We start from the raw sequence: 113795 nt of genomic DNA on the forward strand, positions 1-113795 counted from the left end.
CGGGTCGACGTACGGGGGCCGGACCGAGTCGGGGCCGCCGGTCACCACTTTTCCGGCCTTGGTGGCGTCGTCGATGTGCCGCTTGATGATGTCCAGCTGCCCCGGCATGGTGATGGGCCCGTACTGGTCGCCGGCCTTGATCGTGGACACCCGGTCGGACAACTCGCGCATGAAGCCGTCGTAGACCGCGTCGACCACGTAGACCCGCTCCACGCCCACACAGGTCTGCCCGGCGTTGGACATCGCGCCCCACAGGCAGGCGTCGGCGGCGGCCCGCAGGTCGGCGTCGGCGTCGACGATGAACGCGTCCTTGCCGCCGCACTCGGCCACGATCGGGGTGAGGTTCTCGGCGCAGGCCGCCATCACCCGCTTGGCCGTCGCGGTCGACCCGGTGAACGCCACCTTCTTGACGCGGGGATCGGCGGCGAGCGCCGCGCCCGTCTCGCCGAGTCCGGTCACCGTCTGGAACACCGGCTGCTCCGGCACCGCCTCGCCGAACAGCTCCGCCAGCCGTACGCCGACGCCGGGTGTGAGCTCGGACGGCTTGAACACGATCGCGTTGCCCGCGGCGAGCGCGTAGGCGATCGAGCCCATCGGCGTGAAAACGGGATAGTTCCACGGCCCGATCACACCGACGACGCCCAGCGGCAGGTACTCGAGCGTGGCCGACAGGTTGAGACCGATCATGCCGGTCGACACCTTGCGCCGGCCCAGAACCTTCTGCGCGTTGCGGGCGGCCCAGTCGATGTGCGTGATCGCCAGCACGATCTCGAGCGTGGCGTCGCCCACCGGCTTGCCCGTCTCCTTGTGCACCAGGGCGGCCAGCTCCCTGATGTGCTGGGCGATGATCGCCTTGTAATCGAGCAGCCGCCGCCTGCGCTCGGCCGGGGACAGCCCCGACCACCAGGTGGCGGCCTGCTCGGCCCGCCCGACCGCCTCGTGCACCGCGTCGGCCGTCTGCTTCGGATGGCTGCCGACGATCTCGCCGGTCGCCGGATTGAGTGAGTCGAAGGTCAGCGTCGTCATGGCGTCACGATAGACCTGTAAGCTGACGCTTACTAGGGGGCGGTCTGGTCCTCGAACCACGATCCGTGGAAGCCGGCCGGGACACGGCGCGGCAGCCGTACCGAGGCCACCTCCGAAAGGTCGCTCGCGTCGAGCACCAGCAGCCGGGAGGCGTCGCCGGAGGTGACCACGGACAGCAGCCAGCCGTCGTCCTCGCCCTCGGCCCCGGGCGCCGGCGCGAAGACCGCCTCGCCCGTGTGGCCGCCGGTCGGGTGCGTGAGGCACGCGCCGGAGCGCTGGTCGTACTTGACCACTGCCTGGTCGCTCACCATGTAGAGGTAGCGGCTGGTGCGGCCCAGCAGACCGTCGTTGAACGTGGGGAACTCGACTGGCCGGTCGTCCAGCGACTCGTCCACGACCTTGCCCGTCGCCGGGTCGAGCGTCCATCGGTGCAGCACGCTGTCGAACATGGTGGCCGCCTGCCCGGCGGGGTCCTGCGCGCCGCTGATGCGATCCCACAGTGTGCCGAAGCTCTGGCCGGCGTAGCGGGCGGCGTTCAGCACGATCCGTCCCTCCGCGTCCTCCCACGCGTTGCCGACGTGGAAGACGTAGCACGGGTCGATCTCGAACCAGCGCGTCGGCCCGCCCGCCCTCGGCGTCACGCCGATGCGCGCACCGTAGGACTCCCGCCAGGCGTAGGGCATCGCGCCGCGCTCGAGGTCGAAGACCACGGGCAGGTCCAGCCAGATCAGGTAGTGCTCGGTGACCGCGAAGTCGTGCATCATCGTCGACTCGGCGACCTCGATCTCCCGGCTCTCCACCAGCTCACCGCCGGCGGACACGCGGTGGTAGGTGACGAACGGCGGGAAGAAGCCGTAGCCGAAGAAGTGCAGCTCACCGGTGACCGGATCCTGCTTGGGGTGCGCGGTCATGGCCGTGGTCAGCCGTCCGCCGAAGTCGCACGGGCCCACCGTGGCGAGCTCCGGCGTCACCTCGTACGGCAGGCCGTTCTCGACCAGGGCGAGGATGCGCTCGCCGTGCCTGATGACGTGGGTGTTGGCCGTGACGGCCGCCAGGTCGAGCCCCTGGTCGCCGAGGAACGGGGCGTTGTCGGTGAACTTCTTGGTGCGGATCCAGCGGTTGCGATACCACTCGGCGCGGCCCTCGTTGAGCCGGATCCCGTGGATCATGCCGTGACCGGCGAACCAGTGACCGGGATTCTCGCCCGGCCGTGGGTTGGGCCCGTTGCGGAAGTAGCGTCCGGCCAGCTCGGGCGGTAGCGCGCCGGTGACGGGCAGGTCGTGGGCGTCGGTCTCGTCGGGGACGGGCGCCAGGGTGCCGCTCAGGTAGTAGGGGGTGGTCATGGCAACACTCCAATCGTGATATGTCGAACGTAGAACTTCTACGTAAGACCTGTCAATGTTGGAATATCGGGCATGACCGCGGGAGCGGCCGTACGGACGGGACGTCAGAAGAGCGTGGGGTTCTCCGGCTCGATGCCGCGCAGCGCGGCGTAGTCGAGGGTGACGCAGTCGATGCCGCGGTCGGCGGCCAGCACCCGGGCCTGCGGCTTGATCTCCTGGGCGGCGAACACCCCGCGCACCGGGGAGAGCAGCGGATCGCGATTGAGCAGCTCCAGATAGCGGGTGAGCTGCTCAACGCCGTCGATCTCGCCACGCCGCTTGATCTCGACCGCCACGGTCGCGCCGCCCGCGTCGCGGCACAGGATGTCGACCGGGCCGATCGCCGTCATGAACTCGCGGCGGATCAGGGAGTAGCCGGGACCCAGCGTGGTGATGTGCTCGGCGAGCAGCTCCTGCAGGTGGGCCTCGACGCCGTCCTTGATCAGGCCGGGGTCGACGCCCAGCTCATGGCTGGAGTCGTGCAGGATCTCGTCCATGGTCAGCACGAGCTTCTCGCCCGTCTTGCCATGGGTGACCGTCCAGGTCGCGCCGTCCTCCTTGAGCTTGCACGGAGGATTCATCCAGTTGAGCGGTTTGAAGGCGCGGTCGTCGGCGTGGATCGACACGCTGCCGTCGGCCTTGATGAGGACCAGCCTTGGCGCCATCGGCAGATGTGCCGTGAGCCGTCCGATGTAATCCACGCTGCACCGCGCAATGACCAGCCGCATGACGGTCCACCCTACCGGCTCTGGAAAACTGGACACATGGTGTTTGAAATGGTGGGAGTGGTCGGGCTCGGCACGATGGGCGCCGGCATCGCGGAGGTCTTCGCGCGGGCGGGGTTGCGGGTGATCGGCGTGGAGGCCGATCCTGAGGCGCTGGCCAGAGGGCGCGGTCATCTCGAACGCTCCACCGGCCGCGCGGTCGACCGGGGCAAGCTGACCGGTGGCGAGCGCGACGAGATCCTCGGCCGCATCACGCTCACCACCTCGCGCGACGACCTGCGCGACGCCGACCTCGTGGTGGAGGCGATCCCCGAGATCCTCGACTACAAGGTGTCGCTGCTGGAGGATCTCGACCGCATCTGCAAGCCGGAGACCGTGCTGGCCACCAACACCTCCTCACTGTCGGTCACCGCCGTCGCCGCCGCGACGGGGCGTCCCGGCCGGGTGGTCGGCATGCACTTCTTCAACCCGGCGCCCGTGATGAGGCTGGTCGAGGTCGTGGGCACCGTGGTGACCGAGCCCTCGGTGGTCGCCGGCATCACCGAGCTGTCCGTACGGCTCGGCAAGACCCCCGTGACGGTGGGCGATCGGGCCGGGTTCGTGGTCAACCGGCTGCTCCTGCCCTACCTCAACCACGCCGCCGTGCTGCTCGACCTGGGCCTGGCCGGGCGCGACGAGATCGACACGGCCATGCGACTCGGCGTGGGCCTGCCCATGGGGCCGTTCGCGCTGCTCGACCTGATCGGGCTGGACACCGCCTACGAGATCATGGGCGTGCTGTTCGACGAGACCCGCGACCGTCGCCACGCGCCGGCGCCGGTGCTGCGCGAGCTGGTCACCGCCGGGCTGCTCGGCCGCAAGACCGGCCGCGGCTTCCACGGCTTCCACGGCTTCCCCGGTGACGAGACCGCGCCGCGCGAGCCGGAGCGGGTCGCCGGCGTCACCTTCGGCGTCGCCGGCGACGACACCTCCTCGATCGCCGAGGCGCTGGTCAAGGCGGGGTTCGCCGAGTCGGACGATCCCGACGTGCTGCTCCGGCTCTCCGACCGGCCGGTGGTCGAGCACGCCGTACGCGTGCGCCGCCCCTCCTCGCTGGTGGGTGTCCACCTCGTCGGCGACCAGGTGGCCGAGCTGGCCGCCACGGTGCTCACCTCGCCCGAGGCCGCCCGTGCCGCCGCCGGCCTGATGGCGGCCATCGGACGCACCCCGGTGCCGTGCAAGGACCGGGCCGGGTTCGTCGTCGACGCGCTGCTCTACCCCTATCTGAACGACGCGGTCCGGATGTACGACTCGGGCTACGCCTCGATCGCGGACATCGACGCCGCCATGCGTCTTGGCTGCGGTTACCCGGCGGGGCCGTTCGAGATGATCGAGTCACTGGGCCTGGCCCGGGTCCGCGACGGGCTGCGCGCGCTCTACGCCGAGCATCGCGAGCCCGCCTACGCCCCGGCTCCGCTGCTCGACCAGCTGGTCACCGCCGGCATGACGGCCTTCCCCCGGCCATGAGCCCTCGTCGCGCCCGTCGCAGGGAGTCCTCCCGCCCTGTCGCCTTCCCCCGGAGCGCCGACCAGGTCGAGGAATGGCCGGACGGCGAGTGGAAGGTGCGCATGCTTACGGGCGCGACCTCGGGCAAGAGCTACCGATGTCCCGGCTGCGACCAGGAGATCGCGGCCGGCCAGCCGCATCTGGTCTGCTGGCCCAACTGGACCGGCGGCGACGAGGAGCGCCGCCACTGGCACCGGGCCTGCTGGCGCAAGAGACTTGACCGCGGCCCCGGCCGCAGCCGTTACTGACGACCGAAAGGACCCCCGTGGAGATTCGCGCGGCGACGGTGCTGCCCGCCCATCGCGAGCCGATCGAGCTGCACACCGGCGACGGCCTGACCCTGGTCGGCGAGCTGGCTCGACCCCTCGACCGGCCGCCGGTGGCCACGCTGGTCACCCTGCACCCGCTGCCCACCCACGGCGGCTTCATGGACAGCCACGTCTACAAGAAGGCCGCCAACCGGCTGCCCGCCCTCGCGGACCTGGCGGTGCTCCGCTTCAACACCCGCGGCACGTCGTCCGACCGGGGCACGTCGCAGGGCGAGTTCGACAAGGGGGAGGGCGAGCGCTTCGACGTGGCGGCCGCCCTGGAGTACGCCGAGTTCCATGACCTGCCGCACATCTGGGTGGTGGGCTGGTCCTTCGGCACCGAGCTGGCCCTGAAGTGGGCGCACGACCCGGTGGTGCAGGGCGCCATCCTGCTGTCGCCGCCGTTGCACCGGGCCACCGACGACGACCTCGACGCCTGGGCGCGCTTCGGGCGGCCGCTGGTGGCCCTGGTGCCGGAGCTCGACGACTACCTGCGGCCCGAGGAGGCCCGGCGGCGGTTCGCGCGGGTGCCGCAGGCCGAGGTCATCGGGGTCGACGGGGCCAAGCACCTGTGGGTGGGGGAGCCGTCGGTGCGCGTGGTCCTGAACGAGATCGTCAAGCGGGTCAACCCGGGCGCGTACCCGCTGCCGACCGAGGTCTGATCTTCCGGCGAAGATCTTCTCGCCTCGTATGTGATCACTGGTGTTTTTCTCCAGGATGCTTGGATTTCTGGTGAAATCTGTCATTTGGATATGGACGGATGGCTTTGCCGGAGTCACAATCCGAATGTCAAGTGAAGATCGTGGAGACGCCGGAGTGGCCGCTGAGTCTGGCATCCACGTCTACTGGGGACTTCTCACCATCACGTGGAACGCGGCCGGCCCCTCGCGGGCGGGCCGCTTCGAGCATGCGGGCGCCTTCACCGGCCACCGGCCAGGGACCGTTGACGCCGTCCGCGCCCACGACGGCGTGATCAGCGCCGCGCAGATCTTCCAGCCAGCCGCCCGGTAACCCCCCCTCCACTGATCCGTGAGGTTCGCATGGACGTGCCGACCGATTTAGACCTGCCGGAATCCCACTGGAATCGTTTTCAGGAGCAGCCGCTGCGCAAGTCGCCGTGGCCCCGATGGCTGACCACGCTGCTCGCCGTCGTCGTCGTCCTCCCCCTGGCCCCCGCCGTGCCCGCGAGTGCCGCGCCGGCCGCCGCTCCGGCCGTGCAGAAGGAGACGCCGGTCCGTGGCAAGCCGGTCCCGGTGCTGCCCCGGGAGGCCGATCCGGCCCGGGAACAGGCGTGGAAGGCTCCACCGGGCGTCGGCTGGCCGAAGCCGCGGACGGTCGAGCTCTCGACGAGCGGCGACGCCCGTACCCTGGCGGCCGACTTCCCGGTCCGCGTCGCCGAGGCGAAGGCGTCGGCGAAGAAGCCGGCGGGCGAGTCCGCTGAGGCATCGGCAACCGCTCCCGAGCGGGTCCGCGTCGAGCTGCTCGACGCCGCGCCGACCGGCCGGCTGGGCCTCGCCCTGCGGCTGACCCCCGGCCAGGGAATCACGGCCACCAGCGGCAGGACCCGCGTCCAGATCGACTACTCCGGCTTCCGGCACGCCTTCGGCGGCGACTACGGCGCCCGGCTCCGGCTGGTACGGCTCGACGAGTGCGCCCTGAACGCCGCCGCGGCGGCCCCGGGCACCGCCTGCCCGCTGCCCGTGCCGGTGCCCGGTGAGAACGACGCCAAGGCCGGCACCCTGACCGCCGACGTCGAGTTGCCCGCGCTGTACGCGCTGGCCGCCGCGCCCTCGGGACCGTCGGGCGACCACGCGGCCACCTCGCTCAGCCCCTCCGCCGACTGGAGCGTCGGCACCCAGTCGGGCGACTTCAGCTGGTCGTACGGCCTGCGCTCGCCGCCCGCACTGGGCGACGACGCGCCGGAGATGTCGCTCGCCTACTCCTCCCAGAGCGTGGACGGCCGTACCGCGTCCACCAACAACCAGTCGTCCTGGGCCGGAGAGGGCTTCGAGCTGAGCCCCGGCGGCTACATCGAGCGCCGCTACAAGTCGTGCATGCTCGACGGCAAGAAGACCGGCGACCTGTGCTGGGACCAGGAGAACGCGACCCTGGCCCTCGGCAACTCGTCCGTCGAACTGGTCAAGGACGCCACGACCAAGCAGTGGCGGCCCAAGCGTGACGACGGCACCCGGGTCGAATACCTCAAGGGAGCCGTCAACGGCGACAACGACGGCGAGTACTGGCGGGTCACCGACGAGGAGGGCGTCCAGTACACCTTCGGCCTGGGCCGCCTGCCCGGCTGGGCCACCGGCAAGCCGGAGACCAAGTCGGTCTGGACGGTGCCGGTGTTCGGCAACAACAGCGGTGAGCCCTGCTACAAGAGCGACCGGACCGCCGCCTGGTGCCAGCAGGCCTACCGGTGGAACCTCGATCTCGCGGTCGACACCCACGGCAACGCCACCACCTACTGGTACGCGACCGAGACCAACCACTACGGCCGCGACATGAAGCCCGAGCAGGGCACCGGGTACGTCCGCGGCGGCTACCTGGCCCGGATCGACTACGGCTACCTGCAGGGTGAGCTGTTCACCAGGTCGCCCGCGGCCCGTGTCCTGTTCGACACGGCCGAGCGGTGCGTCCCAAGCGGAGCCGTCACCTGCGCGCCCGACCAGCTCAAGAAGGAGACCGCGAGCCACTGGCCGGACGTCCCCTTCGACCAGATCTGCAACTCCGGGGAGAAGTGCACCGACCGGCTGTCGCCGACGTTCTTCACCCGCAAGCGGCTGGCCAAGGTCACCACCCAGGTGCTCAACGCCTCCGGCCAGCACTACGCGGTGGACTCCTGGACGCTGACGCACTCGTTCCCCGCGACGGGCGACGGGCTCAGCCCCTCGCTGTGGCTGGCGTCCATCCAGCAGACCGGCCACGTGGGCGGCACCATCTCGCTGCCCGCCATCACGTTCGCCGGGGTCCAGCTGCCCAACCGGGTCGACTCGGACGAAGGCCGCGCGCCACTGATCAAGTGGCGGGTCCAGGCGGTGAACAACGAGAGCGGCGGGCAGCTCCGGGTCAACTACGCCCCCGCCGAGTGCCGGCCGGGGCAGCTGCCGGCCGCCGACCGCAACACGCGGCGCTGCTTCCCGCAACGGTGGGCGCCGGCGGACGAGCCCGAGGTCACGGACTGGTTCCACAAGTACGTGGTGGCCCAGACGCTGGAGATCGACCGGGTCGCCGGGTCGCCGACGGTGGTCACCGACTACGAGTATCTCGACGGCGCAGCCTGGCACTACGCCGACAACATCCTGGTCAAGCCCGAGCACCGCACCTGGGCTGACTGGCGCGGCTTCGGCCGGGTACGGGTCCGCGAGGGCGACGGGCAGGACGGCAGGCGCCAGCTCACGGAGTTCAGGTACTTCCGGGGCATGCACGGCGACCGCCTGGCCGACGGCACCAAGCGCAGCGCCCAGGTCGAGGACAGCGAGGGCCGCAAGCTCGACGACCACGACCAGCTGAGCGGCTTCGAACGGGAGGAGATCCTCTACGACGGAGACGGCGGCGCGATCGCGACCGCGACGACCGAGGAGCCGTGGTCGCTCAAGACCGCCGAGTCCACCCAGGGCGGCGTCACCAAGGCCGCGCACATCGTCCAGGCCAAGTCCATGGTCACCCGCACCGCGCTGAACGGCGGCACCTGGCGGCGCACCGGGGAGGAGCGGGCCTTCGACCAGTACGGCCTGCTCACCCAGGTCGACGACAAGGGTGACCTGGCGACCGCCGCCGACGACCAGTGCACGCGCTACACCTACGCCCGCGACGCGGCGAACTGGCTGCTCGACTACACCAGCAGGATCCACAAGGTCGCCGCCGGATGCGGCACCGGCGTGGCCACGCTGGCCGCCGACGACGTGCTCTCCGACGAGCGGGTGCACTACGACGGCCGGGCGTACGGGCAGGCGCCGGTCAAGGGCGACGTCACCACCGTCCAGGAGGTCGTGTCCGGAGACGGCGCGACCGTCAACGACGCCGTCCGCACGTACGACGTGTACGGGCGGATGACCAGCGAGATCGACTCGGTCGGCACCAAGGTCACCACCACCTACACGCCGGTGGCCGGCGCCCCGGTGACCGAGGTCAAGGAGACCAACCCCCTCGGCCACGAGGAGCGCACGTTCATCGAGCCGGCCTGGGGCGAGCCCGTGGCCGAGATCGACGCCAACAACCGGCGCACCGACATGGAGCACGACGCGCTCGGCCGTCTGGTCAAGGTGTGGCAGAGCGACCGCAGCAAGGCGGCCGGTCAGTCGCCCAGCACGGAGTACTCCTATCTGACCCGCGACAACGGCCCCAGCGTCGTCACCACCAAGACCCTGGGGGCGGACGGCCTCTACACGACCAGCCACGAGCTGTACGACGGCCTGCTCCGCTCCCGCCAGACCCAGGAGCCCGCACCCCGCGACGACCTGACGCAGGATCCGGCCTTGCGCGACGGGCGTACGATCACCGACACCTTCTACAACTCCTTCGGCGAGGTGGCCAAGGCCAACAGCGGCTACTTCAGCACCGGCGTGCCGGGCACCGACCTGCTCGGGGTGGCCGACACCGACGTCCCGAGCCAGCTCGCCTCGGTCTACGACGGGACCGGCGAGCTGAGCGCGCAGGTGCTGCTGGCCAAGGGTGTGGAGAAGTGGCGCGCCTCGGCCACCCACAAGGGCGACCGGATCGACGTGACGCCTCCGCCCGGAGGCACGGCCACCACCAGCATCGGCGACGCCGAGGACCGGCTGGTCGAGCTGCGCCAGTACAAGGGGGCCACGCCGACCGGCGAGTACGAGGCGACCAAGTACGCCTACGACGCGGCGGGCCGGCTGGCCAGCGTGACCGACCACGCGGGCAACGTGTGGCGCTACCACTACGACCTGCGCGGCCGGGAGATCAGGACCGAGGACCCGGACAAGGGCGTCACGACCTTCACCTACAACGACGCCGACGAGATCGCCACCACCACCGACGCCCGGGGCAAGACCCTGGCTTACGTCTACGACGAGCTTGGCCGTAAGCGGGAGCTGCGCGAGGGCTCCACGACGGGTCCGCTGCTGGCGGAGTGGAAGTACGACGCGCTGGCCAAGGGACACCAGAACGCCAGCATCCGCTACGTGGACGGCCAGGCGTACAAGGCGGAGATCAACGCGATCGACGTCGAGTACCGCACCCTGCGGCAGACCGTCACCGTGCCGGCGCGCGAGGGCAAGCTGGCCGGCTCGTACGTGCTCAACACCCGCTACACCACCGACGACCAGGTCCAGTCCATCAGCTTCCCGGCCGCGGGCGGGCTGGAGGCGGAGTCGGTCGTCTACTCCTATGACGGGCTCAGCCAGCCGACCAAGGTGACGGGCCTGTCGTCGTACGTCACGGCGACCCGCTACTCCAAGCTGGGCGAGACGCTCCAGCACGAGCTGAGCACCGGCGGCAAGAAGGCCTGGCTCACCTACACCCACGACGAGATCACCCGCAGGCTGACCCGGAGCAGGCTGGACCGCGACGGCGCCGCGTCGAGCGACCTGGATCTCAACTACACCTACGACCCGGTGGGCAACATCAGCAAGATCAGGGACCTGGCCGGCGGGCAGTCCAGGGACACCCAGTGCTTCACCTATGACCATCTGCGCCGCCTGACCTCGGCGTGGACGGCCACCGACGACTGCGCGAGCGGCACGCCGCGGTCGGACAAGATCGGCGGTGTCGCGCCCTACGCGACGAGCTACGCCTACGACTCCACCGGCAACCGGACGAAGGAGACCAAGCACGCGTTCGGCGGCAACGCGGAGTCGGTCCGCTCCTACACCTATCCCGCGGCCGGGGCCAAGCAGCCGCACGCCGTGCGGTCGGCGGGCACCGACACCTTCGCCTACGACGAGGCCGGCAACACCATCAGGCGCAAGGTCGGCAGCACCGACCAGACCCTGGTCTGGGACGCCGAGGGCAACCTCCAGTCGGTGACCGAGGCGGGCAAGGTCACCTCCTTCCTGTACGACGCCGACGGCGACCGGCTGCTCCGCAAGACGCCGACGGACGCCACGCTCTACATCGACGACATGGAGCTGCGCCTCGACCTCGCCAAGAACGTCGTCGAGGGCACCCGCTACTACACCATCGGCGGCCGGCCGGTGGCGGTGCGCACACCGGACAACCAGGTGTACTTCCTGGCCGCCGACCACCAGGGCACCGCGCAGGCGGCGGTCAACGCCGCCAACGGCGAGCCGGCCGTACGCCGGACGACGCCGTTCGGTGAGGACCGGGGCGCGCCACCTCCATGGTGGCCCGGCCAGCGCGGCTTCGTCGGAGGCGGGCAGGACCCGTCGATCGGGCTGGTCCACCTCGGGGCCCGCGAGTACGACGCGAAGAACGGACGGTTCCTGTCCGTCGACCCGGTGATCGACGAGGACGATCCGCAGCAGCTCAACGGCTACGCCTACGCCAACAACAGCCCGGTCACGATGAGCGACGCAGACGGGCAGCTCATCTGGTTCGCCGTCGGCATCGCGGCCAGGATCGCGGCGCAGGTCATCGCCCGGAGGCTCGCCCAGGCCGCGGCCAGGCGCGCCGCCATCGCGCTGGCCAGGAAGCGCGCCGCCGCGCTGGCCAGGAAGAAGGCGGCCGAGCTGGCCAAGAGGAGAGCCGCCGCCGCGGCCAAGAAGAAGGCGAAGGAGAAGGCCAAGAAGAAGGCGGCCGAGCTGGCCAGGCGGAAGAAGGCGAAGGCCGCGAAGGAAGCGGCGGAGGCCAAGCGCAGGAAGGCCGCCGCCGAGGCGGCCAAGCGCCGAGCGGCCAAGACGCGTCGCCAGATCCAGAAGGCCAGCAAGCGGCAGCGGAAGGCCGCCGAGAGATCTCGCAGCAGACGCGCGAGCAGGGCTCCGGAAAGAGTCGCCCGGCAACGGCCGGCCCACCGGCCGACCAGCCATCGGGCGGCTCAGCGGGAGGCGCCGTCGCAGGCCGGTCGCGCGCCCACCAGGCAGGGACAGGTCTACAACATCAACGGCCAACCCCAGCAGACCAGATCCATCACCGTCTACCGCGACGGCCGGATGTATCCCGACGGGCGGCCACCGACCAACCCCAACGGCTCCGTCCAGCTGCAGCGGCAGGACTACAAGCCGTGGCAGCAGGAGCCGGCCCAGACCAGAGCGGGCTCCATCGCCGAAGTGGGGGTCCGCGTCACCCGCTGGATCGACCAGAGCGGGATGGACGACCTCTTCGGGCTCTTCTTCTGACCGCTCGATCTCTGACCGCTCAAGTCTCTGACCGCTCGAGTCTCTGACCGTTCCACCTCCGACCGGCCCGTCGTCTGACGGGCCCCGGCGGACCGGCGCGGGGCCGTGCGCCCCGCGCCGTTCGTCGTGCGCCGTTCGTCGTGCGGGGCATGGCGCCGTCGGCGCGTGACTCCATAGAATCTTGTTCGGTTCTAGCGGAGGAGGCATGGTGGGCGCGTTCGACCTCAGCGGGAAGAAGGCCTTGGTCACCGGGGCGTCGAGGGGGATCGGTCGGGCCATCGCGCTCGCCTACGCCGAGGCGGGAGCCGATGTGGCGCTCGTGTCGCGCTCGGCCGCGACACTGGCCGAGGTGGCCAAGGAGGTCGAGGCCCACGGGCGGGAGGCCGTGGTGATCCCGGCGGACCTCACCGACCGCGACGAGGCCGCCGGCGCCGTCCACGGGGCGATCGACGCGCTGGGCCGGCTCGACATCGTGGTCAACAACGCCGGCGGGTCCAACTTCCTGGTCGAGTTCAAGGACCTGCGCCTGTCGGGGTGGGACAAGCTGATGCGGCTCAACCTCGACTCCGCCATGGCCGTGTGCCACGCGGTCGCCCCGCACCTGCTCGAAAGGGGTTCCGGGTCCGTGATCAACGTCGCTTCGGCGGCGGCGCTGGGCGCGCCGTTCCTGGCCCCCTACGCGGCGGCCAAGGCGGGCGTGGTCGCGCTGACCAAATCGCTGGCCGTGGAGTGGGCGCGGTCCGGTGTCCGGGTCAACGCGCTGTGCCCCGGCTGGACGGCCACCGATCTCAACCGCAACCTCTGGGAGGACGAGACGGCCGGCGCGTCGACCATCGCCGGGGTGCCCATGCACCGGTGGGGCACGGCGGAGGAGATGGCCCATCCGGCCGTCTTCCTGGCCGCGCCCGCGTCGGCGTACATGACCGGGCAGGTGCTCTTCGTCGACGGAGGGATGACGGCCACCGCCCAATGACCTCGGACGGGAGGCGTTCTCCGGAAAACCGGTCGCCGCTATGGGGGTATATCGGCATACGTCGTGGAGTGATTGTCACGAGGATCAGGGCTACCGTGTGGTCGTGCAGCTTTACACGAGATCAGCCGGGACCGGACTCCCGGTCGTACTGCTCCACGCGTTCCCGCTCTCCTCGGCCATGTGGCTGGCGCAACGAGAGGGGCTGGCCGGATCGTGCCGGGTGATCACTCCTGACCTGCGCGGCTTCGGAGGGTCGCGGCTGGGTGACGACGAGCCGTCCGTCGACCTGATGGCGGACGACGTCGCCAGGCTGCTCGATGCCGAGGGCATCGACAGGGCCGTGGTCGGCGGGCTGTCGATGGGCGGCTACGTCACGATGGCGTTCTGCCGCCGCCACCCCGAGCGCCTGCTGGGCGTGATCCTGGCCGACACCAAGGCCGGGCCCGACCCGCAGCCCGCCCGCGACAACCGCGAGCGCATCGCGCGGGCCGTTCTGTCCGACGGCAGCGACGTGCTGCTCGCCGAGGTGCTGCCGGCGCTCATCGGGCCGACCACCAAGGAGCGCCGGGCGATGGTGTTCGGGCGGGTCAAGGGCCTCGTGCAGTCGGCGCCGCCGGGCGCCGTCGCCTGGGCGCAGCGGGCCATGGCGGGCCGCCCCGACTCCTTCGACACGCTGGCCGCGCTGGAGGTGCCGCTGCTGGTCGTCGTGGGCGAGGAGGACGAGCTGGCGACACCGGCCGACGCCGAGGCGATGGCGCGGGCGGCGTCCGACGGCAGGCTGGAGATCATCCCGAAGGCCGGTCACCTGAGCGCGGTCGAGCAGCCCGAGGCGTTCAACGCGGCGGTGGCTGAGTTTCTCAGCACCGGGCTTGCCGAGGAAGCACGATCTCCCGGATGACCAGCGCGATGGCGGCCGCCACCGGGATGGCGACCAGAGCGCCCACGATGCCGAGCAGAGCCCCGCCGAAGAGCGCGGCGATGACCGTCACCGCCGGTGTCACGTCCACCGAGCGCTTCATCACCCGCGGGTAGATCAGGTAGTTCTCGATCTGCTGGTAGACCAGGAAGAAGACCGCACAGGCCACGCCCACCTGCCACGACTCCAGCAACGCCACGCCCGTGACGAGCACGGCCCCGATGGTCGCGCCCACCAGCGGGATCAGATCCGTCAGGGCGACCACCAGGGCCAGCGCCAGCGCGTACTTCACCCCGATGAGCGACAGGAAGATCCAGGCCAGCACGCCCGCGATGACCGAGATGAGCACGCTGCCCGCGACGTAGCCGCCGATGCCGTCGAGCACCTCCTCGGCGATCGCGCCGGTCCGCGCGCGCCGCGAGGCCGGGACCAGCCTGAGCAGATAGTCCTTGATCGTGTGCAGCGAGCCGAGGAAGTACAGCATGAGCACCAGCAGCGTCACCGTGGTGAAGGCGCCGTCGAGCACCACCAGCCCGGCGCCCACGACGCCCGAGGCCAGCGCCGGCCCCAGCGTGTCGGTGACGAACGCGGCCACCTTCGGCAGGATCTGATACTCGGCGTCCAGCCGGCGGAGCGTCGGATGGTTGCTCAGCTCGGTGACGTAGCCGGGCACGGCGGCCACGAACTCAGCCAGCTGCTGGCTCACCGGCGGCACCACGGCCAGCCCGAACAGCACGAACGCCAGAATGACCCCGGCGAACACGATCGAGATCGCGCCGCGCCTGCCCAGCCGGCGCCGCTGCAGCGCCTCCACGGCCGGGTTCAACCCGACGGCCAGGAACATCGCCACCACGACCAGGATGATCACGTGCAGCGAGGCGACGACCATCTGCGCGATCGCGATCGCGGTCAGCACCCCGAGCCCGCCGACCAGCCCGAACAGGAACGGGCCGCGTGCCAGCGGCTTGCCGGGCAGTCCGTACGGCGCGGCGTCGGCGCTGCCACCCAGAGGAACGGCATCGGTGGTGTCACCCGGAGGAGCGGCACCGGTGGTGTCACCCGGAGAGGCGGCGCCCGGCGCCGGAGCCTGCTCCAGCACCGGGGGCCGGTCCTGAGCGGGCACGGGGTCGGCTTCTGCGGACACGGGGACTCCTGATGACTCGGGGGGTGGAAACCGCGGCGGAGCCGCGACGGTAGCCGGAGGCAAGGGCCGAAGTGGGGGCCGGAACCCCGACGAGAACGCCCTGAGCCGCCGCAACAGAAGGAGAGCCTAGCGACCATCAAGGTCACCAGGCTCTCCTCAGCCGTCTGTCAGCCCCCGTGTAGTGGCCTCCTGACTACTCCTGCCACCATTCGGCGTCGTCCTCGGCCTTGGTCTCAGGCTTGGGCGCGGGCGCCGGCGCGATCGGCTTGTCGTTGGCGGGTGCGGCGATCGCCGGCTTCGGCGGGGCCGCGGCCACGGCGGGCTCGGGCTCCATGCCCGGCAGCGCGGCGCCACCGAGCAGCTGACGCAGCTGCGCGAGGTGGCTGGTGATGCTGTCGCGCTGGCGGGTGAGCTCGTCGACCTGGCGCTGCATCGAGGAGCGGGTGCGCTCCGCGTCGTTCTTCGCCTCGGTCACTATGGTCTCGGCGCTCGACTTGGCCTCGGCCACGATCTGCTCGGAGTTCTTGCGTGCGTTGGCGACCAGCTGCTTGGCGTGCAGATCGGCCTCGCGGCGGGTCTGGTCGGCCTGCTGGGTGGCCTTCGTGGCCCGCGACTCGGCGGTCGCGGCGCGCTGCTCGGCCTCGGCGACCAGCTTCTGGGTCGCGGCCTGCGCGCTGGCGTGGCGATCGGCCTCCTGGCGCTCCGCCTCCTCGCGCCGGGACGCCAGCTGGATCTCGAACTCGGCCTCGTCCTGCGCCCGCTTGGCCTCGGACTCCTCCAGCACCCGCTGAGCCTGCGCCCGCATCTCGTCGGCCTGGCGCTTGGCGGTGGTCAGCACCTCGTCGCGCTCGCGCTTGGTCGAGGCCCGCAGCTGGGCGACCTCGCGCTCGGTCGTCGTGCGCAGCTTGGCGATCTCGCGCTCGGCGTCGGCCCGCTTCTCGGCCACCTCGTGGTCGGCGGTGGCGCGGAGCTTGGCCACCTCGCGCTCGGTGGTGTTGGTCAGCTCGTCGGCCTCGCGGCGCGCCGTCGAGCGGATCTCCTCGGCGTCACGCTCGGCGCTGGTGCGCATCTCGTCGCTCTCGCGCGTGGCCTGCGCCCGCTTGTCGGCCGCCTCGGACTCGGCCGCCGCCCGCAGGTCCGCCGCCTCGACCTTGGCCGCGGCCTTGATCTCGTTGGCCTCTGACCTGGCGGCCTGGACGAGCTCGGTGGCCTGCTCCTCGGCGAGCCGCAGCAGTTGCTCGATGCGGGCGCCCAGACCGGAGTAGGTGGGGCGCTCCTGCTCCTGGAGCTGGCGCTGCGAGTCGGACAGGTCGCGCTGCAGGCCGGTGACCTGCTCGCGAGCCGTTCGTAGCTCGCCGTCGAGCTGCTTCAAATGATCATGGACCTGGTGGCGGTCATAACCACGGAGCACCACGTCGAACTCGCGTGCGGGGGCGTCCTCGAAGAAGTTGTTGAGTTGGGCGTCGATGTCGGACTGCATGGAGGCTCGATCCTGGGTTGTCGAGACGGCTACACGGGCCGGACGGGGGGTTCGGGGCATCCGAGCCAGGAGCCTGTGCCTCGCGGCAGGCCCCTTGTCCGGTGGAAAGCCAGCGTACTCCGCCGATGCCGACTCCGAGGCCCCGTCCAACTTTCTGCGTGACTAGTTACATATGAACGATTTTTAGGTTTGTGCGGGCCGGGCCGCCTGGACCAGCTCCGTAAGCATTCCTCCCACGTCCTTGGGGTGCAGAAACGCGATCTCCGACCCCATCGACCCGTGTCGCGGGCGCTCGTCGAGGAGCCTCACGCCCTTTGCCCCGATCTGATCCATCGCCGCGGCGACGTCGGGCACTCCGAAGGCCACGTGGTGCACGCCCTCGCCCCGCTTGGCGAGGAACTTGCCCACCGGGGAGTCCTCCGACAGGGGTTCGAGCAACTGGATGTAGGAGCCGCCGCCCTCGCCGTCGGCGATGTGCAGCATGGCCTCCTTGACGCCCTGCTCCTCGTTCACCTCGCGGGCCACCACGGTCAGATCGAACGTTCCAGAGAACAGTTCGATCTTCTCCTCCAGGTCGTGACAGGCGATTCCGATGTGGTCGATACGCATGAACATGGGTGGCCTACCTCCACTGCTAACGTCCTTTTACACGTAGGTATGGTGTCAAAGAATCCCTCGTGGGCACAGGAGGCCGCCATGTCTGGTTCCGTCATCGTCGCAGGGGCACGCACCCCGATCGGCAAACTGCTCGGCGCCCTGTCCGGGCTGCAGGCCGTCGACCTGGGCGGCATCGCCATCAAGGCGGCCCTGGACCGTGCCGGGGTCGCGCCCGAGGCCGTCGAGTACGTGATCATGGGCCAGGTGCTGCAGGCGGGGGCGGGCCAGATCCCCTCGCGCCAGGCGGCGGTCAAGGCCGGCATCCCGATGACGGTCCCCTCGATCACCATCAACAAGGTGTGCCTGTCCGGTCTCGACGCCATCGCCCTGGCCGACCAGCTCATCCGCGCCGGCGAGTTCGACATCGTGGTGGCCGGCGGCATGGAGTCGATGACCAACGCGCCGCACCTGCTGCCCGGCCTGCGCAAGGGCGTCAAGTACGGCGGCAGCGACGTGGTCGACTCGATGGCCCACGATGGTCTGTTCTGCGCCTTCGACCAGTGCGCGATGGGCGAGTCGACCGAGAGCCACAACGCCCGCCTGGGCATCGGCCGCGAGGAGCAGGACGCCGTGTCGGCCCGCTCCCACCAGCTGGCCGCGGCGGCCATCAAGAACGGCGCCTTCGAGGACGAGATCGTGCCGGTGGAGATCCCGCAGCGGCGCGGCGAGCCGCTGGTCGTCAAGGAGGACGAGGGCGTGCGGGGCGACACCACCGTGGAGACCCTCGCCAGGCTGAGGCCCGCGTTCGCGGCCGACGGCACCATCACGGCCGGGTCCGCCTCGCAGATCTCCGACGGCGCCTGCGCGGTCGTCGTCATGTCCAAGGCCAAGGCCGAGGAGCTGGGCCTGTCCTGGCTGGCGGAGATCGGCAGGCACGGCAACGTCGCCGGCCCCGACGCCTCGCTGCAGTCGCAGCCGGCCAACGCCATCAAGCACGCCCTGGGCAAGCAGGGGCTCGCGGCCGGCGACCTCGACCTGGTCGAGATCAACGAGGCGTTCGCCAGCGTGGTGGTCCAGTCGGCCAAGGAGCTCGGCCTGCCGCTCGACAAGGTGAACGTCAACGGCGGTGGCATCGCGCTCGGCCACCCGATCGGCGCCTCCGGCGCGCGTATCGTCCTCACGTTGGCGTACGAGCTGAAGCGCAGGGGCGGCGGCCTGGGCGCGGCCGCCCTGTGCGGCGGCGGCGGCCAGGGAGACGCCCTGATCATCTCCGTCCCGGCCTGAGCCGACGCCCGCGACCCCGGGCACCCCGGGCAACTCCGGGACCCGGGGACCTCGGGGACCTCGGGGACCTCGGGCGTCAGGGCTCGTCGGTGAACTTCACCGTCACCTTGTCGAACCCGAGCGACTTGAGCAGCCCTTCGAGCATGGCCTTGGTGTTGGCGTCGGCCCTCGCCCGCAGGTCGCTGGCGGCGGCCGCCTCGGCGATCTTCTTCTCCGCCAGCACGTACAGCTCCCGCTGGTCACCGGGGGAGGACGACAGGAAGCCCTCCACCCGGTCGAGCAGCCCGCGCTGCTGGGCGAAGACGTAGGAGCGCCGGTTGTCCAGGTTGGGCTTCTCGAGCTGCGCGCGGGGGAGCCGGACCGTGGCCTCGGTGCGCTCGGCGTTGACCGTCACCGCGCCGGCCGCCAGCGTCGAGAAGTCGACATAGGCGTCCACGCCGCCCGCGCCCACGAAGAGGGTGCGGGTGCCCTTGACCGCGTCGGGCAGGAAGGTGGCGTCCTTCTCCAGGTCCACCACGACCTGGAAGTTGCCGGTGGCCGCCTCGAACCGGCTCAGGTCCTTGATCGACTGCAGGAGCACCGGCTGGCTCCGGTCGACCGTCTCCTCGCCGAAGGGATCGAGCCAGCTCCAGGCCAGGCGTCCGCCCACCACCAGCAGGATCGCCACGACGAGGAACCCGGCCAGATATCGCCACGCACGGCGCCGTCGGGGAGTCTCCGCCGCCGGCTCCGTCTGGAATGTCTTCATGCGGTGTTGACTACCCGAGCATGGATCATCATTGCCAGCCATTTGGTGACATCTGTGGGCCCCAGGCCGGCGAGGGATTGGCGCTGGGGGCGGGATAGACGGGATAGACCGGTGAGGAGCCGACCGCTGACGCGGGCGTGGGCGTCTGGGCCGGACCGCCGCCGAAATGGGTGCTCGACAGCTTGCACGACTGGAAGTCGCTGTAGAACATGCGCAGCCACTCGCGCCTCTGGTGCTCGCTCAGCCCCGAGAACCAGGCGGCGGCGTACTGGTGCTCGGCCAGCGGACCGCCCGGCAGCGGCTCGCCGCGCAGCCAGGCCATCACGATCTCGCGGTAGCCGTCGGCCGGGGTGCCGGGGCAGCGGGTGGCCAGCGACTCGACGTACTCGTAGGACGCCTGGTCGGCGAAGCCGGCCGACAGATCGGGCACGTGGATCGGCGCCAGACCGGCGGACGGCCTGAGGCTCTCCTCCAGGGGCCGCTGCTCCACCCGGGTGAACGCGGCGGGGGTGCCCGCCAGCCGGGAGGCGATCTTGGTGAAGGTGGCGCCCAGCTCGGTGAGGCCGCTGCGCATCCCCGGGTGCAGGCAGACCGTGATCGGCCAGTCCTGGCAGCTGTAGGCGATCTCCTGCGCGGCCGCCGGCTTGGGCTCGCCCAGCAGCCGCGCCACACCCGTGCCCGCCGCCAGCACGGCCAGCAGCGCGCACGCCAGCACCAGCGGCCGCCTGGTCACCAGCGCCGTCCAGCCGAGCAGCAGCGCCGCCGTGACGCCGAGCAGCCAGATCGTCTGGTTGAGGAACGCGGCGCCGCTCAGCCCCTGGAACAGGTCGTACGGCTCACCCGTGCCCGGAGCCAGCCGGTCGGCCCAGCCGCGTCCATCGGCGAACCAGGTGAACAGGGCGTAGCAGCCGAGCCCGGCGAGCGGCGGCGTGACGGCCCGGGGCGCCAGCCAGCCGGCGACCCACCCGATCACCGAGTAGAGCGCCAGCCCCGCCATGCCGACGCCCAGCCCCGACAGGCTGAGCCGGCCCGACTGGTCGGTGAGCACGGTCTTGACGGCCAGCACCAGCACCGTCGCGGCGAACGAGCCGAGCACCACCAGCACGATGGCCAGCGGCGCCTTGAGCGCGCGCCACGCCGTCAGGCAGCGGTCGCCCAGCGCCCTGCGCTTGCGCAGGGCCACCCACGCGGCGAAGGCGGCCGCCACGGGCCCGGTCAGCCGGAGCGATCCGATCACCGCGGCCACGATGTTCTCCCAGGCGTCGACGCCCGGTATCAGGACACTCCACGCCGCGACCAGGCCGAGAGCCAGGAGCACGGCGACCGTGACGGCCGCGCTCTGCTTCAGTTCCTCGCGAGAGACACTCACGTGTTCAGGCACGCGTTACCCCGTTGACGTTCATCAAGCACCCCCGTGCCCTGTTGGTAAAGCGGAAACGATCAGTCCGGGCAGGTCCCCACCGCCGGTGAACTTGGCTTCCGCGTCACCTTTCGATGCGAGAACCATAACTGAGCGTGATGTTTCACGTCCGCATTCTTGGTCAAGCGGCGAATCCGGTCGCGTAGAGTAACCAGTCCAAACGGGACGAGCAGCGCGCTACGGTAGCGCTGTGTCGACGCCGAAGCCTCTCAACCTGCCGTTCGATCCCATCGACCGCGCTGCTCAGACCTGGCGTGCCCGCTTCGGACCCGCTTCCGCGATGGCCGCCGTCACCTCGATCATGAGAGCGCATCAGATCCTGCTGTCGCAACTTGACTCGCTCCTGAAGCCGTACGACTTGACCTTCGCCAGGTACGAGGCTCTCGTGTTGTTGACCTTCAGCAGAACCGGAGCGCTCCCGCTGTCGAAGATCGGGGAGCGGCTCATGGTGCATCCGACGAGCGTCACCAACACGGTCGACCGGCTCGAACGCTCGGGGCTGGTGCGCCGGCTGCCCAATCCGCGCGACGGACGCGGCGTGCTCGCCGAGATCACCGACGCCGGTCGCGACGCCGTACGGCAGGCGACGGACGACCTGATGGCCGCCGATTTCGGGCTCACCATGTACGACGAGGACGAGCTGCGGCGGATGTTCGACCAGTTGCGCACACTACGGGTGGCGGCGGGCGACTTCACGATGCGGCAAGATGAGGAGCATGGCGGACTTCTCTAGGCCCGGATCGCTCTACGGAGCGATCGATCTGGGCGCCCGTAAGCAGGCACTGGAGGCGCAGGCCCGGCGTGAGAGCGGAGGGCCGCAGGCGGCCTCCTCAGCCTTGGTCGTCGACGTGACCGAGGAGACCTTCACGACCGATGTCATCGACCGGTCGATGACCGTGCCCGTCGTGCTCGACCTGTGGTCGCCGCGGGCGCCGGGCAGTGCCCAGCTCAGCCCCGTGCTCGAGAAGGTGCTCGGCGAGACCGGCGGCAGGGCCGTCCTCGCGAAGGTCAACGTCGACGCCAGCCCGCAGATCGCGCAGGCCCTGCGCGTGCAGGCGGTGCCGACCGTGCTGGCGATCTTCCAGGGGCAGGCCGTCACCGGCTTCCAGCAGGTGCTCCCCGAGCAGGAGGTGCGCCGCTGGCTCGACGAGCTGATGGCCGCGGTCGAGCAGTTCTACCAGGCCAACCCCGACGCCAGGCCGGCTCCGCAGGCCGGCGAGGAGGCGCCGCCCGAGGCTCCTCCGGCCGATCCCGACCTGGTGGCCGCCGAGCAGGCGATCGACCAGGGCGACCTCGACGCGGCCCAGGCCGCCTACGAGAGACTGCTGGCCCGGGCGCCGGGCAACGAGGACGCCAAGATGGGCCTCGCGGGCGTCGGCCTGATCAAGCGCACCGCCGACGCCGACCCCGACGACGTGCAGAGGCGCCTCGCCGACCCGGCCGACCTCGACGCCCAGCTGCTCGCGGCCGACCTCGAGATGCTGTCCGGGGCCGTCGACGAGGCGTTCGACCGGATCGTCGCCGTGGTCAAGCGCACCTCGGGTGACGAGCGTGACAAGGCCAGGCGCCATCTGCTCGGCCTGTTCGACGCGCTTCCCGCCGAAGACCCGTCCTTGGCCAGAGCACGTAGAGCTTTGTCGAGCGCGCTGTTCTAACCTGGGAGCATGCGGGTCGTCACGATCTCCGCGACCTACGGCACGGCGGGCAGCCTCATCGGCCCCGCGGTCGCCGAGCGGCTCGGTGTGCCCTTCGTCGACCGGGCCATCCCGAGCGCGGTGGCCGAGGAGCTCGGCTGCTCGCTGGAGGAGGCGCTGGCCCATGACGACCGGGCCGAGCACGGCCTCGGCAGGCTGCTGTCGGGTGCGGTGCGGCTGCCGACGGTCACCTTCGGCGGCATCGACATGTACGTCCCGGGCGTGTTGCCGCACGCGCCCGAGGACTTCGTCCACCGCACCGAGCGCGTCCTCCGCGAGACCGCCCGCGTGCGGGGCGGCGTCTTCCTGGGCCGGGCCGGGGCCATCGTGCTGGCCGGCCATCCCGGCGCGCTGCATGTGAGACTCGACGCACCGCTGAAGCGCCGGGTGCTGCAGACGGCCACCCTGGGAGACCTCGGCGAGCGTGAGGCCCGCCGGCTCATCGAGGACAACGACCGCGCCCGCGCGGCCTACGTGCGCCACTTCTACCGGGCCGACCCGACCGACTCGTGCCTCTATCACCTGGTCATCGACAGCACCTGCATTCCCGTTCCCACGTGCGTCGAGCTCATCACGACGGCGGCGGAGGCGCTGGGCTGACCGGATTCCCCCCTACGATAGGAGGACTTCTTGGTCAGGCCCGAAGGAGCGATTGAACGTGGCGACCGTCCCGAGTGTGTCGTACTCCATCACCGTGCGGCTGGAGGTGTCGGCAGGCGGCAAGGCCGTCAGCCAGCTCACCCACGCCGTAGAGTCGGCAGGCGGCGTGGTGACCGCCCTCGACGTCACCAACGCGGGTCACGAGCGGCTGCGCATCGACGTCACCTGCGCGGCCCGGGACACCGACCACGCTCAGGCGATCGTCGACCAGCTGGAGGGCGTCGACGGCGTCGTCATCCACAAGGTCTCCGACCGCACCTTCCTCATGCACCTCGGCGGCAAGATCGAGATGGTGTCGAAGGTGCCGCTGCGCAACCGCGACGAGCTCTCGATGGCCTACACGCCGGGCGTGGCGCGGGTGTCGATGGCGATCGCCCGCAACAAGGAGGACGCCCGGCGGCTGACCATCAAGCGCAACACGGTCGCCGTCGTCACCGACGGCTCGGCGGTGCTGGGCCTCGGCAACATCGGTCCCGAGGCGGCGCTGCCGGTGATGGAAGGCAAGGCGGCGCTGTTCAAACGCTTCGCGGGCATCGACGCCTGGCCCATCTGCCTCGACTCGCAGGACGTCGACGAGATCGTCCGCACGGTCCAGCTCATCGCGCCCGGCTTCGGCGGCATCAACCTGGAGGACATCTCCGCGCCCCGCTGCTTCGAGGTCGAACGGCGGCTGCGCGAGCTGCTCGACATCCCGGTCTTCCACGACGACCAGCACGGCACCGCCATCTGCGTGGTCGCCGCGCTCACCAACGCGCTGCGGGTGGTCGACAAGTCGCTGGCCGACGTCCGCATCACCATGGCGGGAGCGGGCGCGGCGGGCACGGCGGTGCTGCGGCTGCTGCTCGCGGCCGGCGCGCGCGACGTGATCGTCTGCGACTATCTCGGCGCCGTCCACAAGGGCCGCGACGACCTCGACGACTCGCTGCGGTGGATCGCCGACCACACCAACTCCGAGGGCTACGCCGGTGACCTGCGCGGTGCGGTCAAGGACGCCGACGTGTTCGTGGGCGTCTCGGCGCCGGGCATCCTGACGGGCGACGACATCGCCACGATGGCCCCCGACGCGGTGGTGTTCGCGCTGGCCAACCCGGAGCCCGAGGTGTCTCCCGACGACGCCCGCGAGCACGCCGCCGTCGTGGCCACGGGGCGCTCCGACTACCCCAACCAGATCAACAACGTGCTGGCGTTCCCCGGGGTCTTCCGCGGCCTCCTCGACGCGCAGGCCACGGAGGTCACCTCGGAGATGCTGCTGGCCGCCGCCGGGGCCCTGGCCGCCGTGGTGACGGCCGAGGAGCTCGGCCCCAACTACATCATCCCGAGCGTCTTCCACCCCGACGTGGCCACCGCGGTCGCCGCGGCCGTCCGCGAGTCGGCCGGTGGCCGTGCCCGCGGCTTCACCGAGGCGTGATCCTCGCCCGGTGATCCGCGCTGCCGGGCGGGCACGAGCCGGGCCAGATGGAGCCGTACCACCACAGGATCCCGCCGGTGAGCAGCAGAGCCACCGCGGTCGCGAGCTTGGCGATGAGGGCGAGCGGCGGGCCGGTGTGGGGCAGTGACTGGCGGCGCCACCCCTGCGGACAGTCGTTCTTCGCGCGGGCCGAGCCGATCAGGTCGCGCGAGCCCTCCACCGAGTACGCCCTGATCCGCACGGTGTCGCCTTGGTCGACGGTGATGTCCTGCCGGACGGTGTCGTGGCCGTCGACGGTCCCGCTGATCACGGTCGACGAGCCGGCCCGCAGGTCGAACCTGGCCGGGTGCCGGGTGCGGTTGCGCAGCGCGACCGAGACCCGTCCGCTGCGGCAGCTGATCCGGTCGACCGACATCGTGAGGGGGTCGTCGGAGTCCGGCCACGCCCCCGCCCTGGCGGGCAGCAGGAGCATCGCGGCCAGAGGCAGGACGGCCACGATCAGGACGGCCAGGCTGAGACGGGTTGCGGTGCGCATGAACGGGCTCCACGACGATGCAGGACTTTGCTCCGTATAGTGCCCATTTGACTGCATAGCGTAACGTGTGTGGAGTGGGGGAGCGGGATCGGCGGTTGACCCTTCATGATGGATATATGGCGGAAGCGATCTACGTTGGCGGGTTGTTGGTGGCGACGCCGCTTCTCGACGACCCCAACTTCCGGCGTAGTGTCGTACTGATCCTCGAACACGACCTCGACGGCGGCACCCTCGGGGTGGTGCTCAACCGGCCGAGCGAGATCTCGGTGACCCAGGTGCTGCCGGTGTGGGATCCGCTGGTGACCGGCCCTCCGGTGCTGTTCGAGGGCGGCCCGGTGCAGACCGACAGCGCGCTGGCGCTGGCGGCGGTGCCGAGCGGGGCGGAGCCGCTCGGCTGGCGCCGGCTGCACGCGGGCACGCCTGCCGTCTCGCGGCTCGGCACGGTCGATCTCGACGCGCCGCCCGAGATCCTGCAGGGGGAGATCGCGCAGATGCGCATCTTCGCCGGCTACGCCGGCTGGACCTCCGGGCAGTTGCAGAGCGAGATCGCCGAAGGCGCGTGGTACGTCGTCGACTCCGAGGTGGGTGACACCTTCCACACCGATCCCGGCTCGCTGTGGCGCCACGTGCTGCGGCGGCAGGCCGGAGAGCTGGCCTTCGTGGCGACCTGTCCCGACGACCCGACGCTCAACTAGGCGTCCCTGTGTGAGCCGTCCCGATCCACCGTGTCCCTTTCCGCGGTGTTCGAGTCCGGGGTGTTCGAGTCCGGGGTGTTCGGGTCCGTGGGGTTCCAGTCCGCGGGGTTCAAGTCCGGCCGCATGAGGCCCTCGGCGAGCTCGATGGTCTCCCGCATCCGCCGGACGATCTCGTTCAGGTCGGCGACGTCGTGCAGGGGGCACTCGAAGCCGACGCGCATGGTCGACATGGCGAACGCCACGATGAGGCGGGAGAGCCGGTCCGAGTCGGGATCGACGCCCCTGCGGGCGGCGATCTCGCGGACCAGGGCGTGTTCGGTCTCCGCGACCTTGGCCACCGAGAGCCCCACGAGGCGGGGATTGTCGTCGAAGATCCGGCGCAGCTTCAGGAATCGGGCGGCGTCTTCGGGTGTTGAGTCCTCCATGTCACGAGTCACCGCGCGCAGTGCGTGTGACAGCGACGTGAAGGGAGGCTCGTCCGTGGGACGGCCGCGCAGGGTGTCCATCATGATCTCCACGCCCTGGTCGTGGAACCCGAGCACCAGGTGGTCCTTCCCGGTGAAGTAACGGAAGAACGTGCGGGGGGAGATCTCGACGGACCCCGCTATCTGGTCGACCGTGGTCGAGTCGTACCCTTGTTCGAGGAACAGGTCGAGCGCCGCGTCGAGGATCGCCAGACGCGTCCTGGCCTTCTTGCGCTCCCGGAGCCCCATGGTCGTCACTCCCTCGAAACCTGTCTGTCACAGTGTGCCATAAGTCATGAAACGACGAATAAAATCGAGTTGTAATATGTCACCGACTGACATAGATTACCCGGCGGTTACGTGACTTTTGCCCCACTGTGGGGCGTGTGTGTTGAGGGGGATATTTCATGGCTCACGCGACGGTTGACGCGCCGTCGTCGCCGGGCCCCGGTAGAACGGGGACCGGCGGCAACCCATGGCTGGTGCTGCTCGCGGTCAGCCTCGGCGTCATCATGGTGATGCTCGACGGCACCGTGGTCGGCATCGCCAATCCGGTCATCCAGAAGGATCTGGGCGCCTCCTTGGCCGACCTCCAGTGGGTCACCAGCGGCTATCTGCTGGCCCTGGCGGTGTTCCTGATCACGGCGGGCAAGCTGGGTGACCTGTTCGGCCACAAGCGCGTCTTCCTGATCGGCGTGGCCGGCTTCGCGCTCACCTCGGTCGGCATCGGTTTCAGCGCCGAGCTGGCCGAGATCGTCCCCGGCGTCACGCCGGTGGGCGCGCTGATCGGCCTGCGGGTGCTCCAGGGCCTGTTCGGCGCGCTGCTCCAGCCCGCCGCCCTGGCGTTGCTGCGCGGCGCGTTCCCCGGCGAGAAGCTCAACCAGGCCATGGGCGCGTGGGGGGCCATCATCGGCCTGTCCAGCGCGGCCGGCCCGATCGTCGGCGGCGTGCTGGTCGAGAAGGTGAGCTGGGAGTCCGTCTTCTTCATCAACGCGCCGGTGGGCATCATCGCCCTGGTCATGGGCTTCCTCCTGATCAAGGAGCCCCGTGTGCAGACGCTGGCGCGCATCGACTGGGCGGGCGTGGTCCTGCTGTCCGGCGCGATGTTCGCGCTGGTCTGGTCGATCATCAAGGCGCCGGAGTGGGGCTGGGGCGACAGCACCACGATCGGCTTCCTGGCCGCGTTCGCGGTGCTCATCGGGCTGTTCATCTTCTGGCAGAGCCGGGCCAAGCAGCCGCTGGTGCCGCTCTCGCTGTTCAAGAACGCGTCCATCTCGATCGGCGTCGTGCTGATGACGATGGTGACGTTCGCCATGTTCGGCGCGATGTTCTTCCTCGGCTTCTTCTTCCAGGGCGTCCACGGGCTGAGCCCGCTCGACGCCGGCCTGCGCATGCTGCCGATGAGCGCGGGCATGATCGTCGCCTCGCCGCTGGCCGGCATCCTGCTCGGCCGGCTCGGCCCGAAGATCACGATGACCGCGGGCCTGCTGATCACGGCTGTCTCGATGTTCCTCATGTCGCAGCTCAGCATCGACGCGACCTTCGTGGAGACCTCCATCCCGTTCGTGCTGCTGGCGTTCGGCCTGTCGCCGGTCTTCGTCGGCGCCACCGAGATCATCGTGGGCAACGCCCCGATCGAGCTCAGCGGCGTCGCGGGTGGCGTGCAGCAGTCGGCCATGCAGGTCGGCGGCGCCCTCGGCACCGCGATCCTGGGCGCCGTGATGGCGGCCGAGATCTCCACCAAGCTGCCCGGCTACCTCGGCCCGGCGGCCCAGGCGATCCCGCCGGACCAGATGACGCTGCTGGAGAAGGCCGCCGCCTTCGGCGGGCTCCCCGAGGGCACGCCCGAACAGCTCGTGCAACTGGTCGGCCCGGCGGTCAACAACGCCTTCATGGACGGCATGCACCTGGCGTTCCTGGTGAGCACGGCGGTCGCGCTGCTGACCGCCGGTCTGGCCCTGTTCGTCAAGTCCGGCCGCAAGACGGAGGGCCAGCCGGTCCACCTCGGCTGACCCGCCTTCCCGTACGGCTCTCGCCCTGGTGGCGGGAGCCGTACCCCTGTTCGGGGGAGGGCGCGCCAGCGGGAGCGGTCGCCGGCGGGCATAAAATCGGTGAGGTGAGCACGAAGATCCTCCCTCAGCAGGAGACCACGCCGCAGACGTCTCACGGTGACGGCGACCACGAGCGGTTCTCCCACTACGCCGACAAGCACAAGATCACCGAGAGCATGGTGACCGGCACACCCATCCGCGCCCTGTGCGGCAAGATCTGGGTGCCCAGCCGCGACCCGAAGAAATACCCGGTCTGCCCCGAATGCAAGGAGATCTACGAGGGCCTCCCTCCGGGCGGCGGCGAGGGCGACGACCAGAAGCAGTGAGTGTTGGTGCCTGGCGATCATCCCAGATATGACTACGGTCAGTAATCAGACCTGCTCATATCGTTACGGGGGATCGTATGACCAGGCGCGCGACCGCTGTCTCTCTGGCATGCCTGTTCACGGCCACGCTCACGCCGCCGCTCCGCGCGGACTCACCGGCGTTCGCCGCGTCCGGCTGCGTGACACCGGGCACGGCCCACCGGCATCGTGACGATCCGCGCGGGCCTGAGCCGGGGGCGCCACAGTCCAGCGACGTGGCCGCGGTGCTCACCGAGATCGACACGCGGCTCGGCGGGGCGCCGCCGCCGGCCACGGTGACGGTGCCGCTCTGGGTGCACATCCTCACCGACGGCGTCACCCGGGTCCCCGACCGCTCCATCAAGGCGCAGCTCCAGGCCCTCGCCGCCGCCTACTCCGGGCGCCTGGGCGGAGCCGCCACCGGCGTCGCCTTCCGGCTGGACGGCACAGACGTCACCGAGAACGCCGCCTGGTTCACCGATCCGGTGACCAACGAGACGCAGATGAAAACGGCCCTGCGCAGGGGCGGGCCCGAGACCCTCAACCTCTACATCGTCCAGCTCGACTACCGGGTGCTCGGCTTCTCCACCTACCCCTATTGGTACCCGAGCAGCCCCGTCAGCGACGGCGTGGTCATCGACTGGCGCACGATGCCCGGCGGCCCGCTGACCGACTACAGCCTCGGCTACACCGGAGTCCACGAGATCGGCCACTGGCTGGGCCTGTTCCACACCTTCGAGAACGGCTGCGTCGAACCGGGCGACGGGGTCGACGACACGGCGTCGCAGGCGGGTCCCACCAAGGGCTGCCCGCAGTTCAAGGACACCTGCGAGGGCGGCGGCACCGACCCGATCCACAACTTCATGGACTACGCCCACGACCGGTGCATGCGGGAGTTCACCCGGGGCCAGGCGGTCCGGATGCGCCAGATGTGGACGGTCTACCGCGACCAGGCGGCACGCGCGGCGGTGTGAGCGGGGACCGCGTCTAGGATGTCGGCGTGACAGCAGCGAAGCCAGTCGACACTCCATACAAACCCTCTGGCATCTTCGGCCCCGCGTACCGCACGGCGACACTCGGCATCCTGCTCGTCATGACGCTGGTCGCCTTCGAAGGCATGTCCGTCGGCGTCGTCATGCCGGAGATCTCCGAGCAGCTCGACGCGCTCAACCTGTACGGCGTGAGCTTCTCCGCGTTCCTCATCGCCAGCCTGTTCGCCAACGTGGTGTCGGGCCTCTGGGCCGACCGCCACGGCTACGCGATGCCGTTCCTGATCGGGATGGCGCTCTTCGTGGCCGGCATGGCGCTGGCCGGCGCGGCCACCGGCAGGGAGATGTTCCTGGTGGCGCGGGCCGTCCAGGGGCTGGGGGCCGGATGCACGATCGTGGCGATCTACGTCATGATCGCCCGGGTCTACCCGCCGGACGTCCGGCCCAAGGTCTTCGCGGCGACGTCGGCCGCGTGGGTGGTGCCCGCGATGGTCGGCCCGGCCGTCGCCGGGTTCGTCGCCGATGAGTGGGGCTGGCGCTGGGTGTTCTACGGCATCGTCCCGCTCGTGGTGCCCGCTCTGGTGATGCTGCTCCCGTCGCTCGGGAAGCGGCCGGACGAGGAGGACCGGACCCGCTCGTCGGGCCCGCGTTCCCGGCCGCTGCTGATGACGCTGGCCGCCACCTCGGCCGCCGGGGGAGCGGGCGTGCTGCTCTACGGCGTCGACGAGTTGCGCTTCTCACCCCTGAAGAGCGCCATCATGGTGATCGTGGCCGCGGCCTTCCTCGTGTACGGGCTGATCAGGCTGCTTCCGCCGGGCGCGCTCCGGTTCGGCCGGGGCCTGCCCACCACGATCATGATGCGCGGCCTGTTCTCGGCGGCCTTCTTCGGCGTCAACTCGTTCATCCCGCTGGCCCTGCAGTCGGTCAAGGGGTTCGGCCCCACGGCCGCCGGCATCGCCCTCACCACCGGCGCCCTCGGCTGGTCGACCGGGTCCTACCTGCAGAGCAGGCGTGAGGTGGAGCCGTACAAACGGATGCGACTGGGCGCGGCCTGCGTCGTGGCCGGCGTGCTGCTGACGATCCTGTCCGTGGTGCCCGGGATCACGGGGTGGGTCGCGGTGCCCGCCTGGATCGTGGCGGGCCTGGGGATGGGCCTGGGCATGGCCACGGTCAGCGTCACCGCGCTCAAGCAGTCGCCGGTCAACGAGCAGGGGGCCAACAGCGCGGCGTTGTCCGTGACCGACATGCTCGGGTCGGCGCTGGCGCTCGGCATCGGCGGCGCGCTGATCAACGTGATCGGTCACACCTCGGCGGAGATCGCCGTCGGGTTCGTCGTGATCTGCTGCCTCATGGCCGCGGTGGCCCTGGCGGCCACGCTCCTCGCGTCCCGCGCCCGCTGAGTCCCGCCCCCGCAGGATCCCGCTGCGTCCCGTGCCTCTGAGCCGCTCGTACGCCGAGTCCTCGTACGTCGAGCGTGATTCCGTACCTCCTGTCACAACGATCACGGATTCCCTGATCGCAGCCCCAAGGAGTGATAGGACAGCGGGACAGGGAGGTGTCATGGAGGATGATCGCCGCGTCTGGCCCGTGGGTCCCGGCCCCAGGCGTCGCCGTCCTCCCAAGGCGCCCAACCCGGTGTGGGACGAAGAGGAGCCCGACGCCGACTGGCTGAGCCGCCTCCCGGACGATGACGACGAGGCATGGAACCCTCAGATCAGGCGGACGGCCGCCCTCGGCATCGAGCGCGATGACGCGCGCCCGTCCTGGAAGTCGCTGCCGCCCTCCGCCCGCCTCTACGGAGCGCCCGCCGACCCCGGCCTGCCGAGACGGGCCAGGGGGCGCGTCTGGCGCCGCCGCCTGGCCGCGTTGCTCGCCCTGCTGGCCGCCTCCGCCCTGGTCACCGCAGTGGTCGTGACGGTCCAGCGGCTCGCCGAGCCCCGGCCCGAGACCGGGCGGCTGCTGCACGACTCGCTGGCCGGGGTGTCGATCCCGCTGCCTGCCGGATGGCGCCAGGACGCGGTGCCCCCGGTGACGGGGTTCACCTCGGTCGCCAGGGACGAGGCCGGCTCCCTGGTGATGGCCAGGCCGGTGGCCCTCGACGACGCCCGGCAGGACACGGTGGAGGCCGCCGAGCTCTACTCACGCCTGCTGCTCAAGGGCGACCGGGTCAGCGTCGTGGAGGACAGGGAACTCTCCCAGGGGCACACCCGGGCGCTGCGCGCCGAGTATCAGGATGTGGTCAACCGGCCGGCGTACCTCCGGGTGATCCTGCTCACGCGCGGCGAGCGGGCGGTGCTGCTGGTCGGCCTGCTCCAGCCCGAGGAAAGCGCCCGCAGGCAGGTGCTCGACGGCCTGATGGCGAGCGTGCGATGAGCCATGTACGGTCATTAGCACGCGACGGTGACATTGGCCAGGATTCGCGGTGCACGGCACGTCTTGTCGGTGGCCCCGATTACTCTTGGGTCACTGTGAGAAAGCGAAGCACACCAACCCCAGAGGTGATGCGGTGAGCACCTTCGCCGCGTCCCACCTGTCGCCTTCCTATCCCGACCGTGCCGCGTGGGGCACCGCCCCCAAGTTGCGGGCCTGGCAGCAGGAGGCGTTCGACCTCTACTTCAGCCGTGAGCCGCGTGACTTCCTCACCGTGGCGACGCCCGGCGCGGGCAAGACCACCTACGCGCTGCGCATCGCGAGCGAGCTGATCGCCAATGGGGTGATCCGGGCGATCACCATCGTCACCCCGACCGAGCACCTCAAGCGTCAGTGGGCCGACGCGGCGGGCAAGGTCGGCATCAGCATCGATCCCGAGTTCAAGAACAGTCAGGGGGCCACCTCCCGCGACTACATCGGGGTCGCGGTGACCTATGCCCAGGTCGCCATGCACCCCGCCCTCCACCGGGCGCGCACCGAGGCGCGCAAGACGCTGGTCATCTTCGACGAGATCCACCACGCGGGCGACGCCAAGTCGTGGGGCGACGGCATCCGCGAGGCGTTCGAGCCCGCCGCCCGCCGGCTCCAGCTCACCGGCACGCCGTTCAGGTCCGACGACAACCCGATCCCGTTCGTCGGCTACGAGGAGGACGTCGAGGGCCTCAAACGCAGCGTCGCCGACTACTCCTACGGCTACGGCCCGGCGCTCGACGACGGCGTGGTCCGGCCGGTCATCTTCCTGGCCTACTCCGGTGAGATGCGGTGGCGCACCCGCGCCGGCGACGAGATCGCCGCCACGCTCGGCACCCCGCTCACCAAGGACCAGCTCTCCCAGGCCTGGCGCGCCGCGCTCGACCCCAAGGGCGACTGGATCCGCCAGGTCATGCAGGCGGCCGACCGGCGGCTCACCGAGGTCCGGCGAGGGGTGCCCGACGCGGGCGGCCTGGTCATCGCGACCGACCACGAGACGGCCCGCGCCTACGCCCGCCACCTGCGGGCCATCAGCGGCGAGGGCGCCACGGTGGTCCTGTCGGACGACCCGGGGGCGTCCAAGAAGATCAAGGGTTTCGCGGCGTCCCAGGATCGCTGGCTGGTGGCCGTCCGCATGGTGTCGGAGGGCGTCGACATCCCACGCCTGTGCGTCGGGGTCTACGCCACCTCGACCTCCACCCCGCTGTTCTTCGCCCAGGCCGTCGGCCGCTTCGTCCGGGCACGCAAGCGGGGCGAGATGGCCTCGGTCTTCCTGCCCTCGGTGCCGACCCTGATGGGGCTGGCCAACGAGATGGAGGTCGAGCGCGACCACGTCCTCAACCGCAGGCCGCCCGAGGACGGGCTCGACGACAGCCTGCTGGAGCAGGCCAACCGCAAGCAGGACAACCCCGATGTCCTGGGCGACGAGCTGCCGTTCGAGACCATGGAGACGTCGGCGACGTTCGACCGGGTGCTGTTCGACGGCGGCGAGTTCGGCACCGGGGCCGAGGTGGGCTCGGCCGAGGAGGAGGACTTCCTCGGGCTGCCGGGCCTGCTGGAGCCCGACCAGGTGGCGACCCTGCTCCGCAAGCGCCAGTCCGATCAGCAGGCGGCCAAGCGCAGGCAGCCGGAGGCCCCGGCCACCACGCTGGCGCCGCACGAGCAGATCGCCGAGCTGCGGCGCGAGCTCAACGGCCTGGTCGGCGCGTGGAACCATCGCACCGGCCAGCCACACGGCGTCATCCACTCGGAGCTCCGGCGGGCGTGCGGCGGCCCGCCGATCGCCCAGGCCACCGCCGAGCAGATCCAGGAACGGATCGACAAGATCCGCCAGTGGGCCACCCAGCGGCGCTGACGATCGCACCGGCCGCGGGGGACGGCGGCGGGCACGCCGTCCCCCGATCTCGCGGCGGTTCATACGCGTTCGGTCACACCATCGTGACGATTTGATTGGGACGGGCGGGAAGCGGTAACAACCACTTTGGCTGTTGCTGAGCGGAAGGGCGTTGCCTATGTCGATTGGGGCCACGGGCAAACCGACGTTAGTCGTCACCTCCGGTCTCGTCCCCAACGCATCGGTCCTCCGTCTCGAAGGCGAGCTCGACGTGTACGTGCTGCCGCTGCTGCGCGAGCACCTGCGCCGGATCTGGGAGCTCCCCGCGACCCCGTTCATGATCGTCGACCTGGGCGAGGTCGGCTTCTGCGACTCCATGGGGGTCAACGCGCTGGTCGAGGCGATGCAGGAGTGCGAGGCCCGGGGCACCCGGCTGCTGCTGGGCGGGGTGCGCGGGGTCATGGCGCGGGTGCTGTCGATCACCGGTCTGCGCAACGCGTTCGAGGTGTACGACGACGTCGACGAGGCGCTGGGCCTGGCGATGACGAGCTAGCGACCCGGCCCGGGCCCCTGACGGACGGCTGCCGAGGACGTCTCGTGACGGGCCGCGACGCCAGGGATGCGCCGCCCGGTGCGGCCGTCGACCGGCACGTACCGGCCCCGGTCGTCGAGCGGCACCAGCAGTGTGGCGGCGCCGCGCTCGACGCGTACGGGCAGTGTGCGGGGCCGGTCGGCCGGCAGGGGCGTCCCGCGGCCGATGTTGTGCTCTCTGCGGCGCTCGCCCTCCTCGGGGCCCTCGCGCACCCAGACGCGCAGCTTCCTGCCCTCGGGACGCACCACGACCCTGGCCGTCGCGCACTCACCAGGGGCGGCGGCCCAGGACAGGGTCAGGCCGTCGTGCCGGCCGTTCAGGCGGGCGGTCTCGGGCACCGGCCGGCGCTCCGCGCACACCACGCGTTCGGGCACGTGGGGCATGTCGTGCGCCACGACCTCCAGCGGCGAGGGGGTGTTGACCGCGATCGTCGCGGCCTCCAGCGCCGCCACCGTCAGGAGAGCGCCGAGCCGGGCCGCATGGCGGCCCCGGACGAGAATCCAGAGGCTGAGCGGGCCGAGCACCAGCCAGGCCAGACCGAGGGAGGCCAGGCCGAGGGAGTAGGCGGGCATGACACCTCACACGAGGACGAGGACAGGTGAGTCTCCGTCCTACTCCGGCGGCGTGGCGGCCCGGCGACTCCTTGGTCATCATCTGACCGCGCGCCCGCCAGGCGTTTACGCGTCAGCCGACGATGGGCGCCCCGTGCAACGTGACACCGGCGGCGTCGAACTCGGCCACGGCCGCGTCCGTGGTCGCCCGTGACACCCCGGCCGTGAGGTCGAGCAGCACGCGCACGGCCAGCCCGTTCTTGACGGCGTCGAGCGCGGTGGCCCTGACGCAGTGGTCGGTGGCGATGCCGACCACGTCGACCTCGTGCACCTTGCGCTCGTAGAGCCAGATGCCGAGGCTCACCCCCTCACCGGAGGATCCCTCGAAGCCGCTGTAGGCCGCCGAGTGGGCGCCCTTGCTGAACACCTCATCCACCGCGCCGAGGTCGAGCGCCGGGTGGAAGTCGGCGCCCGGGGTGCCGACGACGCAGTGCGGGGGCCAGCTGGCCACGTAGTCGGGCCGGTCGGAGAAGTGGTGGCCGGGATCGACGTGGTAGTCGCGGGTCGCCACCACGTGGTCGTAGCCGTGCGCCGCCACGTGCCGGGTGATCGCGGCCGCCACCTCCGATCCGCCCGTCACCGCGAGGCTGCCGCCCTCGCAGAAGTCGTTCTGAACGTCGACGATGATCAGCGCGGTGCCCATAGGCAGCACGATACGTCAGGCGAACTCGGTCGGGATCGCCGCGTAGCCGCGCGCGAGGTGCAACGCCTCAAGGGGGAGCAGCGCGACCGCTTCGGCGTGACGCTCGCGGGCGGCGGAGAGCGGCTCCGCGCCGACGGTGCGGCCGTCGCGCACCAGCTCGCGCAGCAGCGGGACACCGCCTTCCGGCACCACGTCCGAGGTGGTGATCAGCTCGGTCTCGGCCCGTCCGTGCTCGTCGAACAGCCGGTACGCGCGCTTGCGTCCGCCGCGCGACGGCTTGCCGACCGAGCGCTTGGCGACGGGCTCCATCCGGCCCCCGGCGGTCTCGCGGGCCACCATCTTGTAGACCAGCGCCGCCGTGGGCACGCCCGACCCGGTCACCAGCGAGGTGCCCACGCCGTAGCCGTCGACGGGGGCCGCGGCCAGGGCCGCGATGGCGTACTCGTCGAGGTCGGAGGTGACCAGGATGCGGGTGTCGAAGGCGCCGACCGCGTCGAGCTGCTCGCGCACCTCCTGGGCGGCGGCGCCGAGGTCGCCCGAGTCGATGCGGACCGCGCCCAGCTTGGCGCCGACCAGCTCGACCGCCGTGCGGACCGCCTCGGCCACGTCGTAGGTGTCGACCAGCAGCGTGGTGCCGGGCCCGAGCGAGGCGACCTGGGCCTCGAACGCGGCCTTCTCGGAGTCGTGCAGCAGCGTGAACGCGTGCGCCGCCGTACCGGCCGTGGGGATGCCGTAGAGGTGGCCGGCCATCAGGTTGGACGTGGAGGCGAAACCGGCGAGGTGGGCGGCGCGGGCGGCGGCGACGGCGGCGCGCTCGTGGGTGCGGCGCGAGCCCATCTCGATGAGGGGGCGTCCGCCCGCCGCGTTGCGCATCCGGGAGGCGGCCGAGGCGATCGCGCAGTCGTGGTTGAGGATCGACAGGATCAACGTCTCCAGCAGCACGGACTCGGCGAACGTGCCCTCCACCACCATGATCGGGGAGGCGGGGAAGTAGAGATCGCCTTCGGCGTAGCCGTGGATGTCGCCGGAGAACCGGTAGTCGGCGAGGTAGGCCAGGGTGGATTCGTCGACCACCTGGTGGTCCCGTAGAAAAGTAAGCTCTTCGTCACCAAAACGGAATCGTTCCAGCTCGTCGAGCACCCGCCCGGTGCCGGACACGACGCCGTACCGCCTGCCACCGGGCAGATGCCGGGCGAACACCTCGAAGACCGCGCGCCTGGAGGCGGCGCCGCTGCGCAGCGCGGCCTGCAACATTGTCAGCTCATAGTGATCTGTCAGCAACGCGGTGCTCATGGTCGTCGTCACGACTCGAAGACTACGGCCGAGGTAGGGCAGGATGGTGGATGTGGGTAGCACCGCTCCAATCGCCGTCGAGCGTCCGTCAACGGACGTCCGGCCCGATCTGCCATGGGTGACGATCGTCTGGAACGACCCGGTCAACCTCATGTCCTACGTGACCTATGTCTTCCAGACCGTCTTCGGCTACACCCGCGAGAAGGCCGAGAAGCTGATGATGGACGTCCACCAGAAGGGCAAGGCCGTGGTGTCCAGCGGCACTCGTGAAGAGATGGAACGCGATGTGCAGATTCTTCACTCCTACGGCCTGTGGGCGACGCTCCAGCCGGATTCGGTCAAGTGAGGCGGCACGCGTGAGCTCCGGATTCTCTTCAGGTCGCGGCGGGGCCGTCGTCGCCGACTTCGAGGCGGCGGAGGTCTCGATCCTGCGCTCGCTCGTCACGCAGGTGCTCGGGCTCGTGGCACCGGGCGAGACGGGTGACGATCCGCTCGAGCGCGCGCTCGGCATCGGCGCCGCGGGCGGCAAGGCGCCCGACGACCCGGTGCTGGCGCGGTTGTTCCCCTCGGCCTACCAGGACGCCGACGAGTCGGCGGAGTTCCGCCGCTACACCGAGGCGACGCTGCGAGACGGCAAGCGCGCCGACGCGCAGACCATGCTCGACACCGCCCGGCCGGGGCGCAGCGAGCTCACGCCGGAGCAGGCCCAGGCGTGGCTGCGCTCCCTCAACGACGTGCGGCTGGCGCTCGGCACCAAGCTGGAGGTGACCGAGGAGATCCACGACGAGATCGCGATGATGTCCGAGGACGACCCCCGCTACCCGGCCTACGTGACCTACGACTGGCTGACCTACCTCCAGGACACCCTGGTCCGGGCCCTCTGGTAGCTTCCGGGGCATGCTGACGATCCCGCAGGAACTCGTGGACAAGATCGTTGCCCATGCGCGGGCCGACCACCCCGATGAGGCGTGTGGCGTGATCGCCGGACGAGACGGTGTCCCGGAGCGGTTCATCCCGATGGCCAACGCCGAGCGGTCGCCCACCTTCTACCGCTTCGACTCGATGGAGCAGTTCCACGTCTGGCGCGAGATGGACGAGCGCGACGAGGAGCCCGTGGTGATCTATCACTCCCACACGGCCACCGAGGCCTACCCCTCGCGCACCGACGTGACCTACGCCTCCGAGCCGAACGCCCACTACGTGCTCGTCTCGACTCGTGACGAGGACCAGGTGGAGTTCCGCTCCTACCGGATCCTGGACGGCGAGATCACCGAGGAAGAGGTAAGGTTTGTCCCATGATGGTCCGGCCTGTGCAGAGTTATCGTTTCGCGCACACTCCGGCTGTCGTCCTCTACGACTGTCGTTGAGCTGGAATTTCGCACCCAGCCATCGGTGTTGCCGCCGATGAACGACGACCTGATCCGAGGAGACTGACCGCGATGGCCATCGAGGTTCGCATTCCGACCATCCTCCGTAACTACACCGACGGCGCCAAGGCCGTCGACGCCGAGGGCGCCACCCTCGACGAGCTCATCAGCAACCTGGAGTCCCGCCACCCGGGTCTCAAGGAGCGGCTCGTCGAGCAGGGCAACCTGCGCCGTTTCGTCAACGTCTACGTCAACGACGAGGACGTCCGGTTCCTCGGCGGGCTCGGCACGCCGGTGTCCGACGGCGACACGGTGACCGTGCTGCCGGCCGTCGCCGGCGGCTGACATGCGTTTCGACTCACTGATCGACTCCGTCGGGCGCACGCCGCTGGTCGGTCTTCCCCGGCTCTCGCCCTCCGCCGACGTGCGAGTCTGGGCCAAGCTGGAGGACCGCAACCCGACCGGATCGGTCAAGGACCGGCCCGCGCTGTGGATGATCGAGGCGGCCGAGAAGGACGGGCTGCTCACGCCCGGCTGCACGATCCTCGAACCGACCAGCGGCAACACCGGCATCTCACTGGCCATGTCGGCCAAGCTCAAGGGCTACCGGCTCATCTGCGTGATGCCGGAGAACACCTCCGAGGAGCGGCGCCAGCTGCTGCGCATGTGGGGCGCCGAGATCATCTCCTCGCCCGCCGCCGGCGGCTCCAACGAGGCCGTCCGGGTGGCCAAGGGGCTCGCCGCCGAGAATCCGTCCTGGGTGATGCTCTACCAGTACGGCAACCCGGCCAACTGGCGCTCCCACTATGAGACGACCGGGCCGGAGATCCTTGAGGATCTGCCGGGCGTGACCCATTTCGTCGCCGGTCTCGGCACGACGGGCACCCTCATGGGCGTCGGGAGGTTCCTGCGCGAGCGGGTGCCCGGCGTGCGGATCGTGGCCGCCGAGCCGCGCTACGGAGAGCTCGTGTACGGCCTGCGCAACGTGGACGAGGGCTTCATCCCCGAGCTCTACGACGAGTCCGTGCTGACCACGCGCTTCTCGGTCGGCTCCGTCGACGCGCTGCGCCGCACCCGTGAGCTGCTGTCGGCCGAGGGCATCTTCGCGGGCGTCTCCACCGGGGCCGCGCTGCACGCCGCCCTGGGCGAGGCCCGCAAGGCGGTCAAGGCGGGGGAGCGGGCCGACATCGTCTTCGTCGTGGCCGACGGCGGGTGGAAGTACCTGTCCACCGGGGCCTACGAGGGCACCCTGGACGAGGCCGAGGAACGGCTCGAAGGCCAGCTCTGGGCTTAGGGCGGCCGGTGGGAGACCGGCCGCCCTTCACGTGTCAGGGCTTCAGTTGAACAGCACCCGCAGGGAGAACGTGCCCTCGGTGTCGGTCTGCTTGCCGCTGAGGCCGATGGCGCGCAGGACCTGGGCGTTGGCCTTGTCGTCGCCCTTCATGCTCTCCAGGTAGTACTTCTCCACCTTGTCCAGGTCGACGAACAGGGCGAAGGTCGCCGCGTCGGCGTCGGGGACGGCCGTGGTGAAGGTCTCGTTCTCGCCCAGCTCGCCCTCGGCGGACAACTGCTTGGCGTACTCCTCGGACGTGGCCAGGGTGAACGTGCCGTCGCCCGCGACCTTGGCGATCTGCGGCGCGGCCTGGCCGCTGGAGGTCATCGCCTGCTGGACCTTGTCGAAGACGGCCTGGGCCTTGGCCGGGTCGGTGACGATGCGCACGCCGCCCTTGACCTGGTCGCTGTCCAGGCCCTCGCTGTCGACCGCGACCGTCAGGTTCTTGCCCAGGAAGGTGGCCAGGTCGTCGGGCAGCTGCAGGCCGTACGCCTGCTTGGCCTGGTCCACGAACTGCTTGAACTCGGTTCCGCCGGCGGCGGTGGCCGACTGCTCGATCTCCGCCCACCGCTTGGTGATGATCTGGTCGAGGCCCGAGATGGACAGCGCGCCCGCGGTGCTGGCCGGCAGCGTGCTCAGGTTGGCGCTCTGCGGGTCGCCGTCGGTGAAGCCCTCCAGACCGCGGACCGCGCCGGCCAGCTCGACGTACGCGCTGTCGAAGCGGAGCGCGCCCGCGAACCGGGCGTTCTTCGCCTGGCCCAGCAGCTTGGTCTGCTCCGCCGTCATCTCGCCCTTGGCCAGCTCGGCGAGCTTGCCCAGGTGACCCCAGAAGGACAGGACACCCTGTTCGCCGAGAGCGTCCAGGTCGTCGCTGAAGTCGCCGTTGGCGGCGAGGCTGCCCTCGGCGGTGGCGTACTTGTCGGCCTCCGCCTGGGTGGCGGCGAGCAGCGCGTAGTCGTCGCGGAAGGCGACCCCGATCTTCTCTCCGTTCATCAGCTTGGCGATGCCCGCCTTGGCCAGCGCCTCGTCCTTGACCTGGACGGCGACGGCGACGCCCGGTTCCTTGGCGCCCGCCGCCGGCGGTAGCACGGCCATACCGATCCTGCTGCCCAGCCAGGGGTCGACGTCCTTGGCGAAGTCGAGGCCGGCGACGCTCTTGTCGCTCTTCTTGATCGCGTCGAACAGCGCCTGGCGCGGGTCCTCACCGGAGAAGGAGTCCTTGGTGACGGTGAACTTCCTGGCCAGCTGGAACAACGCCACCTTCTGGTTGGCCGCGGGGTCCAGGTCGAACCGGACGTAGGCCACGGCGGCGGCGGGCAGCACCTCGTGCGGCTGCGTGCCCCCACCGCCGATCGCGCCCACGGCCCACACGGCGCCGCCACCGAGCACCACCACGGCCAAGGCGGCCGCGACGGCCATGATCCAGCCCTTGCGGCCCTTCTTCGGCGGGTCGGCGGGGCCGAAGCCCTCCGGGCCCTGCTGCTGCCAACCGGCCTGCGCGTACGGATCCTGCTGGCCGTACTGCGGCTGCTGCCCGTAGTGCGCCTGCTGTGTGTACGGGGCCTGCTGCGCGTAGGGGTCCCGCCGGGTGGGCGGCTGCTGGCCGTAGCCCTGCTGCTGCGCGTAACCCTGCTGCTGGCCGTAGCCCTGCTGGCCGTGGCCCTGCTGCTCGTGCGGCTGCTGGCCGTAGCCCTGCTGACCATGTGAGTGCTGACCGTGCGACTGCTGGCCGTAGGGCTGCTGGTTGTAGCCGGCCTGCTGCTGGAAGGCGGCCTGCCCGTGGTCGGGCTGGCCGTAGGACGCCTGCTGCCCGTACGGGTCCTGCTGGCCCGAGGACGCCTGCCGCCCGTACTGGGACTGCTGGCCATAGGACTGCGGTGGGTATGGCTGGCCCGGTGAAAGCGGAGGGTTCGCGGGCTCCTGCTCGGGATTCCAACGGTATGCCGTGGTCCGGTCGGGATCCTGGCCACTAGGGGGATTATTCGCAGACATCACTCAACTCACAATGTGGACTTATGACCACAGTGAAGGTAGCTGATGTTGCTAGACGGGCGCTTGCAATGTGCTGAAGTCAAGATTCATGCCCAAGTGACCTCTTTACGCCCTGTGTTGAGGTGGGCCTCGCCCTCGTAGTCCTCCACCGCCGACCACGGCACGACTGCGCGTCCCGCGCACCACTTGCCATGCTCGAACTGTCCCATTCGAGGGCGTTTTCCCAGGTCGGCGCTTTGATGGACGAATGCCGTAGAGTATGGGGCTACTAGAATAAAGTTCGGATTCAAAGGCAGGGCTGATGACCAAGTTCGACGAGGCCACGCAGGCGATCCGGGTGGACGAGAGCACCTATGACGTCTGCCTCGATCCCGGATACGCGATCGGCGGCCCGCTCAACGGTGGATACCTGATGGCCGTCGTCCTCCGCGCGGTGGTGGACTCCTCGCCGTTCGATCACCCCGTCAGCACGACCTCGCAGTTTCACCGGTCGCCCGCCGCCGGCCCCGCGCGGGTCGTGGTCGAGCAGCTCAAGGCGGGCCGGACCGTGGCCTTCAGCAGGGCGACGCTCGTCCAGGACGGCGTGACGCAGATCGAGAGCCTGGTCACCACGGCCACCCTCGGCGACGCCGAGCCCGCGTACGCCGACAAAGCGGGATATGTCATGCCGCCCCCCGAGGAGTGCCTGAAACTGCCGGACCCCAAGCCCGAGTCCAACATGACGCTCAACGCCCGCATGGAGATGCGCTTCGACCCGCCCACCGTCGGCTGGTTGAACGGCGAGCCGACGGGCCGCCCCGAGTCGCGCGCCTACTTCAGGATGGCCGAGCCCCAGGACCCCGACCCCTACGTGCTGGCCCTCGCGGTCGACGCGCTGCCGCCCGTGGTGTTCTCGGCGGGCGCCCGTGGCTGGGCGCCGACCGTCGACCTGACCTGGCACCTGCGGGCGCTGCCGGCCCCCGGCTGGCTCACGCTGATCGGCGGCGGCCGGCTCATCTCCGACGGCTGGTTCGACGAGGACGTCGAGGTCTGGGACTCGGCGGGGCGGCTCGTCGCGCAGTCACGCCAGCTGGCTCGCGTGGGACGCGGGTGACACGAACGAGCACTGTGAGCATTCTTACGCAGAGAGAATCCCGCAGGTCGCCTACCCTCTGAAGGGTGCCGGACGCGAGCATTGGGATCTTCGACAGCGGGGTGGGCGGTCTGACGGTCGCCAGAGCGATCATCGATCAGCTGCCTCATGAGTCCATCACCTACGTGGCTGACACCGCCCGTCAGCCCTACGGCCCGAGGCGCCTCGCCGAGGTGCGCACCTACGCGCTGGAGGTGATGGACCACCTCGTCGAGCACGACGTCAAGATGCTGGTGATCGCGTGCAACAGCGCCAGCGCCGCCGTGCTGCGCGACGCCCGCGAGCGTTACGACGTGCCGGTCGTCGAGGTGATCCAGCCGGCCACCCGGCGCGCGGTGCGCGCCACCCGCACCGGCAGGGTCGGCGTGATCGCCACCCGGGCCACCATCCAGTCGATGGCCTACCACGACGCCTTCACCGCCGCTCCCGACGTCCGGCTCACCGGCGTGGCCGCCCCACGCCTGGTGGAGTACGTCGAACGAGGGGAGACGGCGAGCGAGGAGCTCATCGAGGTCGTACGCGAATACCTCCGGCCCGTCCAGGAGGCCGAGTGCGACACCCTCATCCTCGGCTGCACCCACTACCCGCTGCTCACCGGCGCCATCTCCTACGTCGCCGGCGACGGGGTCACGCTGGTCTCCAGCGCCGACGAGACGGCCAAGGACGTCTATCGGATCCTGCACGACCGTGACCTGGCGGCGGGAAGTGAGGCCACCCCCCGGCACCGCTTCCGCGCCACCGGCGATTCCACCCTGTTCGGCCAGCTCGGACGCCGCTTCCTGGGCCCGGAGATCGACGCGGTCGAAGTCACACCGGTGGGGGGTACTACCTCTAACGGAGGCCCACATGAAGGTGACCATCATCGGCTGCTCGGGGAGCTTCCCCGGTCCTGACAGCCCCGCGTCCTGCTACCTGCTGGAGGCCGAGGGCTTCCGGCTGCTGCTGGATCTCGGCATGGGAGCGCTGGGCGCGCTCCAACGGCACATCAGCCTCTACGACGTCGACGCCATCTGCCTGTCCCACCTGCACGCCGACCACTGCCTCGACCTGTGCGGCTATCACGTGGTGCGCACGTACGGGCCGGGCGCGCCGTACCCGCGGGTGCCGGTGCACGCGCCGGTCGACGCGCCGCGCCGGCTGGCCGCCGCCTACGGCATGCCGGACGAGCCGGGCCTGGAGACCGCCTTCGACTTCACCCGGCTGGAGCCGGGGACGTTCGGGATCGGGCCGTTCACCGTGACCGCCGGGCTGGTCAACCATCCGGTCGAGGCGTACGGGTTCCGCGTCTCCCACGGCGGCAGGAGCGTCGCCTACTCCGGCGACACGGGCGAGTCGGCCGAGCTGGTGAAGCTGGCCGGGGACACCGACCTGTTCCTGTGCGAGGCGTCGTTCGTCGACCAGCCGGACCTGCCCGCCGGCCTGCACCTGACGGGCCGCCAGGCCGCCGAGCACGCCGCCAAGGCCGGCGCCGGCCGGCTCGTGCTCACGCACCTGGTGCCCTGGAACGACCAGTCCCGGGTTCTCGACGAGGCCTGCTGCGGCTCCTACGGCGGCCCGATCGAGCTGGCCAGGAGCGGCGCCGTCTACGACTTGGCCTGAAGCTGCGCGAAGTCGCGCAACCGAGGCAACGGCGAGAACAGCAACGGGACGAACGAGATCAACCGGCCGCCCATGAACACCCAGAGCGCCTGCCGCACCCCGATCTGCTGGGCCACCACCCCACCGAGCAGCGCCCCCAGCGGCATCGTGCTCCAGACGACGAACCTCACCGTCGCGTTGACCCTGCCGAGCATGTGCTCCGGGGCGACCGTCTGCCGGTAGGTCAGTTGCCCCACGTTGTAGAGGATCGCGCCCCAGGACAGCGCGATCGAGGTGATGCTGAAGAACGACATCCGCCAGTCGGCCTGCGTCATCGGCAACAGCAAGCCGAAGGGCGACGTCACGGAGATGGCCAGCCAGGTCACCCGGGCCGTGCCGTACCTCTTGAACAGCCATCCTCCGGTGAGACCGCCCAGCAGGCCGCCCACCGCGCCCGACATGAGCAGCACGCCGATCAACCCGGGCGGTAATCGCACCACCTCGGCCAGGAACAGCACCGACAGCCCGAGCACGGCGCTGAGGCACAGATTGGTGCCGGCGGTCGTGACGGTGATCGCGCGTAACAGCCGGTCCTCCCAGACGAACGCCAGCCCCTCACGGATGCCGCTCCACATGCCCGGACGTTCCTCGGCGCGTGGCGCCAGGCGGTCGGGCGTCCTGATCGAGCCGAGCAGGAGGGCCGAGCCGAGCGAGGTCAGCGCCGTGGCCAGGACGGTGACGGGCGCGCCGAGCAACTGCACCAGCGCGCCACCCGCGCTGGGACCGGCCAGGGAGCCGCCCGCCCGGACGAACTCCAGCTTGGAGTTGCCGCTGCCCAGGTCGTCCTTGCTCACCAGCTCGGGCAGGTAGGTCTGGTCGGCGACGTCGTTGAAGACCTGGGCCGCACCCACCAGCAGCGCCACCGCGAACATCACCCAGATCGACAGCAGCCCCAGCGTGTACGCCAGCGGGATGCTCGCCAGCAGCAGCCCTCGCACCAGGTCGGCGGCCACCATCACGCGCCGCCTGCGCATCCGGTCGACCCAGACGCCGGCGGGCAGGCCGATCACCAGGAAGGCCACCGTCTGCAGAGCGGACAGCAGGCCCACCTCCAGCGCGCCGGCGTGCAGGACCAGCACGGCCACCAGAGGAAGCGCCACACGTGAGATGTTGCCCCCGAGTTCGTTGGCCACGTGCGAGCCGAGAAATCTGCGGAAATCAGGGCTCCGCAACACCCCCGTTGTCATTGCGTAAGGATCCATGTGTCGGACTCGATCGGTCAAGAGTGTGGTGATGCGGAGATAGGGTGATCTGCATGTCTCGACAGGATGGCCGTGGCCCCGGCCAGCTCCGCCCGATCACCATCACCAGGCAGTGGCTCACCCATGCGGAGGGCTCGGTTCTGGTGGAGTTCGGCGGCACCAGGGTGCTCTGTGCCGCCTCCGTCCAGGACAGCGTGCCGCGCTGGCGCAGGGGCAGCGGCCAGGGCTGGGTGACGGCCGAGTACGCGATGCTGCCGCGCGCCACCAACACGCGCAACGACCGTGAGTCGGTCCGCGGCAAGATCGGCGGCCGTACGCACGAGATCTCCCGGCTCATCGGCCGCTCGCTGCGGGCCTGCGTCGACTACAAGGCCCTGGGCGAAAACTCCGTTCTGCTCGACTGCGACGTCCTGCAGGCCGACGGCGGCACCCGGACCGCCGCCATCACCGGCGCCTATGTCGCCCTGGCCGACGCCATCGGGTGGATGCGCGAGCGCAGGATGTGCCCGGGCGACCCGCTCGTCGGCTCCGTGGCGGCCGTGTCCGTCGGCGTGGTCGGCGCGGTGCCGATGCTCGACCTCTGCTACACCGAGGACGTCGCGGCCGAGACCGACATGAACGTCGTCATGACCGGCACGGGCAGCTTCGTCGAGGTGCAGGGCACCGCCGAGGGCGCGCCGTTCGACCGGGGCGCGCTCGACCAACTGCTCGACCTCGCCGTGGCCGGCTGCGAGGAGCTGACGCTGATCCAGCAGGAGGCACTGGGCCGGTGAAGATCGTGCTGGCGACCCGCAACCCGGGCAAGATCGCTGAGCTGCGGCGCATCCTGTCGGAGTTCGCCGACCTCCAGGTCGTCGGCCTCGACGCGTTCCCCGCCATCGGTGACGTCGCCGAGACCGGCGTCACCTTCGAGGCCAACGCCCTGCTCAAGGCGCGCGCCGTGGCCCAGCAGTCGGGGCTGCCCGCGGTCGCCGACGACTCCGGCCTCTGCGTCGACGTGCTCAACGGAATGCCGGGGGTGTTCTCGGCCCGCTGGTCGGGGCGCCACGGTGACGACCGGGCCAACCTGGAGCTGCTGCTCCGACAGGTCTCCGACGTGCCCGCCGAGCTGCTGACCGCCCGCTTCACCTGCGCCGCCGCGCTCGCGCTGCCCTCGGGTGAGTCGCGGGTGGTCGAAGGCGTCCTGCCGGGGCACCTCGTCACCACGCCGCGTGGCGGCAACGGGTTCGGCTACGACCCGATCTTCGTGCCCGAGGGCGAGACCCGCACCACGGCCGAGTTCGCGCCCGAGGAGAAGGACGCGATCAGCCACCGTGGCCGCGCCTTCCGGGCGATGGCGCCGATCGTCCGCGACCTTCTGGCTCCCTCGTAACCACCGCGTAAGAACCCCTTCGCCCACACGGGCGTAGCGTCGGACATGTGCAGAGGAAACACGTGGTGCCCGGCTGGGCCGGCGCGCTCGCGGGGCTGGTCGCCGGGTGCGTCGCCCTCGGGGTGGCCCAGCTCGTCGCGGGGATCGTGGGGCCCGGGACGTTCCCGGTCGTGGCCGTCGGCGATGTCGCGGTCGACCTGGCGCCGCCGCCCGTCAAGGACTTCGCGATCGAGACCTTCGGCGAGAACGACAAGGCCGTCCTCATCGGCGGAGTGCTCGTGGTGCTCGCCCTGGTGGCCACCGCGATCGGGATCCTGGCTCGTCGCCGGCTCGTCCTCGGATACGCGGGGCTGGCCGCGTTCGGGGTGGTGGGCGTGCTGGCCGTGCTCACCCGGCCCGGTAGCCGCCCGCTCGACGTGCTGCCGACCGTGGTGGGCGTGCTCGCCGGCGCCTGGGCCCTTCGGTGGCTGATCCGCCGCATCACCACCCCGTCGGGTCAGCCCGTCCCGGGCGGGACGGCGGGGGAGCGGGAGGAGCCGCCGCAGGGGGCGGCGGGGGTGGAACGGCCGGCGGTGATGCGGGCCGGGGGCGAGCCGTACGCCTTCGACCGGCGTCGGCTGCTGACCGGCGCGGCGGGTGGCGTGGTGATCGCGGGGGCCGCCGCGGTGCTCGGCCGGGAGCTGACGGGACGGGCGATGGTCGACTCCGCCCGGGTCGCGGTGAAACTGCCCGCCCCCGCCGTGCCGGCCCGTCCGTTGCCTCCGGGAGTGGACTTCGGGATCAACGGCCTGTCACCGTTCGTCACGGCGAATCAGGGCTTCTACCGGGTCGACACCGCGCTCGTCGTCCCCCAGGTCGATCCCGAGACCTGGACGCTGCGCATCCACGGCATGGTCGACCGCCCGATCGAGCTCACCTACGCCGACCTGCTCAGGCGGCCGCTCACCGAGGCCGACGTCACGCTGGCGTGCGTGTCCAACGAGGTGGGCGGTCCGTACGTGGGCAACGCCCGCTGGCTCGGCGTCCGGATGGCCGACCTGCTGCGCGAGGCCGGGATCCAGTCGGGGGCCGACATGCTGCTGTCCACCTCCCACGACGGCTTCACCTGCGGCACCCCGGTCGACGTGGTGACCGACGGTCGCGACGCGCTCTTCGCCATCGCGATGAACGGCGAGGTCCTCCCGGTGGACCACGGCTTCCCGGTGCGCCAGGTGGTGCCCGGACTGTACGGGTACGTCTCGGCCACCAAGTGGGTCGTGGACGTCAAGGTGACCCGGTTCGACCGGGACGAGGCGTACTGGACGCCGCGCGGCTGGGCGGCCCAGGCTCCGATCAAGACCCAGTCGCGCATCGACCTGCCCGGGTCGGGGGCGTCGTTGGAGCCTGGCCGCACCACGATCGCCGGGGTCGCCTGGGCGCAGCACACCGGGATCGACGCCGTGGAGGTGCGGGTCGATCGTGGCGCGTGGCAGCGGGCCCGGCTGGCCCAGGTGCCCGGCCCCGACACGTGGCGGCAGTGGGCGCTCGACTGGGACGCGCCCGCGGGCCGGCACACCATCGAGGTGCGCGCCACCGACGCCGCAGGGCGCACCCAGACCGAGCGGCAGGCTCCTCCGGCACCCGACGGAGCCACTGGCTGGCACACCATCACCGTCAAGGTGGGCTGACGGCCGCCGTCCCGCCGGATGTCATTGTTCTCGGTGTTTGTGCTGGTACGGGGGATAGTTCGGCCCGGGGAACTTCCCTGACTGCCCCTCCTGGGCGGGGGCGGGGGCCCTACGATCGGTCGTCGAGCATGACAGGAGGCAGGCCGTGTTCCGCGACCGCAAGCCGAACGTCCGATGGGCCCTTCCCGAGGGCCACTACGATCCCGTGGTCGGCGACGGGCTGCGCTGGCGCGACTACGAACGCGCCGCCGAACCGGACCCCGACGATCCGCCCGGTCCGAACGGGCCGGACGGGCCGGGTGCTCCGAACTCGGACGCTCCTAACGGTCCGGTCGCTTCGAACGGTCCGGTCGCTTCGAACGGCGCCGAAGATCTGAACGGTCCGGTCTCTTCGAATGGTTTCGGAGATCTGAACGGTCCGGTCGCTTCGAAGAGTGCCGAAGATCTGATCGGTCCAGTCTCTCCGAATGGTGCCGGAGATCCAGACAGGCCGGTCCCCCCGAACGGTGTTGGAAATCCGGACGGTGCTGGAAGTCCGAACCGTTCTGGAAGTCCGAACGGTTCTGGAGGTTCCGGCGAGTCGGAGGTTCCCGGCGGTTCGGGTGGGTCCGGTTCGGGAGGTCTCGGCGGTTCCGAGGGTTCCTGGGGCGGCGGGGGCTCGGGTGGCTCGGGGGGCCCGGGCCGTTTGGACAAGCCCGGAAGGACCGGGAGCTCTTCCGCCGGTCCAGACCAAGCGGCCGGGGAGAGGGCGACGTCCGGGGCCGAGGTGCCCGCCGTCGCGGCTCCGGTGCTGAGTGACTGGTTCGACCGGCCGGATCGGCCGCCGCCGCTGGCGACGTGCCGGCCGTACGGTGTGCCAGGAGGGCTGGCGCAGCCGGACCCGCAGGTGGAGCAGGACCTCGTCCTCGCGGTGCCGCCAGGGGTGAGGTTTCCCGATCCGCGCGGCACCTGGGTCAGGCTGATCAACGGCGGAGGGCCGGCCGACGACCCGTTCCGGGCCTCCAACGCGGCCGACTGCGCGCTGGCCGTGCTGTCCACCTGGCACGGTGAGCCGGTCGCCGCCGCGCCCAGGCGGCCCGAGTACGACCGGATCGGCAGGCCGCTGGTCACCGGCGAGAGCGGCGGGACGGCGCGGATCGAGCGGTGGGTCGGGCATCGGTTCACCTACGCCGGCCAGGGGCGGCGCGCGTACCCCACGGTGGCGAGACGGCTGGTGGAGGCCGGGCACGGCGCCTCGGCCGTCATCGTGGTGCGCTGGCCCGGAGGCGGCTCGCACGCGTGGAACGCGGTCAACTCCGGTGGCGAGGTGATCTGGATCGACGCGCAGCGCGGTCACATGTCGGTCGAACCTCCGTACACCACGGTGACCGGCGTCTTCTGCGTCATCGTCGACAGGCAGGGCCGGCCACGATGAACCACGACCAGGCCAGGGCACTGGCGGAGGAGTACTTCAACGGCGCGCGACCCGTGGAGGATCCGGTTCCGGTGGGGATCTACGGGTTCGACGAGGGGTACGTCGCCTGGGTGCGCGAGCCCGATCCGGACGATCCGACGACCCTGCCGAGCACGGCCGGCAGCGGCTGCATCGTGATCGACAAGGTCACGGGCGAGGTGGCGATCAGGCCGCTGCTAGATCCCGAGACGGTCGCCGAGCTGTGGCCCGGCCGCACCCCGCGCTGAACGGACCCGGCTCAGGACCGGGCGCCGCCCCCATGGGACGCCCGGCCCTGCCTGTGCGGGCCATAAGGATGCAACTCGCCGTGGCCCGCACGTCTTCTAGCCCCTATATCGGGCTTTATGCCTAAATCGCCGAACATAGTCGATTCATCCGGTTGTCAGAGATTCGACGATCGACGCCCGGGCCGCGCGGCGCGCGGGCAGCACCGCGGCCAGGACGCCCGCCAGTCCTGAGAGCGCCACGAAGAGCGCGATCTGCCCCAGCGGCGCCGAGAACACGGCGCCGTCTAGCATCGCCCGGATGGCCGCCCAGCCGAACACGCCACCGAGTGCCACCCCGACCAGCGCGCCGATCAGGCCGAGCACCAGTGCCTCGACCGAGAGCATCCGCCGCAACTGCGCCCCGGTCAGCCCGAGGGCTCGCAGCAAGGCCGACTCCCGGGTGCGTTCGTGGACGGACAGGGACAACGTGTTGGCGATGCCGAGCAGTGAGATGAGGATCGCCAGGCCCAGCAGCCCGGTGATGATCAAAAGCATCATATCCAGGGTTTCGTCGAACTGGCCGCGTACCTCGGTCGAGCTCGACACCTTGATCGTCGGATGGCCGGCGACAGCCGCGTCCACCACGCCGCGCGCCCGATCGGCCGGCACGCCGTCGGCGGCGTTGATCAACACCCGCGAGTCGGGCACCGCCCCGAAGTAGCGGTCGAACTCCGGCTCGGCCACCGTGAGCGCCGGCAGTGGCGACTCTCCGCCGAAGAGGGCCACCACCTCCAGCGACACCGTGCCGGCCGCCTTCGTCCGCACGGCCACGGTGTCACCGGCCCGTACGCCGAGCCGCTGAGCCGTCGGAGCGGCGATCGCGACCTGGCCGGGCCCGAGGTCGCCCATCGCGCCGGCCGTGACATCCGGGCTGATCGGACCGCTGAACGTGCCGACCTCGACCCGGTGGCCGCCCACTCCGGCCCTGGTGTCGCGGATCTGCACCACCGAGGTCAGCTCCGGCCGTCCGCGCAGGCTCTCGCCCACCGAGCGGGGGATGCTCGCGTCGCGTTCCTGCGTGACCAGCAGGTAGTCGATGGGGAACTGCTCGTCGAGCTTGTCGGCCACCGTCACCCGCGTGGAGGCGGTGACCACCGAGATCAGCGTCATCAGCGTCACCCCGATGGTCAGCGCCACCGTCGTGGTCGCGGCGCGGCGCGGATTACGGCCCGCGTTGTCCACGGCCAGCCGTCCCGGCACGCCGAACAGTTTGCGCGGGATCCAGCCCACCAGGGCGCTGAGCGGCTTGACCAGCACCGGCCCGATGATCAGCACCCCCAGGAAGGTCAGCACGCCCCCGCCCATGACGACGACCAGCGAGACCTGCTGGCCGGGTGGCATGACCAGCGCGCCGACGGCGGCAGTGCCGAGACCCGCGAGGAGGAAGAGCGCGGCGGACAGCACCCGGAGCAGACCGGCGCGGAACGTCCGTTGCTCGGCCTGCGTGCGCAGCGCCGCGATCGGCGCGACGTGCGTGGCCGTCCGCGCGGGCAGCAGCGCCGCGCCCACGGTGACCAGCAGGCCGATGGTCAGCCCCGCCACGATCGCCGGCGCGGACAGCGTCACGGGCGCGTCGGTCGGCAGCGGCGCCTCCAGGGCGGTCAGGACCCTCAGTGTCACCGCCCCCAGCCCGTAGCCGGCCAGCAGGCCGAGGACGGCCGAGACCAGCCCGACGACGACCGACTCGATCAGGATCGAGCCGAACACCTGCCCGCGCGTGGCGCCGATGCAGCGCAGCAGGGCCAGCTCCCTGGTGCGCTGCGCCACCAGGATGTTGAACGTGTTGTAGATGACCAGCGCGGCCACCAGCATCGCCACCAGGCCGAACATCAGCAGCGCGACGGTCAGCGCCTCCATCTGGACCCCGGCCCGGCTGGCCAGGTCGGCGGCCAGCTCCTCACCGGTCAGCACCTCGACGCCCGGCCCCGCCACCGCGGCCACGGCCTGCTTGAGCCGTGCCGGGTCGGCGCCGGCGACGTCGATCTCGTGGAAGCCCTTCTCGCCGGTCATCCGCTGGGCCGTGGCCGTGGTGAAACCGAGCGCGCCGGTGTAGGCGAGCTCCTGGTCGACGCCCGGATCGAGCAGGCCGACCAGCCTGAACCGGTGTTCGCGCCGGCCGGAGTCGAGCACGGTGATGGTGTCGCCGACCCGGAAACCGTGCGTCCTGGCGGTGTTCTTGTCGAGCACCGCCGTCCGGTCGTCGGATCCCGGGCCGGTGCCGCTGACGATGGTGGCGCGGTCCAGCGGGCCCGGGACGATCGAGATGGCCGTGGTGGCCAGGTCACCCACCGCCCGGCCGTCCTTGCCCAGCAGCGGAGCCTTCCCACGTACCAGGCCCTGCGCGTCGAGCACGCCCGGCACGGCGCGCACCCGCTCCAGCAGCCGTACGGGCAGCGAGGAGCGCTCGCCCTTGGGCAGGACGGCGACGCCGACCTTGTCCGCCTCGGCCGTGACCCGCTGTGAGAACCCCGCCCGGACGGTGTCGGTGAGCACGAACGTGCCCGCGATGAAGCCCACGCCCAGCGTGATCGCCAGTGAGGTGAGCAGCAGCCTGAGCCGGTACGCGCGCAGCCCGGCCAGTGTCGTTCTCAGCACGTCAGCCCTCCAGCCTCATCAGCGTGTCGAGCACCGACTGCGGCGTGGGCGCGGCCAGGTCGCTGACCAGCTCGCCGTCACGCAGGAACACCACCCGGTCGGCGTACGCGGCCGCCACCGGGTCGTGCGTCACCATGACAATGGTCTGTCCCAGTTCGCGCACCGAGGCGCGCAGGAAGGACAGCACCTCCGCGCCGCTGCGCGAGTCGAGGTTGCCGGTGGGCTCGTCGGCGAAGATCACCTGGGGTTTGCTGATCAGCGCCCTGGCCACGGCCACGCGCTGCTGCTGCCCTCCGGACAGCTCGGCGGGCCGGTGGCCGAGCCGGTCCGCCAGCCCGACCGTCTCGATGACCCGGTCGAACAGCACCTGGTCCGCCTGCCGGGCGGCGATCTCCAGCGGCAGCCGGATGTTCTGCTCGGCGGTCAGCGTCGGCAGCAGGTTGAACGCCTGGAAGACGAACCCGATCCGCTCCCGGCGCAGCAACGTCAGCCGCTTGTCGCTCAGCCCGGTCAGCTCCACGTCGCCGACGTGCACGGTGCCGGAGGTGGCCGTGTCGAGACCGGCCAGGCAGTGCATCAGTGTGGACTTGCCCGAGCCGGACGGACCCATGATCGCGGTGAACGCGCCCGTGGCGAAGGCCACGTCCACCCCGCGCAGGGCGTGGACCCGGGCGTCGCCCTGGCCGTAGATCTTGGTCAGGGCGCGGGCCACCACGGCGGGAGGGGCCTGGCGCCGGGTCTCGGTGAGGGTCACGTGCACTCCTTCGGACTTCATCCGGAACTGGGCTTCGTCCCGGGGATTCGATCCACGCTAGGGGCGGGAGAACCGGGTTCCATGGGCCCTGAGGAGGGACTTCGGGTAGGCCGTGCGATGACCCGGGTCAGCCTTTCGGCCGAGACGAGGGCACGATCAGCCCGGCCTCGTACACGTAGACCACGGCCTGCGCCCGGTCCCGCAGACCCAGCTTGGCCAGCACCCGGCCCAGATGCGTCTTGACCGTGGCCTCGGCCACCTCCAGCCGGGCGGCGATCTCCAGGTTGGACAGCCCGCGCCCCACCATCAGCAGCACCTCGCGCTCGCGGGGCGTCAACTCGGCCACGTCGCCCGGCTCCCCGGAGGGCAGCACGGCGGCGAACCGGGTGAGCATCCGCCGCAGCGTGCTCGGCGCCACCACCGAGTCGCCGTCGTGCACGGTCCTGATCGCGGTCACCAGGTCGCCGGGCGGCACGTCCTTCAGCAGGAAGCCCGACGCTCCCGCCTTCACCGCCGCGAACGCGTACTCGTCCAGGTCGAACGTGGTCAGGATGAGCACCTTCGGGCCCTCGATGCGCCTGGTCGCCTCGACGCCGTCCATCCTCGGCATGCGCACGTCCATGAGCACCACGTCCACCTCGACGGCGCGCAGCACCTCCAGCGCCTCGGCGCCGTCGGCCGCCTCGGCCACCACCTCGATGTCCGGCTGCGCGCCCAGCACCATCCGGAACCCGGCCCGCAGCAGCTCCTGGTCGTCGACCAGCATCACCCTGATCACTAGGCAGCCCTCGTCACCGGCACCGGCAGCCTGGCCAGCACCTCGAAGCCGCCGCCCGGCCGCGGTTCGGCCGACACCGTCCCGCCGTACATGCTCGCCCTCTCGCGCATCCCGATCAGGCCGTGCCCGTCGGGGCTGCGGGGCGCCGCCGCGCCCCTGCCGTCGTCGGTCACCCGCACGACCAGCTCGGATCCGGTGTAGCCGAGCTCGACCAGCGCGCGGGCGCCGGGGCCGCCGTGCTTGAGCGTGTTGGTCAGCGCCTCCTGCACGATGCGGTAGACCGCGAGCTGATGCCCCTCCGGCAGCTCCACCGGCCCGCCGCCGACGTCCAGCCGCGCGGGCACGCCCGCCTCGCGCACCAGCTCCGCCAGCTGCGCCAGGCCCGGCTGCGGCGTGTAGTCGGTGCGGTCCGTCTCGTCCTGGCGGAGCACGCCGACCAGCCTGCGCATCTCCGCGAGCGCCTCACGCCCGGTCCTGGAGATGTTCCGTACGGCCAGCCGGGCCTGCTCGGGGTCGCCGTCGATGGCGTAGCCGGCGCCGTCGGCCTGGACGACCATCACGCTGACGTTGTGCGCCACCACGTCGTGCAGCTCCCTGGCGATGCGGGCGCGCTCGGCCGCCGCGGCCATCCTGGCCTGCTGGTCGCGTTCGCGCTCGGCCCGCTCGGCGCGTTCCTCCAGGCCCTCCAGGTAGCGCCTGCGCGTGCTCGCGTACAGGCCGGTGAGCCAGATCGTCACGATGAAGATGGAGCCGCTGAAGAACATGCTGAACGAGACCGTGTCCCAGCTCACGAGCACCAGGAACACCCCCAGCTCGCAGATCAGCCCCGCCGCGAGCGCCCACGGGAACGAGCACGAGGAGGCCACCGCCCAGAGCGCCGCCAGCACTGCGAGGTTGGCAGGCAGCGGGTCGATCCCCGCCAGCCACTGCCCGAAGCTGACCAGGGCGACGACCGAGAACGCCGTTGTCGGGTGCCTGCGCAGCCACAGCAGCGGCGCCAGCAGCGCCGCCGAGAGGGCCAGGTAGCCGGCGCGGTTCTGCACCGCGGGTGACCACATGGTTACCAGGGCCAGCACGACCAGCGGCGCCACCCGGAGGGCGTCCATCGCCTTGCCGTGGCGCGTCGACCACGCGCGTACCCTCCCGAACACCTCTTCACGATATGTAGGCATTGCCGGGCCTTGGTCAGCCTTGAGGCTGAAGTTCGTGTACGACTCAGGTCTTACGCGGGGCTTACGGTGGTTGCGGCAATCTTGTACCTGGGAGCGCCTGTTGTGGGCGAGTAAAGGGAGATCGTGATGGCGGATCATGATCGCGCTGGTGGGTCGCGTGGCGGAGAAGAAGCGCCGCGCGACCCGGCAGACGTTCCATCCACGGATGTTCCGGACCCGCGCGATCGTCCCGGTGACGATCCAGCCGCGGATGTCCCCTTAGCGAACGTTCCGCCGCCGGCCGCCGCGTCGGGAGACCCGGCCTCCGGCGAGCCCGCGACCGCTACCGGACCGGCCGCTCCAGGTCCGGCGCCGACGACCACAGGCCCGACAGTCGCAGGTCCGGCCGCTCCAGGCCCGGCCGGCCCTGGGCCTGGTGCCACCAGTCATGAGTACGGTTTCGCCGGCGGTGGTCACACCGGCCCGGGTGCGGGTCCCGGGGCCGGGGCTCGGCCGCCAGGCTGGAGACCACCGCCACCGGGTGGGTTCCGCGACTTCGTACGGCAGAAGCCCGCGCAGATCATCGGCGCCGGGCTCATCGGGCTGATCGTGGGCGGACTGCTGGGGGGCGGTGCCGTGGCCGTGATCAGCGGCGTCACCGCCCGCGACGACCGTCACGTCCACTGGCGGCACCCGGGCTGGGGCGACCGCGGCGGGCCCGGCCACCAGGGCGGCGGGCCCGGCTACCAGGAGTGCTGGCGCGTCCCGGGCGGGATGTACTGCGGTCACGGCGGGCCGTACCCCTATCCGGCGTATCCCGCGCCGACGATGATGCCGCGCATCCCGCCCACGCCCGTCCCCACGACGTCGATGATGCCGACGCCGGTGCCCGCGACCCCGGTCCCGACGGGATAGAAGGGGCTTCGCGAGCAGTTACCCGGGGCAGGGGCTGTGAACGACTCATCTCCGGCATGCGGAGGCCGACGGAATCAGGTGACGACATTCGCCGGCCGATGTCGGCGAATGTGCGGGCGGGGGGATTCGAACCCCCACAGTGTCTCCACCAACAGAACCTAAATCTGCCGCGTATGCCATTTCGCCACGCCCGCGAGGCCCGGTCAAGGCGGGCCCGAGATAGTTTAGCGCCCCAGCGGTCTCGCCGCCGCACCATAGCGGGCCCCTTGGCGAAGGGGCCCGCGAGAGCGTCAGGCGAGGCCGAGCTTCTTCTTCAGGCTCGCCACGTGACCGGTGGCCTTCACGTTGTAGAGGGCCTGCTCGATCTTGCCGTCGGCGTCGATGACGAAGGTCGAGCGGATCACGCCCACGACCTCCTTGCCGTAGAGCTTCTTGGTGCCATGGGCGCCGTAGGCCTGGTGAACGTCAAGAGCGGGATCTGACAGCAGGGGGAAGGTGAGCGCGTCGCGTTCGGCGAACTTGGCGAGCCTCGCGGGCTTGTCCTTCGACACGCCGAGCACCACGAAACCCTCGGTGGTCAACTGGCCGAGGCTGTCGCGGAAATCGCAGGCCTGCTTGGTGCAGCCGGGCGTCATCGCGGCAGGGTAGAAATAGAGGATCACCCGCTTGCCGCGGAGGTCTTCCAGGGAGACCGACTTTCCGTCGGCTGTGGGTAGCGTGAACTCGGGCGCGGCGTCGCCGGGCGCGAGCTTGGTTTCGGTCATGAGCCCTCCTGAGTTCCTGTGGCAAACCTACCGGCCTGCCCGCCGTGCCGTACGGCGTGCTGACCTGACAGACTGATCACGACCGGAGCGGATGCGACTCGTTCGGCACGCGGAGCGGGCATGGGCGCGGTCGAAAGGAGAGTCATGGTTGACACCGATCCCGATGAGCTGGAGCGGCGGATCGCGCAGACGCGCGCGGAGCTGGCGCACACGGTCGACGCCATCGCCGACCGCGTGAGTCCCAAGCGGGTGGCCGAGCGCACGGTCACCGACGTCAAGACGAGGGCGGGACATCTCGTCTCGTCCGTCGGCGACGCGCTGGGCATGTCGTCACGGCCGGTGGAGTTCGGCGACGACCCCGACCGGCTGTGGGAGGAGGAGCGGCCCAATCCGGGGCCGGTGCTCATCGCGGTGGGCGCGGCACTGGTGATCGGCGCCGCGTTCGTGCTCTGGCGCCGCCGTCGCCGCTGACGCGGCCGGCGCTGAGGAACGGTCCCAGAAGAACGTTCCTCAGCGGAACGGATTCGAGAGAAACGGTTTTCAACGGTCCTCAGAGGAACGTTCTGCCCTCGCCCCGATACGTGGGCACCGTCTCGACGATGGTGTCGCCTTCGACGAGGTGGAGCGCGGCGAACCGTTCGCACAGCTCGCCCGCCTTGGCGTGCCTGAACCACGCCCGGTCGCCCACCCGCAGATCCTGCGCCGCCTGACCGATCAGCGGGGTCTGCACCTCACCGGCGCCCTCGTCGGCCGAGTAGCGCAGCCCCGCCGGGAGGTACGGCTGGGGCAGGCGGCTCCGGTCGGCGGGCCCCGAGGCGAGGTAGCCCCCGCCGAGCACCGTGACCGTGTCGAGCGCGGGGCGGCGGACGACCGGGAGGGCGAAGAGCGCGGCCGGGCGGCCGGTGAAGCCGCGGTAGAAGTCGAACAGGCGCGGGTGGAAGAACCCCGACCCCGCGGCGACCTCGGTGACGGCCTTCTCGCGCACGGTCCGCTCGATGGAGCCGGTGCCGCCGCCGTTGACGAACTCCAGGTCGCAGATCTGGCGGACGGCGTTCACGATGCGGCCGCGGCGCAGGACGAGGTCGCGGGCGGAGCGGCCCTGCATGAACCTGATCGCGCGGGTGTACATCGCGTTGCCCGGCGGGTCGTCGCCGACGCCGGCGATCTGGGCCTCGTAGGCCATCAGGCCGACCAGGTGGTAGCCGTGCCGCTTGGCGATCTCGGCGGCCAGGTCGGCGGCCTGTTCGGGCTCGCGGATGGCAGAGCGCAGCGCCCCCGCCCGGAACTTGCCGCCAAGAGCGACATATCCGGTGTCGATGTCCATAGATATCCGGATTTCGTGGCGGGGCTGCACCCCCTTCAGCACGTCGTCGAGGTGGTCCAGGTGCTCGGCCGAGTCCACGGTCAGCGTGATCTCCCTGGCCGCCCGCGCGTCACCGGCCAGCGCGGCGAGCGCCTGCCGGTCGGCCGTCGGGTAGGCCACCAGGACGTCGGTGAACCCCTCGGCCACCAGCCAGAGCGCCTCCGGCAGGGTGAACGCCATCAGCCCGCGGAAGCCGTCCAGGTCGAGGATCCGGCGCAGCACGGGCCGCGAACGGATCGACTTGGTGGCCACCCTGATCGGTTTGCCTCCGGCGCGCCGCGCCATGTCCGCCGCGTTGGCGCGCATGGCGGCGAGGTCGAGGATCGCGAACGGGGGGTCGAGCGCCGCGGTGGCCCGGTCGTATCGCTGGCGGTCGTTCATACCAGGAGCGTAACGGCATACCGGGCAAAAGAATATGAGGGGAATTCACGTTACCTGTTTCGCCAGTAATGATCCCGCAAACGGGCGGCGAGGGCATGGTCGGTGCGATGCCCGCTCCGTGTACCTCTGATCGGTGTGATGACCACGCTCCAGCAGATACTGCCCGGTGCCGCCGTCGCCGCACCGGAGAGCCCGCTGCGCAGATCGCGCCGGGCGCTCAGACCCGCGCGCACCCCGGCGGGGGTCACGGTGGCCCTCGCGCTGACCGTGGCGCTGGCACTCACCGCCGCGGAGGTGGCGACCGCGCTGGTGGGCCGGCCGCTCGGCCTGCTGCCGGTGGACCGCCTGATCGAGCTGGCCGGCCGGTCCTCGTGGCGCGACCTGTCACTCGGCGCGCTCGGTCTCGCGGCCGCCGGCCTGGTGCTGCTGCTCCTCGCGGCCGTGCCCGGCCGCTGCACGCTGGTGCCGGTCGAGGCCTCCGACCCCAACATCGTCATCGGCATCACCCGGTCGGGGCTGCGCCGCACCCTCCGCAACGTCGCCCAGGAGGTCGAGGGCGTCAACAAGGCGAAGGTACGGCTACGCAGGCGGACGATCGAGGTCACCGTGAGAACCGGCCCGGAGAGCACGGGCTCGATGCTCCGCCACGTCGGCAACGCCGTGGGCGACCGGTTGGCCGGCCTGGGCACCCTTTCCACGGGCGAGGTCGTGGTCCGGCTGCGCAGGAGGGGAATCTGATGCGGCAGTACACGGGCAACCGGATCGGCCTGGCCGTGGTCGGGGCGCTGATGCTGGTCATCGGCGGCTACGCCTGGGCGCGCGGCCAGGACAGGCTGCCGGGCCTGCCGTCACGGGCCAAGGTGCTGCCGGAGCGCGTCGCCGAGTTGATCGCCGAGCGGCCGTGGGCGCTGTGGCTGCTGGCGTTGACGCTGGTGCTGCTGGCCCTGGTCACGCTCCGCTGGCTGCTGATCAGCCTGGGCTGGGGCCGCCTCGGCGCCCGCTCCGGCACGGGGACCGCCATGCTCTGCGTCGGCCTCAAGGACATCGAGGGGCTCACCCGGGCGGGGGTGCGCGTCATGGGCAACGGCGCACGCCTGCGCGTCTCGGTCACCTGCCCGGCCGCGGCCGACGTGGGGGCCATGGTCGGCAAGCTCGACCGGGAGATCGTGGGCCGCATCCGCCGCGAGGTCCAGGACGACGAGCTCGACACCCTCGTCCGCCTCCACGTCCGCCGCTGACTCAGCCGCCCGGCCGGCTTCCCCGCCGGGGTCAGAGAGTGGAGGTGAGCCCCTCCGCGATCTTCTTCAGCTCGGCGTTGACGGCCCCGTCGCCGGCGAACTCCTTCGCGTAGATGGGGCTGAACGAGATCTCGGCCCACTGCCGGTCGCTCATTCTGAGGAAGAGCGTCGGGGTGCCCTTCCCGCCGTCCTCGCCGACGTTCTGCACGACCAGGTAGCCGGTGCGGTCGCCGATGGTCACCTCCGCACCGTCCCCCTCGTCGCGATACTCCTGGATCCGGTCGCCGGTCTCCTGGACGGTCGCCTCCTCGTGCATGAAGATCTGGACGCAGTAGAAGTCCTGCTTGTCGCCCGTGTAGTTGTACGAGGTCGAGTAGCTGTCGCCGAAGTTCACCGACCAGTTGGACCACCGCAGGCGCTCGGGCAGGTAGCCCACCTTGACGTGCCCGAACTCTTTCCCGTCGCCCAGGTCCCCGAGGTTCGGCGGGTCGGACCGCAGGGGCGGGGTGTCGTCGATGGGTGGTTCCGGCGTCACGGAGACCGTGGCCTGATCGCCGGCCGTGGCCACTGAGCCGGCGGTCAGGAAGGCGACGGGCGCGGCGACGACGACGGCCACGGACGCGGCCACCGCGGCGGCCCAGGCCCTTCTCCTCTTGTGCCGGGAGGAGCGCAACACCCGCTCCGCCAGGTCGGGCGCGGCGTACAGGCTCGCGGTCTCGTCCGCCATGAGCTGGCGGATCTCTTCCTCAAGCGTGGGCATTCCTGATCACTCCTTCCACTGTTTCCCGGCCGAGCGCCGAGCGGAGCTTGGCCAGGGCCTTCGACGCCTGGCTCTTGACCGTGCCGACCGCGCATCCGAGCACCTCGGCGGTCTGTGTCTCGCTGAGGTCCTCCCAGTACCGCAGGACGACCACCGCGCGCTGCCGGGGCGGCAGGGCGCGCAGCGCCTCCATGAGCACATGACGCAGGTCGGCGTCGGTCGCGCGGGCCGACGTCTCCGGCGGGCTGTGCATCGGGATGACGCTGAGGATCGCCCGGCGGCGGGCGCGGCTGATGGCGGTGTTGACGATGACGCGGCGCACGTAGGGCTCAAGGCTTTCGTGGCGGACCCGGTGCAGGTTCCGGTACGTACGCTCCAGCGCCGTCTGCAACACGTCCTCGGCCTCCGCCCTGTCGCCACAGGCGAGATAGGCGACCCGCAGCAGGCTCGTGCCACGTGCGGCCACGAAAGCGCTGAAATCATGTTCCACGGCGCTCATGGTTGTCTGTCCGGTTTCACGCCTCCTAATACGCCTCGGCCTTCGCGATCGTTGCCCGCCGACGAGGAACAGTTCGCGGGCAACCGTTGGCCGGGACCCAGGCGTATGGACAGTTGTGACTTCGCACCCATGGAGGAAACTTATGAAGTTCGCAACCGCGTCGGCCCGGCGGCTGATCAGCCTCGGTGTGGGCCTGGCCGTGGGAGCGGCCGTCCTGGGCGTGCCGGCCGCCGCGGCCGCTCCCCCGGAGGGCGCCTACTGGCACACCAGGACCCTGACGACGACCACCCACCCCTGGCGGTTCGGCACCAAGTCGCACCCCTACTCGCTGCTCCAGCAGGAGATCACGGAGAGGTGGACCGCGCCCGACGGCAGGTCGTGGTCCGGGTACCGGGAGCTGGGGTCGCTGCCGAAGAGCGCGGCGGACAAGAAGGCGTGGCAGCGCGACGGCTCGCCCGCCAAGTGGACCGAATCGATCGACGGCAAGACCGTGAAGTTGTCCACCCAGCCCGCCAAGGGCCGCGTGGACCAGGCGCCGCCGCCGAACTCGTTCTTCTTCGCGGAGCAGTGGCTGACGTACGACGAGGTCCAGCGACTGCCCGCCGACCCGGACCGCCTGAAGGCCTGGGTCGCGGAGGCGGGCCGGGTCGGCCGCGAGAACTCCATCGGCGGCAACTGGCTCTCGGCCCTGCCTGAGATCCTGTACGACCTTCCCGCTCCGAAGGAGGTCCGCGTCGCGGCCTACCAGGCGCTGCTGACGATGCCGGGCGTGCGCGCTGAGGGCAACGCGAAGGACAAACTGGGCAGATCCGGCACGGTCCTCCTGATCGACAGGCCGGGCGGGAAGGGCACGGTCCCCATCAAGATGAGACTGATCGTGGACACCGGCAGGATGGCGCTGCTGTCACAGGACGACACGGTCACGTACCCGAAAGAGCAGCTCGTGATCAAGACCAGCAAGCTGGTCGAGTCCGGCTGGACCGACTCCCCGCCGGCCGTGCCGGCCCTGCCCTGACGGGTGCCACGACAGCTCGAACCGGTGACCGGGCCGTCAGCACTCGATGACGTTGACGGCCAGGCCGCCGCGGGACGTCTCCTTGTACTTGTCGAGCATGTCGCGCCCGGTGTCGCGCATCGTCTTGATGGCCTTGTCGAGGGCGACGAAGTGACGTCCGTCGCCGCGCAGCGCGATGCGGGCCGCGGTGATGGCCTTGATGGAGGCGACCGCGTTGCGCTCGATGCACGGGATCTGGACGAGGCCGCCGATGGGGTCGCAGGTCAGGCCGAGGTTGTGCTCGATGCCGATCTCGGCGGCGTTCTCCACCTGTTCGGGCGTGCCGCCGAGCACCTCCGTCAGGCCGGCCGACGCCATCGAGCAGGCCGAGCCGACCTCGCCCTGGCAGCCGACCTCGGCCCCCGAGATGGAGGCGTTCTCCTTGAACAGCACGCCGATCGCCGCCGCCGTGAGCAGGAAGCGGACCACGCCCTCGTCGTCGGCCGACGGGACGAAGCGGGAGTAGTAGGTCAGCACGGCCGGGATGATGCCGGCGGCGCCGTTGGTGGGAGCGGTGACGATGCGGCCGCCGGCGGCGTTCTCCTCGTTGACGGCCAGCGCGAACAGCGACACCCAGTCGAGCGCGCGCAGCGGGTCGGTCTCCGACGCCTCGGTCTGCAGGCGGCGGTGCAGCTGGTTGGCGCGCCGCTTGACCTTGAGGCCGCCCGGCAGCACGCCCTCCTTGGAGATGCCGCGCCGCACGCACTCGGACATGACCTGCCACAGCCGCAGGATCTCGGCGCGGATCTCGTCCTCGGTGCGGCCGAACGCCTTCTCGTTCTCCATCATCAGGGCGGAGATCGACAGGCCGGTGGCGGTGCAGTGCTTGAGCAGCTCCTCGCCGGTCGTGAACGGGTAGGGCAGCACGGTGTCGTCCGGCTTGATCCGGTCGGCGCCGGTGGCGTTCTCGTCCACCACGAAGCCGCCGCCGACCGAGAAGTAGACCTTCTCGCGCAGCGGCTCGCCGGAGTCGGTGTAGGCGGTGAAGCGCATGCCGTTGGGGTGCTCGGGCAGCGAGATCTTCCGCTCGAAGACCAGGTTCTCGCCGACGACGAACGGGATCTCCCGCGTGCCGTACAGCTTGACCGTGCCGGAGTCGCGCATCTCCGCGAGCCGGGCGTCGATGCCGTCGACGTCCACCAGCTCGGGCTTCTCGCCCGACAGGCCCAGCAGGACGGCCTTGTCGCTGCCGTGGCCCTTGCCGGTCAGGCCGAGGGAGCCGTACAGGATGGCGTCGACGCGAGACGTCCGCGGCAGCAGGCCGTCGTCGTGCAGGCCGCGGGCGAACCTGTGCGCGGCGGCCATCGGGCCGCCCGTGTGGGAGCTCGACGGGCCGATGCCGATCTTGAAGAGGTCGAAGACGCTGATCGCCATGGAGATGCGCCCTTCAGCAGGGCCGGGGCCCGGCAGGGCCCCGGCGGACGGTCAGGACTCGCCTGAGGTGAGCGCTGTGTATTCCGCGGCGGACAGCAGGTCCTCGGGGTCGCCCTCGATGCGCACCCGGAACATCCAGCCCTCGCCATAGGGGTCACTGTTGGCCAGCGACGGGTCGTCCACGATGGCCTGGTTGACCTCGACGATCTCGCCGCCGACGGGGGCGTAGATCTCACTCACGGACTTGGTCGACTCCACCTCGCCGACGGAGTCACCGGCCGCGACGCTGGAGCCCGCCTCCGGCAGCTGCACGTAGACGACGTCACCAAGGGCCTCAGCCGCGTACGCGGTGATGCCGACCGTCACCGTGATGCCGTCGTCCAGCCCGGCCACCCACTCGTGTTCCTTGGTGTAGCTCAGCTCGTCAGGGATGTTGCTCACTTGTTCCTCCTGTAGAAGGGCAGCTCCACCAGGTCCACTGGTTCCTGGCTGCCCCGGATGTCCACGGCCAGACCTGCTTCGGCCCCGGTGTCGACGTAGGCCAGCGCGATGGGCTTGCCCAGGGTCTGGGAAGGCGCCCCGCTGGTGACCTCGCCGACGACGGCACCGTCCTTGGTGACCGGGTACCCGTGGCGGGGGACCCGGCGGCCACGCGCGACCAGGCCGACGAGCCGGCGCCGGGGCGGGGTGTCCTTGACCGCCTCCAGTGCCGACCTGCCGACGAAGTCGCCCGGCTTGTCGAATTTCACCACTCTGCCCAGTCCCGCGTCGAACGGGGTGAGCTCCGGGCCCAGTTCGTTGCCGTAGAGCGGCATCCCGGCCTCCAGCCGGAGCGTGTCGCGGCTGGACAGACCCGCGGGCAGCAGTCCGTACGGCTCACCCGCCACGGTCAGGGCCTGCCAGAGCGGCACCGCGTCCTGGGCGGCCACGAACAGCTCGAAGCCGTCCTCGCCGGTGTAGCCGGTGCGGGCGATCAGCGCCTCCCGGCCGTCGACCAGGCCGGGCAGGCCCGCGTAGTACTTGAGCCCGGCGAGGTCGGCGTCGGTGAGCGTGGCGAGGATCTCCTGGGCGCGCGGCCCCTGCACGGCGATCAGCGCGTACCGCTCCGAACGGTCCTCCACCGCCGCGTCGTACGGCTTGGCGCGGTCGGTCAGCTCCGCCGCGACCTTCTCGTAGTTGGAGGCGTTGGCCACCACCATGAACTCCTCGTCACCCAGCCGGTAGACGATGAGGTCGTCGAGCACCCCGCCCCGCTCGTTGACGATCATGGTGTAGCGGGCCCGGCCGGGCGTGAGCGCCGACAGCTGTCCGACCAGCGCGTAGTCGAGCGCCTCGGCCGCCTGGGGGCCGGTCACGAAGATCTCGCCCATGTGCGACAGATCGAACAGCCCGGCCGCCTGCCGGACGGCGTTGTGCTCGGCGGACTCGCTGCCGTAGCGGAGCGGCATGAGCCAGCCGGCGAAGTCGGTCAGGGTCGCGCCGAGACTCTCGTGAACGTCTCGCAGCGGTGTCGGTCGGGACATAGGTCGCACCTCAGGGCAGGGTCGGATGCCAGGATCCTCCCCCTCTGTCATCGATGCCTGAGAGCTTCGCCCAGGATTTGCCCGGACTTTCACCTTCGGCGAGGCCGCGCGGGACCTGCTTTCCAGAGGTCACCTCGTCCGTGCGGTCCTTTGCCTTGAGAGGTTCGCGGGGAGGGCTTGCTCCTTCAGGGGCCCTGGATGGCGGTCAGGGCGCTCTCCCGCACGGTTTTGTCGGTGATGTCCGCAAGCCTAGTGCCGGGGCGGGGGTGTTGTCGCGTCCTGGCCCCGTTGGGTCCGCGCGGGCGGGCGAGGCCCGCCCGCTCGTCAGCAGGCCGCGACCAGGGCCTCGAACAGGACGCGGTCCGTGGCCGCCTCCGGATGCCACTGGACGGCCACGGCGAAGTCGTGCGTGTCGAGCTCCACCGCCTCGATGGTGCCGTCGCCGGCCGTGGCCGTGACGGTGAGCTTCGGGGCGAGGCGGTCGATGGCCTGGTGGTGATAGTGGGGGACGTCGACGGGGCCGTCACCCAGGGCCTTGGCCAGCCGGGTGCCGGGGACGGGGCGCACCGGGAGCTCGCCGAACCGGCCGGGCGAGGGGGAGTGCCCGGTGTGGCCGACCACGTCGGGGAGATGCTGGTGGAGGGTGCCGCCGAGCGCCACGTTCAGCACCTGGAGGCCCCGGCAGATGCCCAGGAACGGCAGCCGGGCTTCCAGGGCCGCCTCCATCACCGCAAACTCGGCCTCGTCCCGAAATTTCCGGATGTAGCCGGTGGTTGGCTGCTCGGCCTGGCCGTACCGCGCGGGGTCGATGTCGCCCCCGCCGGCCAGGATGAGCCCGTCGAGCCGGCCCACCAGCGAGGCGGGCTCACCGGCAGGCGGCAGCAGCACCGGCTGGCCGCCCGCGGCGGTCACCTGCTCCACGTACATGTACGGCAGCAGCGCGACCGGCAGATCCCACACGGTGTAGCGCGCCGGCTCGACATAGGTCGTGATCCCGATGACCGGACGCCGCGTGATCCCTCCCACTACAGCGGCGTGACGTACGCGCTGGAGATGCCGCCGTCGACCAGGAACTCCGAGCCCGTGATGAACGACGCGTCGTCGCTGGCCAGGAACGCCACCGCCGCCGCGATCTCGGCCGCCTCGGCGAAGCGGCCGACGGGCACGTGCACCAGGCGGCGCTGCGCCCGCTCCGGGTCCTTGGCGAACAGCTCCCGCAGCAGCGGCGTGTTGACCGGACCGGGGCACAGAGCGTTGACCCGGATGCCCTCGCGGGCGAACTGCACGCCCAGCTCGCGCGACATCGCCAGCACCCCGCCCTTGGAGGCGGTGTAGGAGATCTGCGACGTCGCCGACCCCATGACCGCCACGAACGACGCCGTGTTGATGATCGAGCCCTTGCCCTGCCGGCGCATGTAGGGGATCACGTGCTTGCAGCACAGGTAGACGCTGGTCAGGTTGACCTCCTGCACCCGCCGCCAGGCGTCGATCCCGGTCTCCAGGATCGAGTCGTCGTCGGGCGGCGAGATGCCGGCGTTGTTGAACGCGATGTCCACGGAGCCGTAGGTGTCGAACGCCGTCTGGTACATCCGCGCCACGTCGTCGTCGCTGGTCACGTCCGCTCGTACGAACAGCCCGCCGACCTCGGTCGCGGCCTTGGCGCCCGCCTCGGCGTCGACGTCGGCGCAGACCACCCTGGCGCCCTCCTCGGCGAACCGGTGGGCGGTGGCCAGCCCGATGCCGCTGCCCGCGCCGGTGATGACGGCGACGCGGTCCCGCAAACGCTGCATAGAAGTCACTCCGTTGAGGTGGATCGCCCGCTGGTCGAGGCGGGCCGATGTCAGTCCGTTGAGATGAAGACGTTCTTGGTCTCGGTGAACGCGGTGAGGGCGTCCGGGCCGAGCTCCCGGCCGAGACCGGACTCCTTGAAGCCGCCGAACGGTGTCCAGTAGCGCACCGAGGAGTTGGAGTTGACCGACAACGCGCCGGCCTCGACGGCGCGCGCGACGCGCAGCGCCCGCCCGACGTCGCGGGTCCAGATGGAGCCGCTCAGGCCGTAGCGGGTGTCGTTGGCGATCCGTACGGCCTCCGCCTCGTCGGCGAACGGCACCACCGACACGACCGGGCCGAAGATCTCCTCGGTGAAGGCGCGGTCGGTGAGCCGTGAGGTGAGCACGGTCGGCGGGAACCAGTAGCCCTTGCCGGACGGGCACGAGCCCTGCAGGTAGGGCGTGCCGTCGACGAAGCCACGCACCCGGGCCAGGTGCTCGGCGCTGACCAGCGGCCCCATCTCGGTGCTCTCGTCGAGCGGGTCCCCGACTCTGATGCCGGTCACGGCCGCGCTGAGCCGCTGGAGGAAGTCGTCGTAGACCTCGGCCTGGACGAGCAGCCGGGACCGGGCACAGCAGTCCTGTCCGGAGTTGTCGAAGACGGCGTAGGGAGCGGCCTTGGCCGCCTTCTCCAGGTCTGAGTCGGCGAAAACGATGTTCGCCGACTTGCCGCCCAGCTCCAGCGTGACCCGTTTGACCTGGGCAGCGGCCTTCGCCGCGATCTCCTTGCCCACCTCGGTGGAGCCGGTGAACACGATCTTGGCCACGTCGGGGTGCTCGACCAGGCGGGCTCCCGCCACCTCCCCTGCTCCAGGCAGGACCTGGAGCACCCCCTCGGGGAGGCCCGCCGCCAAGGCCAGCTCGGCCAGCCTCAGCGCGGTCAGCGGAGTCCATTCGGCGGGCTTCACGATCACCGTGTTGCCCGCCGCCAGCGCCGGGGCGACGCCCCAGCTCATGATCAGCATGGGGAAGTTCCACGGCACGATCACGCCGACCACGCCCAGGGGCTCCTGGAACGTGACATCGACGCCGCCGGGCACCGGAATCTGCCTGCCGTGGTTGCGCTCGGGCGCCCCGGCGTAGAAGTGCAGTACGTCACGGACGGCGCCGGCCTCCCAGCGGGCGTTGCCGATCGGGTGGCCCGCGTTGGCGACCTCCAGCAGGGCCAGCTCCTCGCGGTGCGCGTCGACCAGGCCGGCGAACGCGCGCAGCAGCCGGGCCCGGTCACCGGGCGACACCTCGCGCCAGGTCGCGCAGGCCCGCCGGGCCACCGCCACCGCCCGGTCGACCTCGGCCGCGCCGGCCATCTCCACCTCGGCGACGACCTCTTCCGTCGCCGGATTGATGATCTTCATGCCCCCGTCACATTCTCTCGAATCCGCGGAACAGCTCCCAGTCGGTCACCGCCGCGTCGTACGCGGCCAGCTCCACCCGGGCGTTGTTCGCATAGTGCTCCACCACATCTTCGCCGAACGTCTCGCGGGCCAGCTTCGACCCCTCCCACAAGGCCAGCGCGTCGCGCAGCGTCGTCGGCACCGTCTCGGCTCCCGAGGCGTAGGCGTTGCCCTCGAAGGCGTCCTCCAGCGCGAGCCGCTCGTCGATGCCGCGCAGCCCGGCCGCGACGAGCGCCGCGACCGCGAGGTACGGGTTGACGTCGCCGCCGGGCACCCGGTTCTCCACCCGTAGCGACGGCCCGTGGCCCACCAGGCGAAGCGCGCAGGTGCGGTTGTCCACGCCCCATTTGACCGCGGTCGGGGCGAAACTGCCGGGCACGAAACGCTTGTAGGAGTTGATGTTCGGCGCGTACAGGAGAGTGAGCTCGCGCAGACAGGCCAGCTGGCCGGCGATGAACCGGGCGCCCAGCTCGGACAGCCCGTGCGGGCCCGGGCCCGCCATGACCGGCTCGCCGTCCTCGGCGCGCAGTGAGATGTGGATGTGGCAGGAGTTGCCCTCGCGCTGGTCGGGCTTGGCCATGAAGGTGATCGACCTGCCCTCCTGGGCGGCGATCTCCTTGGCGCCGTTCTTGTAGATCGAGTGGTTGTCGCAGGTGCGCAGCGCCTCGTCGAAGCGGAAGGCGATCTCGTGCTGGCCCAGGTTGCACTCGCCCTTGGCCGACTCGACGTACAGGCCCGCGCCCTCCATGCCGAGCCTGATCCGGCGCAGCAGCGGCTCGACGCGGGAGGTGCCGAGCAGGGAGTAGTCGACGTTGTAGAGGTTGGCCGGGGTCAGATCGCGGTAGCCGCGCCGCCAGGCGTCCTCGTAGCTGTCGTCGTAGACGACGAACTCCAGCTCGGTGCCGACGTAGGCGGCCATCCCCCGGTCGGCCAGCCGGGCGAGCTGCCCGCGCAGGATCTGGCGCGGCGAGGCGGACACGTCCTCGCCGCTCTCCCAGGCCAGGTCGGCCATCAGCAGGGCGGTGCCCTCCAGCCACGGCACGCGGCGCAGCGTCGACAGGTCGGGCCTCATCACGAAGTCGCCGTAGCCGCGCTCCCAGGACGACATCGCGTAGCCGGCGACCGTGTTCATGTCGACGTCCACGGCGAGCAGGTAGTTGCACCCCTCCGCGCCGTGGTGCAGCACCTCCTCCAGGAAGTAGCGCGCGGACAGGCGCTTGCCCTGCAGCCTGCCCTGCATGTCGGCGAGCGCGAGCAGAACGGTGTCGATCCGCCCGGCCGTGACCTCGTCGCGCAGCTCGTCGACGGTGAGGAATCCGGGACTGACTCGTTCGCTCACGTATCGTGGCTCCGATCCGGTCTAAGGCGCTTTCCCGTTGATTGGGCTAGTGTCAGACCATTGATGTGCATCGTGGGATCGCTTGTCAAGACCTGAGGACACCTTGGACGATTCGGCGCGTTTGATGACAGTGTTGCGCCCGGTCAGGGCGGGCAACGCCTTCGAGGAGACCGTGGAACGCCTCCTCCAGGCGATCAAACTGGGCGTGGTCGGGCCGGGCGAGAAACTGCCCCCGGAGCGCGAGCTCGCCGTCCAGCTCGGCATCAGCCGCGTCACCCTGCGCGAGGCCATCCGCGCCCTCCAGGAGGCCGACTACCTCGACGTACGGCGAGGCCGCTACGGCGGCGCGTTCGTCACCTATGTCCCGCCCCGGCCCGACACCGGTGACCTGCGCCGGGTCGTCGCCGACATGGGCACGGACGACCTGGCCGACGCGCTGACCTTCCGGATGGCCGTGGAGTGCGGCGCCGCCGCGGTGCTCGCCGCGGGCCCGCTCACCGGCGACCAGCGCGACCTGCTGTGCCGCCGGCTCGCGGACGTCAACGAGGCCGGCGTCGAGGACTACCGGCGGCTCGACACCGCCTTCCACCTGTCCGTCGCCGAGCTCACGGGCTCGTCGCTGCTGGCCACCGCCTGCGCCGACGCCCGCCTGCGGGTCAGCGACCTGCTCAACGCCATCCCGATGCTCCAGGTGAACCTCGACCACTCCGCCACCCAGCACGAGGCCATCGTGGCCGCCATCCTCGCGGGCGACTCCGAGGCCGCCCGCCGCGCGGTGTCCGAGCATCTGGAGGGAACCGCCGCCCTCCTGCGCGGGTTCCTGTCCTGACTAGACGGCTTCTGACCGGACGGCTTCTGACCGGACGGCTTCTGACTGGACGGCTTCTGACCGCGGCGTGAAGATCCGCCCTCAGGTGCGAGGCGGGGCGGCCGACCTCGTAGCATCGAGAGCAAGGTCATGGGGGATTGGTTCCAGCACAGCATCATTTCGACAGGACGGCTGCCGCTGTTCTGTTTCTTCGTCGCGCTGATCGTCGCCTTCATCGCCACCCGCGTCAACGTCCGGCTGATCCGGGCCAAGGTCGGCTGGTTCCGCGACGTCAGCGTCGGCGAGATGCACATCCACCATGTGGTGTTCGGCGTCGTGCTCATGCTGGGCGGCGGCGTCGCCGGGCTCGTCCTCTCGTCCGCCTCACAGGCCGGCTACGCCATCGCGGCGTCGGTGTTCGGCGTCGGGGCGGCGCTCGTGCTCGACGAGTTCGCGCTGATCCTGCACCTGCACGACGTCTACTGGGAGGAGGACGGCCGCGCCTCCGTCGACGCGGTGTTCATCGCGGTCGCCGTCACCGGGTTGCTGCTCATCGGCCTCCGGCCGCTCATCTGGGACTACGGCTCCTGGCTCAACCCCGCGGTGCTGATCGTGGCCAACCTGCTGCTGGCCGTCGTCACGCTGCTCAAGGGCAAGATCTGGACGGGGATGGTCGGGCTGTTCCTGCCGGTCCTGCTGATCGTCGGAGCGGTACGCCTGGCGCGGCCCGGGTCGCCGTGGGCCTACTGGTTCTTCGCGAAGGGCTCACCGCGCAAGATGGCGACGGCCGTGCACCGGGAGGAGCGGTGGCGGCGACCGGCCATCAGGGCGAAGATCGCTTTCCAGGAGTTCCTCTCGGGGCGCCATGATCTGCCGTCCAGCAGGCGGCGAGATCGGCATACTTAGGACATGTCGCTTCCTTTGCGAGGGGACGGGAGCGAGCAGTCGCTGCCCGAGCCGATCGGCCTCGACGAGGCGGTGGGCCTCAGGATGCGCGCCCTGCACGAGAGGGGCCTCGCCCAGGACTTCATCGACGTCGCCGCCGTGGCCCACCACTATTCCTTCCGCGACCTCGAACGTCTGGCCCGCTCGCACAACGAGCTGTTCTCCCCGCGGGAGCTCGTCATGCGACTGGAGTTCGTCGACTCCATCGCCGACGAGGAGTTCGAGGCGTACGGGCTGGACGAGGACCGCATCCGGGAGGTCCGGAGTTTCGCCGCCGCGTGGGCCGAGGACATCAAGCTGCGGCGGGCCGAGGAGGGCGACATCGACTACGACGATCCCGACCTGCCCGACATCGACTGAAGCTCATCGTGCCTCTTCGGCTGGCGGGCACGGTCAGAGGGAGGCCACGGAGCGGAGGGCGAGGCCGGCGCCCAGAAGGATCACCATTGCGGCCGTGCCCAGGGGGGCGAGCCCCGACAGGCGCATCGCCAGGCCGCGCCCGGCCGCGGCCCCGCGTTCCAGCCGGTCGACCAGTTTGACCAGCAGCAGGCCCGTGACGGTGAGCGTCGCCGCCATGCCGACGCCGTACGCGGTGACGAGTGCGACCCCGAACCAGGTACGGCCCAGTGCGATCGCCCCCAGCAGCACGATCAGCGCCGACGGGCTGGGCACCAGCCCGCCCGCGACCCCGAGCCCGACCAGCCCACCTCGCCCACGCTCGTGCCTGTCACCAACCCCGAAGACATGCCCGTGCCCATGCCCGTGCCCATGTCCGTGGCCGTGGCCGTGGCCGTGCCCATGTCCGTGTCCGTGCCCATGTCCGTGGCCGTGTCCGTGGGCGGGGGTGCCGTTGCGGGCGGACTTGAGGAGGCGGAGGCCGATGACGGCGATCAGCAGGCCGCTCGCCACCCCCAGCCAGGCCAGCACCGACTCGCCGGCCAGCGCCGTGAACGCGCTGAGCAGCAACCCCACCACCAGCACCCCGGCCGTGTGGGTGGCCGTCACCGTGGCGCCCACCACGACCGCGTCACGAGGCCGGCCCCGCCGCCCGGCCAGGTAGGCGGCCATGATGGTCTTGCCGTGCCCGGGGATCAGCGCGTGGCCGGCGCCGAGCACCACCGCGAGGCCCAGGGCCAGCAGTCCGAGCGGCGCGGTGAGCCGGTCGGAGCCGATCAGCGCGGTGAACGTCCGGTCCAGGGCCGCCAGGGCGTCGCCGATCGGGCCGCCCACCGAGATCTCGCCACTGATCCCCCCGCTGGTGCCGCCGCCGGGCGCGTCCGGAGCGTCCGAGCCACTCGGGTCACCCTGGGACGAACCGGGGGACGAACCGGGGGAGGCGACGGTCAGCGTGGCGGCCCGCTGGTCGAGCGGGTCGGCCAGCAGGTCGTCGGGATAGCGGCGCAGCTCGTCGCTCACGCTGGCCGAGGGCACCGACGAGCGCGCCAGCCGGACGCCGTCGCCGACGGCGGTGATCTCCCGCCAGCCGATCCGGTCCTGTTCGAAGGCGTCGGCGAACTCCACGGTCCCGGCCGGCCGGACATCGGCGATGAGCTCGCAGGTCAACCGGCTGGTCTCCAGGCCACCCTGGCCGGGCGCGTAGACGTGGGCCGAGCGGGCCACCCGCCATGGCGCCGCCGTGCCGTCGACCGTGAGGCGCTGGGCGGCGGCCAGCGCGGCGCACCTGCGGGCCGCGTACGAGCCGTCCACCTCGGGCTTGGCCTGCAGCGTCGGCAGCTCCGCCGCGTCCACCACGGCGGTGTTCCGCACCTCGGTGGCACGCAGGCGCAGCCCGTTGTAGTGGTTGACGGTGAAGTTGCCCAGCGGATGGGCCAGGCGCCCGCCCTCGGTGGCCCCGACGCCGGTCTCCCGCAGCGTGGCGGATCCGGAGTCCGCCCGCGCCGCCGCGACGAACACGACCGCCGCCGACAGCGACAGCACCAGACCCGCGAGGACGGCGAGCAGGCCCAGCCGGATCAGTCTCATCGGATCGCCTTCGCTGGAGATTTCGGGCCGCGGCCCTGGGAGGGAAGTCACGAGGACCTCGCCAGGGCGGGCAGGGACGGGTCGAAGCCCGGATCGACGCGCGCGGGCAGCCCCAGCGCCCGCTCGATCCGCGCCCGGTGGTAGGTGAGCAGCGGGTGGTGCCAGCCGGTCGCGGTGGCCTCCTTCGCGTACCGCAGCGCGGCGCGCGGCTGTCCGTCCTGGAACAGGGCCCAGGCGAGGACGTCGGCGGCGACCAGGTTGGGGTTGCGGGCGTACTCCGCCCTGGCATGCCGTACGGCCAGCACCGGGTCGCCGTGGTCGGCCTCGAACTCGGCCCAGGTGAGGTCGTCGCGCACGCCGGCCTCCCGCAGCAGCTCGCGCTGGGCCCGCAGCAGTGTCCAGTCGGCCGTCAGGCCCGCCTTGATCCTGGTCTCGCCCTGCTCGATCAGGTACTGGGGCAGGGGCAGCCGCTGGACGACCTGGTCGTAGAGGGTGAGGGCCTCGGTCAGCCGCCCGCCGAGCGCCGCGACCTTCGCCTGGCCGGCGAGGGCGGGGGTGTAGGCCGGGTACGCCCGCAGGGCCTGGCCGTACCAGTCGCCGGCCGCGCGCAGGTCGCCGGAGTGCAGGGCCAGTTCGCCCAGGTAGTGGCGGGCGAAGGCGCGGTCGGCGGGCAGGAAGGCGTCGGCTTCGGCGTCCAGCAGGAGCCGGCGGGCCGCGTCCCGGTCGCCGCGCAGTTCGGCCGCGTAGGACGCGCGGGCGAACGCGGGCACGCCGGGGCGCAGGCTCAGCATCCTGTTCACGGCCTTCTCGGCTCCGCTCAGGTCGCCGAGTTGCGTCTTCGCGTCGGCGAGCACGCCGTGCGCGGTCGCGCTGTAGGGGTTGACGTGGAGGGCGCGGTTCGCGAGCCGGGCGGCGTCGGCGAACTCGTGGCGGCCGGCGGCGAGCACCGCCTGGCCGGTCAGCACGGTGTCGTCCTCGGGAGCCAGCCGGGCGGCGGTGGCCAGAGCGCCCTCGGCCTTGGCGTAGAAGGAGGGGTCGCCGGTGATCCTGGTCTGGTCGACGTACTCCATGCCGAGCCGGGCCCAGCCGCGGTAGTCGCCGGGCAGGCGCTTGAGGCGGGTCTGCAGCGTTTCGGTGAAGGGCGCCGCCTGCTGCTCCTGGCGCTGCTCGGGCGCGGACACCGCGACGACGGTGAAGGCCAGCGCGCCGGCCAGGACCACGCCGCAGGCGAGGACGAGCGATCGCATCGAGGGCTCCGAACGGTCCGAGGGTCGAAGAGGCCGGCCGGCCGCTACGGGGTGCACGGCCGGCCGGTGAGGCGGCGGGAAAGGGGGGAGACCGGACCCGCCGCGGGGGAGACCGGCCGGCCAGGAGAGGGAGCCGGCCGGTCACGGGGTCAGCGCTGGTTGACCGCGACGTTGCCGGGGAGCGGGATGTACGGGAACGTCGCCAGGAAGGGCTTGTCGTTCCTGTCCACCTTGTCCGTCAGCCCGGGGACGAGCTTGCCGGACTGCGCGGCCCCGGCCAGGGCCTGGAGCTCGATGTCCACCACGTCGTCCGACAGGCGTCGGCCGTTCGGGAAGCCCTGCAGGTCGCCGGCCAGCACGCCGAGCCTGTTGGGGTCCTTGGTGGGCGGGATCGACATGTTGAGCCGCAGCATCTCGGCGGGACGCAGCTTGCCGGCGTCCTTGTTGAGGGTCTGCGAGTTGAGGTCCGCCATGATCGGCCCGTTGCCCTTGGCGATGCCGGTCAGGAAGATCTCGAACAGGTCGTTACGGGGCGTGGCGGGCGCCTTGATCCCGTAGATGGACTCCAGCAGTCTGGCCACCTCGGGGTCGGTGACCCGCTTGACCAGGGCCGGCACGTCGGCGTCCTTGGCGGGCGGTAGCGCGTTGAACGCGTCCTTCAGGCCGGCGGGCGCCACGACCTCGTTGACCAGGGGGTTGCCCAGGCGGGAGACCTGGACGAAGCCCTTGGGGCCCTGCTTGTCGGTGGTCGACCAGACGCCGATCACCGGGTTGCGCTTGGGGTCGCCCTTGAGCGCGAGGTCGGAGGCGGGCACCTGGACGGCCAGGGTGTTGACGTTGTAGCCCCTGGTGGTGTCCTGGCCGACCTCGGACAGGTCTCCGCCGTACAGCAGGTCGAACACGCGCAGGTCGAGGAAGAACGCCTCGTCGGACTGTCCGGCGAGCGTCTTGCCGCCGCCGGGCAGATCGGTGATGGCCTGCTTCCTGAGCGTGCCGTAGTCGGGCATGGAGGCGGGGCCCACGTTGCTCGGCGCCACGATGCCGTTGGAGACCAGGGTCTTGCTGCCGCCCGGAGTGATCCTCTTCAGGGTGTAGCGCTGGCGGTAGAGCAGGTTCTGGTCGTCGAGCGAGGTGACGGGGCCGTTGTTGTAGAGGAACGTGGTGGTGCCGCGCCGGTCCTCGTCGCGGAAGGTCCACTGGTAGGTGATGTCGGGCTTGGCGTCGCCGTCGTTGTCGATCTTGATGTTGTAGCGCGACCTGGTGGCGAACGGGTAGAAGTTCGGGCCGCCGTTGGGTTCCTGGAACGGGATCCAGTTGGCCAGCAGCGTCACCGTGTCGGCCTTGTCGGGGCTGACGAACGCGTACACGTCGGTGTTGTCGTTGAGCGGGTCGGCCAGGATCGCCGGAGCCTCGCGGTGCGAGGAGGCGGCGCCGGTGTCGGTGCGGAGCACGGCGAACGAGGAGGCGGTCAGTGCCGCCGCGACGCCGAGTCCGACCAGAGCGCGCCGGTTGATCCGGAGCTCCATGTTCGGTCCTTTCGAAGGGCTGATCGGTTTCGAGAGGTCCCGGCCGGGTTCCTCGACGCCCTATTCGTCGCGGCGGGCCCGGCGGATGTCGGTCTCCTCCGCGAGGATGAGAGGTCAACCGAAGTTGACATACTCAGGTCGTCAATCTAGGTTGACCGGTGCGGATCGGTACCCGCCGATCGTTGGGGGTTTCGGGGATTCGCCGTGAGAGGGGAAACAGTGATCAAGGAGCTGCTCGCCCACATCCGTCCGCATCGCAGGATTCTGCTGATCGGCGGGCTGCTGGGCCTGATCGGGTCGGCGGCCGGGTTATCCATGCCGCTGCTGGCCAAGTACGTCGTGGACGCCTTCGGCCAGGACGCGTCGATGGCCGGGCCCCTCATCGGGCTGACCGTCGCCGTGCTCGTCGGAGCGGTGGTCTCGGCCGGAGGCAACTACCTGATGGAACGCACGGGCGAGGGCATCGTGCTCGGCGCCCGGCGCCGGCTCGTCGACCGGATGCTCAGGCTCAGGGTGGCCGACGTGGACCGGCTCAAGCCCGGCGACCTGCTGTCGCGGGTGACCGGTGACACGACGCTGCTGCGGGCCGTGCTGACCGACGGGATCGTGGGCTCGATCGGCTCGGTGTTCATGCTGGTCGGCGCGATCGTGCTGATGGCGGCCATGGACGGCGTGCTGCTGCTGGTCACGCTGCTCGTGGTGATGGTGATCGGCGGGTTGGTCGGCCTGATCATGCCCAGGATCCAGCGGGCGCAGAAGGAGGCCCAGGAGGCCGTGGGCGAGATGGGCGCGGTGCTCGACCGGGCCCTGCAGTCCTATCGCACGGTCAAGGCCAGCGGGGCCGAGGCGCGTGAGATCGGCGTGGTCGGCGAGGCCGCCGTGCGCGCCCGCGACCGCGGCCTGCAGGTGGCCGGATGGACCTCGCTGGCCGGAGTGGCGACCTGGATGGCGGTGCAGATCGCGTTCCTGTGCGTGCTCGCCGTGGGCGGCGCGCGGGTCGCCTCGGGCGCGCTCGAGGTGTCGTCGCTGATCGCGTTCCTGCTCTACCTGTTCTACCTGGTCGCGCCGATCGGCCAACTGGTCGAGGGCGCGGTGCAGCTGCAGCAGGGCCTGGCGGCGATGACGCGGATCAGGGAGATCGAGAACCTGCCCGGCGAGACCGTCGAGGTGCCGCCTCCCGCCTCGGCCGAGCCCGTGGGCGTGCGGTTCGAGAACGTGGTCTTCAGGTACGGCGACGACCGGCCGCTCGTGCACGACGGAGTCGGCTTCGAGGTGCCGCCCGGCGGGCTGACGGCGCTCGTCGGGCCGTCAGGCGCGGGCAAGTCCACCGTGTTCGCCCTGCTCGAACGCTTCTACGAGCACCAGGAGGGCACGATCACGGTCGGCGGGCGCGACATCCGCGACTGGCCCCTCGGCGAGCTGCGCGGCGCTCTGGGCTACGTCGAGCAGGACGCCCCGGTGCTCGCGGGCACCCTCAGGGAGAACCTCCTCTTCGCCGCCCGGCACGCCACCGACGAGGAGCTGCGCCGCGCGCTCACCCGCACCCGCCTCGACGACCTGGTGGCCAGGCTGCCCGAGGGGCTCGACACCGCCGTCGGTCACCGCGGCGTGCTGCTGTCGGGCGGCGAGCGGCAGCGGGTCGCGATCGCCCGGGCGCTGCTGCGCAAGCCCCGGCTGCTCCTGCTCGACGAGGCCACGTCCCAGCTCGACGCGGTCAACGAGTTACGGCTGCGCGAGGTCATCGCGGAGGTGGCGGCGGAGACCACGGTCCTCGTCATCGCCCACCGGCTCTCGACGGTGACCAACGCCGACCGCATCGTGGTCATGGACGCGGGCGGGGTGCGGGCCGTTGGCACCCACGAGGAGCTGATCGGCCAGGACGAGCTCTACCGCGAGCTGGCGGCCACCCAGTTCCTCGTGACGTGAGGACGGACCACCACCCACTTCCCCGTGGCGTGAGGAGTTGTACTCTGCCAGAGACGTAGATGAATGTGTTCATTCAGGAGGACGCATGAGCCGCACCGTGCGCGCGCCGCGAGGCACGACGATCACCGCCAAGGGGTGGCCGCAGGAGGCCGCGCTCCGGATGCTCCAGAACAACCTGGACCCGGAGGTCGCCGAGCACCCCGAGCAGCTGGTCGTCTACGGCGGCTCGGGCCGGGCGGCCCGCGACTGGCCGTCGTACGACGCGCTGGTCAGGACGCTCACCACGCTGGAGGGCGACGAGACGCTGCTCGTCCAGTCAGGTCGCCCGGTCGGCGTCTTCCGCACGCACGAGTGGGCGCCCAGGGTGCTCATCGCCAACTCCAACCTGGTGCCCGACTGGGCCAACTGGGAGGAGTTCCGGCGGCTGGAGGCGGCCGGGCTGACCATGTACGGCCAGATGACCGCGGGCTCGTGGATCTACATCGGCACCCAGGGCATCCTGCAGGGCACGTACGAGACGTTCGCGGCGGTCGCCGCCAAGCGCTTCGGCGGGTCGCTGGCCGGCACCATCACGCTGACCGCCGGCCTCGGCGGCATGGGCGGCGCGCAGCCGCTCGCGGTCACCATGAACGGCGGCGTCGCCGTCTGCGTCGACTGCGACCCCCGGTCGGTCACGCGGCGCATCGAGCACGGCTACCTCGACGTCCAGGCGGCGTCCCTGGAGGAGGCGTTGCGGCTGGCCTACGAGGCCCGCGACGCCCGCAGGCCACTGTCGATCGGCGTGGTCGGCAACGCCGCCGAGGCCCTGCCGGACCTGCTGGCCCGCGGCGCCGAGATCGACATCGTCACCGACCAGACCTCCGCCCACGACCCGCTGATGTACCTGCCGCTGGGCGTGGCCTTCGAGGACATGGCCACCGAGCGCGACAAGGACCCTGCCGGGTTCACCCAGCGGGCCCGCGAGTCGATGGCCCGGCACGTGGAGGCCATGGTCGGTTTCCAGGACGGCGGCGCCGAGGTCTTCGACTACGGCAACTCCATCCGCGGCGAGGCCCGGCTGGCCGGCTACCAGCGGGCCTTCGACTTCCCCGGGTTCGTGCCCGCCTACATCAGGCCGCTGTTCTGCGCCGGCAAGGGCCCGTTCCGGTGGGCCGCGCTCAGCGGCGACCCCGCCGACATCGCCGCCACCGACCGGGCGATCCTGGAGCTCTTCCCCGAGAACGAGCCGCTGGCCAGATGGATCAGGAAGGCCGGGGAGAAGGTGCGCTTCCAGGGGCTGCCGGCGCGCATCTGCTGGCTCGGCTACGGCGAGCGCGACCGGGCGGGCGAGCGGTTCAACGACATGGTGGCGGCTGGTGAGCTCAAGGCGCCCGTGGTGATCGGCCGCGACCACCTCGACAGCGGCTCGGTCGCCTCCCCCTACCGCGAGACCGAGGCCATGGCCGACGGCTCCGACGCGATCGCCGACTGGCCGCTGCTCAACGCCATGCTCAACACGGCCTCGGGCGCGTCGTGGGTGTCGATCCACCACGGCGGCGGCGTCGGCATCGGCCGGTCGATCCACGCCGGTCAGGTCACGGTCGCCGACGGCACCGCGCTGGCCCGGGAGAAGCTCAACCGGGTGCTCACCAACGACCCCGGGACGGGTGTGATGCGGCACGTCGACGCCGGCTACGAGGAGGCCGCCGAGGTGGCCGCCGAGCGCGGGGTCCGCATCCCGATGCGCGAATCCTGAGGCCGACGGGATGAGAAACAGCAGTTGGTGACGTTGGAGCTCGTGTGACCAGCGGCTACCAGAGCGGGATGGACAGCTTGCTGGCCGGGCGCAGGCTCTCGCCCGTCCAGCGCAGGATCGCGCATTACCTGTCGGAGCATCTCGACGAGGCCATCTTCCTGTCCAGCGTCGAGCTGGCGGAGCGGGCGGGCGTGAGCCAGCCGTCGGTGACCCGGTTCGCCATGGTGCTCGGCTTCGCCGGCTATCCGGAGCTGCGCCAGGCGTTGCGGCCGCTGGTGATGGGCGGCCTGCCCGACGTGCCGCAGGAGAGCGTGCTGAGGAGCGCCGTCGACGACGAGATCCGCAACCTGACGGTGGTGCGCGACCGGCTGGCGCACCTCCCGCTGCGCGAGCTGGGGGAGTCGCTGGCCGCCACCGACCCGCTGCCCGTGCTCGGGCTGCGGGTGTCGTCGGGGCTGGCCACCACCTTCGCCTACTACGCGCGGCGGATCCATCCCGACGTGCGGCTGCTGACGCACGGTGGGTCGGAGCTGGCCGACGGGCTGCACGCCGCGCGGCGCGCCGGGGCGGAGTGGATGGTGGCGGTGGTGCTGCCCCGGTATCCGGTGGAAGCGGTGCAGGCGCTGGAGTACGCCGCGAAGCTGGGCCTGAAGACGGCGGTCATCACCGACAAGCCGGATTTTCCCGGCGACATGGTGCTCGCCGCCCCGCTGGGCGACCGGCTGGTGTTCGACTCGCACGCGGCGCCCCTGGCCCTGGCCATGGCCCTGGTGGAGGCCATGGCCGACGCGGCGCCCCTGCGCACCCGGGCCCGGCTGGAGGAGTACGAGCGGATGACCGACGAGGCCGGCACCTTCCTCCCCGGCCAGCCGTCGTAACGACCGCAACGGCCGGCTGCTCTCTTCAGGCGGTCCTTGGTGACGATCACTGTCCGCGAGAGTCTCCCCCATGCCGGTTGTCCAACCTCGCGGAGAACTGGCCGAGTTGGTCACCGCTGACTACCCCAGAGCCCAGCTCTCCGACATGACACTCTCGGACGAGATCCGCATACGCTTGAAGCGGGTGCTTCACGAACAAATAAGCGCCTGACCATCGGAAACGGTCAGGCGCTTGCGAACACGATATACAAGGGTTCATATCCCCTCGAAGGGATGACAAGAGTCTCGCTGTCCGAGGGCAATCAGACTATGCGTCGAACTCGCCGAGCTTGACACCGCTGAGGAAGGCTCGCCACTCGCCTGGAGTGAAGACGAGCGCGGGGCCGTTCGGGTTCTTGCTGTCACGCACGGCGACGATTCCGGGGAGATTGCCGGCGACCTCGACACAGTTTCCGCCGTTGTCGCCGCTGTGGGAACTCTTCCTCCATGCCGCCCGGTGGAGGTCCGCATGGATTAGGTCTTGAGCTTCCATTGGTCTCGGGCTTCCTCGATCATCTCTAGAGACTGTCCGGGACGGTACGCCTCTGCTCGTAGTTTGTCATATCTATCCCAGATCAGCGCAACGAAGTCGTGTTCAGCTGACACCTCGCCTCTACCAGCGGAGTCCACCGATACAGCCGTGGGGCTGTCCGGTAGCTCAGCGATGATGAAGCTGGACAGTAGGCCGGCAGTACACGGAGTGTCGAAGGGGACGACTTGCACCGTGATGTAGGGGTGGTCGGCAACGGCAAGGAGATGCTCCAGTTGCGCGGCCATGACGTGCGGACCCCCGACAGGGCGACGAAGCACCAGCTCGTCAATGAGGACCCACAGCGTGGGCGGTGCTTCGGTGTCGAGGATGAGCTGGCGGTGCATGCGAGCGCTGACGCCATCCTCAACCTCTCGATCTGAGTTCCCCGCGAGACCGCCTCGAAAGATGGCTCTGGCGTAGTCCTCGATCTGGAGCAAGCCGGGGATCAAGAGCGGATCCCAGCTTCTGAGAACGCGCGCCGAGGGCTCGATCTCGTCCGTCCATCGGAGGTACCAGCCTGGCCCGGACGGCGATGTGATGCCGCGACACAGGCGTGCGAAGCGGTCGCCTGTCCTGAACACCTGGTCACAGCCCGCGGCGAAATCCGGCTTCGGCTTCCGATCCCCCTTTTCGATATGTGCGACGAGCGATGACGAGCAGTCCAGGCGCTTGCCAAGAGCTGACTGTGTCAGTTCGTGCTCCCGACGTGTTCGGGCTAGCTCTCTGCCGAAGCGCTGAACTGGTGTTAGACGCGGATCAAGGTCGTTGCCCATGACCATCCTTCACCTGTCTCCCCGACAATTTGACGGGTCTTGACAAATGTTGACAACAAGCCCCAATTGAAGGGCGGTTTTGGGACTCGATTGTGCGCTGATTTCTTCTGCAAGATAAGTCTTCACCTGGGCAGACTGAAAGTCAAAGATTTCCGCTCGATCTCTAATCGTGACAGGAAATGGACGGCGCAACGCTGCAGGCGGAAACTTGGTGACATGCCTAGAGCAGGAGAAAATCGACTTCCATAGAAAAGGATAAAAATGCACGGAAAAGCTCCCTTGTTCGGTGAGATCGCGTCGGGAGTCGCGCAATCGGCGAAGGCCGCTGCGGTGGCGGAGCGTTCAGGCTCTGTCGGGCAGAGCATGGTGTGGCGGCTTCGGGATGACGCTCGTGCGGTCGGTGATGCCCGTGACCTCGTCCGGCGCGTGCTTCTGCTGGTCGGTCTGGGGCGGGATCTGGTGGACGACGCCGTGCTGATGGTCAGTGAGCTGGTCACGAACGCGGTTCTGCACGGTGACGCGCCGTACGAACTGGTGATACGGGTCGATCCGGTCGAAGTGGTGTGCATGGTGGTCGACGCGGGAGCTGTTCTCCCGGTGCGCCGGGGGACGGATGCTCAGGCCGAGCATGGGCGGGGGCTGCTGATCGTGGCGGAGTTGTCGGGTGGGCTCTACGGCTGCATTCCGCAGGGGTTCGCCACGTGTCCTGGGCTGGCGGGTAAGGCGATCTGGTTCGCGCTGCCTCGTACGGCGGGTCGGTGATGAGCGGGGTACGAGACCTGTTGGAGGAGTATCACGGCCTTCACGTGGCTCCTGTCCAGGAGGGACATGAACGGATCGCCTGGGCGACTCCCACTGCCCGGTGCGTCCGGGTCCGGGTGCGCGAGCACACCTGCAGCGGTTGCGCGCCCTGTTACGAGTTCTGTGTCGCAGGCGGGCTCGCGTTCATCCGGCGATCTGTCAAGGGCGTGATCCACGAGACGGTGTGGACCACGACAGCGGAGGCTGAGCGGGTCTGGGCGGCGATGCTCAGAGGCGAAGCCCGTTGAGGTGAAAGCAGCCCTTCGGTGACTGGAACTCACGATCTCTTGTAAGCGGGAGATGCGGGAGACCGCTGAGATTGGCGGATCAGGCCGGGCGGGATTGGTTCTGACCGGAAACTCGGGCGCCCGTCACACGCGCAGGACGGTGACCTGGCGGCCGGAGGGTGTGGTCGTCTGTTCGAAGCCGCCTCGTTCCTGCCAGGGCGGGGCCTCGAGGCGGCGGTCGAAGATCACCAGTGCGCCGGTGGAGAGGGTGAGGCGGTCCAGGTAGCGGTCGAGCTGGGCGAGGCCGTCGGGTGCCGGGTCGTGCTCGCCTGCTCGCCAGACCTTCAGTTCCATGGCCTCGCGCTGCATCAGGCGTTCGCCGTCGGGGCTCGTGTAGGGCCAGCGGACGAGCACGTCCAGGCGTTTGGTACCGGCGGCGTACTCCCGGTCGAGGTAGCCTCCGCCGTTGACCAGCCGGTGCAGGAAGGCCATGAGGATGATCTGGCAGGCGGCCTCATGGTAGCCCTCCTGGCGGACCAGCACCTCGCCGTGCTCGCGCCAGAAGACGACGAACTCCTCCAGCAGGCGCGGCAGGTCGAACCGGCCGTCCGGCAGCACGAAGCTGCGCGGGTCGGCCATCACGTACTGTTCCGACGGGTCTCCGAGCACTCGCAGAATGACCTCCCGGTAGATCGGGTTCGCCACTTCGAGCGGGGGTTTCTGCTTGATCAGGCCCAGGTCGCGTGCGTAGGACAGGTCGTCGGAGAAGGCGGGGTCGATGTGGGGGAAGGTCCCGGCCACGACCGGCTCCATCACCCGCTTGACCCGCGGCTCGTGTAGCCGGGCCATCACAGAGTCCAGATGTGTGGCACGCGTCCGGATCAACCGTTCCTTGGCGTCTTCCACCTGCCCGGCGGTGACGGCGCCGGTCACGCCCATCTCGAAGACGACCTCATGGGCCAGAGCGTTGACCAGCCACGGCTGGCCCTGCGTCAGCTCGAACACCCGCTCCACCGCGTCCTTGGTGAACTCCTGGCCGGTCTGCTGAGTGTGCTGACCGTAGAGCTCGGCGATGTCGTCGGCGGTGAAGTCGCCCAGGCGTAGCGACTTGGCGACGATGTTGAACGGGCTGGCCGGATTCGACCTGCCGGGCTCGCCACCCGAGGCGACCTTGTAGTCACGCAGGTCGCGCAGCCCGCACAGCACCACGGATGCGGGGAACGGTTGGCCCTCATGCCGGGCGTTGTGGCCGTGGCGGAGCTGGCTGAGGATGCTGACCATGCTGTTGCCCTGCAGGGCGTCGATCTCGTCGAGGAGCAGCACCACGCGGCGCGGGCAGCGGCGGCACCACTCGCTCAGCGCCGAACCGAACCGGGCGCCGGGCGTGACCTGCGGCCAGGAATCCGGCGGGAGCAGTTTCTTCGGCCATCCCGACCGCGCGGCGGCCTCGCGGAGGGAATCCAGCAGAAGCGACTCTGCGGCGGCGTAGTCGTCACCGGCCGACTTGGCGCGCTCGCAGGAGAACATCAGGGCGGCGATGTCGCCCTCGGCGGTCAGCTCGGACGCCAAGGTGCGCAGCATGGTGGTCTTGCCGGTCTGCCGGGGCGCGTGCAGCACGAAGTAGCGGTCCATCTCGATGAGCTCGCGCGCCTCGGGGAGCCGTTGCGTGGGAGGCAAGATGTAGTGGTGCTGTGGGCTGCACGGTCCGGTGGTATTGAAGTATTTCGCTCGGGGTTTCCGCACGGTCACATTGTGTCATCACCTTGCCGCTGAATGTCTGGGACAATGGATTCACATGGCTCCTGTCCAGGAGGGACGACAGCGGAGACTGAGTGGGTCCGGGCGGCGCTGCTCAGAGGTGTGGCCCAGTGAGTTTCACACAGTCACCGCCCCAGAGCGGCGTCCGCTGAAGGGCCGGCCCAGCCCGTTTCGGTCCTCCAGATGATCGAGACGTCGAAGAGCCGCTTGACGACCTTGACCGCCCACAGGTCTTGTGGCTCCTTCGGCAGCACCAGGAAGAGGCGGTCGATCTCCTGGGCGCTGGCCCATTCGGCTTCCAGGAGCTGAGGGGCCAGGGCGCGCAGCTCGGCGTAGGTGTCGGCATCCTGCATGGAGATCACGTAGAAGCCGAGTTCGTCCGCCCCCTTGCACATGATGTCGGCGAAGTCGGTGTCCAACTGGGGTACGCGTTCGTTTCCGTACAGCTCGGCGGCGAGCATGTGCTTGAGCCGGGCGTGCACAGCCTGCTTACGGTCGGTACTCGCGCGCTGGGCCTGCCGCTACATGAGCAGGCCATTCACTAACCTCGGCCTCAACTCATGATCTTGGAACGGCCGTGACCCCGACCTTGAGGAGCTCGAACTTCAAGGTCATAAGCTGTCGGCCATGACTGAACGACCGACGGCGCTGGTCACCGGTGCTTCGCGAGGGGTGGGCGAGGCTATTGCCCGGGTGCTGGCGCCGACGCACCACCTCATTCTGGGCGGCCGGGACGAGCACGCGCTGAGCGAGCTGGCCGGTGAGTTTCCCGACGCGCGGCCCTGGCCGGTGGAGCTGACCGAGCTCTCCCCGGCCGATGTCGAGGGCGTCGAGCGGGTCGACGTGCTCGTGCACAGCGCCGGGATCAGCCCGCTCGGCCGGGTCGCCGAGCTGCCCGCCGACGCGTGGCGCGACGCGATGGAGCTCAACGTGATCGCCGTCGCCGAGCTCACCCGCCTGCTGCTGCCCGCGCTCCGGGCGGCCGGTGGCCATGTGGTGTGCGTCAACTCCGGGGCGGGCCTGCGTGCCAACCCGGGCTGGGGGGCCTACGCGGCGACCAAGTTCGCGTTGCGGGCCTTCGCCGACGCGCTGCGCCAGGAAGAGCCGGCGCTGCGGGTGACGAGCGTCTACCCGGGGCGTGTCGACACCGACATGCAGCGCGCCGTGCGCGCGCAGGAGGGTGGCGCGTACGAGCCCGACCGCTACCTGCGGCCGGAGACCGTCGCCAGGGCCGTGCTGGCCGCGATCAACGCCGGCCCCGACGCCCAGCTGACCGAGCTGATGCTGCGCCCTCGCGGCGGCCCGGTCAACTGACGGCTGAATGGATTCATTCACTACAGTGGGTCCATGCTTGACGAACTCGCGCACATCGGGCGTGATCCCTCCACCAACGGCTACGTCAGAGACGCCTGGTCGGCCGCCGACCTGGAGCTGCGCGAGTGGTTCCGGGGGGAGGCGGCGAAACGGGGGCTCGACCTGCGCGAGGACCGCAACGGCAACCTCTGGGCCTGGTGGGGAGACCCGTCGCGCGAGCCCGGCGTGGTCACGGGCAGCCATCTCGACTCGGTACGGCAGGGCGGCGCGTTCGACGGCCCGCTCGGCGTGGTGTCCGCCTTCGCCGCCCTCGACCTGCTGTGGGAGCGTGGCGTCCCGCCGGGCAGGCCGCTGGGCGTCGCGTGCTTCACCGACGAGGAGGGCGCCCGGTTCGGCGTCCCCTGCGTGGGGTCGAGGCTGCTCACCGGCGTCCTCGACCCCGGCCGGGCGCTGGGCCTGACCGACGACGAGGGCGACACGCTGGCCGACGTCCTCATCCGGACCGGTCGCGACCCGCGCGCGCTCGGGCGCGACGACGAGACCCTCGCCACCGTGGGCGCCTTCGTCGAGCTCCACGTCGAGCAGGGGCGCGGGCTCGACGCCCAGGGCAGCCCCGTCGGGGTGGCGGCCGCGATCTGGCCGCACGGCAGATGGCGGTTCGACTTCCGCGGCCGGGCCGACCACGCCGGCACCACCCGGCTGGAAGACCGCGACGACCCGATGCTGCCGTTCGCCCGGATGGTCCTGGCGGCCCGCGAGGCGGCGGCGCGGCGCGGTGTCGTGGCCACCGTCGGCAAGGTCCGGGTCTCGCCCGGCAACGCCAACGCCGTGCCCGGCCTGGTCTCGGCCTGGCTCGACGCGCGAGGGGCCGCCGAACGAGACGTCCTCGACCTGGTGACCGAGCTGGCCGAGCTGGCAGAGGGGGCGCAGGTGAGCGAGGAGTCCTGGACGCCGGTGGTCGACTTCGACGAGCCGCTGAGAGACCGGCTCGCCGATCTGATCGGCTCCACGAGCGAAGGCGGCGGGCCGGTGCCGATCCTGCCGACCGGAGCCGGGCACGACGCCGGGATCCTGGCCTCGGCGGGTGTGCCGAGCGCGATGGTGTTCGTACGCAACCCCACCGGCGTTTCCCATTCGCCGCACGAGCACGCCGAACGGGCGGACTGCGAGGCGGGAGTCGCCGCGCTCGCGACCGTGCTGGAGGACCTGTGCCGCTGACCTACTGGTGCGAGCAGGCGTGGCTGCCCGGCGGCGTCACCGAGGGCGTGCTCGTCGAGATCGAGGGGACGCACGTCGTCCAGGTCCGGCAGGGGGAGCCCGGAGGGGCCGAACGGCTGGCCGGGCTCACCATCCCCGGTCTGGCCAACGCCCACTCGCACGCGTTCCACCGGGCGTTGCGCGGAGCCACCCAGGCGGGCAGCGGCGACTTCTGGACCTGGCGGGAGCGGATGTACGAGGTGGCCGCCCGGCTCGACCCCGACGGCTACCTGGCGCTGGCCCGAGCCGTCTACGCCGAGATGGCCCTGGCCGGGGTGACCTGCGTGGGGGAGTTCCACTACCTGCACCACGGGCCGGGCGGGGTGCCGTACGACGACCCGAACACGATGGGGCACGCGCTCGTGCAGGCCGCGCGTGAGGCGGGGCTGCGGATCGCGCTGCTCGACGCCTGCTACCTGACGGGCGGCATCGGCGTCCCGCTGGAGGGCCCGCAGACGCGCTTCGGCGACGGCGACGTCGGAGACTGGGCGGCCCGCGCCGAGATGCTGGCCGCCGCGTACGAGGGGCGGCCCGACGTGGAGATCGGCGCGGCGGTCCACTCGGTGCGCGCGGTGCCGGCCGGGCAGATGCCGATGGTCGCGGAGTTCGCCCGCCGCCACGCCGCGCCGCTGCACGCGCACGTCTCCGAGCAGCGCGCCGAGAACACCGCCTGCGAGCACGCGTACGGGGCGACGCCCGTGCGGGTGCTGTACGAGAACGACCTGCTCGGACCGCGTTCCACGGCCGTGCACGCCACCCACCTGAGCGACGCCGACATCGGCCTGCTCGGCCAGTCGGGCACCCACGTCTGCATGTGCCCCACCACCGAGCGCGACCTGGCCGACGGCATCGGCCCGGCCAGGGCGTTGTACGACCAGGGGTCGCCGCTCACGCTGGGCTCCGACAGCCACGCGGTGATCGACCTGTTCGAGGAGGCCCGCGCGGTCGAGCTGGACGAGCGGCTGGCCACCGAGCGGCGCGGCCACTGGCAGGCGGCCGAGCTGCTGACCGCCGCCACCGGCAGGGGCCACGCCTCCCTCGGCTTCCCCGACGCCGGGCAGCTCATGCCCGGCGCGTGGGCCGACCTGGTCTCCGTCCGCCTCGACTCGGTCCGTACGGCGGGCACGACCGGCCTGGAGGCCGTGGTGTTCGCGGCCACGGCGGCGGACGTGCACTCGGTGATCTCCGGCGGGCGCCGCGTGGTGACCGAGGGGCGGCACCGGCTGGGTGACATCGGCGCCCTGCTGGGTGAGGCGATCGGACGGGTGCGATGACCCCGCTGGGCGAGACGATGGGACGGATGGGATGACCTGCTGGGCGAGGCGATCGGACCGGTGGGATGACCTGCTGGGCGAGACGATGGGACGGGTGGGATGACCACGACGCTGATCGACGGGATCGGGCTGCTCTACACGGGTGACCCCGCGCGTGAGGAGATCCGGGACGCCGCGCTGGTCCTGGAGGACGGCCTGGTCGCCTGGCTCGGCCCGGCCGGCCGGGCGCCCGCGGCCGACCGGCGGATCGCCGCCGGAGGCCGGTGCGTGATCCCCGGCTTCGTCGACAGCCACGCCCATCTCGTCTTCGCCGGTGACCGGACCGCCGAGTTCGAGGCCCGGATGGCCGGCCAGGCCTACACCGGAGGCGGCATCCGCACCACGGTCGCCGCCACCCGGCGGGCCGGTGACGCCGAGCTGGCCACCCGCGCCGCCGCCCTGGTCGCCGAGATGCTGGCGCAGGGCACCACGACCGTCGAGATCAAGAGCGGCTACGGGCTGAGCGTCGAGGACGAGCGCCGTTCGCTGGAGATCGCCACCGGGCTGACCGACGAGACCACCTACCTCGGCGCGCACCTCGTGCCCGACGGCGTCACGGCCGACGACTACGTGCGGCTCGTCACGGGCGAGATGCTGGCGGCCTGCGCGCCGTACGCGAAGTGGGTGGACGTCTTCTGCGAGCGCGGCGCGTTCGACGGCGACCAGACCCGCGAGATCCTGGGCGCGGGCATCAAGGCGGGGCTGCTGGCCCGGGTGCACGCCAACCAGCTCACCGAGGGGCCCGGCGTGCGGATCGCCTGCGAGCTGGGAGCGGCCTCGGCCGACCACTGCACCCACCTGAGCGCGGCCGACGTCGACGCGCTCGCCTCGTCGGGCACCGTGGCGACGCTGCTGCCGGGCGCGGAGTTCTCCACCCGCTCGCCCTACCCCGACGCCCGCCGGCTGATCGACGCCGGGGTGACCGTCGCGCTGGCCACCGACTGCAACCCGGGCTCGTCGTTCACGTCGTCGATGCCGTTCTGCGTCGCGCTGGCCGTACGGGAGATGCGCATGACGCCGCTGGAGGCGATCAGAGCCGCGACGTACGGCGGGGCACGCGCGCTGCGCCGCGCGGACGTAGGCTGGCTGGGGCCGGGAGCACGCGCCGACCTCGTGGTCCTCGACGCCCCTTCCTACACCCACCTGGCCTATCGACCTGGTGTCCCCCTCGTCCACCAGGTGTTCCAAGGCGGTCTCCTCCTTGAGTAGGACATCCAGAACCCTCCGCTGGTCGTAGTCCTTTAGGGAATCTTTGCATCGGGCCGGACGTTGGCCGGATATAAGACGGAGCTGCGGAACGAGGTGCCAGGGGATGGCAAGGCCTACGGGGAGTCGCACGCAGGAGCAGCACGTCGCGGATCGCGACCTGCTGGGGACCTACCTGGCGGAGATCGGCCGGGTGCCGCTGCTCACGGCGGAGGAAGAGGTGGAGCTGGCCAAGCGCATCGAGGCGGGGCTCTTCGCCGAGCAACTGCTCGACAGCGGTGGTTCGGAGCCGCGTTGCGGGGACGCGGCCGACGAGGAGCTGGAGCGCCTGGCGGTCTCCGGCCAGCGGGCCAAGGACGAGTTCATCCAGGCCAACCTGCGGCTGGTGGTGGCCGTGGCGCGTAAGTACTCGGGGCGCGGGATGCCGCTGATCGACCTGGTCCAGGAGGGCAACCTGGGGCTGGTCCGGGCGGTGGAGAAGTTCGACTACAAGCGGGGTTACAAGTTCTCGACCTACGCCACCTGGTGGATCAGGCAGTCGGTGGGGCGGGCCATCCACGAGCAGGCGCGGCCGGTGCGGCTGCCCACGCACGCCGGTGAGCAGATGACCAGGCTGATGCGGGTGCGCCGCGACATGCTGGCCGAGTTCGACGTCGAGCCGACCGACGACGACCTCGCGCAGATCCTGGAGCTGCCGATCGAGCGGGTGCGCGAGCTGCGCCGCTGGGCCTCCGATCCCGTCTCGCTGCAGCTGGGCGTGGGCGACGAGGACGAGACCGAGCTGGGCGACATGATCGCCGACGACACGTGGGCCGATCCCGAGCAGCAGGCGATCGACATCCTGGAGCGCGAGCGGCTCGACCAGTGGCTGACGGGCCTGGAGGGCGACACGCGCGACATGCTGCGCTGGCGTTACGGGCTGGTCGACGGGCGCGAGCACACGCTCACCGAGGTGGGCGAGCGCTACGGCATCGGCCGTGACCGCGCCCGCCGCATCGAGCGTGACGCGCTGGCCCGGCTGCGGCGGATGGCCAACGCCGCCTGACTCTCTTCACACCCGACACCGGTTTAGCCGGTGTCGGGTGTTACGCTCGCCGCGTGGATGGTGCGGGCGGGATGACGCTCACCGCGCTCGACGGGCAGCGGTTCCGGTTCGACGCCGGGACGCTGTGCCTGGAGTTCCTGCTCACCGGCGCAATCGAGCCGGGCGAGCGGCTGCGCGAGCCCGCCGATTTCGTGGCCTGGATCGGCCGCTCCCGGCTGGACGTCGAAGGCGATGTGCTGGCCGGCCAGGGCGACCTCGTGGCCGCCGAGCGGCTGCGCGGCGCGATCCGGCACCTCGCCGAGCGGGCCGCCCGGCGAGAGGGCTACGACACCGCGGACCTCCGGGCGCTCAACGAGGCCGCGGCCGCGCCGCCGCCCGTGCCGGTGATCGGCGCCGCGCTGGAGCGCGGCTGGTCCTACCCCGTGACCGCGACGCAGTTCCTGTCGGCCGTGGCACGTGACGCCATCGAGCTGTTCAGCGGCCCCCTGGTCAGGCGGGTGCGGAGGTGCGCGGGGGAGCGTTGCCCCCTCCTCTTCCTTGACACCTCACGGCCGGGCAACCGCCGCTGGTGCTCGATGAGCCGCTGCGGCAACCGGCAGAAGCTCCGTACGAGACGCGCGTAGGCGCCGCTCCGGAGTGTCGTGCCGAACCTGCGTGTGGGCAGGTCCAGCCGACGACTTTGGCTATGCGTTGCCCGAAATGCGGGGGTGTGAAAAGCCCGAAACGCTGCCGAAACACCAGTACGGCGAGATTCACGAATGTGAAACACACCCGGTCGAGCCACGAAACGGCGGCCGAAGACGCTGTGCCCACACGTCACATGTAAGGAGGGTCGGCCGTGGAGATCGATACCGGCACGACTGCCTGGATGCTCACAGCCACCGCGTTGGTGTTGCTGATGACTCCGGGGCTCGCGTTGTTCTACGGGGGCATGACCAGGGCCAAGAGTGTCCTGAACATGATGATGATGTCGTTCGTCGCCATCATCACAGTGACCATCGCCTGGATGATCTACGGGCACTCGCTGGCCTTCAGCGAGAACCCGATGTCCTGGCTCAACAACGTCGTCGGAGGTTTTGAGCACCTCGGCTTGCAGAGCCTGGTGAACACGGCCACCGCGGACGACGGCAGCGGCATGCCCAGCCTGGTCTTCTCGGCCTTCCAGCTGACCTTCGCCATCATCACCGTCGCGCTGATCAGCGGCGCCATCGCGGACCGCGCGAAGTTCGGCGCCTGGGTCCTCTTCACCGTCGTCTGGGCCACCGTGGTCTACTTCCCGGTCGCGCACTGGGTCTGGGGCGGCGGCTGGCTCAACACGATGGGCATCGAGGACTTCGCCGGCGGCACCGTGGTGCACATCAACGCCGGTGCCGCGGCGCTCGCGCTGGCGCTCATCATCGGCAAGCGGCAGGGCTGGCGCAAGGAGCCGATGCGTCCGCACAACCTGACGCTGGTGCTGCTCGGCGCGGCCCTGCTGTGGTTCGGCTGGTTCGGCTTCAACGCGGGCTCCGAGCTCGTGGTCGACGGCATCGCCGGCCTCGCGTTCATGAACACCCAGATCTGCACCGCCGTCGCCGCCGGCGCCTGGCTCGTCACGGAGAAGCTCCGCGACGGCCACGCCACCAGCCTCGGTGTCGCCTCCGGCGCCGTCGCCGGTCTGGTCGCCATCACCCCCGCCTGTGGTTTCGTCGACCCCTGGGCGGCGGCCCTCATCGGCGTGATCGCGGGCGCGGCCTGCTCCTACGCCGTCGGGCTCAAGTACAAGCTCGGTTACGACGACTCGCTCGACGTGGTCGGCGTCCACCTGGTCGGTGGCGTCATCGGCGCCGTCGCCCTCGGTTTCGTCGCCGCCTACCCCGCCACGGACGCCCAGAGCGAGGGCCTGTTCTACGGCGGCGGCTTCGGCCAGCTCGGGTTGCAGGTGCTGGGGCCGATCGCGGTGGGCGGCTACTCGTTCGTCGTCACCTGGATCATCGGAAAGATCATCGACAAGACGATGGGCTTCCGGATCGCGGCCGAGGACGAGCAGACGGGCATCGACATCACCACGCACGCCGAGACCGGTTACGACCTCGGCACCGTTCACGCCTCCGGCGTGAGCAGCTCCAACGGACCGGTCACCACTGCAGCCAAGAAGGTGGACGCATGAGGCTCATCACGGCCGTCATCAAGCCCTTCAAACTCGATGATGTGAAGGCGGCCCTGGAACAGTTCGGCATCAAGGGGATGACCGTCAGCGAGGCCAGCGGCTACGGCCGGCAGCGCGGCCACACCGAGGTCTACCGCGGCGCCGAGTACCAGGTCGACCTGGTCCCCAAGGTCCGCGTCGAGGTGCTGATCGAAGAGGATGACGCCGAGGACGTGATCGACGTCATCGTCAAGGCGGCCCAGACCGGCAAGATCGGCGACGGCAAGGTCTGGTCCGTGCCCGTGGACACGGTCATCCGCGTCCGCACCGGAGAACGCGGTCCAGAGGCCCTGTGATGGATCCGCAGCGAAGCGAGGACATCCGTCACAGGGCGGGCGTCCGAGCGGAGCTCGGCAGGTTGTGCTGGATGGATCCGCAGCGAAGCGAGGACATCCGTCACAGGGCGGGCGTCCGAGCGGAGCTCGGCAGGTTGTGCTGGATGGATCCGCAGCGAAGCGAGGACACCCGCGACGGGGCGGGTGTCCGGGTGGAGCTCGGCGAGGAGATGTCTTGAGGGGTGAAGCCCGTTCGTATGCCGCGGCTCGCAAGGAGCGGGCCGCGGACACCGACCGCTGGCTCAAGGATCTCTTCCGCACGGCGAGCGACGGCGACCAGGTGTCCCTGGTCGCCGTCGGCAGCCTGGGCCGCGGTGAGCTCGCTCCGGGCAGTGACCTCGACCTGGTCCTGCTGCACAACGGCAGGCCGGACGTGGCCCGGATCGCCGAGCGCGTCTGGTATCCGATCTGGGACTCCGCCGTCGGTCTCGACCATTCGGTGCGGACCGTGGAACAGGCCGTGGTCGTCGCCCGCGACGACCTCAAGGCGGTGCTCGGCCTCATCCAGGCCAGGCACGTGGCCGGTGACCCCGAGCTGACCCGCAAGGCCAGGGAGGCGGTGCTCGCCGAATGGCGGGCCGACTCCCGGCGCCGGCTGGGCGAGCTGCGGGAGGCGGCCGAACACCGGGCGCAGGTCAGTGGCGAGCTGGCCTTCCTGCTCGAACCCGATCTGAAGGACGGCCGCGGCGGGCTGCGCGACCTGCAGGCCATGCAGGCGGTCGCGGCGGCCTGGGTCGCCTCCGCCCCGGGCCCCCGCGCCCGCGAGGCGTACGAGTTCATCCTGGACGTGCGGCACGCGCTGCACGTCGTCACCGCGCGCGGCGCGGACCGGCTCGTCCTGCAGGAGCAGGACGCGGTCGCGGGGCTGCTGGGCCTGCTCGACGCCGAGGCGCTGATGCGCCGGCTGGCCGAGGCGGGCCGGACGATCTCCCACGCCTTCGACACCACCTGGCGCACGGTTGACAGGCTGCTGTCAGGGCCGGCCCCGCGTGGCCGCCGCCCGCTGGCCGACGGAGTGGTGGAGCACGGGGGCGAGGTGGTGCTCGCCAGGGGCGCCGACCCTCGCAAGGACCCGCTGCTGGTGCTGCGCGCCGCCGCGGCGGCGGCCGAGTCGGGGCTGCCGCTCGCCCCGGCCACGGTGTCCGTCCTGGCCGCTCAGTCGCCCCCGATGCCGGTTCCGTGGCCTGACGAGGCCCGTGACTCGCTGGTGTCGATCCTCGGCGCCGGCCGGGCCGCCGTCCCCGTGTGGGAGGAACTCGACCAGGCCGGCATCCTTGTCAGACTCCTTCCTGACTGGGAGCGCGTACGGCACCGCCCGCAGCGCAATCCCATCCACCGCTTCACCGTCGACCGGCACCTGATCGAGGCCGCCGCCAACGCCGCGAGCCACACCCGCGAGGTCTCGCGCCCCGACCTGCTGCTGATCGCCGCGCTGCTGCACGACATCGGCAAGGGCTGGCCCGGTGACCATTCGGCGACGGGCGAGGTCGTGGTCCGCGACATCGCCACGCGCCTCGGCCTGCCCGGCCCCGACGTGGACGTGCTGGCCACCGTGGTGCGCCACCACCTGCTGCTGCCCGAGACGGCGACCCGCCGCGACCTGGACGACCCGGTGACGATCGAGAAGGTCGCGGGCACGGTGGGCTCGCGCGAGGCGCTCGACCTGCTGGCCGCGCTGGCGATCGCCGACGGTCACGCCACGGGCCCCGCCGCCTGGAACTCCTGGAAGGCCGGGCTGGTCGCCGATCTCGTGCGCCGGGTCAGGTCGGTCCTGTCAGGCTCGCCGCCGCCCAAGGCGCCCGTGCTGTCGGCCGAGCAGGCCGCGCTGGCCAGGCACGGCGGCGGCGCGGTCCGGGTGAACGGCGGAGCCGTCACGGTGGTGGCCCCCGACCGGGTGGGCCTGCTCTGGAGCGCCGCCGGCGTGCTGGCCGCGCACCGCCTGATCGTCCGCTCCGCCTCGGCCGCGTCCGCCGGCTCCACGGCGGTGATCGACTTCTCCGTCGTCCCCGAGTACGGCTCGCCGCCCGACCCCGCCACGCTCGAATCCGATCTCCGTCTCGTCCTTGCTGGGCGTCTTGACATCGAGCAGCGCCTGGCCCGCCGGACGCGGGCCGTCAGACCCCCGCGCGTGCCGGTGGCTCCACCCCGTGTGACCTTGGTGGACGACGCCTCCGCGACCGCCACCGTGATCGAGGTCAGGGTCCATGACAGGCCGGGACTCCTGTGGCGCATCGGACGGGCGTTCGGGGAGTGCGGTCTTGACGTGAGGGCTGCTCGCGTGGAGACTCTCGGCGCGGAGGCGGTGGACGTCTTCTATGTGGTAGATCGCGCCGGACGTCCCCTCAGCGACGACGCGCAGCGGAATCAGGTCCGCGATCTGGTGCTCGCGGCACTGCGCTGACCCGACGGCGCGAGGCGGTCACCTAGATAACAATTGTGCCCGATTTGCGTAGTAAGTCGGATGCTACGGATACCTTGTGGGGCGGACTTATGACCCGGAGTGATCGGGACGATTGAGGGGTAGCGGGAGCAGTGACTACGGGGAACTCCGACAGCGGCCACGCCGCGAGGCGAGACCGCGGACAGCGGCCCCTGCCCCGGCTGGGCCTGCGCAACTGGCGCGTGAGGTGGCGCCTCACGGCGCTCATCCTGGTCCCCACCGTTGTCGGCGTCGGGCTCGGGGGAGCCCGCGTGGTGGAGTCGGTCCAGAGCATCAACGACTACGACCGTACGGCCGTCGCCGCCGAGCAGGCCGGCCGGATCCGCGACCTGGTCGAGGCCGTCGGCCTGGAGCGTGACACGGGCGGCTGGCTGGACGCCGCCAAGCAGTTGAGCAAGAAGCTCGCCGACCCGTACGCCGAACGCAAGGCGCAGGTCGACGGCCTCGTCCAGGCCGTGCAGGCCGACCTGGCCACGATGGACGACTCCTACGGCCCCCGCGTGCTCGACGTCGTCAGGCGCGCCCACGCCGACCTCGGCAAGCTGGACAGCGTCCGCAAGGAGGGCCAGCGCGACACGACGCGCTACGACTCCCTGCTCGACACGCTGCTCCGCCTGCACGACGAGCTGAGCCTGCTCAGCGACGACTCGCAGATCATCGGGCAGTTCCGCGCCCTGAGCGCGCTGGCCCGCGCCAAGGAGCAGGTCTCCCGGCAGCGGGTGCAGCTGCTGAAGGGCTACTACAACTCCGCCAGCGTCGACGCCAAGGAGGTCGAGCGGTTCATCGCCGCCAACGCCGCCCAGCGCACCCAGATCGCCCTCGTCGGCCAGGAGGCGGGCGCGGAGGTCGGCATGGCGCTGCAGAAGGCGCTGACCCGGCAGGAGTACTACAACACCGAGCTCACCAAGTCGCGCGCGATCACCCTGGCCAGCGGCAAGGCGCCGGGCGTCAGGATCAGGCAGAACCTCCTCGCCGCCACCGGCCGCGACAAACCGGCTCCTGACCAGTGGTTCGACGACAACGCCACCACGATCGCCGCCCTCCGCTCGGTCGAGGAACCATTGAGCACGCAGGTGACCCTGCGCAGCCAGGACCTACGCGACGCCGAGATCCGTAATGCGATCATAGCGGGTACTTTGATCTTGGCGTTGCTTTTGCTGGTTCTGTTGCTCACCGTCGCCATCGCCCGCTCGATGGTCACGCCGCTGCGCCGCCTGCGCACCGAGGCCCTGGAGATCGCCGGCTTCCGCCTGCCCGACGTGGTCCGCAAGCTGCGCGTCTCGGGTGACGCCGCCACCGACGTCCGCCCGATCGACATCGAGGGCAACGACGAGATCGGCGAGGTGGCCAAGGCCTTCGACCAGGTCCACCGCCAGGCCGTACGGCTCGCCGGCGAGGAAGCCGAGCTGCGCGGCAACATCAGCTCGATGTTCGTCAACCTCTCGCGCCGCACCCAGACGCTGGTGGAGCGGCAGATCTCGCTGATCGACGGCCTGGAGAAGGGCGAGCAGGACGGCGCCCGGCTGTCCGACCTGTTCAAGCTCGACCACCTGGCCACCCGCATGCGCCGCAACTCCGAGAACCTCCTCGTCCTCGCCGGCCACGAACCGACCCGCAGGCGCAGCCAACCGGCCAAGCTGGTCGACGTGGTCCGGGCCGCGCTGTCGGAGGTCGAGGGCTACGAGCGCGTCCAGGTCAAGGTCCACCGGGGCACCTCGGTGCTCGGCAGCGCCGCCAACGACCTGGTCCACCTGGTGGCCGAGCTGGTCGAGAACGCCATCCAGTTCTCGCCCAGCAACGCGCAGGTCACGGTGACGAGCAGCTACGTCGAGGGCGGCGGCGCGCTGGTGTCGGTGAGCGACTCGGGCATCAGCATGACCGACGAGGAGCTGGCCGAGGCCAACCGCCGGCTGGCCGAGCCGCCCGTGGTCGACGTGTCGGTCTCCCGGCGCATGGGCCTGTTCGTGGTCGGCCGCCTGGCGTTGCGCCACGGCATCCGCGTCCAGCTCCGCAAGGGCGACGGCGCCGGCCTGATCGCCATGGTGCTGCTGCCCCCGGCGCTGATCGCCGACGGCACCCAGAAGCCGCTGCCGCAGCGCCCGGCGTTCGGCGGCGGCCACGCGCCGGCCCCCTCGGCCACCCCGCCGACCGGCGTGCCCGCCCGGAACGGCACCTTCCGCTCGTACGCCAGCTACGACTCCACCGAGGCCACCGGGCCGGGAGGGGTGCGCTACGGGATGCCGCCCTTCACGGCCGACACCGACGGCGGCGCGACGGGTGGGCGGCCTCGGCCGCACGACACGGGCGGCTACCCGTCCTACCCCAGCCCCGCCTATCCCAGCGTCGACCGTCCGGGCTCGCTCCCCTCCCGTCCTCCGGCCGGATCCGGTAATGGCGCGTTCCAGACGCCGCCTGCGGTCGGCCGGCCGTACAACAGCGACGATGTCCGCATGCCGGCGCCTCCTCCCTCGGTGAACGTCTCGCCGATGGAGCCGGAGCGGGAGGAATATCTGCCGATCTTCGCGGCGGTGGAGTCGGCCTGGTTCCGCAGGCCGCCGGAGGAGTCCGGTCAGGCGACACCGAACCGAGATGAGCCGATCGCCTCACAAGCCGTACCCTCTGGGGAGGAAGCGTGGCGAACCGCCGCTGACGCCGGATGGCGGGCGGCGGCCGCCGCGAGCGACCCGAGTCTCGGCGGCGTCACCGCCGCCGGGCTGCCCAAGCGCACCCCCAAGGCCAACCTGGTGCCCGGTACGGCAAGCCAGCCGGCCACGGGACCGGAGCGGCAATCGCAGCGACAAGCTCCGATTCCGCCGGTCTCAGCCGACCGGATCCGCAGCAGGATGGCCAGTTACCAGCAGGGCGTACGGCGGGGTCGCGCGGAAGTACGTGAACAGGAGGAACGAGAGTGAGTGAGCGTCCTGCCAGGGAGGGCGAGTGACAACGCTTAGCCATGAGGCGCATCGGTTCGACTGGCTGATCACCGACTTCGTGCGGAACACGCCCGGGGTAGCGCACGCGGTCGCCGTCTCCGCCGATGGTCTCTGCCTGGCGAGTTCCGAGGGCTTCCCGCCGGACCGGGCCGACCAGCTCGCCGCGGTCTCCGCGGGCCTGCTGAGCCTGACCGTGGGCGCCTCGCGCGTGTTCGAGGGTGGCTCCGTCACCCAGACCGTCGTCGAGATGCAGCGCGGGCTGCTCATCGTGATGGCGATCAGCGACGGCTCGGTGATCACCGTGCTGGCCTCGCCCGACTGCGACATGGGGTTGGTCGCCTATCAGATGACGCTTCTGGTCGACCGGGCAGGGCAGGCCCTGACCCCGGCACTCCGCGCGGAGCTGCAGGCAGCCAGGACGCGGTGAGGCAATGACACCTTTGGGAGCGGGTCGTGTACGGAAGTGACGGGATCGGGGACGACGAGCCCCTCTTCCGTCCGTACGCGGTGACCGGCGGCCGATCGGAGCCGCGCTATCACCTTGCGATGGAGACGCTGATCTCGTCCATGTCCATTCCGGACGACGAGATGGCCTTGCTCACCCCCGAGCAGGAGGCCATCATGCAACTCTGCCGCTCGATCCGGTCGGTCGCCGAGATCTCGGCCCTGCTCCGGGTCCCGCTGGGCGTGGCTCGGGTGCTCGTGGCGGACATGTCCGACGAAGGGCTTGTCCGTCTGCACCAGCCACGTCTCAGCCAGGGACAGCCAGACCTCAACATGCTCGAAAGGGTGCTCAGTGGACTTCGCAGGCTCTAGCCCCGGCCTCACCTCGACGAAGATCGTCGTGGCCGGTGGCTTCGGCGTGGGCAAGACGACGTTCGTGGGGGCGGTGTCCGAGATCCTCCCGCTCACCACGGAAGCGGTCATGACGGACGCGTCCGCGGGCATCGACGACCTCGGCCTGACCCCGCACAAGCAGACGACGACGGTGGCCATGGACTTCGGCCGCCTCTCGCTCGACCGCGACCTGATCCTCTACCTCTTCGGCACGCCGGGCCAGCATCGGTTCTGGTTCATGTGGGACGACCTGGTGCGCGGAGCCATCGGCGCGGTCGTGCTGCTCGACACGCGGCGGCTGGCCGACAGCTTCCCCGCGATCGACTACTTCGAGGAGGCCAAGCTGCCGTTCGTGGTCGGCATCAACGGCTGGGACGGGCAGTTCCCGCACACGGACCAGGATGTCCGCGAGGCGCTGGCGCTGTCGCCGAACGTGCCCATCGTCCGCACGGACGCGCGCAACCGCGAGTCGGTCAAATCGACGCTGATCTCGCTCGTCGAGCACGTCGTCCGGCTCCGGGCCACGCCGGTCTCCTAGCCTCGAAGGGCGGGACGGCCGCTCAGGTCGTGCCGCCGCGCCGGTCCACCAGGACCTGGATGCCGTCGAGGACGCGGCGCAGGCCGAACTCGAAGGCGTGCTCCGGGCTGTAGGAGCCGCCCAGGGCCTCGCCGGCCGCCTGGCCGACCCGGGCGGCCGTGGGGAAGCGGGACGCGTCGGCGATCCGGCCGAAGAACGGCGCGTGCGCGGCCCACCACTGCTCGTCGGTCATGCCGGTCTGGCTCTCGGCCTGCGACGCCTCCACCGCGCCTCTGGCCGTGCCGTGCACGAAGCCGGTGACCAGGGTGATCACCGAGTCCATCTCGACGTCCGTCAGCCCGATGCCGTCGACGGCCCGCAACTCGTAGTCGTACTTGGCGGTGACGTTCGGGCCCAGCACCGGACGGCTCGTCGCCACCTGCAGCAGCCACGGATGGCGCAGGTAGAGCGCCCAGTTCTCCCGGGCGATCAGCTCCAGCCGCTCCCGCCAGCCGCCCGGCACCTCCTCCGGCCTGGCGGTCTCGCCGTAGACGGTGTCGAGCATGACGTCGAGCAGCTCGGGCTTGCCCGGCACGTACGTGTAGAGCGACATCGTGCCCACCCCGAGCCGGTCGGCCACGCGGCGCATGGACAGGGCCTGGAGCCCCTCGGAGTCGGCCACCTCGATCGCCGCGCGCACGATCCGGTCGACGCTCAGGTCGGGCTTGCCCTTGCGGCTGGTCCGCTCACTGGTGCGCCAGAGCAGCGCGAGGCTGCGGGCGGGATCTCCCTTGCCGCTGTACTCGATCACTCTCGTACGGTACACAGTACGCTCCGGCCCTCCGGCCCCACCCCCGCGCCCACCCTGGGAAATGTCGGCTCAGAAGACCGTGAAATGTCGGTCGTGGTTCCGTGAAATGTCGGTAGAGGGGTCTGTGGAATGTCGGTACTAATCTCGTGAAGTGTCGGTTGGAAAGCCCGTAGGATGTCGGTTCAACAGGTTGGAGGCGTGGTGGACCTTGTATCCCGGCGGATCGCCGATCATGCGGTGGAGTCACTCGACTCGTTCAGAGTGGTGATCATCAACGGTCCTCGCCAGTCCGGCAAGACCACCCTGCTCCGGCAGCTCGAAGCCTGTCGCGGGGGCACCTATCTCACGCTCGACGACGGTGCTCTGCGCGCTGCCGCCCAGGCCGATCCAGGCGCGTTCATCGCCGATGGCCCCAAACCGATGATGATCGACGAGATCCAGCGTGGTGGAGACGATCTCGTACTGGCGATCAAGGCGGCGGTCGACCGTTCGGCGAGCCGTGGGCAGTTCGTTCTGGCGGGATCCACCAGGTTTCTGGCGACCCCGTCGCTGAGTGAGTCGCTGGCCGGCCGGGCCAGCGTGCTCGACGTGTGGCCGTTCGCCGAGCAGGAGCTCGCCGGGGGGAGCATGTCCTTTCTCAGCAAAGCCTTCGACGAGCCCGAGGCTCTCCGCACGCCGGGGGAGAGCGACTTCGGAAGGTCCGACTACTTCGAGCTCATCGCCAGGGGCAGCTACCCAGAGATCCTGACCATGAGGTCGGAGCGTGCCCGTGACCAGTGGTACGTCACCTATGTTCGGTCGATCATCGATACCGACATCCGAGAGATGGCGAAGATCGACGAGCCGAGCGGTCTCGGGCGGCTGCTGAGACTGCTGGCGGCATCCACCGCCCAGGAGCTCAACCTGGTCAAGGTGGGCAGCGACCTCGGGATCCACCGGACGACCGTCCAGCGCTATCTCGGGCTGCTGGAAACGGTCTTCCTGGTGCAGTCACTGCCTGCCTGGTCACGCAATCTGACCGCCCGCGCGGTGCGGCGCCCCAAGCTGCACCTCACGGACACCGGCCTCGCCGCTCACCTGCTCTCTGTCGACGCCGAAGGGTTGGCCGCCCGCGTCGCCCCTGCCCGCGGACCGCTCGTCGAGACGTTCATCGTCGGTGAGCTGTCCAAGCAGGCGACCTGGTCGCCGTTCCGGGTCGGCCTCTACCACTGGAGAGTCAGCCAGGGACCCGAGGTGGACCTGGTGATCGAGCGGACCAACGGCCGCGTGGTCGGCGTCGAGGCGAAGGCGACGGACGCGGTCGGTCTCGACGACTTCAAGGGGCTCGTCGCACTCAGGGACTCGCTCGGTGACGGGTTCGTGCACGGGTTCGTGTTTTACACCGGCAGGCGGTCGTTGTCGTTCGGAGACCGCCTGACGGCGTTGCCGCTCAGCGCTCTGTGGGATCGGTGAGGGCTCGGGCGTCGTGGCGGTAGAAGGGCGTGGGCTCGGGGGGCAGCGGGGTGTTGCCGAGGATGAGGTCGGCCGACTTCTCGGCCAGCATCATCACGGGGGCGTAGATGTTGCCGTTGGTGACGTACGGCATGACCGAGGCGTCGACGACGCGCAGGCTGTCGAGGCCGTGGACGCGCATGGTGGCGGGGTCCACCACCGACATCTCGTCCACGCCCATCTTGCAGGTGCAGGAGGGGTGCAGGGCGGTCTCGCCGTCCTTGGCCACCCAGGCGAGGATCTCCTCGTCGGTTTCGACGCCGGGGCCGGGTGACAGCTCGCCGCCGTCGAGCGCGGCCCAGGCGGGCTGGGAGAGGATCTCGCGGGTGAGCCGGATGGCCTCCACCCACTCGCGCCGGTCCTGCTCGGTGGACAGGTAGTTGAAGCGCAGGGCGGGCTTGTCGCGCGGGTCGGCCGACCGGACGCGGACCGAGCCGCGCGAGTCGGAGTACATCGGCCCGATGTGCACCTGGTAGCCGTGGCCGCCCGCGGGCGCCGAGCCGTCGTAACGGACCGCGATGGGCAGGAAGTGGTACATCAGGTTGGGGTAGGCCACGTCGTCGTTGGAGCGGATGAAGCCGCCCGCCTCGAAGTGGTTGGTGGCGCCCGGCCCGCGGCGGCGGAAGAGCCAGTCGGCGCCGATGAACGGCCGGCGCCACCAGGCCAGCGACGGCTGCTGCGACACGGGCTGGGTGCAGGCGTGCTGCACGTACACCTCCAGGTGGTCCTGGAGGTTGGCGCCCACGCCGGGGAGGTCGTGGACGACCGGGATCCCCAGGGGCGAGAGGAGCTCGCCGGGGCCCACGCCGGACAGTTGCAGCAGTTGCGGGGAGTTGATCGCGCCGCCGCACAGCACGACCTCGCCGGCCTCGATGCGCTCGCCGTCGCAGACGACGCCGACCGCCCGGGTGCCCGAGAAGACGATCTTCTCCACGAAGGCGCGGGTGCGGACCGTGAGGTTGCGGCGGTGCCGCACCGGGTGGAGGTAGGCGCGGGCGGCGCTCAGCCGGCGGCCGCGGTGCACGTTGCGGTCGAAGGCCGCGAAGCCCTCCTGCCGGAAGCCGTTGACGTCGTCGGTGAGCGGGTGGCCGGCCTGCTGGACGGCCTCGAAGAACGCCTCGAAGAGCGGACCGCGCGCGGGCCCGCGCTCCAGCTTGAGCGGGCCGTCGCCGCCCCGGTGGACCGAGCCGGGGTCGGCCAGGCAGCTCTCCATCTTCCTGAAGTACGGCAGGCAGTGCGCGTAGTCCCACTCGGCCATGCCCGGGTCGGCGGCCCAGCGTTCGTAGTCGAGCGGGTTGCCCCGCTGGAAGATCATGCCGTTGATGCTGCTCGACCCGCCGAGCACCTTGCCGCGGGCGTGGTAGACGCGCCGGCCGTTCATGTACGGCTCGGGCTCCGACTCGTACTTCCAGTCGTAGAAGCGGCTGCCGATGGGGAACATCAGCGCGGCCGGCATGTGGATGAAGACGTCCCACGGGTAGTCGGGCCGGCCCGCCTCCAGCACCAGCACCGAGACCGAGGGGTCGGCGCTCAGCCGGTTGGCCAGGGCGCAGCCGGCCGAGCCGCCGCCCACGATCACATAGTCGAAGCTCAACGCGGGATCCAGTCCTTCCACACGATCTTGTTCTCGTTCACCCAGCGCTCGGCCGCCTGCTCGGCGGTGAGCTTCCTGTTGATCATGTCGCTGGCCACCGCGTTCTGGTTCTCGTTCGTCCAGGAGAAGTTGCGGACCAGCTCGTACGCCCGCCCGCCGGTCCCGGCGAACTTCGCGCTCACGATCTTGTCGAGGAGGTACGGCGGGTAGTCGCAGGCGACCTTGGCCGCGTCGGCGTCGCAGCCGACGGCGTAGGAGGGCAGGTTGACCTTCACGAGTTTGACCTTGGTGAAGAGCCACTGCGGCTCGTAGAAGTACATCAGCAGTGGCGTTCTGTTCTTCGTCGCCGACTGCGCGGCCTTGATCAGAGCCGCTTCGCTGCCGGAGTAGACGACCTTGTAATTGAGGCCGAGGTTCTTGACGAGAGTCTCGTCATTTGTGACGAATGTCGGATCGCCGTCAAGGATCTGTCCGAAATTGCCGGAACGGGGAGTCCGAAAAAGGCTGGCGTACTTGTTCAGGTTTCTCCAGTCGGTGATGTCAGGATATTTCTTGACCATCCACTCCGGGACGTACCATCCGATCACCCCTTTGTTCCCGGTGAGCCCGGCGGAGAGCGCGACCTTCTTCTCCTCGATGTACTGCTTCTTCAGATCGGGATGACCCCAGTTCTCGACGATGACGTCGACCTTGCCCGTTTCGAAATCCCGCCAGGAATCGGCCTCCGTCATCTGGCGGGTCCGCACCTGGTAGCCCAGTTCGTGCTTCAGCAGATAGGCGAGCACGGCCGCCTGGGCCTCGTAGCCCGCCCAGGCGTGCACGTCGATGTTGACCGTGCCCTTCGCTCCGGGGCCGGGCGCGCTCTCCTCGCCGGAGCAGGCCGTCAGGAGCAGGACCGCCACCAGCGATCCCGCGAGTGTCTTGGTTCGCATGAGCGTCTCCGCGACCGTGACCCCGCCGGGCGGGGTCACGGCCAAGAGTCAGGGGGTCGGCGGGGTCGGCGGCGGCGTCGGCGGGGTCACTTGGGGATCCAGGCCTGCCACGTGGCCGTGTTGGCCTCGACCCACTTCTTGGCGGCCTGCTCGCCCGTCATGCCGTTGTTGGTCATGTCGTCGGCGACGGCGTTCTGGTCCTCGTTGGTCCAGCTGAAGTTCTTGACCAGCTCGTACGCCTTGCCGCCGGTCTGGGCGAACTTCGTGCTCACGATCTTGTCCAGGTCCATCTCGGCGTAGTCGCAGGCCACCTTCTTGGGGTCGGCGTCACAGCCCTCGGTGTACGGCGGCAGGTTGACGCGGACCAGTTCGGTCTTGCTGAACAGCCAGTGCGGGTCCCAGAAGTAGAACAGCAGCGGCTTCTGCTGCTCCTGCGCCTGCTGGGCGCCCTTGATCAGGGCGGCCTCGCTGCCCCCGGTGACGACCTTGAGGTCGAGCTTGAGGTTCTTGATCAGCGCGTCCTCGTTGCTGACGTACGACGGGTCGCCGAACAGCAGCTGGCCCTTGTCGCCCGACTCGGAGGTCTTGAACAGATGGGCGTACTTGTTGAGGTTCTTGTAGTCGGTGATGCCCGGGTGCTTGTCGGCCATCCACTTGGGGATGTACCAGCCGATGACCCCCTTGTTGCCGGTCGAGCCGGCGACCTGGGCGACCTTCTTCTCGTCGATGAACTTCTGCTTGAGGTCGGGGTGGCCCCAGTTCTCGATGATGACGTCGACGTCGCCGGTCTCGAAGCCCTCCCAGGCGAGCTGTTCCTTGATCTCGGGCAGTTCCACGGTGTAGCCGAGCTCGTTCTTCAGCAGGTAGGCGACCACGTTCGCGCTGGCCTCGTAGCCGACCCAGGGGTTGATCGCGATCTTCACGGTGCCGCCGGCCGACGCGCCGGAGCTCGCCTGGGGGGCGGCGGAGCCGGGCGTGTCCTCCACTTTGGCGCCGCCGCATCCGGCGGCGAGTCCAAGGACGAGCAGGCCTGCGAGCAGGCGAATCTTCATACCGAGTTCCTTTGGTGGGGTGAGGAGCGCCTGTCGGCGCCCTGCGTGATGCGGTCGAGCATGATGCCGAGCAGGACGATCGCCACGCCGGCGGCGAAGCCCATCCCGAAGTCGGTCCGCTGGGAGAAGCCGGACACCACGTCGTAACCCAGCGCGCCGCCCCCGACCAGCGCGCCGAGCACGACCATGGCGAGCGTCAGCACGATGCCCTGGTTGGCCGCCAGCAGGATCGCCTGGCGCGCCATCGGCAGCTGCACCTTGCGCAACAGCTGGCCCGGCGTGGATCCGGCGGACAGGGCCGCCTCGACCACCGGGTGCGGCACCGCCCGGATGCCCTGCTCGACCAGCCGGATCACCGGCGGCGCCGCGTAGATCACCGAGGCGAAGATCGCGGTGAACTTGGTCGGGCCGAACAGCGCGAGCGCGGGCAGCAGGTAGACGAACGACGGCATGGTCTGGGCCGCGTCGAGCAGCGGGCGCTGCACGGCGGAGTACCGTGCCGAGCGGGCCGCGGCCACGCCCAGCACCAGGCCGATCACCAGGACGGCCAGCACCGCGACGACGACCATGGTCAGCGTCACCATGCTGTGCTCCCAGAGCCCGAGCAGCGCGATCGCCAGCAGGCAGCCGAGCGCGGTGAGCGCCGGGCGGATCCCGCTCGACCACCAGGCCAGGAGCAGCACGGCCGCGGCGACCAGCCACCACGGCGCCGAGGTGAGCAGGCCCTGCAGCGGGTTCAGCAGCGCCTCGCTGGTCACGTTCTTGATCGCCTCGGTGGCGTCGTACCAGTTGACCTCGGCCCACCTGACCGCGTCGTTCACCGGGCCGCCCATCGGGAGCACCCACTGGCCGGGGAAGGCCGGCGGCAGCGCGTACGTCAGCGCCACGCCGCCCGCGACCAGCCCGGCGGCGACCGGCCACCGCCACCGGGCGGTGCGCTCGTGCGCGCGGCGGTGGGCGGCGGCCATCGTGGTGCGATCGAGGACCACGGCCATGACCACGATGGCCAGGCCGGCGGGGAGCATGATGCCGACGTTCTGGCGGGACAGGCCGCGGATGATGTCGGAGCCGAGACCGGGCGCGGAGATCAGGTTGGCGATCACCACCATGGACAGCGCCATCATGATGGTCTGGTTGACCGCCAGCGTCATCGTCGACCGGGCCAGCGGCAGATGCACCTTGCGCAGCGTCTGCCAGGAGGTCGCGCCGAGCGACGCCGACGCCTCGACGGCCACGGGGGAGACCTGCTCGATGGCCAGCGCGGTGATGCGGATGGCGGGCGGGATCGCGTAGATCATGGTGGCGATGGCCCCGGCCGGCGCGCCGATCTGGAAGAACAGCACCATCGGCGCCAGGTAGGCGAACGTCGGCATGATCTGCATGATGTCCAGCACCGGGTTGAGCGCCCGGCGCAGCCGCGGCGAGCGCCCGGCCCAGACGCCCAGCGGCAGGCCGATCACCAGCGACAGCAGCACCGCGGTGCCGACCAGGGCCAGCGTGTCGACGCTCGACTCCCAGACGCCGAGCACGCCGAAGCTGGCGAAGCCCGCCGCTCCGAGCAGCCCGATCCGCCAGCCGCCCGCCAGCCAGCCGAGCCCGGCCATCAGGCCGATCAGGCCCGGCCAGCCAAGCCCGTGCAGCGCGCTCTGGAGCGCGACGAAGATCGCGCCGACGAACAGCCGGATGTAGTTGATGAAGTACAGGAAGACCGGGCTGGCGTTCTTGTTGTCGTCGACCCATTCGCGCAGGTCGGTGATCGCCAGGAACTGCGGGGCGTCGTCGTCGTGCGGGAGCGTTCCCGCCCCCCGGAAGACCAGGTAGCCGGCGACGAACAGGACCGCGATGCCCGCGGGCGCCGCCCAGCCGGGCACCCTGAGCCCGGAGCGGGTCCCGACTGCCGTGGCGCTCATGTCGTCGCCTGTACGGCCTGCTGGTCGGTGTCCTGTCCGGACAGGAACGTGAGGAGGTCCACCCGGTCCACGACGCCGGCCGGCTCGCCCTCGTCGACGACCCTGATGGGGCGGGACGTGGCCGAGGCGACGGCGACGGCGTCCTTGATGACCGTCGACGCCGGCAGCTCGGGGCCGTCGAGCGGTTCGCCGGGCTCGGGCGGGCGGCAGATCCAGCGGAGCGTCAGCACGTGGCTGCGGGGCACGTCGCGGACGAAGTCGGCCACGTAGTCGTCGGCCGGCGCGCCCACCAGCTCCTCCGGTGTGCCGAGCTGCACGATCGAGCCCGCCCGCATGATCGCGATGCGCTCGCCCAGCTTGAGCGCCTCGGACAGGTCGTGGGTGATGAACACCATCGTCTTGCCGACCTCGCGGTGCAGCCGGATCACCTCGGCCTGCATGTCGCGGCGGATCAGCGGGTCGAGCGCGCTGAACGGCTCGTCGAACAGCATGACCTCCGGGTCCACCGCCAGCGCGCGGGCCAGGCCGACGCGCTGCTGCATGCCGCCGGAGAGCTGGTCGGGGTAGGCGTCGGCGTGGCCGTCGAGGCCGACCAGCGACAGGATCTCCCCGGCGCGGGCGTGCCTGGCGGCCCTGCCCACGCCCTGGATCTCCAGGCCGTAGCCGACGTTGTCGATCACCCGCCGGTGGGGGAGCAGGCCGAAGTGCTGGAACACCATGCTGACCCGGTGGCGCCGCAGGTCGCGTAACCGTGCCGGGGAGGCCTGGCCGACGTCCTCGCCGCCGATCCGGATCACGCCCGCGCTCGGCTCGATCAGCCGGGTGAGGCAGCGGACGAGCGTGGACTTACCACTGCCCGACAGGCCCATCACGACGAACACCTCGCCGGGCCGGACGGTGAAGCTCACGTCTCTGACGGCGGCGGTGCATCCGGTCTTCTCCCTGAGCGCGGCCGGCTCCAGGAACCTGTCGTCGCACCTGAGCACCTTCTCCGCCGTGGGGCCGAAGATCTTCCAAAGCCCCTCGACTTCGATGGCCGTACTGTCGGGAGAAACCCCCACACCCGCCTCCTTGTTGACGGGGCTCAACATATGTCGTAGATAACGCGAATCTCAACGCTGTGACCTTCCGGAGACCGTCGCGCTCCTTCCGTGTTATATGTCTGGAACGTGACAATCACCCATTTATGGACACTTAAGGCGTGAAGGGTGCTTTTTAGCTAGGGATCGGCTAGAAAAGGGGCTCCAGGTTCCCGGCTCATGCGTCACACTGAACGACTTTTGTCGCGTTATGGTCGCTTGGCCGACCTGGTACGAATGTGTTCCAATTACCCGCACCTGCTGGATTTCCCCACAGGTCTCAGGACCTTCAATACGCCGATTCGGGGCGAGAGGTTTGCGTTCGGTGAGTACACAGTTGGGTGTGAGGCAGGCGGACGAAGGGAACTGGCGCCTGCGCAACTGGCGCGTCCGGGCACGGCTCGTCGCCCTCATCCTGGTGCCGACCGCCGCCGCCGTGCTGCTCGGCGGTGTCCAGGTGGTCGTGTCCACGGGGGCCGCCGCCGACTACGCCCGCACCAATCAGCTCGCCCAGCTGTCCGAACAGGTCGGCGAGCTCACCCACCTCGCCTCCGGTGAGCGCGCCAGGACCTCGTGGTTCATCGCCCAGGGCCGCCCCGAGGACGAACTGCCCGAGGTGCGCGGCCAGATGGCGCACGTGGACGAGATCGTCAAGCAGGTACGCGGCAGCGCGACGCAGCTCCAGGGCGCCGTGACCGGCCGCACCGCCGACCAGATCGAGGCCATGCTCAGCCGCCTCGACGACCTGAAGGGGCTGCGCCAGCAGGCGATCGAGGCGGACCTGCTGCCCGGTCCCGCCGTCGAGCTCTACACGATCATCATCGGCGACCTGCTCAACATCCACAACGAGCTGATCAAGGGCAGCCAGGACGACGAGCTCTTCCGCCAGACCCGCATGCTCGACGCGCTCGCCCGCGCCAAGGAGAGCGTCTCCCTCCAGCAGGCGCTGGTCACGACGGTCCTGGTCGAGGGCAGGTTCGACCAGGAGCAGCTGAAGCGCTTCCTCGGCGAGCTCTCGCGCGAGAGCAACGAGCGCAAGCGCTTCGCCGCCGAGGCCACCGCCGACGAGCGCCGCCTCTTCGACGAGACCGTCAACGGCCGGCCCGCCGACCGCATGCTGTTCCTGCGCGAGCTGGTGCTGATCAGGGCCACCGCCGGGCTGCCGCTGCGCGGACTCGACCTGACCCGCGACGAGACCGGGGCCAGGCGCGACGACGCCACCGAATGGTTCGAGGCGGCCGACGTCGTGGCCGACGCCATGCGCGTGGTCGAGGAACGCCAGGCCACCGGCATCCTGACCCGTAGCGAGTCGCTCAGCTCCGCCGAGCAGGCCCGCGCCTACGTGGTCGCCGGCGCCGTGCTGGCGCTGCTCGTGGCCGTGCTGCTGATCACCACGGGCGTGGCCAGGTCGCTGGTCCGGCCGCTGCGCCGGCTGCGCGGCGAGGCGCTGGAGATCGCCGGGCAGCGGCTGCCCGAGTTCGTGCAGCGGGTGCGGGAGGCGCGTGACGGCTCGGTCGACGTCGAGGTGCCGCCCATCGGCGTCTTCTCCAAGGACGAGGTGGGCGAGGTCGCCCGCGCCTTCGACGAGGTGCACCGCGAAGCCGTACGGCTGGCCGGCGACGAGGCGCGGCTGCGCTCGAACGTCAACTCGATGTTCGTCAACCTGTCGCGGCGCAGCCAGACGCTGGTCGAGCGGCAGCTGACGCTGATCGAGCGGCTGGAGCGCGGCGAGCGCGACGACACCCGCCTCGGCGACCTGTTCAAGCTCGACCACCTGGCCACCCGCATGCGCCGCAACAGCGAGAACCTGCTGGTCCTGGCCGGCCAGGAGGCGGCCCGCCGGTGGAGCGAGCCGATCGAGCTGATGGACGTGGTGCGCGCGGCGCTCGGCGAGGTCGAGAGCTACGACCGGGTCAGCCTCCAGGTCCAGTCCGAGGTCGCGATCGCCGGTCAGGCGGTGACCGACGTGGTGCACCTGCTGGCCGAGCTGGTCGAGAACGCCGTCTCGTTCTCCTCCCGCGACACCAAGGTCACCATCTCCAGCAGCAGGATCAACGGCGGCGGACTGATGATCTCCGTCACCGACAACGGCCTCGGCATGAGTCCGGAGGAACTCACCGAGGCCAACTGGCGGCTGGCGCATCCACCCGTGGTGGACGTCTCGGTCTCGCGGCGGATGGGCCTGTTCGTGGTCGGCCGGCTGGCCCTGCGCCACAGCATCAGGGTGCAGCTGCGCCGCCAGGACATCGGCGGGCTGACGGCGATGGTGCTGGTGCCCGAGACGCTGCTCGCGCCCCTGCCGGGCCAGTCGCCCGGTCAGCCGGGCGTCCAGGAGCCGGCCCCGCTCGCCCGGATCCCGGCGCAGCAGGCCGGACCCGGGCACGCGCCGCCGGTCCACGCGCCACCCGCGCCCGTGCCGCCCATGCCGCCCGTGCCCGCCTCCGGCGCCTCGTTCACCGACACGCCGTCGATGCCCGGCCAGGGCCATCCCTCGTACGACATCCCGCAGCCCCAGCCGTCGTCCTGGTTCACCTCGGACCACACGCACTCGGCCGAGATACCGCGGCCCGACTCCGCGATCCCGCCTCCCGCCGAGCCGGAGCCGGACGAGTTCCTGCCGATCTACGCCTCCGTCGACTCCAGCAGCTGGTTCACCAAGGCGTCCGTCACCCGGGAGCCCGGTCAGGAGGCCGGTCAGGAGCCCGGTCAGGAGCCCGCCCAGGACAGGCGCGAGGAGACGTGGTCGTCGCCGGCCGACGACGGCTGGCAGGCGGCGGGAGCGGTCAGCCGGCCCATGCGGAGCGGCACCACCGCCTCCGGGCTGCCCAAGCGCACGCCCCGGGCCAATCTGGTGCCGGGCGCCGCCTCGCCGCCGGCCGCGCCCATGCCCCAGCCCCCGATCTCGCCGGACCGGCTGCGCAGCCGGCTCGCCGGCTACCAGCAGGGCGTCCGGAAAGGCCGTTCAGAGCTGGAGGAGGACGCTTGACCCTGGTCGAACGCGCCGGGCAGGTGCTCACGCCCGCCGTGCGAGCCGAGCTCTCGGCCGCGCGCCCCTGGTGATGGGAGTGAACGTTGGCATCGTGGCATGACGGCGAGCCGGAGCAGGAGCGAAGCTCTCTGGTCCGGATGTACGCCGTCACCGGCGGCCGGACGGCGCCGAGGACCGGGCTCGCCATGGAGGCGCTCGTCTCCTCGGCCACGTCGGCTCAGCTCGGAATGACGTACACGCGGGAGTATCGTGCGATCAGCGAACTGTGCCGCCAGGTGAGGTCGGTGGCGGAGGTGTCGGCGTTGCTGGCCATCCCGCTGGGAGTGGCGAGGGTGCTGGTCGCGGACATGGAGGCGGAAGGGCTGGTCAGGGTCTACCAGCCACAGCTAGAGGCGGGGCTGCCGGACAGGCGCCTGCTCGAAAGGGTGCTCAGTGGACTTCGCAGGCTCTAGCTCGGGCCTCACCTCGACGAAGATCGTCGTCGCGGGTGGGTTCGGTGTCGGGAAGACGACGTTCGTGGGAGCGGTGTCCGAGATCATGCCGCTGACCACGGAGGCGGTGATGACGGACGCGTCGTCGGGCATCGACGACCTGGCGCACACGCCGGGCAAGACGACCACGACGGTCGCGATGGACTTCGGGCGGATGGCGCTCGACCGTGATCTGCTCCTCTACCTGTTCGGGACCCCGGGCCAGCACCGGTTCTGGTTCATGTGGGACGACCTGGTGCGCGGCGCGATCGGGGCCGTGGTGCTGGTCGACTCGCGGCGGCTGGCCGACAGCTTCCCGGCGATCGACTACTTCGAGGACGCCAAGCTGCCGTTCGTGGTCGGCCTCAACGGGTGGGACGGCCACTTCCCGCACATGGAGAACGAGGTGCGCGAGGCGCTCACCCTCTCTCCCCACGTGCCCGTGGTGCGCACCGACGCCCGCGCCCGCGAGGCGGTCAAGCACACGCTCATCGCGCTGGTGGAGCACGCCATGACCGTCCGCGCGCACTGACCGGCCGTCCCCGCACCCCGCCTATGACCCGGCCGACCACCAGGTGGCCGCGACCAGCTCCGCGACCAGGGTCTCGGTGAGCAGGGCGACGTCGGCGTCGTCGTCGTGGCGGTAGCGGATCGTGGCCGCGGCCCCCTTGAGGTCGGCGCCCACGGCCACGACCGTCGAGCCGCGCTCCCGTACCCAGTCCATGGCCTGCTCGTCGTAGCGGGA

108 protein-coding genes, 1 tRNA gene and 2 riboswitches (2 of these 111 cut by a window edge) are annotated in these 113795 nt (G+C 70.7%); of the genes, 64 read left to right on the forward strand and 45 right to left on the reverse strand.

Annotation, left to right across the window (positions count from 1 at the left end; all coding sequences use genetic code 11):
• From IEY82_RS22220 to nucS, 3 genes are all read right to left on the reverse strand, one after another.
• On the reverse strand, positions 1–1026 hold the 5' portion of the coding sequence (locus IEY82_RS22220) for an aldehyde dehydrogenase family protein (protein WP_189126121.1). 447 nt of this gene lie to the left of the window's left edge; 1026 of the gene's 1473 nt are visible here — the first part of the coding sequence; the start codon lies at positions 1024–1026; its stop codon lies off the left edge, out of view.
• 32 nt (positions 1027–1058) lie between these two features.
• Positions 1059–2369 carry a carotenoid oxygenase family protein gene (locus tag IEY82_RS22225; protein WP_189126122.1) on the reverse strand — a complete coding sequence of 437 codons (1311 nt, stop codon included), beginning with the start codon at positions 2367–2369 and terminating at the stop codon, positions 1059–1061.
• A 104-nt stretch (positions 2370–2473) separates the two neighbouring features.
• Complete coding sequence (nucS, locus tag IEY82_RS22230; RefSeq protein ID WP_189126123.1) at positions 2474–3136, reverse strand: endonuclease NucS; 663 nt, start codon at positions 3134–3136, stop codon at positions 2474–2476.
• 36 nt (positions 3137–3172) lie between these two features.
• Between nucS and IEY82_RS22235 the strand changes: the two genes are divergently transcribed.
• The 7 genes from IEY82_RS22235 to IEY82_RS22265 all read left to right on the forward strand — a co-directional run bounded on the left by IEY82_RS22235 (position 3173) and on the right by IEY82_RS22265 (position 14122).
• Complete coding sequence (locus IEY82_RS22235) at positions 3173–4639, forward strand: 3-hydroxyacyl-CoA dehydrogenase family protein (protein ID WP_189126124.1); 1467 nt, start codon at positions 3173–3175, stop codon at positions 4637–4639.
• Positions 4636–4926 carry an Rv1322 family protein gene (locus IEY82_RS22240; RefSeq protein ID WP_189126125.1) on the forward strand — a complete coding sequence of 97 codons (291 nt, stop codon included), beginning with the start codon at positions 4636–4638 and terminating at the stop codon, positions 4924–4926. The genes IEY82_RS22235 and IEY82_RS22240 overlap by 4 nt, the downstream gene beginning before the upstream one ends.
• Before the next feature lie 17 nt (positions 4927–4943).
• Positions 4944–5648, forward strand: coding sequence for an alpha/beta hydrolase (locus IEY82_RS22245; protein ID WP_189126126.1), 705 nt, complete (start codon positions 4944–4946; stop codon positions 5646–5648).
• Positions 5649–5802: 154 nt separating this feature from the next.
• Positions 5803–5997: a hypothetical protein gene (locus tag IEY82_RS22250; RefSeq protein ID WP_189126127.1), complete on the forward strand. Its 195-nt coding sequence runs from the start codon at positions 5803–5805 to the stop codon at positions 5995–5997.
• 35 nt (positions 5998–6032) lie between these two features.
• Positions 6033–12251 carry an RHS repeat domain-containing protein gene (locus IEY82_RS22255; RefSeq protein WP_189126128.1) on the forward strand — a complete coding sequence of 2073 codons (6219 nt, stop codon included), beginning with the start codon at positions 6033–6035 and terminating at the stop codon, positions 12249–12251.
• A 205-nt stretch (positions 12252–12456) separates the two neighbouring features.
• Complete coding sequence (locus tag IEY82_RS22260; protein WP_225263512.1) at positions 12457–13224, forward strand: SDR family NAD(P)-dependent oxidoreductase; 768 nt, start codon at positions 12457–12459, stop codon at positions 13222–13224.
• A gap of 103 nt (positions 13225–13327) precedes the next feature.
• Entirely contained in the window at positions 13328–14122 is a 795-nt protein-coding gene (locus tag IEY82_RS22265) for an alpha/beta fold hydrolase (RefSeq protein WP_225263510.1), read from the forward strand.
• Here IEY82_RS22265 and IEY82_RS22270 read toward each other — a convergent pair.
• The 3 genes from IEY82_RS22270 to mce form a co-directional block, all read right to left on the reverse strand.
• Positions 14082–15284 carry an AI-2E family transporter gene (locus IEY82_RS22270; protein ID WP_225263509.1) on the reverse strand — a complete coding sequence of 401 codons (1203 nt, stop codon included), beginning with the start codon at positions 15282–15284 and terminating at the stop codon, positions 14082–14084. The genes IEY82_RS22265 and IEY82_RS22270 overlap by 41 nt on opposite strands.
• 193 nt (positions 15285–15477) lie before the next feature.
• Positions 15478–16764 carry a DivIVA domain-containing protein gene (locus IEY82_RS22275; RefSeq protein WP_189126130.1) on the reverse strand — a complete coding sequence of 429 codons (1287 nt, stop codon included), beginning with the start codon at positions 16762–16764 and terminating at the stop codon, positions 15478–15480.
• A gap of 183 nt (positions 16765–16947) precedes the next feature.
• Positions 16948–17379, reverse strand: a complete 432-nt coding sequence (gene mce / locus IEY82_RS22280; RefSeq protein ID WP_189126131.1) for a methylmalonyl-CoA epimerase — start codon at positions 17377–17379, stop codon at positions 16948–16950.
• Between the two features lie 81 nt (positions 17380–17460).
• On the opposite strand from mce, the gene IEY82_RS22285 reads away from it, so the two are divergent.
• Entirely contained in the window at positions 17461–18645 is a 1185-nt protein-coding gene (locus tag IEY82_RS22285) for an acetyl-CoA C-acetyltransferase (protein WP_189126132.1), read from the forward strand.
• A 76-nt stretch (positions 18646–18721) separates the two neighbouring features.
• On the opposite strand, the gene IEY82_RS22290 is transcribed toward IEY82_RS22285, so the two are convergent.
• Together IEY82_RS22290 and IEY82_RS22295 are read right to left on the reverse strand one after the other, a co-directional pair.
• Positions 18722–19393, reverse strand: a complete 672-nt coding sequence (locus IEY82_RS22290) for a DUF4230 domain-containing protein (RefSeq protein ID WP_189126133.1) — start codon at positions 19391–19393, stop codon at positions 18722–18724.
• A 28-nt stretch (positions 19394–19421) separates the two neighbouring features.
• Positions 19422–20762, reverse strand: a complete 1341-nt coding sequence (locus IEY82_RS22295) for a hypothetical protein (RefSeq protein ID WP_189126134.1) — start codon at positions 20760–20762, stop codon at positions 19422–19424.
• Positions 20763–21003: 241 nt separating this feature from the next.
• On the opposite strand from IEY82_RS22295, the gene IEY82_RS22300 reads away from it, so the two are divergent.
• The 4 genes from IEY82_RS22300 to IEY82_RS22315 are packed head-to-tail and all read left to right on the forward strand — an operon-like array spanning position 21004 to position 24575.
• Positions 21004–21546 carry a MarR family winged helix-turn-helix transcriptional regulator gene (locus IEY82_RS22300; RefSeq protein WP_189126135.1) on the forward strand — a complete coding sequence of 181 codons (543 nt, stop codon included), beginning with the start codon at positions 21004–21006 and terminating at the stop codon, positions 21544–21546.
• Positions 21530–22468, forward strand: coding sequence for a tetratricopeptide repeat protein (locus IEY82_RS22305; protein WP_189126136.1), 939 nt, complete (start codon positions 21530–21532; stop codon positions 22466–22468). Before IEY82_RS22300 ends, IEY82_RS22305 begins: the two co-directional genes overlap by 17 nt.
• Before the next feature lie 9 nt (positions 22469–22477).
• Entirely contained in the window at positions 22478–23107 is a 630-nt protein-coding gene (locus tag IEY82_RS22310) for a cytidylate kinase-like family protein (RefSeq protein WP_189126137.1), read from the forward strand.
• 58 nt (positions 23108–23165) lie between these two features.
• Complete coding sequence (locus IEY82_RS22315) at positions 23166–24575, forward strand: NAD-dependent malic enzyme (protein ID WP_189126138.1); 1410 nt, start codon at positions 23166–23168, stop codon at positions 24573–24575.
• Here IEY82_RS22315 and IEY82_RS22320 read toward each other — a convergent pair.
• Positions 24562–25110, reverse strand: coding sequence for a hypothetical protein (locus IEY82_RS22320; RefSeq protein WP_189126139.1), 549 nt, complete (start codon positions 25108–25110; stop codon positions 24562–24564). The two genes, IEY82_RS22315 and IEY82_RS22320, sit on opposite strands and share 14 nt — an antisense overlap.
• Positions 25111–25226: 116 nt before the next feature.
• On the opposite strand from IEY82_RS22320, the gene IEY82_RS22325 reads away from it, so the two are divergent.
• Positions 25227–25805, forward strand: coding sequence for a YqgE/AlgH family protein (locus IEY82_RS22325; RefSeq protein ID WP_189126140.1), 579 nt, complete (start codon positions 25227–25229; stop codon positions 25803–25805).
• Here IEY82_RS22325 and IEY82_RS22330 read toward each other — a convergent pair.
• Positions 25802–26518, reverse strand: a complete 717-nt coding sequence (locus IEY82_RS22330) for a TetR/AcrR family transcriptional regulator (RefSeq protein ID WP_189126141.1) — start codon at positions 26516–26518, stop codon at positions 25802–25804. The two genes, IEY82_RS22325 and IEY82_RS22330, sit on opposite strands and share 4 nt — an antisense overlap.
• A 158-nt stretch (positions 26519–26676) precedes the next feature.
• On the opposite strand from IEY82_RS22330, the gene IEY82_RS22335 reads away from it, so the two are divergent.
• From IEY82_RS22335 to IEY82_RS22365, 7 genes are all read left to right on the forward strand, one after another.
• Entirely contained in the window at positions 26677–28281 is a 1605-nt protein-coding gene (locus tag IEY82_RS22335) for a DHA2 family efflux MFS transporter permease subunit (RefSeq protein WP_189126142.1), read from the forward strand.
• 104 nt (positions 28282–28385) lie between these two features.
• Entirely contained in the window at positions 28386–28646 is a 261-nt protein-coding gene (locus IEY82_RS22340; protein WP_189126143.1) for a DUF3039 domain-containing protein, read from the forward strand.
• Between the two features lie 77 nt (positions 28647–28723).
• Entirely contained in the window at positions 28724–29638 is a 915-nt protein-coding gene (locus IEY82_RS39935) for a zinc metalloprotease (protein WP_189126144.1), read from the forward strand.
• A 26-nt stretch (positions 29639–29664) separates the two neighbouring features.
• Positions 29665–31053 (forward strand): MFS transporter, encoded by a 1389-nt coding sequence (locus IEY82_RS22350; protein ID WP_189126145.1) that lies wholly within the window; start codon positions 29665–29667, stop codon positions 31051–31053.
• Between the two features lie 160 nt (positions 31054–31213).
• Positions 31214–32026 carry a hypothetical protein gene (locus IEY82_RS22355; protein WP_189126146.1) on the forward strand — a complete coding sequence of 271 codons (813 nt, stop codon included), beginning with the start codon at positions 31214–31216 and terminating at the stop codon, positions 32024–32026.
• Positions 32027–32159: 133 nt separating this feature from the next.
• On the forward strand, positions 32160–33908 hold the full coding sequence (locus IEY82_RS22360) for a DEAD/DEAH box helicase (protein WP_189126147.1): 1749 nt from the start codon (positions 32160–32162) through the stop codon (positions 33906–33908).
• A 157-nt stretch (positions 33909–34065) separates the two neighbouring features.
• The gene (locus IEY82_RS22365; RefSeq protein ID WP_189126148.1) at positions 34066–34440 is read left to right on the forward strand and encodes an STAS domain-containing protein; all 375 of its coding nucleotides are present in this window, start codon (positions 34066–34068) and stop codon (positions 34438–34440) included.
• Here the strand turns inward: IEY82_RS22365 and IEY82_RS22370 are convergent.
• The 3 genes from IEY82_RS22370 to IEY82_RS22380 all read right to left on the reverse strand — a co-directional run bounded on the left by IEY82_RS22370 (position 34437) and on the right by IEY82_RS22380 (position 37026).
• Positions 34437–35051 carry a hypothetical protein gene (locus tag IEY82_RS22370; RefSeq protein WP_189126149.1) on the reverse strand — a complete coding sequence of 205 codons (615 nt, stop codon included), beginning with the start codon at positions 35049–35051 and terminating at the stop codon, positions 34437–34439. The genes IEY82_RS22365 and IEY82_RS22370 overlap by 4 nt on opposite strands.
• Before the next feature lie 112 nt (positions 35052–35163).
• Entirely contained in the window at positions 35164–35733 is a 570-nt protein-coding gene (locus IEY82_RS22375) for an isochorismatase family protein (RefSeq protein WP_189126150.1), read from the reverse strand.
• Between the two features lie 15 nt (positions 35734–35748).
• Complete coding sequence (locus IEY82_RS22380; RefSeq protein ID WP_189126232.1) at positions 35749–37026, reverse strand: nicotinate phosphoribosyltransferase; 1278 nt, start codon at positions 37024–37026, stop codon at positions 35749–35751.
• A gap of 43 nt (positions 37027–37069) precedes the next feature.
• Between IEY82_RS22380 and clpS the strand changes: the two genes are divergently transcribed.
• From clpS to IEY82_RS22405, 5 genes are all read left to right on the forward strand, one after another.
• Positions 37070–37372: an ATP-dependent Clp protease adapter ClpS gene (clpS, locus tag IEY82_RS22385; protein ID WP_263648343.1), complete on the forward strand. Its 303-nt coding sequence runs from the start codon at positions 37070–37072 to the stop codon at positions 37370–37372.
• 10 nt (positions 37373–37382) lie between these two features.
• The gene (locus tag IEY82_RS22390; RefSeq protein WP_189126152.1) at positions 37383–37913 is read left to right on the forward strand and encodes a DUF2017 domain-containing protein; all 531 of its coding nucleotides are present in this window, start codon (positions 37383–37385) and stop codon (positions 37911–37913) included.
• 10 nt (positions 37914–37923) lie between these two features.
• Positions 37924–38325 carry a M67 family metallopeptidase gene (locus tag IEY82_RS22395; RefSeq protein ID WP_189126153.1) on the forward strand — a complete coding sequence of 134 codons (402 nt, stop codon included), beginning with the start codon at positions 37924–37926 and terminating at the stop codon, positions 38323–38325.
• A gap of 140 nt (positions 38326–38465) precedes the next feature.
• Positions 38466–38738, forward strand: coding sequence for a MoaD/ThiS family protein (locus IEY82_RS22400; RefSeq protein ID WP_189126154.1), 273 nt, complete (start codon positions 38466–38468; stop codon positions 38736–38738).
• Position 38739: 1 nt separating this feature from the next.
• Positions 38740–39687, forward strand: coding sequence for a PLP-dependent cysteine synthase family protein (locus IEY82_RS22405; RefSeq protein ID WP_189126155.1), 948 nt, complete (start codon positions 38740–38742; stop codon positions 39685–39687).
• A gap of 42 nt (positions 39688–39729) precedes the next feature.
• Here the strand turns inward: IEY82_RS22405 and IEY82_RS22410 are convergent, their stop codons facing one another.
• A complete protein-coding gene (locus IEY82_RS22410) occupies positions 39730–41718 on the reverse strand; it encodes a DUF3352 domain-containing protein (RefSeq protein ID WP_189126233.1) in 1989 nt (662 codons plus the stop codon).
• A 301-nt stretch (positions 41719–42019) separates the two neighbouring features.
• Here IEY82_RS22410 and IEY82_RS22415 point away from each other — a divergent pair, with 301 nt between their 5' ends.
• From IEY82_RS22415 to IEY82_RS22425, 3 genes are all read left to right on the forward strand, one after another.
• Positions 42020–42811 carry a thioesterase family protein gene (locus IEY82_RS22415; protein ID WP_189126156.1) on the forward strand — a complete coding sequence of 264 codons (792 nt, stop codon included), beginning with the start codon at positions 42020–42022 and terminating at the stop codon, positions 42809–42811.
• 65 nt (positions 42812–42876) lie between these two features.
• Positions 42877–43743, forward strand: coding sequence for a glutamate racemase (murI, locus tag IEY82_RS22420; protein ID WP_189126157.1), 867 nt, complete (start codon positions 42877–42879; stop codon positions 43741–43743).
• Positions 43697–44449, forward strand: coding sequence for an MBL fold metallo-hydrolase (locus IEY82_RS22425; protein WP_189126158.1), 753 nt, complete (start codon positions 43697–43699; stop codon positions 44447–44449). Before murI ends, IEY82_RS22425 begins: the two co-directional genes overlap by 47 nt.
• On the opposite strand, the gene IEY82_RS22430 is transcribed toward IEY82_RS22425, so the two are convergent.
• On the reverse strand, positions 44434–45690 hold the full coding sequence (locus IEY82_RS22430) for an MFS transporter (protein WP_308425857.1): 1257 nt from the start codon (positions 45688–45690) through the stop codon (positions 44434–44436). The two genes, IEY82_RS22425 and IEY82_RS22430, sit on opposite strands and share 16 nt — an antisense overlap.
• Before the next feature lie 53 nt (positions 45691–45743).
• On the opposite strand from IEY82_RS22430, the gene rph reads away from it, so the two are divergent.
• The 5 genes from rph to IEY82_RS22455 all read left to right on the forward strand — a co-directional run bounded on the left by rph (position 45744) and on the right by IEY82_RS22455 (position 50409).
• Entirely contained in the window at positions 45744–46463 is a 720-nt protein-coding gene (gene rph, locus IEY82_RS22435; protein WP_189126160.1) for a ribonuclease PH, read from the forward strand.
• Positions 46460–47062 carry an RdgB/HAM1 family non-canonical purine NTP pyrophosphatase gene (rdgB, locus tag IEY82_RS22440; protein WP_189126161.1) on the forward strand — a complete coding sequence of 201 codons (603 nt, stop codon included), beginning with the start codon at positions 46460–46462 and terminating at the stop codon, positions 47060–47062. Before rph ends, rdgB begins: the two co-directional genes overlap by 4 nt.
• A gap of 47 nt (positions 47063–47109) precedes the next feature.
• Positions 47110–48729: a molybdopterin-dependent oxidoreductase gene (locus IEY82_RS22445; RefSeq protein WP_225263504.1), complete on the forward strand. Its 1620-nt coding sequence runs from the start codon at positions 47110–47112 to the stop codon at positions 48727–48729.
• Positions 48730–49495: 766 nt separating this feature from the next.
• Positions 49496–50143: a toxin glutamine deamidase domain-containing protein gene (locus tag IEY82_RS22450; RefSeq protein ID WP_225263503.1), complete on the forward strand. Its 648-nt coding sequence runs from the start codon at positions 49496–49498 to the stop codon at positions 50141–50143.
• Positions 50140–50409, forward strand: a complete 270-nt coding sequence (locus IEY82_RS22455; RefSeq protein ID WP_189126163.1) for an SUKH-4 family immunity protein — start codon at positions 50140–50142, stop codon at positions 50407–50409. The genes IEY82_RS22450 and IEY82_RS22455 overlap by 4 nt, the downstream gene beginning before the upstream one ends.
• A gap of 144 nt (positions 50410–50553) precedes the next feature.
• On the opposite strand, the gene IEY82_RS22460 is transcribed toward IEY82_RS22455, so the two are convergent.
• The 4 genes from IEY82_RS22460 to IEY82_RS22475 all read right to left on the reverse strand — a co-directional run bounded on the left by IEY82_RS22460 (position 50554) and on the right by IEY82_RS22475 (position 55726).
• A complete protein-coding gene (locus IEY82_RS22460) occupies positions 50554–53043 on the reverse strand; it encodes an ABC transporter permease (RefSeq protein WP_189126164.1) in 2490 nt (829 codons plus the stop codon).
• A 1-nt stretch (position 53044) separates the two neighbouring features.
• Positions 53045–53818 carry an ABC transporter ATP-binding protein gene (locus IEY82_RS22465; RefSeq protein ID WP_189126165.1) on the reverse strand — a complete coding sequence of 258 codons (774 nt, stop codon included), beginning with the start codon at positions 53816–53818 and terminating at the stop codon, positions 53045–53047.
• Between the two features lie 106 nt (positions 53819–53924).
• On the reverse strand, positions 53925–54575 hold the full coding sequence (locus IEY82_RS22470) for a response regulator transcription factor (RefSeq protein ID WP_225263501.1): 651 nt from the start codon (positions 54573–54575) through the stop codon (positions 53925–53927).
• On the reverse strand, positions 54575–55726 hold the full coding sequence (locus tag IEY82_RS22475; RefSeq protein ID WP_225263500.1) for a sensor histidine kinase: 1152 nt from the start codon (positions 55724–55726) through the stop codon (positions 54575–54577). The genes IEY82_RS22470 and IEY82_RS22475 overlap by 1 nt, the downstream gene beginning before the upstream one ends.
• Before the next feature lie 157 nt (positions 55727–55883).
• On the opposite strand from IEY82_RS22475, the gene IEY82_RS39940 reads away from it, so the two are divergent.
• Both IEY82_RS39940 and IEY82_RS22480 read left to right on the forward strand, forming a co-directional pair.
• Entirely contained in the window at positions 55884–56009 is a 126-nt protein-coding gene (locus tag IEY82_RS39940; RefSeq protein WP_263648341.1) for a hypothetical protein, read from the forward strand.
• A gap of 326 nt (positions 56010–56335) precedes the next feature.
• On the forward strand, positions 56336–56641 hold the full coding sequence (locus tag IEY82_RS22480; RefSeq protein ID WP_189126166.1) for a hypothetical protein: 306 nt from the start codon (positions 56336–56338) through the stop codon (positions 56639–56641).
• A gap of 111 nt (positions 56642–56752) precedes the next feature.
• On the opposite strand, the gene IEY82_RS22485 is transcribed toward IEY82_RS22480, so the two are convergent.
• Both IEY82_RS22485 and bcp read right to left on the reverse strand, forming a co-directional pair.
• Positions 56753–56835, reverse strand: a tRNA-Leu gene (locus IEY82_RS22485).
• Between the two features lie 96 nt (positions 56836–56931).
• On the reverse strand, positions 56932–57405 hold the full coding sequence (gene bcp, locus IEY82_RS22490) for a thioredoxin-dependent thiol peroxidase (protein WP_189126167.1): 474 nt from the start codon (positions 57403–57405) through the stop codon (positions 56932–56934).
• 144 nt (positions 57406–57549) lie between these two features.
• Between bcp and IEY82_RS22495 the strand changes: the two genes are divergently transcribed.
• The gene (locus tag IEY82_RS22495) at positions 57550–57876 is read left to right on the forward strand and encodes a DUF3618 domain-containing protein (protein WP_189126168.1); all 327 of its coding nucleotides are present in this window, start codon (positions 57550–57552) and stop codon (positions 57874–57876) included.
• 79 nt (positions 57877–57955) lie between these two features.
• On the opposite strand, the gene IEY82_RS22500 is transcribed toward IEY82_RS22495, so the two are convergent.
• Positions 57956–59149: an amino acid deaminase/aldolase gene (locus IEY82_RS22500; protein WP_189126169.1), complete on the reverse strand. Its 1194-nt coding sequence runs from the start codon at positions 59147–59149 to the stop codon at positions 57956–57958.
• Between the two features lie 138 nt (positions 59150–59287).
• Here IEY82_RS22500 and IEY82_RS22505 point away from each other — a divergent pair, with 138 nt between their 5' ends.
• Entirely contained in the window at positions 59288–59887 is a 600-nt protein-coding gene (locus IEY82_RS22505; protein WP_189126170.1) for a DUF6286 domain-containing protein, read from the forward strand.
• Positions 59887–60387 (forward strand): hypothetical protein, encoded by a 501-nt coding sequence (locus tag IEY82_RS22510; RefSeq protein WP_189126171.1) that lies wholly within the window; start codon positions 59887–59889, stop codon positions 60385–60387. The genes IEY82_RS22505 and IEY82_RS22510 overlap by 1 nt, the downstream gene beginning before the upstream one ends.
• A 31-nt stretch (positions 60388–60418) precedes the next feature.
• Here IEY82_RS22510 and IEY82_RS22515 read toward each other — a convergent pair whose 3' ends face one another.
• Both IEY82_RS22515 and IEY82_RS22520 read right to left on the reverse strand, forming a co-directional pair.
• Positions 60419–61147, reverse strand: a complete 729-nt coding sequence (locus IEY82_RS22515; RefSeq protein ID WP_189126172.1) for a hypothetical protein — start codon at positions 61145–61147, stop codon at positions 60419–60421.
• Positions 61134–61637 carry a SigE family RNA polymerase sigma factor gene (locus tag IEY82_RS22520; RefSeq protein ID WP_229697643.1) on the reverse strand — a complete coding sequence of 168 codons (504 nt, stop codon included), beginning with the start codon at positions 61635–61637 and terminating at the stop codon, positions 61134–61136. Before IEY82_RS22520 ends, IEY82_RS22515 begins: the two co-directional genes overlap by 14 nt.
• A 151-nt stretch (positions 61638–61788) precedes the next feature.
• On the opposite strand from IEY82_RS22520, the gene IEY82_RS22525 reads away from it, so the two are divergent.
• Positions 61789–62661, forward strand: a complete 873-nt coding sequence (locus IEY82_RS22525) for a hypothetical protein (RefSeq protein WP_189126174.1) — start codon at positions 61789–61791, stop codon at positions 62659–62661.
• Between the two features lie 36 nt (positions 62662–62697).
• Here the strand turns inward: IEY82_RS22525 and IEY82_RS22530 are convergent, their stop codons facing one another.
• The 7 genes from IEY82_RS22530 to IEY82_RS22560 form a co-directional block, all read right to left on the reverse strand.
• Positions 62698–64074: an L-serine ammonia-lyase gene (locus IEY82_RS22530; protein ID WP_189126175.1), complete on the reverse strand. Its 1377-nt coding sequence runs from the start codon at positions 64072–64074 to the stop codon at positions 62698–62700.
• Between the two features lie 51 nt (positions 64075–64125).
• On the reverse strand, positions 64126–64515 hold the full coding sequence (gene gcvH, locus IEY82_RS22535; RefSeq protein ID WP_189126176.1) for a glycine cleavage system protein GcvH: 390 nt from the start codon (positions 64513–64515) through the stop codon (positions 64126–64128).
• Positions 64512–65597: a glycine cleavage system aminomethyltransferase GcvT gene (gene gcvT / locus IEY82_RS22540; RefSeq protein ID WP_189126177.1), complete on the reverse strand. Its 1086-nt coding sequence runs from the start codon at positions 65595–65597 to the stop codon at positions 64512–64514. Before gcvT ends, gcvH begins: the two co-directional genes overlap by 4 nt.
• 34 nt (positions 65598–65631) lie before the next feature.
• Positions 65632–65730, reverse strand: a riboswitch (glycine riboswitch).
• Positions 65731–65828: riboswitch (glycine riboswitch) on the reverse strand.
• A gap of 93 nt (positions 65829–65921) precedes the next feature.
• Complete coding sequence (locus tag IEY82_RS22545) at positions 65922–66623, reverse strand: gamma-glutamyl-gamma-aminobutyrate hydrolase family protein (protein ID WP_189126178.1); 702 nt, start codon at positions 66621–66623, stop codon at positions 65922–65924.
• Positions 66623–67387: a 3-oxoacyl-ACP reductase gene (locus tag IEY82_RS22550; protein WP_189126179.1), complete on the reverse strand. Its 765-nt coding sequence runs from the start codon at positions 67385–67387 to the stop codon at positions 66623–66625. The genes IEY82_RS22545 and IEY82_RS22550 overlap by 1 nt, the downstream gene beginning before the upstream one ends.
• Before the next feature lie 50 nt (positions 67388–67437).
• Positions 67438–68781 (reverse strand): aldehyde dehydrogenase family protein, encoded by a 1344-nt coding sequence (locus IEY82_RS22555; RefSeq protein WP_189126180.1) that lies wholly within the window; start codon positions 68779–68781, stop codon positions 67438–67440.
• A gap of 7 nt (positions 68782–68788) precedes the next feature.
• Positions 68789–70159 carry a glutamine synthetase family protein gene (locus IEY82_RS22560; RefSeq protein ID WP_189126181.1) on the reverse strand — a complete coding sequence of 457 codons (1371 nt, stop codon included), beginning with the start codon at positions 70157–70159 and terminating at the stop codon, positions 68789–68791.
• 124 nt (positions 70160–70283) lie between these two features.
• Here IEY82_RS22560 and IEY82_RS22565 point away from each other — a divergent pair, with 124 nt between their 5' ends.
• The 3 genes from IEY82_RS22565 to IEY82_RS22575 all read left to right on the forward strand — a co-directional run bounded on the left by IEY82_RS22565 (position 70284) and on the right by IEY82_RS22575 (position 72272).
• A complete protein-coding gene (locus IEY82_RS22565; protein WP_189126182.1) occupies positions 70284–70988 on the forward strand; it encodes a FadR/GntR family transcriptional regulator in 705 nt (234 codons plus the stop codon).
• A 129-nt stretch (positions 70989–71117) separates the two neighbouring features.
• Complete coding sequence (locus IEY82_RS22570; protein ID WP_189126183.1) at positions 71118–71873, forward strand: hypothetical protein; 756 nt, start codon at positions 71118–71120, stop codon at positions 71871–71873.
• 3 nt (positions 71874–71876) lie between these two features.
• On the forward strand, positions 71877–72272 hold the full coding sequence (locus IEY82_RS22575; protein ID WP_189126184.1) for a hypothetical protein: 396 nt from the start codon (positions 71877–71879) through the stop codon (positions 72270–72272).
• 33 nt (positions 72273–72305) lie between these two features.
• Here the strand turns inward: IEY82_RS22575 and IEY82_RS22580 are convergent, their stop codons facing one another.
• From IEY82_RS22580 to IEY82_RS22590, 3 genes are all read right to left on the reverse strand, one after another.
• Complete coding sequence (locus tag IEY82_RS22580; RefSeq protein WP_225263499.1) at positions 72306–73895, reverse strand: nickel/cobalt transporter; 1590 nt, start codon at positions 73893–73895, stop codon at positions 72306–72308.
• A gap of 47 nt (positions 73896–73942) precedes the next feature.
• Positions 73943–75142 carry a tetratricopeptide repeat protein gene (locus tag IEY82_RS22585; protein WP_189126185.1) on the reverse strand — a complete coding sequence of 400 codons (1200 nt, stop codon included), beginning with the start codon at positions 75140–75142 and terminating at the stop codon, positions 73943–73945.
• Positions 75143–75291: 149 nt separating this feature from the next.
• Positions 75292–76668 (reverse strand): DUF4331 domain-containing protein, encoded by a 1377-nt coding sequence (locus IEY82_RS22590; protein ID WP_189126186.1) that lies wholly within the window; start codon positions 76666–76668, stop codon positions 75292–75294.
• Between the two features lie 204 nt (positions 76669–76872).
• Here IEY82_RS22590 and IEY82_RS22595 point away from each other — a divergent pair, with 204 nt between their 5' ends.
• From IEY82_RS22595 to IEY82_RS22605, 3 genes are all read left to right on the forward strand, one after another.
• On the forward strand, positions 76873–78594 hold the full coding sequence (locus tag IEY82_RS22595; protein WP_189126187.1) for an ABC transporter ATP-binding protein: 1722 nt from the start codon (positions 76873–76875) through the stop codon (positions 78592–78594).
• Positions 78595–78679: 85 nt separating this feature from the next.
• Positions 78680–80329 carry a urocanate hydratase gene (gene hutU, locus IEY82_RS22600; protein ID WP_189126188.1) on the forward strand — a complete coding sequence of 550 codons (1650 nt, stop codon included), beginning with the start codon at positions 78680–78682 and terminating at the stop codon, positions 80327–80329.
• A 44-nt stretch (positions 80330–80373) separates the two neighbouring features.
• Entirely contained in the window at positions 80374–81207 is an 834-nt protein-coding gene (locus tag IEY82_RS22605) for a MurR/RpiR family transcriptional regulator (protein ID WP_225263498.1), read from the forward strand.
• Positions 81208–81514: 307 nt separating this feature from the next.
• Here IEY82_RS22605 and IEY82_RS22610 read toward each other — a convergent pair whose 3' ends face one another.
• Complete coding sequence (locus IEY82_RS22610; protein WP_189126189.1) at positions 81515–81739, reverse strand: DUF397 domain-containing protein; 225 nt, start codon at positions 81737–81739, stop codon at positions 81515–81517.
• Complete coding sequence (locus IEY82_RS22615) at positions 81721–82551, reverse strand: helix-turn-helix domain-containing protein (protein WP_189126190.1); 831 nt, start codon at positions 82549–82551, stop codon at positions 81721–81723. The genes IEY82_RS22610 and IEY82_RS22615 overlap by 19 nt, the downstream gene beginning before the upstream one ends.
• A gap of 279 nt (positions 82552–82830) precedes the next feature.
• Here IEY82_RS22615 and IEY82_RS22620 point away from each other — a divergent pair, with 279 nt between their 5' ends.
• Positions 82831–83313, forward strand: coding sequence for an ATP-binding protein (locus tag IEY82_RS22620; protein ID WP_189126191.1), 483 nt, complete (start codon positions 82831–82833; stop codon positions 83311–83313).
• A gap of 410 nt (positions 83314–83723) precedes the next feature.
• Here the strand turns inward: IEY82_RS22620 and IEY82_RS22625 are convergent, their stop codons facing one another.
• Both IEY82_RS22625 and IEY82_RS22630 read right to left on the reverse strand, forming a co-directional pair.
• Positions 83724–85256, reverse strand: a complete 1533-nt coding sequence (locus tag IEY82_RS22625) for an ATP-binding protein (protein ID WP_225263497.1) — start codon at positions 85254–85256, stop codon at positions 83724–83726.
• A gap of 206 nt (positions 85257–85462) precedes the next feature.
• Positions 85463–85819 (reverse strand): hypothetical protein, encoded by a 357-nt coding sequence (locus IEY82_RS22630; protein WP_189126192.1) that lies wholly within the window; start codon positions 85817–85819, stop codon positions 85463–85465.
• Positions 85820–85964: 145 nt separating this feature from the next.
• On the opposite strand from IEY82_RS22630, the gene IEY82_RS22635 reads away from it, so the two are divergent.
• The 14 genes from IEY82_RS22635 to IEY82_RS22695 all read left to right on the forward strand — a co-directional run bounded on the left by IEY82_RS22635 (position 85965) and on the right by IEY82_RS22695 (position 100743).
• Positions 85965–86651: an SDR family oxidoreductase gene (locus IEY82_RS22635; protein ID WP_189126193.1), complete on the forward strand. Its 687-nt coding sequence runs from the start codon at positions 85965–85967 to the stop codon at positions 86649–86651.
• Positions 86652–86684: 33 nt separating this feature from the next.
• Positions 86685–87869 carry an allantoate amidohydrolase gene (locus IEY82_RS39295; protein WP_225263496.1) on the forward strand — a complete coding sequence of 395 codons (1185 nt, stop codon included), beginning with the start codon at positions 86685–86687 and terminating at the stop codon, positions 87867–87869.
• Positions 87860–89182 carry a formimidoylglutamate deiminase gene (locus IEY82_RS22640; protein ID WP_225263495.1) on the forward strand — a complete coding sequence of 441 codons (1323 nt, stop codon included), beginning with the start codon at positions 87860–87862 and terminating at the stop codon, positions 89180–89182. Before IEY82_RS39295 ends, IEY82_RS22640 begins: the two co-directional genes overlap by 10 nt.
• Positions 89183–89281: 99 nt before the next feature.
• The gene (hutI, locus tag IEY82_RS22645; RefSeq protein WP_189126195.1) at positions 89282–90430 is read left to right on the forward strand and encodes an imidazolonepropionase; all 1149 of its coding nucleotides are present in this window, start codon (positions 89282–89284) and stop codon (positions 90428–90430) included.
• 103 nt (positions 90431–90533) lie between these two features.
• On the forward strand, positions 90534–91472 hold the full coding sequence (locus tag IEY82_RS22650) for a sigma-70 family RNA polymerase sigma factor (RefSeq protein WP_189126196.1): 939 nt from the start codon (positions 90534–90536) through the stop codon (positions 91470–91472).
• 53 nt (positions 91473–91525) lie between these two features.
• Positions 91526–92095 (forward strand): CGNR zinc finger domain-containing protein, encoded by a 570-nt coding sequence (locus tag IEY82_RS22655; RefSeq protein ID WP_225263492.1) that lies wholly within the window; start codon positions 91526–91528, stop codon positions 92093–92095.
• Positions 92096–92310: 215 nt separating this feature from the next.
• The gene (locus IEY82_RS22660) at positions 92311–93621 is read left to right on the forward strand and encodes an ammonium transporter (protein ID WP_189126197.1); all 1311 of its coding nucleotides are present in this window, start codon (positions 92311–92313) and stop codon (positions 93619–93621) included.
• On the forward strand, positions 93618–93956 hold the full coding sequence (locus IEY82_RS22665; protein WP_189126198.1) for a P-II family nitrogen regulator: 339 nt from the start codon (positions 93618–93620) through the stop codon (positions 93954–93956). The genes IEY82_RS22660 and IEY82_RS22665 overlap by 4 nt, the downstream gene beginning before the upstream one ends.
• Before the next feature lie 71 nt (positions 93957–94027).
• Complete coding sequence (locus IEY82_RS22670) at positions 94028–94174, forward strand: hypothetical protein (protein WP_189126199.1); 147 nt, start codon at positions 94028–94030, stop codon at positions 94172–94174.
• A complete protein-coding gene (locus IEY82_RS22675) occupies positions 94171–96396 on the forward strand; it encodes a [protein-PII] uridylyltransferase (RefSeq protein WP_189126200.1) in 2226 nt (741 codons plus the stop codon). Before IEY82_RS22670 ends, IEY82_RS22675 begins: the two co-directional genes overlap by 4 nt.
• Positions 96397–96617: 221 nt before the next feature.
• Entirely contained in the window at positions 96618–99347 is a 2730-nt protein-coding gene (locus IEY82_RS22680; protein WP_189126201.1) for a sensor histidine kinase, read from the forward strand.
• 25 nt (positions 99348–99372) lie between these two features.
• The gene (locus IEY82_RS22685) at positions 99373–99795 is read left to right on the forward strand and encodes a roadblock/LC7 domain-containing protein (protein WP_189126202.1); all 423 of its coding nucleotides are present in this window, start codon (positions 99373–99375) and stop codon (positions 99793–99795) included.
• Positions 99796–99821: 26 nt separating this feature from the next.
• Positions 99822–100184, forward strand: a complete 363-nt coding sequence (locus tag IEY82_RS22690) for a DUF742 domain-containing protein (protein ID WP_189126203.1) — start codon at positions 99822–99824, stop codon at positions 100182–100184.
• A complete protein-coding gene (locus tag IEY82_RS22695; RefSeq protein WP_189126204.1) occupies positions 100165–100743 on the forward strand; it encodes a GTP-binding protein in 579 nt (192 codons plus the stop codon). Before IEY82_RS22690 ends, IEY82_RS22695 begins: the two co-directional genes overlap by 20 nt.
• Before the next feature lie 22 nt (positions 100744–100765).
• Here IEY82_RS22695 and IEY82_RS22700 read toward each other — a convergent pair whose 3' ends face one another.
• A complete protein-coding gene (locus IEY82_RS22700; RefSeq protein WP_189126241.1) occupies positions 100766–101530 on the reverse strand; it encodes a TetR/AcrR family transcriptional regulator in 765 nt (254 codons plus the stop codon).
• A gap of 204 nt (positions 101531–101734) precedes the next feature.
• On the opposite strand from IEY82_RS22700, the gene IEY82_RS22705 reads away from it, so the two are divergent.
• Positions 101735–102985, forward strand: coding sequence for an ATP-binding protein (locus IEY82_RS22705; protein ID WP_225263490.1), 1251 nt, complete (start codon positions 101735–101737; stop codon positions 102983–102985).
• Here IEY82_RS22705 and betA read toward each other — a convergent pair.
• The 5 genes from betA to IEY82_RS22730 form a co-directional block, all read right to left on the reverse strand.
• The gene (gene betA, locus IEY82_RS22710; RefSeq protein WP_225263488.1) at positions 102963–104618 is read right to left on the reverse strand and encodes a choline dehydrogenase; all 1656 of its coding nucleotides are present in this window, start codon (positions 104616–104618) and stop codon (positions 102963–102965) included. The genes IEY82_RS22705 and betA overlap by 23 nt on opposite strands.
• Positions 104615–105550, reverse strand: coding sequence for an ABC transporter substrate-binding protein (locus IEY82_RS22715; protein WP_189126206.1), 936 nt, complete (start codon positions 105548–105550; stop codon positions 104615–104617). The genes betA and IEY82_RS22715 overlap by 4 nt, the downstream gene beginning before the upstream one ends.
• An 86-nt stretch (positions 105551–105636) precedes the next feature.
• Positions 105637–106602: an ABC transporter substrate-binding protein gene (locus IEY82_RS22720; RefSeq protein ID WP_189126207.1), complete on the reverse strand. Its 966-nt coding sequence runs from the start codon at positions 106600–106602 to the stop codon at positions 105637–105639.
• The gene (locus IEY82_RS22725) at positions 106599–108512 is read right to left on the reverse strand and encodes an ABC transporter permease (protein ID WP_189126208.1); all 1914 of its coding nucleotides are present in this window, start codon (positions 108510–108512) and stop codon (positions 106599–106601) included. Before IEY82_RS22725 ends, IEY82_RS22720 begins: the two co-directional genes overlap by 4 nt.
• Positions 108509–109603, reverse strand: a complete 1095-nt coding sequence (locus tag IEY82_RS22730) for a quaternary amine ABC transporter ATP-binding protein (RefSeq protein WP_189126209.1) — start codon at positions 109601–109603, stop codon at positions 108509–108511. Before IEY82_RS22730 ends, IEY82_RS22725 begins: the two co-directional genes overlap by 4 nt.
• 331 nt (positions 109604–109934) lie before the next feature.
• On the opposite strand from IEY82_RS22730, the gene IEY82_RS22735 reads away from it, so the two are divergent.
• From IEY82_RS22735 to IEY82_RS22745, 3 genes are all read left to right on the forward strand, one after another.
• Positions 109935–112577, forward strand: a complete 2643-nt coding sequence (locus tag IEY82_RS22735) for a sensor histidine kinase (RefSeq protein WP_225263484.1) — start codon at positions 109935–109937, stop codon at positions 112575–112577.
• A gap of 140 nt (positions 112578–112717) precedes the next feature.
• Positions 112718–113032 (forward strand): DUF742 domain-containing protein, encoded by a 315-nt coding sequence (locus tag IEY82_RS22740; RefSeq protein WP_372459741.1) that lies wholly within the window; start codon positions 112718–112720, stop codon positions 113030–113032.
• Entirely contained in the window at positions 113013–113582 is a 570-nt protein-coding gene (locus tag IEY82_RS22745; RefSeq protein ID WP_189126212.1) for a GTP-binding protein, read from the forward strand. Before IEY82_RS22740 ends, IEY82_RS22745 begins: the two co-directional genes overlap by 20 nt.
• Positions 113583–113603: 21 nt before the next feature.
• On the opposite strand, the gene IEY82_RS22750 is transcribed toward IEY82_RS22745, so the two are convergent.
• Positions 113604–113795, reverse strand: partial view of an SIS domain-containing protein gene (locus tag IEY82_RS22750; RefSeq protein WP_189126213.1) — the end only. Its footprint extends 777 nt past the window's final position; 192 of the gene's 969 nt are visible here — the last part of the coding sequence; the start codon falls outside the window, past its right edge — the gene reads right to left on this strand; it ends in the stop codon at positions 113604–113606.

Origin of the sequence: Nonomuraea cavernae, assembly GCF_014646355.1 — a bacterium.
In the GTDB taxonomy this organism is placed as follows: domain Bacteria; phylum Actinomycetota; class Actinomycetes; order Streptosporangiales; family Streptosporangiaceae; genus Nonomuraea; species Nonomuraea cavernae.

What these genes read in the sequence shown, in the direction of transcription:
- IEY82_RS22310 (WP_189126137.1), top strand. Translation starts at nt 22,478, where the DNA reads ATGCGGGTCGTCACGATCTCCGCGACCTACGGCACGGCGGGCAGCCTC.
- IEY82_RS22665 (WP_189126198.1), top strand. Translation starts at nt 93,618, where the DNA reads ATGAGGCTCATCACGGCCGTCATCAAGCCCTTCAAACTCGATGATGTG.
- IEY82_RS22290 (WP_189126133.1), bottom strand. Translation starts at nt 19,393, where the DNA reads ATGAAGACATTCCAGACGGAGCCGGCGGCGGAGACTCCCCGACGGCGC.
- IEY82_RS22275 (WP_189126130.1), bottom strand. Translation starts at nt 16,764, where the DNA reads ATGCAGTCCGACATCGACGCCCAACTCAACAACTTCTTCGAGGACGCC.
- IEY82_RS22725 (WP_189126208.1), bottom strand. Translation starts at nt 108,512, where the DNA reads ATGAGCGCCACGGCAGTCGGGACCCGCTCCGGGCTCAGGGTGCCCGGC.
- IEY82_RS22515 (WP_189126172.1), bottom strand. Translation starts at nt 61,147, where the DNA reads ATGCCCACGCTTGAGGAAGAGATCCGCCAGCTCATGGCGGACGAGACC.
- IEY82_RS22580 (WP_225263499.1), bottom strand. Translation starts at nt 73,895, where the DNA reads ATGAGACTGATCCGGCTGGGCCTGCTCGCCGTCCTCGCGGGTCTGGTG.
- IEY82_RS22365 (WP_189126148.1), top strand. Translation starts at nt 34,066, where the DNA reads ATGTCGATTGGGGCCACGGGCAAACCGACGTTAGTCGTCACCTCCGGT.
- IEY82_RS22495 (WP_189126168.1), top strand. Translation starts at nt 57,550, where the DNA reads ATGGTTGACACCGATCCCGATGAGCTGGAGCGGCGGATCGCGCAGACG.
- IEY82_RS22505 (WP_189126170.1), top strand. Translation starts at nt 59,288, where the DNA reads ATGACCACGCTCCAGCAGATACTGCCCGGTGCCGCCGTCGCCGCACCG.
- IEY82_RS22330 (WP_189126141.1), bottom strand. Translation starts at nt 26,518, where the DNA reads ATGGGGCTCCGGGAGCGCAAGAAGGCCAGGACGCGTCTGGCGATCCTC.
- IEY82_RS22400 (WP_189126154.1), top strand. Translation starts at nt 38,466, where the DNA reads ATGGCCATCGAGGTTCGCATTCCGACCATCCTCCGTAACTACACCGAC.
- IEY82_RS22415 (WP_189126156.1), top strand. Translation starts at nt 42,020, where the DNA reads ATGACCAAGTTCGACGAGGCCACGCAGGCGATCCGGGTGGACGAGAGC.
- nucS (WP_189126123.1), bottom strand. Translation starts at nt 3,136, where the DNA reads ATGCGGCTGGTCATTGCGCGGTGCAGCGTGGATTACATCGGACGGCTC.
- IEY82_RS22260 (WP_225263512.1), top strand. Translation starts at nt 12,457, where the DNA reads ATGGTGGGCGCGTTCGACCTCAGCGGGAAGAAGGCCTTGGTCACCGGG.
- IEY82_RS22585 (WP_189126185.1), bottom strand. Translation starts at nt 75,142, where the DNA reads ATGCGATCGCTCGTCCTCGCCTGCGGCGTGGTCCTGGCCGGCGCGCTG.
- IEY82_RS22375 (WP_189126150.1), bottom strand. Translation starts at nt 35,733, where the DNA reads ATGGGCACCGCGCTGATCATCGTCGACGTTCAGAACGACTTCTGCGAG.
- IEY82_RS39940 (WP_263648341.1), top strand. Translation starts at nt 55,884, where the DNA reads ATGATCGCGCTGGTGGGTCGCGTGGCGGAGAAGAAGCGCCGCGCGACC.
- bcp (WP_189126167.1), bottom strand. Translation starts at nt 57,405, where the DNA reads ATGACCGAAACCAAGCTCGCGCCCGGCGACGCCGCGCCCGAGTTCACG.
- IEY82_RS22650 (WP_189126196.1), top strand. Translation starts at nt 90,534, where the DNA reads ATGGCAAGGCCTACGGGGAGTCGCACGCAGGAGCAGCACGTCGCGGAT.
- IEY82_RS39295 (WP_225263496.1), top strand. Translation starts at nt 86,685, where the DNA reads ATGCTTGACGAACTCGCGCACATCGGGCGTGATCCCTCCACCAACGGC.
- IEY82_RS22635 (WP_189126193.1), top strand. Translation starts at nt 85,965, where the DNA reads ATGACTGAACGACCGACGGCGCTGGTCACCGGTGCTTCGCGAGGGGTG.
- IEY82_RS22325 (WP_189126140.1), top strand. Translation starts at nt 25,227, where the DNA reads ATGGCGGAAGCGATCTACGTTGGCGGGTTGTTGGTGGCGACGCCGCTT.
- IEY82_RS22740 (WP_372459741.1), top strand. Translation starts at nt 112,718, where the DNA reads ATGTACGCCGTCACCGGCGGCCGGACGGCGCCGAGGACCGGGCTCGCC.
- gcvT (WP_189126177.1), bottom strand. Translation starts at nt 65,597, where the DNA reads ATGTCCCGACCGACACCGCTGCGAGACGTTCACGAGAGTCTCGGCGCG.
- IEY82_RS22715 (WP_189126206.1), bottom strand. Translation starts at nt 105,550, where the DNA reads ATGCGAACCAAGACACTCGCGGGATCGCTGGTGGCGGTCCTGCTCCTG.
- IEY82_RS22455 (WP_189126163.1), top strand. Translation starts at nt 50,140, where the DNA reads ATGAACCACGACCAGGCCAGGGCACTGGCGGAGGAGTACTTCAACGGC.
- IEY82_RS22550 (WP_189126179.1), bottom strand. Translation starts at nt 67,387, where the DNA reads ATGCAGCGTTTGCGGGACCGCGTCGCCGTCATCACCGGCGCGGGCAGC.
- IEY82_RS22575 (WP_189126184.1), top strand. Translation starts at nt 71,877, where the DNA reads ATGTCGCTTCCTTTGCGAGGGGACGGGAGCGAGCAGTCGCTGCCCGAG.
- IEY82_RS22430 (WP_308425857.1), bottom strand. Translation starts at nt 45,690, where the DNA reads ATGGATCCTTACGCAATGACAACGGGGGTGTTGCGGAGCCCTGATTTC.
- IEY82_RS22370 (WP_189126149.1), bottom strand. Translation starts at nt 35,051, where the DNA reads ATGCCCGCCTACTCCCTCGGCCTGGCCTCCCTCGGTCTGGCCTGGCTG.
- IEY82_RS22525 (WP_189126174.1), top strand. Translation starts at nt 61,789, where the DNA reads ATGAAGTTCGCAACCGCGTCGGCCCGGCGGCTGATCAGCCTCGGTGTG.
- IEY82_RS22225 (WP_189126122.1), bottom strand. Translation starts at nt 2,369, where the DNA reads ATGACCACCCCCTACTACCTGAGCGGCACCCTGGCGCCCGTCCCCGAC.
- IEY82_RS22380 (WP_189126232.1), bottom strand. Translation starts at nt 37,026, where the DNA reads ATGAGCACCGCGTTGCTGACAGATCACTATGAGCTGACAATGTTGCAG.
- IEY82_RS22555 (WP_189126180.1), bottom strand. Translation starts at nt 68,781, where the DNA reads ATGAAGATCATCAATCCGGCGACGGAAGAGGTCGTCGCCGAGGTGGAG.
- IEY82_RS22615 (WP_189126190.1), bottom strand. Translation starts at nt 82,551, where the DNA reads ATGGGCAACGACCTTGATCCGCGTCTAACACCAGTTCAGCGCTTCGGC.
- IEY82_RS22530 (WP_189126175.1), bottom strand. Translation starts at nt 64,074, where the DNA reads ATGGCGATCAGCGTCTTCGACCTCTTCAAGATCGGCATCGGCCCGTCG.
- IEY82_RS22720 (WP_189126207.1), bottom strand. Translation starts at nt 106,602, where the DNA reads ATGAAGATTCGCCTGCTCGCAGGCCTGCTCGTCCTTGGACTCGCCGCC.
- IEY82_RS22285 (WP_189126132.1), top strand. Translation starts at nt 17,461, where the DNA reads ATGTCTGGTTCCGTCATCGTCGCAGGGGCACGCACCCCGATCGGCAAA.
- IEY82_RS22335 (WP_189126142.1), top strand. Translation starts at nt 26,677, where the DNA reads ATGGCTCACGCGACGGTTGACGCGCCGTCGTCGCCGGGCCCCGGTAGA.
- IEY82_RS39935 (WP_189126144.1), top strand. Translation starts at nt 28,724, where the DNA reads ATGACCAGGCGCGCGACCGCTGTCTCTCTGGCATGCCTGTTCACGGCC.
- IEY82_RS22395 (WP_189126153.1), top strand. Translation starts at nt 37,924, where the DNA reads ATGCTGACGATCCCGCAGGAACTCGTGGACAAGATCGTTGCCCATGCG.
- IEY82_RS22510 (WP_189126171.1), top strand. Translation starts at nt 59,887, where the DNA reads ATGCGGCAGTACACGGGCAACCGGATCGGCCTGGCCGTGGTCGGGGCG.
- IEY82_RS22565 (WP_189126182.1), top strand. Translation starts at nt 70,284, where the DNA reads ATGACAGTGTTGCGCCCGGTCAGGGCGGGCAACGCCTTCGAGGAGACC.
- IEY82_RS22590 (WP_189126186.1), bottom strand. Translation starts at nt 76,668, where the DNA reads ATGGAGCTCCGGATCAACCGGCGCGCTCTGGTCGGACTCGGCGTCGCG.
- IEY82_RS22500 (WP_189126169.1), bottom strand. Translation starts at nt 59,149, where the DNA reads ATGAACGACCGCCAGCGATACGACCGGGCCACCGCGGCGCTCGACCCC.
- IEY82_RS22320 (WP_189126139.1), bottom strand. Translation starts at nt 25,110, where the DNA reads ATGCGCACCGCAACCCGTCTCAGCCTGGCCGTCCTGATCGTGGCCGTC.
- rph (WP_189126160.1), top strand. Translation starts at nt 45,744, where the DNA reads ATGTCTCGACAGGATGGCCGTGGCCCCGGCCAGCTCCGCCCGATCACC.
- mce (WP_189126131.1), bottom strand. Translation starts at nt 17,379, where the DNA reads ATGTTCATGCGTATCGACCACATCGGAATCGCCTGTCACGACCTGGAG.
- IEY82_RS22610 (WP_189126189.1), bottom strand. Translation starts at nt 81,739, where the DNA reads ATGGAAGCTCAAGACCTAATCCATGCGGACCTCCACCGGGCGGCATGG.
- IEY82_RS22235 (WP_189126124.1), top strand. Translation starts at nt 3,173, where the DNA reads ATGGTGTTTGAAATGGTGGGAGTGGTCGGGCTCGGCACGATGGGCGCC.
- IEY82_RS22305 (WP_189126136.1), top strand. Translation starts at nt 21,530, where the DNA reads ATGGCGGACTTCTCTAGGCCCGGATCGCTCTACGGAGCGATCGATCTG.
- IEY82_RS22730 (WP_189126209.1), bottom strand. Translation starts at nt 109,603, where the DNA reads ATGTTGAGCCCCGTCAACAAGGAGGCGGGTGTGGGGGTTTCTCCCGAC.
- IEY82_RS22670 (WP_189126199.1), top strand. Translation starts at nt 94,028, where the DNA reads ATGGATCCGCAGCGAAGCGAGGACATCCGTCACAGGGCGGGCGTCCGA.
- IEY82_RS22410 (WP_189126233.1), bottom strand. Translation starts at nt 41,718, where the DNA reads ATGTCTGCGAATAATCCCCCTAGTGGCCAGGATCCCGACCGGACCACG.
- clpS (WP_263648343.1), top strand. Translation starts at nt 37,070, where the DNA reads ATGGTGGATGTGGGTAGCACCGCTCCAATCGCCGTCGAGCGTCCGTCA.
- IEY82_RS22425 (WP_189126158.1), top strand. Translation starts at nt 43,697, where the DNA reads ATGAAGGTGACCATCATCGGCTGCTCGGGGAGCTTCCCCGGTCCTGAC.
- IEY82_RS22465 (WP_189126165.1), bottom strand. Translation starts at nt 53,818, where the DNA reads ATGAAGTCCGAAGGAGTGCACGTGACCCTCACCGAGACCCGGCGCCAG.
- hutI (WP_189126195.1), top strand. Translation starts at nt 89,282, where the DNA reads ATGACCACGACGCTGATCGACGGGATCGGGCTGCTCTACACGGGTGAC.
- IEY82_RS22405 (WP_189126155.1), top strand. Translation starts at nt 38,740, where the DNA reads ATGCGTTTCGACTCACTGATCGACTCCGTCGGGCGCACGCCGCTGGTC.
- IEY82_RS22570 (WP_189126183.1), top strand. Translation starts at nt 71,118, where the DNA reads ATGGGGGATTGGTTCCAGCACAGCATCATTTCGACAGGACGGCTGCCG.
- hutU (WP_189126188.1), top strand. Translation starts at nt 78,680, where the DNA reads ATGAGCCGCACCGTGCGCGCGCCGCGAGGCACGACGATCACCGCCAAG.
- IEY82_RS22355 (WP_189126146.1), top strand. Translation starts at nt 31,214, where the DNA reads ATGGAGGATGATCGCCGCGTCTGGCCCGTGGGTCCCGGCCCCAGGCGT.
- IEY82_RS22240 (WP_189126125.1), top strand. Translation starts at nt 4,636, where the DNA reads ATGAGCCCTCGTCGCGCCCGTCGCAGGGAGTCCTCCCGCCCTGTCGCC.